This window comes from Roseibium sp. MMSF_3247, from assembly GCF_030733765.1.
In the GTDB taxonomy this organism is placed as follows: domain Bacteria; phylum Pseudomonadota; class Alphaproteobacteria; order Rhizobiales; family Stappiaceae; genus Roseibium.
Map to the genome: position 1 here is coordinate 281,416 of NZ_JASHII010000004.1, position 114,265 is coordinate 395,680.

General features: G+C 55.5%; 103 protein-coding genes and 3 tRNA genes (2 of these 106 running past the window's edge). 61 read left to right on the forward strand and 45 right to left on the reverse strand.

The features are described from left to right. Positions 1 to 63 carry the end of a YqaA family protein gene (locus RBB44_RS15230; protein ID WP_306148554.1) on the forward strand. It extends 477 nt beyond the left edge of the window, so the window shows 63 of its 540 coding nt (coding positions 478-540); the start codon falls outside the window, past its left edge; its stop codon occupies positions 61 to 63. A 244-nt stretch (positions 64 to 307) separates the two neighbouring features. Here the strand turns inward: RBB44_RS15230 and RBB44_RS15235 are convergent, their stop codons facing one another. Beyond that, positions 308 to 1,114 carry a LuxR C-terminal-related transcriptional regulator gene (locus tag RBB44_RS15235; RefSeq protein ID WP_306148555.1) on the reverse strand — a complete coding sequence of 269 codons (807 nt, stop codon included), beginning with the start codon at positions 1,112 to 1,114 and terminating at the stop codon, positions 308 to 310. Between the two features lie 221 nt (positions 1,115 to 1,335). On the opposite strand from RBB44_RS15235, the gene RBB44_RS15240 reads away from it, so the two are divergent. Next, on the forward strand, positions 1,336 to 2,511 hold the full coding sequence (locus tag RBB44_RS15240) for an MFS transporter (RefSeq protein WP_306148556.1): 1,176 nt from the start codon (positions 1,336 to 1,338) through the stop codon (positions 2,509 to 2,511). After that, positions 2,511 to 3,053 carry an amino acid synthesis family protein gene (locus tag RBB44_RS15245; RefSeq protein ID WP_306148557.1) on the forward strand — a complete coding sequence of 181 codons (543 nt, stop codon included), beginning with the start codon at positions 2,511 to 2,513 and terminating at the stop codon, positions 3,051 to 3,053. Before RBB44_RS15240 ends, RBB44_RS15245 begins: the two co-directional genes overlap by 1 nt. Positions 3,054 to 3,141: 88 nt before the next feature. Here RBB44_RS15245 and RBB44_RS15250 read toward each other — a convergent pair whose 3' ends face one another. Continuing rightward, positions 3,142 to 4,041 (reverse strand): LysR family transcriptional regulator, encoded by a 900-nt coding sequence (locus RBB44_RS15250; protein ID WP_306148558.1) that lies wholly within the window; start codon positions 4,039 to 4,041, stop codon positions 3,142 to 3,144. Positions 4,042 to 4,128: 87 nt separating this feature from the next. Between RBB44_RS15250 and RBB44_RS15255 the strand changes: the two genes are divergently transcribed. Continuing rightward, entirely contained in the window at positions 4,129 to 4,773 is a 645-nt protein-coding gene (locus RBB44_RS15255; protein ID WP_306148559.1) for an NADPH-dependent F420 reductase, read from the forward strand. A gap of 22 nt (positions 4,774 to 4,795) precedes the next feature. Next, the gene (locus RBB44_RS15260) at positions 4,796 to 5,530 is read left to right on the forward strand and encodes an SDR family oxidoreductase (protein ID WP_306148560.1); all 735 of its coding nucleotides are present in this window, start codon (positions 4,796 to 4,798) and stop codon (positions 5,528 to 5,530) included. Between the two features lie 70 nt (positions 5,531 to 5,600). Here the strand turns inward: RBB44_RS15260 and RBB44_RS15265 are convergent, their stop codons facing one another. After that, positions 5,601 to 6,470, reverse strand: coding sequence for a serine aminopeptidase domain-containing protein (locus RBB44_RS15265; RefSeq protein ID WP_306148561.1), 870 nt, complete (start codon positions 6,468 to 6,470; stop codon positions 5,601 to 5,603). Between the two features lie 12 nt (positions 6,471 to 6,482). Next, positions 6,483 to 6,974, reverse strand: a complete 492-nt coding sequence (locus tag RBB44_RS15270; RefSeq protein ID WP_306148562.1) for a MarR family winged helix-turn-helix transcriptional regulator — start codon at positions 6,972 to 6,974, stop codon at positions 6,483 to 6,485. Between the two features lie 468 nt (positions 6,975 to 7,442). On the opposite strand from RBB44_RS15270, the gene RBB44_RS15275 reads away from it, so the two are divergent. The 3 genes from RBB44_RS15275 to RBB44_RS15285 are packed head-to-tail and all read left to right on the forward strand — an operon-like array spanning position 7,443 to position 9,883. Beyond that, positions 7,443 to 7,910 carry a RimK/LysX family protein gene (locus RBB44_RS15275; RefSeq protein WP_306148563.1) on the forward strand — a complete coding sequence of 156 codons (468 nt, stop codon included), beginning with the start codon at positions 7,443 to 7,445 and terminating at the stop codon, positions 7,908 to 7,910. A gap of 24 nt (positions 7,911 to 7,934) precedes the next feature. Next, complete coding sequence (gene rimK / locus RBB44_RS15280; RefSeq protein WP_008193904.1) at positions 7,935 to 8,840, forward strand: 30S ribosomal protein S6--L-glutamate ligase; 906 nt, start codon at positions 7,935 to 7,937, stop codon at positions 8,838 to 8,840. Beyond that, a complete protein-coding gene (locus tag RBB44_RS15285) occupies positions 8,840 to 9,883 on the forward strand; it encodes a succinylglutamate desuccinylase/aspartoacylase family protein (RefSeq protein ID WP_306148564.1) in 1,044 nt (347 codons plus the stop codon). The genes rimK and RBB44_RS15285 overlap by 1 nt, the downstream gene beginning before the upstream one ends. A gap of 43 nt (positions 9,884 to 9,926) precedes the next feature. Here RBB44_RS15285 and RBB44_RS15290 read toward each other — a convergent pair whose 3' ends face one another. Beyond that, positions 9,927 to 10,826, reverse strand: a complete 900-nt coding sequence (locus RBB44_RS15290) for a LysR substrate-binding domain-containing protein (RefSeq protein WP_306148565.1) — start codon at positions 10,824 to 10,826, stop codon at positions 9,927 to 9,929. Positions 10,827 to 10,934: 108 nt separating this feature from the next. On the opposite strand from RBB44_RS15290, the gene glyA reads away from it, so the two are divergent. Then, a complete protein-coding gene (glyA, locus tag RBB44_RS15295; RefSeq protein WP_306148566.1) occupies positions 10,935 to 12,260 on the forward strand; it encodes a serine hydroxymethyltransferase in 1,326 nt (441 codons plus the stop codon). Between the two features lie 75 nt (positions 12,261 to 12,335). Further along, entirely contained in the window at positions 12,336 to 13,733 is a 1,398-nt protein-coding gene (locus RBB44_RS15300) for an MATE family efflux transporter (RefSeq protein WP_133947093.1), read from the forward strand. A 17-nt stretch (positions 13,734 to 13,750) separates the two neighbouring features. On the opposite strand, the gene RBB44_RS15305 is transcribed toward RBB44_RS15300, so the two are convergent. Beyond that, positions 13,751 to 14,167, reverse strand: coding sequence for a helix-turn-helix domain-containing protein (locus RBB44_RS15305; protein WP_306148567.1), 417 nt, complete (start codon positions 14,165 to 14,167; stop codon positions 13,751 to 13,753). Positions 14,168 to 14,237: 70 nt separating this feature from the next. On the opposite strand from RBB44_RS15305, the gene RBB44_RS15310 reads away from it, so the two are divergent. Next, positions 14,238 to 15,506 carry an MFS transporter gene (locus RBB44_RS15310; RefSeq protein WP_306148568.1) on the forward strand — a complete coding sequence of 423 codons (1,269 nt, stop codon included), beginning with the start codon at positions 14,238 to 14,240 and terminating at the stop codon, positions 15,504 to 15,506. Here the strand turns inward: RBB44_RS15310 and RBB44_RS15315 are convergent. From RBB44_RS15315 to guaD, 3 genes are all read right to left on the reverse strand, one after another. Beyond that, positions 15,481 to 16,710: an HlyD family secretion protein gene (locus tag RBB44_RS15315; RefSeq protein ID WP_306148569.1), complete on the reverse strand. Its 1,230-nt coding sequence runs from the start codon at positions 16,708 to 16,710 to the stop codon at positions 15,481 to 15,483. The genes RBB44_RS15310 and RBB44_RS15315 overlap by 26 nt on opposite strands. Further along, on the reverse strand, positions 16,710 to 17,063 hold the full coding sequence (locus RBB44_RS15320) for a hypothetical protein (RefSeq protein ID WP_306148570.1): 354 nt from the start codon (positions 17,061 to 17,063) through the stop codon (positions 16,710 to 16,712). The genes RBB44_RS15315 and RBB44_RS15320 overlap by 1 nt, the downstream gene beginning before the upstream one ends. Positions 17,064 to 17,138: 75 nt before the next feature. Continuing rightward, on the reverse strand, positions 17,139 to 18,467 hold the full coding sequence (gene guaD / locus RBB44_RS15325; protein ID WP_306148571.1) for a guanine deaminase: 1,329 nt from the start codon (positions 18,465 to 18,467) through the stop codon (positions 17,139 to 17,141). Positions 18,468 to 18,720: 253 nt separating this feature from the next. On the opposite strand from guaD, the gene speB reads away from it, so the two are divergent. Beyond that, positions 18,721 to 19,692, forward strand: a complete 972-nt coding sequence (gene speB / locus RBB44_RS15330) for an agmatinase (RefSeq protein WP_133947099.1) — start codon at positions 18,721 to 18,723, stop codon at positions 19,690 to 19,692. On the opposite strand, the gene RBB44_RS15335 is transcribed toward speB, so the two are convergent. Then, complete coding sequence (locus RBB44_RS15335; protein WP_306148572.1) at positions 19,671 to 20,306, reverse strand: hypothetical protein; 636 nt, start codon at positions 20,304 to 20,306, stop codon at positions 19,671 to 19,673. The genes speB and RBB44_RS15335 overlap by 22 nt on opposite strands. A 282-nt stretch (positions 20,307 to 20,588) precedes the next feature. Between RBB44_RS15335 and RBB44_RS15340 the strand changes: the two genes are divergently transcribed. Next, positions 20,589 to 22,922 carry an EAL domain-containing protein gene (locus RBB44_RS15340; protein WP_306148573.1) on the forward strand — a complete coding sequence of 778 codons (2,334 nt, stop codon included), beginning with the start codon at positions 20,589 to 20,591 and terminating at the stop codon, positions 22,920 to 22,922. Between the two features lie 101 nt (positions 22,923 to 23,023). Here RBB44_RS15340 and RBB44_RS15345 read toward each other — a convergent pair whose 3' ends face one another. Continuing rightward, a complete protein-coding gene (locus RBB44_RS15345) occupies positions 23,024 to 24,829 on the reverse strand; it encodes an alpha/beta hydrolase (protein WP_306148574.1) in 1,806 nt (601 codons plus the stop codon). Positions 24,830 to 25,073: 244 nt separating this feature from the next. Here RBB44_RS15345 and RBB44_RS15350 point away from each other — a divergent pair, with 244 nt between their 5' ends. From RBB44_RS15350 to recJ, 6 genes are all read left to right on the forward strand, one after another. Beyond that, positions 25,074 to 25,319: a hypothetical protein gene (locus RBB44_RS15350; RefSeq protein WP_209175143.1), complete on the forward strand. Its 246-nt coding sequence runs from the start codon at positions 25,074 to 25,076 to the stop codon at positions 25,317 to 25,319. 251 nt (positions 25,320 to 25,570) lie between these two features. Next, positions 25,571 to 26,797 carry a GGDEF domain-containing protein gene (locus tag RBB44_RS15355; protein ID WP_306148575.1) on the forward strand — a complete coding sequence of 409 codons (1,227 nt, stop codon included), beginning with the start codon at positions 25,571 to 25,573 and terminating at the stop codon, positions 26,795 to 26,797. A 211-nt stretch (positions 26,798 to 27,008) separates the two neighbouring features. Then, complete coding sequence (locus RBB44_RS15360; protein WP_306148576.1) at positions 27,009 to 28,226, forward strand: LL-diaminopimelate aminotransferase; 1,218 nt, start codon at positions 27,009 to 27,011, stop codon at positions 28,224 to 28,226. Between the two features lie 22 nt (positions 28,227 to 28,248). Then, positions 28,249 to 29,568 (forward strand): homoserine dehydrogenase, encoded by a 1,320-nt coding sequence (locus RBB44_RS15365; RefSeq protein ID WP_306148577.1) that lies wholly within the window; start codon positions 28,249 to 28,251, stop codon positions 29,566 to 29,568. A 48-nt stretch (positions 29,569 to 29,616) separates the two neighbouring features. Then, positions 29,617 to 30,612 carry a class II fructose-bisphosphatase gene (glpX, locus tag RBB44_RS15370; protein ID WP_306148578.1) on the forward strand — a complete coding sequence of 332 codons (996 nt, stop codon included), beginning with the start codon at positions 29,617 to 29,619 and terminating at the stop codon, positions 30,610 to 30,612. 10 nt (positions 30,613 to 30,622) lie between these two features. Beyond that, positions 30,623 to 32,443 (forward strand): single-stranded-DNA-specific exonuclease RecJ, encoded by a 1,821-nt coding sequence (gene recJ, locus RBB44_RS15375; protein ID WP_306148579.1) that lies wholly within the window; start codon positions 30,623 to 30,625, stop codon positions 32,441 to 32,443. Here recJ and RBB44_RS15380 read toward each other — a convergent pair. Next, complete coding sequence (locus RBB44_RS15380) at positions 32,440 to 33,066, reverse strand: LysE family translocator (protein WP_306148580.1); 627 nt, start codon at positions 33,064 to 33,066, stop codon at positions 32,440 to 32,442. The genes recJ and RBB44_RS15380 overlap by 4 nt on opposite strands. Before the next feature lie 139 nt (positions 33,067 to 33,205). Between RBB44_RS15380 and RBB44_RS15385 the strand changes: the two genes are divergently transcribed. The 4 genes from RBB44_RS15385 to RBB44_RS15400 all read left to right on the forward strand — a co-directional run bounded on the left by RBB44_RS15385 (position 33,206) and on the right by RBB44_RS15400 (position 36,638). After that, positions 33,206 to 33,397, forward strand: a complete 192-nt coding sequence (locus RBB44_RS15385; protein ID WP_306148581.1) for a hypothetical protein — start codon at positions 33,206 to 33,208, stop codon at positions 33,395 to 33,397. 83 nt (positions 33,398 to 33,480) lie between these two features. Then, positions 33,481 to 34,371 carry a carbon-nitrogen hydrolase family protein gene (locus RBB44_RS15390; protein ID WP_306148582.1) on the forward strand — a complete coding sequence of 297 codons (891 nt, stop codon included), beginning with the start codon at positions 33,481 to 33,483 and terminating at the stop codon, positions 34,369 to 34,371. A gap of 113 nt (positions 34,372 to 34,484) precedes the next feature. After that, positions 34,485 to 34,970, forward strand: coding sequence for an NUDIX hydrolase (locus RBB44_RS15395; protein WP_306148583.1), 486 nt, complete (start codon positions 34,485 to 34,487; stop codon positions 34,968 to 34,970). Between the two features lie 153 nt (positions 34,971 to 35,123). Beyond that, positions 35,124 to 36,638, forward strand: a complete 1,515-nt coding sequence (locus RBB44_RS15400) for an inorganic phosphate transporter (protein ID WP_306148584.1) — start codon at positions 35,124 to 35,126, stop codon at positions 36,636 to 36,638. Between the two features lie 25 nt (positions 36,639 to 36,663). Here RBB44_RS15400 and RBB44_RS15405 read toward each other — a convergent pair whose 3' ends face one another. The 6 genes from RBB44_RS15405 to RBB44_RS15430 form a co-directional block, all read right to left on the reverse strand. Then, entirely contained in the window at positions 36,664 to 37,377 is a 714-nt protein-coding gene (locus RBB44_RS15405; protein WP_306148585.1) for an endonuclease/exonuclease/phosphatase family protein, read from the reverse strand. A gap of 68 nt (positions 37,378 to 37,445) precedes the next feature. Beyond that, a complete protein-coding gene (locus RBB44_RS15410; RefSeq protein WP_306148586.1) occupies positions 37,446 to 38,777 on the reverse strand; it encodes an HD-GYP domain-containing protein in 1,332 nt (443 codons plus the stop codon). 111 nt (positions 38,778 to 38,888) lie between these two features. Continuing rightward, entirely contained in the window at positions 38,889 to 39,464 is a 576-nt protein-coding gene (locus RBB44_RS15415; protein ID WP_133947114.1) for a sarcosine oxidase subunit gamma, read from the reverse strand. After that, positions 39,457 to 42,459 (reverse strand): sarcosine oxidase subunit alpha family protein, encoded by a 3,003-nt coding sequence (locus RBB44_RS15420; RefSeq protein ID WP_306148587.1) that lies wholly within the window; start codon positions 42,457 to 42,459, stop codon positions 39,457 to 39,459. Before RBB44_RS15420 ends, RBB44_RS15415 begins: the two co-directional genes overlap by 8 nt. Next, entirely contained in the window at positions 42,456 to 42,761 is a 306-nt protein-coding gene (locus RBB44_RS15425) for a sarcosine oxidase subunit delta (RefSeq protein WP_008190152.1), read from the reverse strand. The genes RBB44_RS15420 and RBB44_RS15425 overlap by 4 nt, the downstream gene beginning before the upstream one ends. A 15-nt stretch (positions 42,762 to 42,776) precedes the next feature. Beyond that, on the reverse strand, positions 42,777 to 44,030 hold the full coding sequence (locus RBB44_RS15430) for a sarcosine oxidase subunit beta family protein (RefSeq protein ID WP_306148588.1): 1,254 nt from the start codon (positions 44,028 to 44,030) through the stop codon (positions 42,777 to 42,779). 399 nt (positions 44,031 to 44,429) lie between these two features. On the opposite strand from RBB44_RS15430, the gene RBB44_RS15435 reads away from it, so the two are divergent. The 4 genes from RBB44_RS15435 to RBB44_RS15450 all read left to right on the forward strand — a co-directional run bounded on the left by RBB44_RS15435 (position 44,430) and on the right by RBB44_RS15450 (position 47,767). Further along, a complete protein-coding gene (locus RBB44_RS15435) occupies positions 44,430 to 45,542 on the forward strand; it encodes an S-(hydroxymethyl)glutathione dehydrogenase/class III alcohol dehydrogenase (protein WP_008194504.1) in 1,113 nt (370 codons plus the stop codon). A gap of 61 nt (positions 45,543 to 45,603) precedes the next feature. After that, on the forward strand, positions 45,604 to 46,035 hold the full coding sequence (locus RBB44_RS15440) for a GNAT family N-acetyltransferase (RefSeq protein WP_306148589.1): 432 nt from the start codon (positions 45,604 to 45,606) through the stop codon (positions 46,033 to 46,035). A 33-nt stretch (positions 46,036 to 46,068) separates the two neighbouring features. After that, positions 46,069 to 46,893, forward strand: coding sequence for an S-formylglutathione hydrolase (gene fghA / locus RBB44_RS15445; protein WP_306148590.1), 825 nt, complete (start codon positions 46,069 to 46,071; stop codon positions 46,891 to 46,893). Between the two features lie 223 nt (positions 46,894 to 47,116). After that, positions 47,117 to 47,767 (forward strand): sulfotransferase family 2 domain-containing protein, encoded by a 651-nt coding sequence (locus RBB44_RS15450; RefSeq protein WP_306148591.1) that lies wholly within the window; start codon positions 47,117 to 47,119, stop codon positions 47,765 to 47,767. Between the two features lie 83 nt (positions 47,768 to 47,850). Here RBB44_RS15450 and RBB44_RS15455 read toward each other — a convergent pair whose 3' ends face one another. The 4 genes from RBB44_RS15455 to RBB44_RS15470 all read right to left on the reverse strand — a co-directional run bounded on the left by RBB44_RS15455 (position 47,851) and on the right by RBB44_RS15470 (position 52,280). Beyond that, a complete protein-coding gene (locus RBB44_RS15455; protein WP_306148592.1) occupies positions 47,851 to 48,255 on the reverse strand; it encodes a DUF423 domain-containing protein in 405 nt (134 codons plus the stop codon). Positions 48,256 to 48,401: 146 nt separating this feature from the next. Then, positions 48,402 to 50,447 (reverse strand): M3 family metallopeptidase, encoded by a 2,046-nt coding sequence (locus RBB44_RS15460; protein WP_306148593.1) that lies wholly within the window; start codon positions 50,445 to 50,447, stop codon positions 48,402 to 48,404. A 97-nt stretch (positions 50,448 to 50,544) separates the two neighbouring features. Next, complete coding sequence (locus tag RBB44_RS15465) at positions 50,545 to 51,678, reverse strand: agmatine/peptidylarginine deiminase (RefSeq protein ID WP_371932270.1); 1,134 nt, start codon at positions 51,676 to 51,678, stop codon at positions 50,545 to 50,547. Beyond that, complete coding sequence (locus tag RBB44_RS15470; RefSeq protein WP_306148594.1) at positions 51,672 to 52,280, reverse strand: pyridoxamine 5'-phosphate oxidase family protein; 609 nt, start codon at positions 52,278 to 52,280, stop codon at positions 51,672 to 51,674. The genes RBB44_RS15465 and RBB44_RS15470 overlap by 7 nt, the downstream gene beginning before the upstream one ends. 486 nt (positions 52,281 to 52,766) lie before the next feature. Between RBB44_RS15470 and RBB44_RS15475 the strand changes: the two genes are divergently transcribed. From RBB44_RS15475 to RBB44_RS15505, 7 genes are all read left to right on the forward strand, one after another. Continuing rightward, the gene (locus RBB44_RS15475; protein ID WP_133947123.1) at positions 52,767 to 54,122 is read left to right on the forward strand and encodes a substrate-binding protein; all 1,356 of its coding nucleotides are present in this window, start codon (positions 52,767 to 52,769) and stop codon (positions 54,120 to 54,122) included. A 110-nt stretch (positions 54,123 to 54,232) separates the two neighbouring features. Beyond that, a complete protein-coding gene (locus RBB44_RS15480; protein WP_133947124.1) occupies positions 54,233 to 55,264 on the forward strand; it encodes a branched-chain amino acid ABC transporter permease in 1,032 nt (343 codons plus the stop codon). 3 nt (positions 55,265 to 55,267) lie between these two features. After that, positions 55,268 to 56,473 carry a branched-chain amino acid ABC transporter permease gene (locus tag RBB44_RS15485; protein ID WP_306148595.1) on the forward strand — a complete coding sequence of 402 codons (1,206 nt, stop codon included), beginning with the start codon at positions 55,268 to 55,270 and terminating at the stop codon, positions 56,471 to 56,473. 11 nt (positions 56,474 to 56,484) lie between these two features. Continuing rightward, positions 56,485 to 57,240, forward strand: a complete 756-nt coding sequence (locus RBB44_RS15490; protein ID WP_306148596.1) for an ABC transporter ATP-binding protein — start codon at positions 56,485 to 56,487, stop codon at positions 57,238 to 57,240. Next, positions 57,237 to 58,016, forward strand: coding sequence for an ABC transporter ATP-binding protein (locus RBB44_RS15495; protein WP_133947127.1), 780 nt, complete (start codon positions 57,237 to 57,239; stop codon positions 58,014 to 58,016). The genes RBB44_RS15490 and RBB44_RS15495 overlap by 4 nt, the downstream gene beginning before the upstream one ends. Positions 58,017 to 58,143: 127 nt before the next feature. Further along, positions 58,144 to 59,241, forward strand: coding sequence for a calcium:proton antiporter (locus RBB44_RS15500; RefSeq protein ID WP_306148597.1), 1,098 nt, complete (start codon positions 58,144 to 58,146; stop codon positions 59,239 to 59,241). Positions 59,242 to 59,352: 111 nt separating this feature from the next. Continuing rightward, the gene (locus tag RBB44_RS15505; RefSeq protein ID WP_306148598.1) at positions 59,353 to 60,297 is read left to right on the forward strand and encodes an ornithine cyclodeaminase family protein; all 945 of its coding nucleotides are present in this window, start codon (positions 59,353 to 59,355) and stop codon (positions 60,295 to 60,297) included. A 2-nt stretch (positions 60,298 to 60,299) separates the two neighbouring features. On the opposite strand, the gene RBB44_RS15510 is transcribed toward RBB44_RS15505, so the two are convergent. Further along, positions 60,300 to 61,151: a GNAT family N-acetyltransferase gene (locus tag RBB44_RS15510; protein ID WP_306148599.1), complete on the reverse strand. Its 852-nt coding sequence runs from the start codon at positions 61,149 to 61,151 to the stop codon at positions 60,300 to 60,302. Between the two features lie 265 nt (positions 61,152 to 61,416). Here RBB44_RS15510 and RBB44_RS15515 point away from each other — a divergent pair, with 265 nt between their 5' ends. The 5 genes from RBB44_RS15515 (at position 61,417) to RBB44_RS15535 (ending at position 67,658) form a co-directional block, all read left to right on the forward strand. After that, entirely contained in the window at positions 61,417 to 62,094 is a 678-nt protein-coding gene (locus RBB44_RS15515; protein ID WP_209175182.1) for a hypothetical protein, read from the forward strand. Then, on the forward strand, positions 62,091 to 64,028 hold the full coding sequence (locus tag RBB44_RS15520; protein WP_306148600.1) for an adenylate/guanylate cyclase domain-containing protein: 1,938 nt from the start codon (positions 62,091 to 62,093) through the stop codon (positions 64,026 to 64,028). The genes RBB44_RS15515 and RBB44_RS15520 overlap by 4 nt, the downstream gene beginning before the upstream one ends. Before the next feature lie 81 nt (positions 64,029 to 64,109). After that, positions 64,110 to 66,089, forward strand: a complete 1,980-nt coding sequence (locus RBB44_RS15525) for a M23 family metallopeptidase (protein ID WP_306148601.1) — start codon at positions 64,110 to 64,112, stop codon at positions 66,087 to 66,089. 93 nt (positions 66,090 to 66,182) lie between these two features. Beyond that, complete coding sequence (locus RBB44_RS15530) at positions 66,183 to 66,461, forward strand: PAAR domain-containing protein (RefSeq protein ID WP_306148602.1); 279 nt, start codon at positions 66,183 to 66,185, stop codon at positions 66,459 to 66,461. 195 nt (positions 66,462 to 66,656) lie between these two features. Then, positions 66,657 to 67,658, forward strand: coding sequence for a hypothetical protein (locus RBB44_RS15535; protein WP_306148603.1), 1,002 nt, complete (start codon positions 66,657 to 66,659; stop codon positions 67,656 to 67,658). 78 nt (positions 67,659 to 67,736) lie between these two features. Here the strand turns inward: RBB44_RS15535 and tssH are convergent, their stop codons facing one another. From tssH to RBB44_RS15580, 9 genes are all read right to left on the reverse strand, one after another. Beyond that, the gene (gene tssH, locus RBB44_RS15540) at positions 67,737 to 70,541 is read right to left on the reverse strand and encodes a type VI secretion system ATPase TssH (RefSeq protein WP_306148604.1); all 2,805 of its coding nucleotides are present in this window, start codon (positions 70,539 to 70,541) and stop codon (positions 67,737 to 67,739) included. 25 nt (positions 70,542 to 70,566) lie between these two features. Next, positions 70,567 to 72,006, reverse strand: coding sequence for a type VI secretion system baseplate subunit TssG (tssG, locus tag RBB44_RS15545; protein ID WP_371932634.1), 1,440 nt, complete (start codon positions 72,004 to 72,006; stop codon positions 70,567 to 70,569). Next, positions 71,931 to 73,928, reverse strand: a complete 1,998-nt coding sequence (gene tssF, locus RBB44_RS15550; protein WP_306148606.1) for a type VI secretion system baseplate subunit TssF — start codon at positions 73,926 to 73,928, stop codon at positions 71,931 to 71,933. Before tssF ends, tssG begins: the two co-directional genes overlap by 76 nt. Next, positions 73,925 to 74,476 (reverse strand): type VI secretion system baseplate subunit TssE, encoded by a 552-nt coding sequence (tssE, locus tag RBB44_RS15555; RefSeq protein WP_306148607.1) that lies wholly within the window; start codon positions 74,474 to 74,476, stop codon positions 73,925 to 73,927. The genes tssF and tssE overlap by 4 nt, the downstream gene beginning before the upstream one ends. 125 nt (positions 74,477 to 74,601) lie before the next feature. Then, on the reverse strand, positions 74,602 to 75,087 hold the full coding sequence (locus RBB44_RS15560) for a type VI secretion system tube protein Hcp (protein ID WP_209175198.1): 486 nt from the start codon (positions 75,085 to 75,087) through the stop codon (positions 74,602 to 74,604). A gap of 206 nt (positions 75,088 to 75,293) precedes the next feature. Further along, on the reverse strand, positions 75,294 to 76,811 hold the full coding sequence (gene tssC / locus RBB44_RS15565; RefSeq protein WP_306148608.1) for a type VI secretion system contractile sheath large subunit: 1,518 nt from the start codon (positions 76,809 to 76,811) through the stop codon (positions 75,294 to 75,296). Next, a complete protein-coding gene (tssB, locus tag RBB44_RS15570) occupies positions 76,812 to 77,366 on the reverse strand; it encodes a type VI secretion system contractile sheath small subunit (RefSeq protein WP_306148609.1) in 555 nt (184 codons plus the stop codon). A 280-nt stretch (positions 77,367 to 77,646) separates the two neighbouring features. Continuing rightward, positions 77,647 to 78,939, reverse strand: coding sequence for an ImpA family type VI secretion system protein (locus tag RBB44_RS15575; RefSeq protein WP_306148610.1), 1,293 nt, complete (start codon positions 78,937 to 78,939; stop codon positions 77,647 to 77,649). Positions 78,940 to 79,019: 80 nt separating this feature from the next. After that, complete coding sequence (locus tag RBB44_RS15580) at positions 79,020 to 79,634, reverse strand: OmpA family protein (protein ID WP_306148611.1); 615 nt, start codon at positions 79,632 to 79,634, stop codon at positions 79,020 to 79,022. 462 nt (positions 79,635 to 80,096) lie between these two features. Between RBB44_RS15580 and RBB44_RS15585 the strand changes: the two genes are divergently transcribed. The 11 genes from RBB44_RS15585 to RBB44_RS15635 all read left to right on the forward strand — a co-directional run bounded on the left by RBB44_RS15585 (position 80,097) and on the right by RBB44_RS15635 (position 96,731). Then, complete coding sequence (locus RBB44_RS15585) at positions 80,097 to 82,046, forward strand: type VI secretion system Vgr family protein (RefSeq protein WP_306148612.1); 1,950 nt, start codon at positions 80,097 to 80,099, stop codon at positions 82,044 to 82,046. A gap of 41 nt (positions 82,047 to 82,087) precedes the next feature. Then, the gene (locus tag RBB44_RS15590) at positions 82,088 to 82,711 is read left to right on the forward strand and encodes a hypothetical protein (RefSeq protein ID WP_306148613.1); all 624 of its coding nucleotides are present in this window, start codon (positions 82,088 to 82,090) and stop codon (positions 82,709 to 82,711) included. 6 nt (positions 82,712 to 82,717) lie between these two features. Then, positions 82,718 to 84,472 carry a type VI secretion system-associated FHA domain protein TagH gene (gene tagH, locus RBB44_RS15595; protein ID WP_306148614.1) on the forward strand — a complete coding sequence of 585 codons (1,755 nt, stop codon included), beginning with the start codon at positions 82,718 to 82,720 and terminating at the stop codon, positions 84,470 to 84,472. A 61-nt stretch (positions 84,473 to 84,533) separates the two neighbouring features. Next, complete coding sequence (gene tssK / locus RBB44_RS15600; RefSeq protein ID WP_306148615.1) at positions 84,534 to 85,868, forward strand: type VI secretion system baseplate subunit TssK; 1,335 nt, start codon at positions 84,534 to 84,536, stop codon at positions 85,866 to 85,868. Then, positions 85,868 to 87,466: a type IVB secretion system protein IcmH/DotU gene (gene icmH / locus RBB44_RS15605; RefSeq protein ID WP_306148616.1), complete on the forward strand. Its 1,599-nt coding sequence runs from the start codon at positions 85,868 to 85,870 to the stop codon at positions 87,464 to 87,466. Before tssK ends, icmH begins: the two co-directional genes overlap by 1 nt. Positions 87,467 to 87,477: 11 nt before the next feature. Beyond that, on the forward strand, positions 87,478 to 91,128 hold the full coding sequence (gene tssM, locus RBB44_RS15610) for a type VI secretion system membrane subunit TssM (protein ID WP_306148617.1): 3,651 nt from the start codon (positions 87,478 to 87,480) through the stop codon (positions 91,126 to 91,128). A gap of 4 nt (positions 91,129 to 91,132) precedes the next feature. Next, on the forward strand, positions 91,133 to 91,807 hold the full coding sequence (gene tagF, locus RBB44_RS15615) for a type VI secretion system-associated protein TagF (RefSeq protein WP_306148618.1): 675 nt from the start codon (positions 91,133 to 91,135) through the stop codon (positions 91,805 to 91,807). Next, positions 91,804 to 92,577 carry a PP2C family serine/threonine-protein phosphatase gene (locus tag RBB44_RS15620; protein WP_306148619.1) on the forward strand — a complete coding sequence of 258 codons (774 nt, stop codon included), beginning with the start codon at positions 91,804 to 91,806 and terminating at the stop codon, positions 92,575 to 92,577. Before tagF ends, RBB44_RS15620 begins: the two co-directional genes overlap by 4 nt. Next, on the forward strand, positions 92,574 to 94,493 hold the full coding sequence (locus RBB44_RS15625) for a serine/threonine-protein kinase (protein ID WP_306148620.1): 1,920 nt from the start codon (positions 92,574 to 92,576) through the stop codon (positions 94,491 to 94,493). The genes RBB44_RS15620 and RBB44_RS15625 overlap by 4 nt, the downstream gene beginning before the upstream one ends. A gap of 31 nt (positions 94,494 to 94,524) precedes the next feature. Continuing rightward, the gene (locus RBB44_RS15630; RefSeq protein WP_306148621.1) at positions 94,525 to 94,950 is read left to right on the forward strand and encodes a biopolymer transporter ExbD; all 426 of its coding nucleotides are present in this window, start codon (positions 94,525 to 94,527) and stop codon (positions 94,948 to 94,950) included. A gap of 116 nt (positions 94,951 to 95,066) precedes the next feature. Further along, positions 95,067 to 96,731 carry a hypothetical protein gene (locus RBB44_RS15635; RefSeq protein ID WP_306148622.1) on the forward strand — a complete coding sequence of 555 codons (1,665 nt, stop codon included), beginning with the start codon at positions 95,067 to 95,069 and terminating at the stop codon, positions 96,729 to 96,731. A 6-nt stretch (positions 96,732 to 96,737) separates the two neighbouring features. On the opposite strand, the gene RBB44_RS15640 is transcribed toward RBB44_RS15635, so the two are convergent. The 3 genes from RBB44_RS15640 to RBB44_RS15650 all read right to left on the reverse strand — a co-directional run bounded on the left by RBB44_RS15640 (position 96,738) and on the right by RBB44_RS15650 (position 98,388). Next, positions 96,738 to 97,394, reverse strand: a complete 657-nt coding sequence (locus RBB44_RS15640) for a MotA/TolQ/ExbB proton channel family protein (RefSeq protein ID WP_306148623.1) — start codon at positions 97,392 to 97,394, stop codon at positions 96,738 to 96,740. 35 nt (positions 97,395 to 97,429) lie between these two features. Then, positions 97,430 to 97,864, reverse strand: coding sequence for a hypothetical protein (locus tag RBB44_RS15645; protein WP_306148624.1), 435 nt, complete (start codon positions 97,862 to 97,864; stop codon positions 97,430 to 97,432). Between the two features lie 65 nt (positions 97,865 to 97,929). After that, a complete protein-coding gene (locus RBB44_RS15650) occupies positions 97,930 to 98,388 on the reverse strand; it encodes a DUF1036 domain-containing protein (protein ID WP_306148625.1) in 459 nt (152 codons plus the stop codon). 122 nt (positions 98,389 to 98,510) lie between these two features. Between RBB44_RS15650 and RBB44_RS15655 the strand changes: the two genes are divergently transcribed. After that, positions 98,511 to 98,933 carry a biopolymer transporter ExbD gene (locus RBB44_RS15655; protein WP_306148626.1) on the forward strand — a complete coding sequence of 141 codons (423 nt, stop codon included), beginning with the start codon at positions 98,511 to 98,513 and terminating at the stop codon, positions 98,931 to 98,933. A gap of 79 nt (positions 98,934 to 99,012) precedes the next feature. Here RBB44_RS15655 and RBB44_RS15660 read toward each other — a convergent pair whose 3' ends face one another. From RBB44_RS15660 to RBB44_RS15670, 3 genes are all read right to left on the reverse strand, one after another. Continuing rightward, entirely contained in the window at positions 99,013 to 100,581 is a 1,569-nt protein-coding gene (locus RBB44_RS15660) for a caspase family protein (RefSeq protein WP_306148627.1), read from the reverse strand. A 285-nt stretch (positions 100,582 to 100,866) separates the two neighbouring features. Beyond that, a tRNA-Glu gene (locus RBB44_RS15665) sits at positions 100,867 to 100,942 on the reverse strand. 171 nt (positions 100,943 to 101,113) lie between these two features. After that, positions 101,114 to 101,554 carry a VOC family protein gene (locus tag RBB44_RS15670; protein WP_306148628.1) on the reverse strand — a complete coding sequence of 147 codons (441 nt, stop codon included), beginning with the start codon at positions 101,552 to 101,554 and terminating at the stop codon, positions 101,114 to 101,116. A gap of 52 nt (positions 101,555 to 101,606) precedes the next feature. Between RBB44_RS15670 and RBB44_RS15675 the strand changes: the two genes are divergently transcribed. From RBB44_RS15675 to RBB44_RS15695, 5 genes are all read left to right on the forward strand, one after another. After that, positions 101,607 to 102,377, forward strand: coding sequence for a Sir2 family NAD-dependent protein deacetylase (locus tag RBB44_RS15675; protein WP_306148629.1), 771 nt, complete (start codon positions 101,607 to 101,609; stop codon positions 102,375 to 102,377). Between the two features lie 146 nt (positions 102,378 to 102,523). Next, positions 102,524 to 103,105, forward strand: coding sequence for a cold-shock protein (locus RBB44_RS15680; protein ID WP_008195514.1), 582 nt, complete (start codon positions 102,524 to 102,526; stop codon positions 103,103 to 103,105). Positions 103,106 to 103,193: 88 nt separating this feature from the next. Beyond that, positions 103,194 to 103,691, forward strand: a complete 498-nt coding sequence (locus tag RBB44_RS15685) for a DUF192 domain-containing protein (protein ID WP_306148630.1) — start codon at positions 103,194 to 103,196, stop codon at positions 103,689 to 103,691. A gap of 126 nt (positions 103,692 to 103,817) precedes the next feature. After that, a tRNA-Pro gene (locus RBB44_RS15690) sits at positions 103,818 to 103,894 on the forward strand. Between the two features lie 204 nt (positions 103,895 to 104,098). Next, positions 104,099 to 104,812 (forward strand): hypothetical protein, encoded by a 714-nt coding sequence (locus RBB44_RS15695; RefSeq protein WP_306148631.1) that lies wholly within the window; start codon positions 104,099 to 104,101, stop codon positions 104,810 to 104,812. Here RBB44_RS15695 and RBB44_RS15700 read toward each other — a convergent pair. Both RBB44_RS15700 and RBB44_RS15705 read right to left on the reverse strand, forming a co-directional pair. Next, positions 104,784 to 105,299, reverse strand: coding sequence for a hypothetical protein (locus RBB44_RS15700; protein WP_306148632.1), 516 nt, complete (start codon positions 105,297 to 105,299; stop codon positions 104,784 to 104,786). The two genes, RBB44_RS15695 and RBB44_RS15700, sit on opposite strands and share 29 nt — an antisense overlap. 28 nt (positions 105,300 to 105,327) lie before the next feature. Continuing rightward, complete coding sequence (locus RBB44_RS15705) at positions 105,328 to 105,576, reverse strand: hypothetical protein (protein ID WP_306148633.1); 249 nt, start codon at positions 105,574 to 105,576, stop codon at positions 105,328 to 105,330. A 426-nt stretch (positions 105,577 to 106,002) separates the two neighbouring features. Between RBB44_RS15705 and RBB44_RS15710 the strand changes: the two genes are divergently transcribed. Further along, the gene (locus RBB44_RS15710; RefSeq protein ID WP_133947138.1) at positions 106,003 to 106,308 is read left to right on the forward strand and encodes an ETC complex I subunit; all 306 of its coding nucleotides are present in this window, start codon (positions 106,003 to 106,005) and stop codon (positions 106,306 to 106,308) included. 112 nt (positions 106,309 to 106,420) lie between these two features. Beyond that, positions 106,421 to 106,497, forward strand: a tRNA-Arg gene (locus tag RBB44_RS15715). Between the two features lie 314 nt (positions 106,498 to 106,811). On the opposite strand, the gene RBB44_RS15720 is transcribed toward RBB44_RS15715, so the two are convergent. After that, complete coding sequence (locus RBB44_RS15720; RefSeq protein ID WP_209002195.1) at positions 106,812 to 107,117, reverse strand: hypothetical protein; 306 nt, start codon at positions 107,115 to 107,117, stop codon at positions 106,812 to 106,814. A 114-nt stretch (positions 107,118 to 107,231) separates the two neighbouring features. Here RBB44_RS15720 and RBB44_RS15725 point away from each other — a divergent pair, with 114 nt between their 5' ends. After that, entirely contained in the window at positions 107,232 to 109,256 is a 2,025-nt protein-coding gene (locus tag RBB44_RS15725) for a BTAD domain-containing putative transcriptional regulator (RefSeq protein ID WP_306148634.1), read from the forward strand. 4 nt (positions 109,257 to 109,260) lie between these two features. On the opposite strand, the gene RBB44_RS15730 is transcribed toward RBB44_RS15725, so the two are convergent. Then, positions 109,261 to 109,410, reverse strand: a complete 150-nt coding sequence (locus tag RBB44_RS15730; protein WP_306148635.1) for a hypothetical protein — start codon at positions 109,408 to 109,410, stop codon at positions 109,261 to 109,263. 214 nt (positions 109,411 to 109,624) lie between these two features. Continuing rightward, on the reverse strand, positions 109,625 to 109,915 hold the full coding sequence (locus RBB44_RS15735; protein ID WP_133947141.1) for a hypothetical protein: 291 nt from the start codon (positions 109,913 to 109,915) through the stop codon (positions 109,625 to 109,627). 359 nt (positions 109,916 to 110,274) lie between these two features. On the opposite strand from RBB44_RS15735, the gene RBB44_RS15740 reads away from it, so the two are divergent. Further along, a complete protein-coding gene (locus RBB44_RS15740) occupies positions 110,275 to 111,561 on the forward strand; it encodes a YcaO-like family protein (protein WP_306156130.1) in 1,287 nt (428 codons plus the stop codon). Between the two features lie 36 nt (positions 111,562 to 111,597). Here RBB44_RS15740 and RBB44_RS15745 read toward each other — a convergent pair whose 3' ends face one another. Together RBB44_RS15745 and RBB44_RS15750 are read right to left on the reverse strand one after the other, a co-directional pair. Continuing rightward, positions 111,598 to 112,161 carry a CAP domain-containing protein gene (locus tag RBB44_RS15745; RefSeq protein ID WP_306148780.1) on the reverse strand — a complete coding sequence of 188 codons (564 nt, stop codon included), beginning with the start codon at positions 112,159 to 112,161 and terminating at the stop codon, positions 111,598 to 111,600. Between the two features lie 2 nt (positions 112,162 to 112,163). After that, a complete protein-coding gene (locus tag RBB44_RS15750) occupies positions 112,164 to 113,000 on the reverse strand; it encodes a phosphodiesterase (protein ID WP_306148636.1) in 837 nt (278 codons plus the stop codon). Positions 113,001 to 113,240: 240 nt separating this feature from the next. Here RBB44_RS15750 and RBB44_RS15755 point away from each other — a divergent pair, with 240 nt between their 5' ends. Next, positions 113,241 to 114,265 carry the 5' portion of a glycosyltransferase family 39 protein gene (locus RBB44_RS15755; RefSeq protein WP_306148637.1) on the forward strand. The gene runs 691 nt beyond the window's last position, so 1,025 of the gene's 1,716 nt are visible here — the first part of the coding sequence; the start codon lies at positions 113,241 to 113,243; the stop codon falls past the right edge of the window.

The window sequence follows — 114,265 nt, forward strand, 5'->3', positions numbered from 1 at the left end:
GCATTCGTAATGATCAAAACTTCCAGTCTGCGAAAGCGTCGCCGGGGTGTTAAGCTCGTGTGATCGGTCGGCGTACCTTCTTAAGCCTCAAAGGTCCTGGCCAAGCGCTGAACCTGTGCTCGGAAACATTTGTGGGCCGGGTCATTTTGTCGGCGGGAGGCACAGGAGATCGAGGTCAAAGGCGGGGGGCCGGAAGGCCGATGGATCGCACGCCACATTGCCATCGTGGAGTTTGGCGATACCGCTCGGCATGATGCTCAGTGCGTCCGAGCTGGATAAAAGTGCTGGAGGTATCCCGGGTCTCAGATCAATTGCCTGAGCGCAAGCCGCTGAACATTCTGGCATTTTCCAGAGCGATCACGCTTTGATCGGCAAAGGTATGGGCAAGTTCTGTTGCCTCGCGGCTGAACGGTCGGACTTGTTGCCGGTAAATTGTGAAGGCTCCGACCAACCGGTCGCCGGACAGCATCGGGATAGCGACAAAGGATCGGGCACCACCCAGCTTGGCTGTTGCATGCCGGAGCGGATCATCGGTGTGGTAAACTTTCTCGGCCCGAACGTCGAAGATGTTTATGACTTCGTGGGTGTTTTCCATCCGGCCCAATCCAGTTTGTGCACCGGGAGCAAATGCGCCTTGTTCGACAAACCAATCGCGAAATGCCGACGGTATGCCACGATAGAAACTGGCGGAAAATTGATTGTTGCCGTGGTGTTCGAAGAGAACCCCGAATTCGGCTTCGCACAACTCCAGAGCAAAGCCGAGGATCGCGGCCATTACGGCGTCGATATCCCCGTGTGATCGGCTGATGATTTTTAAAACCTCAGCCATCGTGCGCTCTCGGCGCAAGGCTTCTTCCAGACTGAGGGCCAATTCCGATATGACGGCCGCATGGTCCGTCTGGTCTTCGTTGCTGGGTTGATCCCCGTTCAGCCGGGCTAGCAGTGCAAGTTTTGAGGAAACTTCCAGCTTGCGGTAGACGGTTGCAAGGTGCGTGCGGACTGTAGACGGTGCGAGACAAAGCCGGTCGGCGATCTTTTGATAAGTGTCACCGTCCGCATAGCTGCTCGCGATTTCAAACTCACGTGGGCTGAGAATATCGGACGCCGGCTTCATAGAGTTTTTCATATTTCTCGTGCCATTTCCCGATTAACACAGCCAGTGCCCCGGCATTTGCGTCAGACTAATACTGCATCTCTTCGCATAAAATACTGCATTCGCATGATACTTGGAAATTGCGCCGCTTGATAACCTTTCGTCATGGTGTGGCAAGGAGAAGCGTCATGACGGTCAAGCAAGAGCAGCAGTTCATTGTTGCATCCGATTGGAGGTGAGCGATGCGCTGGCGGATGCTATCACTCCTCTTCTTTGCCCGGGTCGGGCTCGGCTTGCAATTTCAGACCATGGCGTCGAGTGGAGACGCTTTCGCAATGAGTTTCGGATTGGTCTATGCCGAAGTTGGCTTGCTGATCGGTTTGTTTATGGCGCCAGGCCTGTTTCTCGCCCTTCCGGCAGGTTTCTCTGGCCGTTACGCTTCTGATCGGTTGCTGGCGGGTGGCGGCCTTGCCGCACTTGCCCTTGGCGGCGTCATGTGCGGGTTGGCGAACGATCCCACTCTGGTTGCCCTTGGCCGGCTTATGGCAGGGGCAGGATTCCTGTTCGCAAATTTGTACTTTACCAAGATGGTTGCCGATTGGTTCGATGGACGCGAAATCGCAACTGCGATGAGTATCCTCGTCATGAGTTGGCCATTTGGCATCGCGATGGGGCAAGCGGGTTATGCCTGGCTCATAGAAGTTCATGGATGGCGGGTGCCATTTTTGTCCGCCGCCTTCTATTGCGCGCTCGCGGCTGTCGCTGTCCTGATGTTTTACCGCCCACCTGAAACACACAGCGGCCCTGCATCAAAAGGGGCATTCCAGTTATCGCGAACGGAATGGGCACTCATCGTTTGTGCGGGCGTCGCATGGGCCGTCTTTAACGCAGGCTATGTTGTCTATCTCAGCTTTGGCCCAAAGATGCTTGAGGTGCATGGCTTGTCGAGTATCGCTGCCGCGGGCGTAATCAGCGTTGGGAGCTGGTTGATGATCGTATCAGGGGCCATATGCGGTCAAATCGTGGATCGGTTCGGCCGCAGGGACCTTGTTCTGATCATCTGCATGACAGGCGCCATCGCGGCACTTGTGCTCTTGCACGTTCCCTCTGCCGGACTTTTCGCGAGTTTGCTCTTCGGCCTGATCGGTATGGCGCCGGCCGGGATCATCATGGCACTTTCCGGCCAGGCTGTTGCCCCGGAACGCAGAGCATTCGGAATGGGGATCTTTTTCACCATCTACTACGCCATCATGACCGCGGCCCCGCCGGTTTCTGGCGCAATTTTCGATAGTGTTGGCACCCCGGGTGCGGCGCTGATCTTTGGAATGTGTTTGTTTGCTGCAGTTGTTCCTGCTGCCCTAGCATTCCGCTTGGTTCAGAGACAGGGTGCGGAACGACTGGTCAAAGGAGAAACGTAATGCACATCCGGAAAACCGTTTTAATCCGTGAGTTGACTGAAACCGATGAAACCGGAGTTGTGTCTACGCCACAGATCCGATGCGCGGCGATGGCCGTGATTCAAAACCCTTTTGCTGGTCTGGAGCAAGACGATCTTTCTGCGCTTTTTGAGAGCGGAGCGATGTTGGGCGAAAAGCTTGCAGCTGACGTTGTGAAAAGCCTTGGCGGTCCAGCAGTGTCCTATGGCAAGGCAGCAATTGTCGGTCTTGACGGCATCGCCGAACATGGAGCGGCATTGTTGCACCCAAGGTTTGGCAAACCGGTGCGGAGCCAAATCGGTGGCGGTCAGGCCCTGATGCCATCAAATGTCAAAGTGGGTGCAATGGGTGTTGCAGTGGATCTGCCGCTTGGCCACAAGGATGAGGCTTGGTCGTTCGACCACATTGACACAATGACTGTTAGCCTTGCCGACGCACCAAGAGCTGATGAAATCGTTGTATGCCTCGGTATGGCCGATGGACCCCGTGTTAGAGCGCGGGTCGGGAGCGGGCCGACAAAGTAGCCTTTGTATACTGGCTGGACACTCCAGATCAGAGAGGTCTGCCGAGCGAGAACTTATCTCCGTCCATCACAGTCTTACAAAGGTTTGTTCAAAGACCTTGCGCCAAACGACGGACCTGTCCGCGGAACCATTTGTGGGCGGGGTCGTTTTGGCGGCGCGGATGCCACATCAGATCGACATCAAAGACGGGGGACGGGAAGGGCGATGGACTGCAAGCCACATTGCTTTCGTACAGTTTGGCGAGACGGCTCGGCATCATGCAAAGCGCATCGGAGCTGGATACAAGTGCTGGAGCCAGCAGAAAACTCGGCAACGAGATCGCAACGCGGCGCTTGTGACCGGTCTCTTTGAGGACACGGTCTGTGGCTCCAATGAAGCCACCGCCTTCCGGTGACACCAGGATATGCGGGAAAGCGCAAAATCCTTCAAGTGTCATTTGCTGTCCCACAAGAGGATGCGTCTTGGACATGATCACCTGAAAATCTTCTGTGAGCGCTGATTGTCTTTTTGCCTCCGGCAAAGACATGCCCGTTGCAAGCGCAAGGTCTGCCGTTTCGACTTCGAGCGATGACCAGAGCGTTTTCGGATCGAAGGCCAAAAATGCCGCCCGCGCACCCGGGGCTTCCGCCGCCAGCATCTTTTGAACGGGCGCGGCCAAAACGGCATGGACATAGTCGGTCCCGATCAGACGAAACGTTGTTTCGCTCAATGCCGGGTCGAAAACCGTGTGATCGCGCACCAAGGCGTTTAGGCCCTGAAGATGGGCGTGCAGGTCATTCTGCAAAGCACGTGCGCGCGTGGTCGCCACCAGGCGCCGGCCGGACGGCACGAGAAGTGGATCGTTGAAGAGGTCGCGGAGCCGCTTGAGCTGCGCCGACATCGCAGGTTGCGTGATACCGATCTGTTTCGCGGCCAGTGAGACATTCTCATGGTCCAGCAGGGCATGAAGGGCGAGGAGAAGCCCAAGCTCAGTCTGTTTTATATCCACTCGGATTATACCTAAGATCCAATTTTACGATTTTATTTATGACAGTCTTCACACCATGTTCAAGCCATCAAACAACAGGAGATGGTTATGAACATCGGATTTATTGGTGCCGGCGGGATGGCAAAGGCCTTGGCGGGCAAGTGGGCCGCCAAACACGAGGTGATGCTGTCCGGCCGGGATCTGCACAAGACTGAAGCCGCAGCTAGCTCCCTTGGTGTTCGCGCTGGAAGCGCTCAGGAAGCGGCCCATTTTGGAGACGTGATTATTTTGGCAACACGTTGGGAAGATGTGTTTTCTGCCATAGAAAACGCCGGTGGACCGGCCGCTTTTGAGGGCAAGACGGTTATTGATATCAACAACCCGGTCAGCATCGAGACCTTCTTGACGACCCGTGAGGATGGCCGGTCTTTAACCCAGGCGATCGCGGACGCATTGCCGGGAGCTAATGTCGCCAAGGCCTACAACATGGCGCAAGTCGCCGTTTGGGAAGACCCGAACATGATCTATGACGGCCGTCAGCTGGTCACGCTCTATACGTCCGATGAGGAGATTGATGAGATCGTTGCCGGGCTGATTGCCGATGTTGGCTCCGAACCGCTGCGGCTCGGCAGCAACGCGCATGCCTACCAGCTGGAAGCTGCGGCCGCCATTGTTATCAAATTCCTTTTTGCGGGCCGGGATCCGCACACGGTCTTCAATTTCATTCAGCCCGAAGTCAAAGCCATTCGGTAAACCGGCAAAAGGAAAGCGCGTAATGTCCATTTTTGAAGGAAAAAGAGTAGCGGTAGTCGGTGGCGGTTCGGGGATCGGTCGGGCTGTTGCCGAGAGCGCGCTGACGCAGGGCGCTGACGTCATCATTTCCAGCCGGGATGCTGCGAAACTCGAAAGCGTTGCGGAGAGCCGAACGGGTATGACCGTGCTGCCGTTGGATATGACGGATGCGACATCCAGAGCCGCATGGGCGGATAGGCTTGGTCCGATTGATCATCTTGTGATTTCCGCGTCGAGTGCGGCCCACGGAGCGTTCTCCGATTTGCAAGAGGACCCACTCCGGGCCATGTTCGATGCAAAATTCTTCGGCCCCTATCTGACGGCTAAGGCAGCGCTGCCACATCTTCGCGATGGCGGGTCGATCACGTTGTTCAGTGGTGTCCTGTCCCGGAGGCCCGGAATGAACTGCTCCGGTCTGGGCGCGGTCAACGGCGCTGTGGAGAGCCTCACCTATGGACTGGCTTTAGAACTCGGTTCCCGATTGCGGGTCAATTGCGTGTCTCCGGGCATGATCCGCTCTGATGCCTATGCGGCTGTGCCGGAGGCTGCAAGAGAGGAAATGTATGCAGCAACGGGCGAGTCCCTGCCGCTGGGCCGGGTCGGGACAGTCGACGAAGCTGCGGAAGCTGCATTGTTCTTGATGGCAAACACCTTCACGACCGGCCATGTTCTGGATGTCGACGGCGGCCACATGATCCGGCAATACGCCACGCGATAAAACCGGTCCCGACAATTGAGCACCAATGATTGCCGGGCGATTGCCGGTGACATGCCTAAAGACTGGTGCTCTAATGTTCTGAGCCGTTTGCCAGCCATTCGAACACATCGGCCCAAAGGGGCGCGCACTCTGGTTTGAGGGCGCCTTCATGCCCGATCCGCTTGACGTTGAGGTCTTTCGGGGAGGTCAAGGTCAGGGACTTGGGCGCATTTGGGTATGCGTCCAGAAGGACTTCATGGGCCTTGGGTGTTGCAATCGGGTCGTCTGTAAACAGCCAACTGCGGATCGGCGAACGAACCTGATCATAGTGCTGCGGTGCCAGCGCGGTCTCAAAGTCCTTTTGAAAGTAGGTCGGCCTGTGGCTCCACCTGCGCCATGTCTTGAAGACCTCCGGCGGCAGGGCTTCTCCGCGCCATCCGCCGATCGGTTTTAACTGACCATGGCGCAGCAAGGAATAACTGCCCAAACCCCACCAGAAATAGGCCTCCATCGGGCGGTAATGGGCCGCGTGGTGGCCGATGTATCCCGTGCTGACGGCCAGAAAAGCATTGCGCGCGATCTTGTCGTGGTTCGGCATCAGGCCAAGAAAGTGTCCACCCACACTGTGCGCCAAATGCGTGATTGGCAGGTCCGGGGCTTGCGCTTCCAGAACATCAATTGCGGCCGGCATATCAAGACGGCCCCAGTCCGGCAAATCGATTGCGGACTGGGCGATCGAGGCTGTCCTGGACCCGCCGATCCCCCGGTAATCATAGGTCAGAACGACAGCGCCCTGTTCGGCCATGTAAGCTGCCATATGCCTATAGAACCGCCGCGGAAATCCGGTTCCTGACGAGACCACAATAGCGACCTTCGGCAAAGGGCCAACATAAAGGTCTCCGGTCAGCTGCCAGCCGTCTTCTGCCTGAAAGGTTAGGGATTGGGGTTGGACGGTGCTCATGGTTCAGCTCCTTCAGGACGGGGATTGGCCTTTGTCCGTGTCCGGCCCATCGGATTGACCTGTACCTGGCCCGTTGATGATGGTGTCGGCGTTGGTGGCAAGATGGTTAAGGAACCGGCCGATGACGTCCTGCTCATCTTCCGAGAACGGAGCAAGCAGTGCGGCGTTGTAATGGCGCGTGTGGAGGCCTGCTTCTTGCGCTGCCGTCCGGCCGGTCTCCTCCAGATAGACCCTTGTCACACGTCCATCGACCGGGCAGGGACTGCGCCTGACCAGGTGTTTCTCGCACATCCGGTCGATCAGCCCGGTGAGACTGGACTTCCCCATGGAAAGACGGTTTGCGATTTCGGAAACCGGCTGGCCGTCCTTTTCGTTGAGCAGAAAGAGGACGGCGATCTGTGTGATCGTAAGCCCCGTGTTTTGCCGGGCTCGGTGATCTGCCGCGCGGAAAACGGCCGAGTAAGCGACTTGCAGTAGATAGAAAACGCGAAGTTTCTTGGACATCTATTTGGTTCGTATGTGGACTAATTTAGTTTATATACGAACTAATATCTCGTCTGGCAAGGTTCTTTTTGACGTAAACGGAATGATGATTTTGACGGCAATCGCACTTGGAAATTGGAGCAAGCGCTGCTGGCCGCGCGCTTCGAAAAGAGGGAATCTCTTCAGCTAAGTATCAGAGCGACGATTTTAGTTGTTCTGTGTTTCTGATCATGAAATTCAGCTCCGCCTATCCGCTGCAAATTATTGCGAATGAACAAAGAATTCGCTTGCTGTTGATCGCAAATAATGGACATGATGTTGGGCAGTAGGCGCCTTGGGGCAAGACTATCATTTTACTCGAACAGCAGTGAACCGCCGCATCAAACTTGTGGTGGCGAGCAGCTCTGTGTGTGTCCGGCACGGATTGATCGGCCCAGATGGGTTGTAGTCCCGGCAGCGCTTTGCAACAGTAGGGTGGTCATGGATGGAATGACGGACAAACCAGAACCGGACACGCCGAAGCGCAAGGAACGCCCGCTCACAATCATTGGATGGATGGAGCGAGTCAGCTTGCCTGATTTGGATCTTTTCGGCGTAAAAGCGAAGATTGATACGGGCGCGCGGACGTCTGCACTGCATGTCAGTGAAATCGAACACTTTGAACAGGATGGGGAACCCTGGGTCCGTTTCCTGACGTTGGACGCGGATGGACAGGGCGACCACTACGCCACCGCAAAAATTCATTCTGACCGGTGGATCAAGAACACAAGCGGTATCCCCGAAGAGCGGATCATCATCCGGACCCGGGCGCGATTTGGAACGCGAACCTGGACCATAGATGTTTCTTTATCCGATCGCACAAACATGACGTTCCCGATGATCGTCGGGCGCTCTGCTTTGAAAAATCATGCCATCGCCGTCCATACCCGCCGCGCTTATTTGATCAGCGAGAAATGACGAATTCAGCTGAAAGGACGTATTATGAAAATTGCAATGCTGGCCCGGAACGCCAAACTCTATTCGCACCAACGTCTGAAAGAGGCCGCGGAAACGCGCGGACATGAGCTGGAAATCATCGACACCTTACGGTGTTACATGAACATCGCGTCGCGGCGGCCGGAAGTTTATTACAACGGTGAGAAGTTGACTGGATTTGATGCCGTTATTCCGCGGATTGGAGCATCTGTAACCTTTTATGGCATGGCGGTCCTGCGGCAGTTTGAAATGATGGGCGTCTACCCGCTTAATGAAAGCGTCGCGATCGGACGCTCGCGTGACAAGCTGCGCTCCATGCAGTTGATGGCCCGTGATGGCATTGGGCTTCCAGTGACGACTTTTGCCCATGATCCGAAACAGACAGAAGAAGTCTTGAGGCTTGCAGGCGGGGCTCCGATCGTTATCAAGCTTTTGGAAGGTACGCAGGGGATCGGTGTGGTTCTAGCGGATTCCGACCGGTCGGCGAAATCCGTTGTCGAGGCGTTTCGCGGTGCCGGCGTGAACATCATGCTGCAGGAATTCATCAAGGAAGCCGGTGGCACCGATATCCGGGCAATTGTGATTGGCGGCAAGGTGGTCGCTGCCATGAAGCGGACGGGGGCGGAAGGCGATTTCCGCTCCAACTTGCACCGCGGCGGATCTGCGCAGGTGGTCAAGTTGTCCAGTGAGGAGCGGGCAACGGCCGTTCGCGCGGCCAAAAGCCTTGGGCTGAACGTGTGCGGCGTCGATATGCTGCGGTCCAACCATGGGCCGGTGATCATGGAGGTCAATTCGTCTCCGGGCTTGGAAGGCGTTGAAAAAGCAACCGGGCTAGATATCGCTGGCAAGATCATCGAGTACATGGAAAAGCACGCGAAATCTGGCGCGACCAGAACGAAGGGCAGCGGTTGATGGCACTGCGCGCGGTTTTCGAGATCGGGCAATACAAGGTTCCGGCAGGAACCCGGCAAACAGTCGATGTTCCCGTTAGCGTGCTCTCAGATCACACACCGGTCACGATGTCCGTGCACGTGGTCCACGGCAAACGCAGCGGACCAACGATCTTTGTCAGCGGTGGTGTGCACGGCGATGAAGTCATCGGCGTTGAGATCATCCGGCGTTTGTTGAAGGCGCCAGGCCTTGCCGCAATGCGCGGCACTTTGCTGGCGATCCCGATCGTGAACGCCTTCGGTTTTATCAACCACTCCAGATACCTGCCGGACAGGCGCGACCTGAACCGCATGTTTCCAGGTTCTGCAAGCGGGCCTTTGGCGTCGCGTCTGGCGCACCAGTTCATGAACGAGATCGTGCTGAGATCGGATCTCGGCATTGACCTGCACTCTGCTGCGATCCACCGGATCAACTATCCTCAGGTGCGGGTCTCTCCGGACAATGAGCGGACCATGGAGCTCGCCAAAATTTTCGGCTCTCCGATTATTATGCGTTCGCCCATCCGCGACGGATCGCTGCGCCAAGCCGCTGCAGATGCCGGCAAGGACGTCCTTCTGTTCGAAGCGGGCGAGGGACTGCGCTTTGATGAGTTGTCCGTTCGCGCCGGTGTCGCCGGTGTGTTGCGCATCATGCGGCATTTCAAAATGCTGACCGCCAAGGGGATCTCCAAACCAAAGTCGGGCCCCTGGGTGTGCAGGTCCAGTAAGTGGCTGCGGGCGCCGATGGGTGGATTGTTGCGGATCTTTAAAGCCGACGGAGAACTGGTGCGTGAGGGCACCGTTTTGGGCGCGGTATCCGATCCGTTCGGCGAGCGGGAACAAGATATCATTGCGCCGTTTGACGGGGTGATTGTTGGCCGCGCTGTCATGCCGGTCGTCAACGAGGGCGATGCCGTGTTTCACCTTGGGCGTGTAATGTCCGTTCCTCGGGCGGAGGGCACTTTGGAAAACCTCAGCAACCAGCTCGAGGACGATCCGATGTTCGATGAAGACGAGATCATCTGATCGAGACGAACAGTCGTCGCCTCAATGAACGCAAAGCGCGAGCCTAAGCCGCATGAGGGTCTGACTTCTTCAAAAATTCCACGACCGTCCCGAGCGGAGAATTTGGATCCAGTTGATGCAGCGTTTTGATGATGAGTTTCTTCGGCAGGGCGACTGTTGCCGGAAACGGAGCAACCAGATTTCCAGTCTTTAGTTCCTGCCGCACCAGCAAGTCGTGTCCGATCAAGACGCCTGCGCCATTCTTGCACTCCTGCAGTGCCAGCGCATAAAGAGAAAACTCCGGGCCTGATTTTAGGAGCCGTTTGCCCTCCGAGATGTGCGAGAGCCAAGTCTCCCAGTCCGATTTCCAGGCGGTATCATATAGAAACGTCGTACTCGCAAGATCATCCAGGGTGCGGAGTTTTTGCGCAGTCTCAGGCGAGCACACTGGATATATCGTGTCCGATCCAATCAAGATTTCATTGCTGCAGTCATCTGATGCGCTGCTAAAAAAGATCGCAAGATCAAAGGGTTCGCGCGCAAGATTTGGCGGCTCTTCCATGGCCGTCAGGGAGAGGGAGAGGTCCGGTATTGTAGCCCTCAGACACGGCAGGAGCGGCGAGATCCATAGTTGCGAGATGCTCGGTGTGGCCGCGATCCGGATGTCCAGCGGGTTGGCGGTTGCCCTGAGGGTTTGCACCGAAGACGCCATCGTGTCGAAGGCCGCTATGAAGCCGGGCAAGACGGTCGCGCCCAAAGGTGTCAACTGAACACCTTTGGCGTTGCGCTTGAACAGCTTTTTGCCTGTCCAGGTTTCGAGGCTTTTGATCTGCTGTGCGACCGCAGCCGGCGTAACACATAGCTCGTCGGCGGCAGCTGAAAAACTGTTGAGGCGCGCCGCTGCTTCGAAGGCTTTCAAAGCGTTGAGCGGCGGCATCTTGGGTCGCGGAGGGGCAACGGCCATAACAGATCCAATGAGGCATAGAATTACTAGGGCAAATAATTAGCAAATCTCGTTTGCAGGTTCCACCCGCATTTGCTTTCGTTCCAATCAACAGCGCGGGAGAGCGAAATGACTGCATTGGAAAGAAGAAACTGGGTGCCGGAGGCCTGTGAGGCTTATGTTCAGGAGCTGGCGGCCCGGACCGCCTCAAACAATCTGGAAAAGACGCAGGCGCGCATCGACGCGTTGATCGCACAGAACCTCCAGATCCATGACCGCGACTGCTTCAATCTCAATCCGGCGACCAACGTCATGAACCCAAAGGCGGAGGCTGCGCTCGCTTCCGGGCTCGGGTCGCGGCCGTCGCTTGGGTATCCGGGCGACAAATATGAAATGGGTTTGGAAGCGATCGAGGAAATCGAGGTCATTTGCGCCGAACTCTGCGCGGAAGTGTTTCAGGCGAAGTTCGCCGAAATACGGGTTGGCTCCGGCGCGCTGGCCAATCTCTATGCCTTCATGTCGACCTGCCGTCCGGGCGACACGATCATTGCGCCGCCCGCGTCCATCGGCGGTCACGTGACCCATCACCAAGCTGGATGTGCCGGCCTCTATGGTCTTAGTATTCACGAAGCGCCGGTGAGCGCAGATGGCTACACGGTCGATCTTGATGGGTTGAAGGAACTGGTAGACCGCGTGAAACCGAAACTGATCACCATTGGCGGCAGCCTCAATCTCTTTCCGCATCCGGTCCGGGAAATCCGCGAAATTGCAGACGCGAACGGGGCCAAGGTTCTCTTCGACGCAGCTCACCAATGCGGGATCATTGCCGGCAAGGCCTGGCCGAACCCGCTCAAGGAAGGGGCTCATATGATGACCATGAGCACCTACAAGAGCCTCGGCGGACCGGCAGGTGGATTGCTGGTCACCAATGAGGCCGATCTGGCAGAACGGTTGGATGCGATTGCCTTTCCAGGCATGACGGCAAACTTTGATGCGGCCAAGTCGGCCGGGCTTGCGGTAACCATGTTGGACTGGAAGGCCTATGGCGAAGCTTATGCGGCCGAGATGATCGCTCTGTCTCAAGAATTGGCAAAGGAACTGCATGCGAATGGCGTGACAGTCTTCGGCGCAGGAAAGGGATTTACCCAGTCCCATCAGTTCGCAGTCGAGGCAGCCAGTTTCGGTGGCGGGCAAGCAGCTTCGAAAAAACTGCGCCAAGCAGGTTTCCTTGCCTGTGGGATCGGTCTTCCGATTGCACCGGTTGAGGGAGACATGAACGGTTTGCGAATTGGAACCCCGGAATTGGTGCGCAGAGGCGTGACCGCCAAAGACGCACCAAAATTGGCGGGTCTGATCGCACGTGCCCTGAAGACCAACGATCCGGTCACTCTTGCGGGCGAGGTCTCGGCATACCGGGCTGAGTTTAACGATGTGCACTTCGTGCTTCAGTCATGATTTGCACATAGGACCTTCCCGTGGCATGACGCGCGCAGGGACCGCTGTCTGAGTCCTGGCGAACCGTCTGTGCTCATGTCCCAAGCCAAATTCCTGACCGGCAACCTGTTCCGTCATGTGACCGTGATGTCGCTGACATCGTCCGTTGGACTGATGGCAATCTTCGCCGTTGATTTCGTCGATATGATTTTCATCTCGATGCTGGGTAAGGATGAGTTGGCGGCGGCGGTTGGCTATGCGGGCGCGATCCTGTTCTTCACGACATCCTTCAACATCGGGGTTGCGATTGCAGCCGGTGCATTGGTGGCCCGGGCGCTCGGCGAGGGAGACAAGGAACATGCGCGCAGCAGGGCATCAGCAGCACTCGGCTGGGGCGTCCTGTTTTGCATTGTGTTTGCGACCCTGGTCTGGTTCGGGCTGGATTTTCTGGTCAGCCTGATTGGAGCGACCGGCGCGACCCACGGACTTGCCGTTGATTACCTGTCGATCATTGTTCCAACCTTGCCGTTTTTGCTGTTGGGCATGGCAGGGGGCGCCATCTTGAGGGCCCACGGGGATGCCCGGCGCGCGATGTCCTGCACGATCATCGCCGGGTTGGTGAACGCGGTTCTGGATCCTATCCTGATCTTTGGCTTTGGTCTTGAGTTGACCGGTGCCGCCCTTGCAAGTGCAGCGTCCCGCATCGCGCTGGCTGTCTTCGCCATCTGGCCGATCTTTCAGTATTACGGCGGTCTGAGCCTTCCGGGCAAATCCGCTTTCATGAAAGCTTTGCCGCCGATCGCAGCGATCGCCGTCCCTGCAATTCTCACCCAATTGGCGACCCCTGTCGGTCAGGCGTTTGTCACCCGCTCAATGGCGGAGTTCGGTGAAGATGCGGTTGCCGGAATGGCTGTCGTCGCCCGGATGAGCCCGCTTGCCTTCGCCACGATTTTTGCGCTTTCCGGTGCCGTGGGGCCGATCGTCGGGCAGAATTATGGAGCAGGGGCCTACACAAGGGTTCGCACCGTCTTGCGGGATGCGCTTTTGTTCACGGCCCTGGTGGTTGCGTTCGCCGCCCTGGTGCTATTCCTTTTAAGAGAGCCGATCGCTGCCTTGTTTCAGGTGCAGGGTGTGGCCCTGACGCTGATCTATCTTTTCTGCGGTCCTTTGGCCCTGGCATTCTTCTTCAACGGAGCTCTCTTCGTCTCCAACGCATTCTTCAACAATTTGGGGCGCCCGTTCTATTCGACCTGGATGAACTGGGGCCGTCATACGCTTGGCACCATCCCGCTCGTCATGATTTGCGGATCGATCTGGGGAGCTCCCGGGGTGCTGATCGGTCAGGCCGCAGGCGGTGTGATTTTTGGCGTTGCGGCCATCTTCCTGGTGCGCTCGGTGATCCGGTCGGTCGAGACCGGGGACGGCAGACCCGCAGGGCCAAGCATCTTCCAGCGTCAAGCCCGCCAGGTCATTCTCTTTTTCAACCGCCGCTAAGCCACTACTTGTAGAGTTCAGAACTTGCTGGGTTTCACAGCGCTCCTTCGGGCACTGATCCGGATGAGTTTTTGAAACTTCGGGCATTCTATGTGACGCGGTGCAGGGCAGTCGGCAACGTGCCGGATCATATCCCGCAAGGATGTCAGCCGGGTGATCTGATCATCGAGATCGTCCGCCTTTGTGCGCAGGACCGAGCGGGAGAGGGACGGGCGGCCGCCCGGTCCGAACATGCCCTTGATCTCCTCCAGCGAAAAACCGGCGGCTTTGCCGAGCCGGATGACGGCCAGCTGATCGAGCACTTCCGGTCCGAACAGCCGTTTCAGGCCACGCCTGCCGGCGGAATGGATCAGACCCTTTTCCTCATAGTGGCGCAGCGCTGATGCGGCGACCCCGGACTGGCGCGCAACTTCCGAAATATCGAGTAATTTCATCTCTTGACCTTAAGTCGACTTGAACTTGTAGGCTGCAGCCAACTCAGTCGTCATGCAAGAGGATTTTTACATGACTTATACAAATGGCCGGCCGGAAACATCGCTTTGGCGCGATGTAACTGCGTTGGCGCTGCTTCTGACAGCCTCGTTAAAAATCATGGCAAATGCCACGATCAGTCCTGCCTTGCCTGCGCTGGAAGCCAGTTTTTCAGGCGAGCCGGGCGCAGCTTATCTGGTCCGCTTTTTGGTCTCGGCGCCGTCCTTGACCGTGGTTCTTGTTGCACCGCTTGCCGGTCTTGCGATTGACCGCTTCGGGCGAAGCTGGCTGCTGATGGCCGGTGTTTTGGTGTTCGCACTGTCGGGCAGTGCCGGTGCCTATCTGAACGATCTGACTGCCATCCTTATAAGCCGTCTTCTGCTTGGGGTCGCCCTTGCTTTTACGATGACCGCGCAGGTCGCACTTGCCGGGGATTTGTTTCAGGGCAACCGCCGCAGCGCCTTTATGGGAGGGCAGGTTGTTGCGATTAATTTCGGAGGTTTTTTGTTTATTGGCGGAGCCGGTCTGTTGGCCGGCGTTTCTCCGCGTTTGCCCTTTGTAATTTATGCGTTGCCTCTTCTGCTGCTGCCGTTGCTCTGGCCGGTTATGAAACAGGAGTATCGGAACCGGAAACCCGCACACGACGTGTCCACATCCTTAACCAGTGCGGCAACCGAAGTATCAGCTGCGCAAGCCGGATCGTGGCTGGTCTATGCTTTTGGGCTTGCCGGTCTTTCAATGCTGACCGTGATGATCTTTTTTCTGATGCCAAGCCAATTGCCGTTTTATCTTGAAACATCAGGATTTGACGGGGCGACCGGCACAGCGCTCGGGCTTGGCGCCTTGACCCTGTCGGGCGCTTTCACTGCGTTGAAGTTTGCAGCGATCCGCGGCCGTCTCGGTCTCCCAATCACGTTTTCGGCAGGTTTTCTCATCATGGGATGTGGTTTTGCAACGCTTGCGATGTATCCAGCGTGGGAGTTCATCATTCCAGGCTGCGCACTGATTGGCGTTGGCTATGCGTTCGTCCAGCCGGCCTTGTTTCTTGCCGCGCTCGACATTGCACCGTCCGCTCGGCGTGGAACGGTCTCCGGCATGATCACAACATCGATGTTCTTAGGGCAGATCGTGTCGCCATTTGTGTTTACTCCGGCACTCCAGAGCTATGGTTTTGTAGCGGTATACGCCGTGAGCGGCGCAGCATTTGTTGTCTTCGCATCTTTGGCACTGGCAGTTAGACTTTTCAGACCCGTAAGAATGGCTGTGCCCTCAGAGCCTAGTTTGGAAAAACCAGTACTTTGACCGGTAACAGAAGGGACTGGATGCGGATGACGAGCGCATTCGCAATTCCCATCCCGTCCACGATCCGGAACAGGAAGGCAGAGAACCCGGAAATCTCACCAGACTTGATGGCCTTGTCGTGATTTGAATACGCAACGCCTATGCATCGGCTGCCGGGTGGGATGTAATCCGCATGACCTTCGAAAACAGGCTCTAGAACAGTCAGGATCGTGCCGGGACGCGCGCGATCCTGAATATCGATTAGCTGATCTGTGGGCCGGAGTTGACCGCCTGAGATCGCATCCTGGATTTCGGTGACAGCCATCGGGATGACGGCAAGCGGTTTTGAGGCGCAAGTAATCTCAACGACCGTGCCGATGTGGAGGATCTGAGCTGAGATTTGGCCAAAGCCAGCCTGAAAGCGGCCGCGGCCCGATCCTTCAGGGACCAGAATACCGGCCGGACGCAGGATTGGATTGACGAGGTCACCCGGTTGGAGCTTGAACTGGCGGACAGTACCGTTTGTCCCGGCAAAGACGGTCGACTTTTCGATCTCTGTTTCCGCCTGCGCAAGTGCCGCTTCGGCACTCGACTTTTGCGCCGGGAGAAGAACCCGGAGCCGGGTCTGGATCGCATCGCGCTGCGCCTTGATTGCTTCCTGCGACCCGGTTAGACCTTCGACCGACAGCCGTAGGCGCTCCAATTCCTGCTTGGTGACCACATTCTGGTTGCGCTCAGACAGGTTCAGGCGCCGCGTGAGATCATCCTGTGCCTGGCGCAACTGACTTTCAGAAGCAACGATATTGCCTTCGGCTGCTGCGAGTTCCGCTTGTCCGACCAGAATTGCGGCTTCCACCTCGGCAATCCGGCGCCGCGCTGTCTCGGCTGCCGCTTGTTGCCGCTGCGTATCGAGCCGGAAGATGGGGTCTCCGGCGCGGACAAACTGGTTGTCGGCAACATAGACCTCTTCGACCCGGCCGGGTCGATCGCTGAGAATAGAAACGGTCCTGAAGAGTGAGGTGACATTCGTCGTGGTGGGGTGAAAATAGAAAATCACCGTCAGCAGACTGATCGCAAGCACCGCACAGGACGTGATGCCCCAACGCAGTTCATACCACACTGTGAACAGGTTGATCTCATGACCAAGCCGCTTGCCCTGCTTGTAGCGGCGATAAAGGTAATCCGGAAGGATCGTAATCAGGGCGCTGAAAAGCAGCTCAAGCATTACCGGATCCTTCGCTTGCCGGTCCGGCCATAACGGAGCGATTTGACCTTAACTGGTAAAACTATCTGCGAAATTGGAATGGCGGCGAGCAACAGAGCTGCAACCCAAAAGGCGTTGTTGAAGGTGATCAGTGACAACAGGCCGAGCAGCCCGACAATCTGGATCTGGGTCTTGCCCATGCCGGACGCCATCCGGTCCGGCCAAGCCTGAACTGTGAAATACAGCGCGCCGAACCCGACCAGCACCAGGACCATGAAGATACTGACCGCGATGAACAGCGTGTCTGTCTGGCCCGGTGCCGTGATAAAAAACGGTAGCGGATCATGGCTAAGATTGCTCGTGATTGTGTCCACAACATCCCCTTCAAAGCCGAGACTTTGTTCTTAGTAGACAAAGTCAGGGCCTTGCGGGCAATACGTAATTTTGCGTTAGAGGCCGACTGCGTCGAGGTCTGCAGGTTTCTGCGGAACCCCTGCCACATAGGTTTCGACAACGGACCGGTCATCACCCAGGGTTTGCAAAACAAACAGCTCTTCGGACAACGTTTCAGCTGTTTCCATCCGTAAGGCCATTGGGCGTGTGGCTTTGGCGTTCAGAACAACAATGTCCGCGTCGGTACCAACGTCGAGCGAGCCGATCTTTTCAGAAAGCGACAGCGCCTTCGCATTACCAAGCGTTGCCCAGTAGAACGTTTCAAGCGGATGCAGGCGCTGGCGCTGCAATTGCAGGACCTTGTAGCCTTCATCCAGCGTGCGCAGCATGGAATAGCTGGTGCCGCCGCCAATGTCGGTCGCGATCGAGGTTTTTATGCCGGCTGCTTCTGTCCGTTTTTTGTCGAAAAGACCGCTGCCCAGGAACAGATTGGAGGTCGGACAGAACACGGCGACAGAACCGGTTTCCCGCATCACGCCCAATTCCCGGTCATTCATGTGGATGCAATGGCCCAGTAGTGTTTTGGGCCCCAGAAGTCCGAAGTCTTCATAGACTCCCAAATAGTCTTTTGCGTCGGGGTAGAGCTCCTTCGTGAAGGCAATCTCGTTGTGGTTCTCATTGATGTGGGTCTGCAGATGGCAGTCCGGATACTCTTTCAGGAGCGTGCCGGCAGCTTCCAGCTGCTGGGGCGTCGAAGTGATCGCAAACCTTGGCGTGATGACGTAGTGGGCGCGGCCTTTGCCATGCCATTTCTCCAAAAGTACCTTGCTGTCAGTGTAGGCGCTTTCCGCAGTGTCGCAGAGGGCTTCCGGCGCATTCCGGTCCATCATCGTCTTGCCGCCGAGCATCAGCATGCCCCGGCGGCCGGCTTCCTCGAAATACGCCTCGACCGAATTCGGATGACTGGAACAGTAGGCGACCGCCGTCGTCGTGCCGTTTGCAAGCAAACAGTCGTAGAACCCACGTGCGATCCGGTCACCGTGTGTTTTGTCAGCGAATTTCTGCTCGGCCGGGAAGGTGTAGTCGTTCAACCAGTCCAGCAGCTGATCGGCCCAAGAGGCGATGACCTGCACTTGCGGAAAATGCAAATGCGTATCGATGAAACCGGGCATCAGTAAATACGGCCGGTGGTCGATTTCCTCAAATGGCTCTAAAGCTGCGGCTTTGACATCGGCATACGAACCGCGTGCCTTGATCACTCCATTGGAAATCAGGAGCGCGCCATCGTCTTCATAGGTATAGGCGGATGTGTCCTCAGGGCCGCCGGGCGCGGAGGTGAAGGTCAGCAGTCTGCCGCGCAGAAGTTTTGCCGTTGTGTCTGCCAAATCTCTATGTCCCTGAAATTATGCTGCCGGAGCCCGCTGTGCGAGGCAAGGCCTTTTAGACGCGATCCGGGAGGGCGGCAACGCGAGATACATTCAGAATTTCAAGAAAGACCTCCATGAGAGGGCCGCCGAAATGGCATTCTCACTTTGACGGTAAGTTGCAAATCTCTTCAGCGGCCGGGTCTGAATGAATGCTTGAGGTTGTCGATAGACTGCGGTTAAGTGCCTGCAGTTCTTTTGATAAAGGTGCCCCATGGCTGTTGATTTGCCCCGTCAGACCGACAATGCGTTCCTTGGTGATTCTCTGAAAGGAGGGTCGCACGAGCCGACTTATGGCGGCGTCTTGTCGTTCATGCGCCGGCGGTACAGCCGCGATTTGACCGGGGTCGATCTGGCCGTCTGGGGGATTCCGTTTGACGCTTCCGTTTCAAATCGGCCTGGTGCTCGTTTCGGACCACAGGGCGTGCGCCGAGCATCGGCTATTTTTGATGGGGATCCGCAATACCCCTTCGAGTTTGATCCGTTCGAAACACTGGCTTGTGTCGATTATGGGGATTGCGTTTTTGATTATGGCCACAACCGGGATATCCCAGGCCACATTGAAGCACAGGCGCGAGAGATCCTGCAGAGTGGCACGCATCTCTTTTCCATCGGAGGCGATCATTTCGTCACCTATCCCTTGTTGAAGGCGCATGTCGAAAAGCATGGACCTTTGGCCCTCGTTCAGTTCGACGCGCACCAGGACACCTGGGATGACAAGGGAGACCGGATCGATCATGGCACCTTTGTTGGCCGGGCGGTTCGAGAAGGTCTGATTGACCCGGAAAAATCAATTCAGATTGGTATCCGGACGCACGCGCCGGAAACTTGCGGCCTCGAAATTCTTTACGGCGAAGAAGTGGAGCTGCTTGGGGTCAACGGCGTGGTCGAACTGGTCAAGGACCGGGTCGGTGATGCCAAGGCCTACATGACGTTCGACATTGATTGCCTTGATCCCGCGTTCGCGCCAGGAACTGGAACGCCTGTTGCGGGTGGTCTTACGAGCCGCGAGGCGTTGATGATCTTGCGCCGGCTGGGGGATCTGAACTTCGTGGGTGGGGATGTTGTTGAAGTCGCCCCAGCCTATGACCATGCCGACATCACATCAATTGCAGGCGCAAGCGTGGCGTTGATGTATATCGGATTGCTTGCGGAAAGGCAGCGTCAGCGGACAGACGGTCTTTGACGTTGACGGCCGAGATCGGACGTCATGTGTCCGTCGGATAAGCCTTTGAATGACTTGTTGTTGTCATTGGCTTTTCGTGCGTCCCAGAAGCGGTAGAGCGGATGGGTTGTCTTGTTCTTGCTGTAATAAGCAGACAGTTGCTTCCACAAAACGTACTGGGTGATCATGGCGACAATCACACCTGTGGCAGTCACAAGCGGCGATAACATCAAACCACCCAAGATGGTGATAGCGAGCGCTGTCCAAGCAGTCAGATAAAGACCCAACATTGGTCCTCGCTGACCTTTGGTTTCTCGCAATTGATTGAGCCAGATACGTTCGCCGTAGCTGGCCTTCCGGCACAAGCGCAAGTCATTGATCGGAATGTAGCGAGACAGGGCCACCACAACCCAACAGGTCCAGAGTGCCAGAATGCCGGCATAGAACGGGCCGATCCAAAGCGCCGTCCAGCTTGCAGCCGCAGCACATGCAGGGACGATCATGCGCGCTGCCATGACAGACGCTTTTACCGGGGCAGGTGAACCAGACCGTGCCGTGTAGCGCGCGGACCCGGTTGGCCCGGCCCAGTGCGCAGGTCTTCCATCATCAGAATGAAGCAGAGGCGGTGTGTGCATGATCTGGATTTGTTTCCCTTCGTAAGAACCTATACCGCGCGCTAAACGGGTTTTGCAAACCGGGAAAAGCAAGCGGCTTGGCAAAGTTGACAATAATCAGACAAGGCTTTGGTTCGGTTTTGCTCTCATGCGGCGTTTCTGGGGTTGGATTAACGGAAAATCAAACCAAACACACAGAGCTTGTGCGGTATTAATGCATGTAAACGCTTTGGCAGTCTGGAATGTGTTACTAGGATGGTCTGCAAGAAAAAGTGATATGCAGATGCGGTTGAAGGCGGATCCATGACGGATCAACAGGTGTCTCAGGGAAGAAACGAAGGCCCAACAGGTTTTGCCGATTGGCAAGCCATGAAATCCCTTGCGACCAGACTTGAAGAGTTGAACACAACAACGTGCTTTGACAGCTCTCTGGACATGTTTGGCGATCTGGACTGGCTTCAGCAGCTGGTGAACCTCGTTTCCGATTATGTCTATGTAAAAGACCGGCGGTCGCGATTTGTCATGGCAAATGACAAGGTCGCTGAAGATATGGGCCGGTCAACCAGTGCTGAGTTGATTGGCAAGTCCGATTTGGAGTTGCATCCACCCGAGGTCGGGCAGGTGTTCTATGAGGACGAGCAGTCCATGATGCGTGAAGGCCGGGATTTGGTCGACATTATGGACCGTATCCTTTTGCCCGACGGCACCGAAAAGTGGTTTTCATCATCCAAATATCCGATCCGCAAAGAAAACGGTGATGTTGTCGGGATCGTCGGTATTTCCCGAGATGTGACGGAGCGCCAAAACGCTGAGAAATTGCAGCGGGGTCAGAACGAGATCCTGAAGAAACTTGTGAGCGGTTTGCCGCTGCAGGATGTTTTGAATTCGCTCGTGCTCATGATCGAAGGGCAGCTGGAAAGCGGCATGGGTTCCGTCATGCTGGTGGACGACAGCGGTAATCATATCCTGTCTGCGTCCGGTCCGAACTTGCCCCAGAGCTATCTGGAGTTGGTTGATGGCATAGAGATTGGCCCAAGAGTAGGGTCTTGTGGAACGGCTGTTTTTCGAAAGGAAGCAGTGTTCGTCGAGGATATTTTCGACAGCGAGCTCTGGGCAGAGTATGTCGATCTTGTGCGCGAATATGATCTGAAATCGTGCTGGTCGGTTCCGTTTTTCTCCGGGGATGGCAAGGTGTTGGGGACCTTTGCATTCTATTGGACCGATGTTCGGGCCCCCTCAGAGCGGGAAGAGAAAATTGTTCGTGAAGCTGCGCATTTGGCTTCCATTGCGGTTGAACGCGACCGGGCGGAAAAAAGGATCCGGTATCTTGCAGTTCATGACCCGCTAACGGGATTGCCGAACCGCCGGAAGTTCAAACGGAAGCTGGAAGCTAAAATCGAAGCAAGCCGACAGACCGGCGAACCGGTCGCTGTTGTGTTTGTGGACATGGACAACTTCAAGTTCATCAACGACAGCTATGGACATGCTGTGGGTGACGACGTGTTGTCTACTGTCGCAGATCGCATCCTCGGATCCCACAACACCACTTTTGAGACGATAAGGTTCGGCGGGGACGAATTTGTCCTCTTCGTAGATGGCCCTACCGCGCATAAGTCGGAACTCAAGGACTATCTGGCGCGCATGCGCGCTGAAATTTTGAAAACAATCGAGCTGGACACGCTGACGCTTCACGTGACTTGTTCGATCGGGGCAGCCGTCTTCCCGTTAGATGGCGACACGGCCGATGAAGTTTTGAAGAACGCCGACCAGGCGATGTTTGAAGCCAAGAACCTGGGCCGGGATAATTTTTTCATTTTCGATCGGGAAACGGCGCCGGCGGGTGTCAACCGGCTGAAGCTGGTTGAAGAGCTGCGTCGGGGCATCAACAACAATGAACTGTTCCTGGAGTATCAGCCACAGATCGATCTGATGAGTGGCCGGATTGTCGGTGCTGAGGCGTTAGTGCGGTGGACACACCCGGAACGCGGGAGACTAATGCCCGGCGAGTTTATTGAGATTGCGGAACAGACCGGCGCGATTATTTCCCTTGGCCGCTGGGTCCTGAACGAAGCATGCCGTCAAAACAAAGCCTGGCAGGACGCTGGTCTTCCGCACATAACGATCGCGGTAAATGTCTCTGCGAACCAGTTCCGCGACAAGGCTCTTTTGTCAGATGTGTTTTCCGCGCTGGACACAAGCGGTTTGGATGCGCGGTATCTGGAACTTGAGTTTACCGAAAGCCTTGTTATCCAGAATGTGGAACAGGCCGTCGCCTTGATGGAAGATTTCCGGCGGATCGGCATTCATTTGGCGATTGATGACTTCGGCACCGGTTACTCCAGCCTTGTCGCTTTGAAGAATTTTCCTTTGAACCGGCTGAAGATTGACCAAAGCTTCATCCGGGATCTCGAATACAAGGAAAGCGACCGAGCAATTGTCCGGGCGATTATCAGCCTCGGGCGGGAACTGGGGCTAAACGTTGTCGCCGAAGGGGTCGAAACAGCAAAACAGCAAGCGTTCCTGCTGAGCTGCCGGTGTGAGACCACGCAAGGTTACCATTTCGGCCGGCCTATGGCGGCCAACAAGTTCTCAAAACTTCTCGGGATGACCAGAACACCGTTGGATGTGGCGCTCTAAACGTTGTCTGCCTGTTGCAGCTCGCTTACTGCGAGAAAGCTTCCGGGGAAACACAAGAAGGCACGAAAAGATCGCTCAGATCCGTGCCTTCTTTTTGGAACTCAGACCCGGTTCATCACATAACTTCCCGGGGCGTCTTCGAGTATCTTGACCCGGTTGGCGCCAGGCTTGCGCGGCTTGGCTTCAGCCGGATCGTTTTTGCGGATCCACTCGTCCCAATAGGGCCACCAGGATCCGGGGTGCTCTTCCGCGTTTTTCAACCAGTTTTCGAGCGTCCCTCGCGCTTCGCCGCCGGTCCAATACTGGTACTTGTTCTTGACCGGAGGATTGACGACGCCAGCAATATGGCCGGAACCCGACAATACATATTCCACTGGACCACCAAAACAGCCAGACCCCAAGAACACGGACTTTGGCGGCGCGATGTGATCTTCGCGGGTTGCGAGGTTGAAGATCGGGATCTTGACCCTGGACAGGTCAAGTGTTTCGCCGCCGATTTCCATCTCGCCCTTTGAGAGCTTGTTGTCGAGGTAACAATTGCGAAGATAGAAGGAGTGGTTCGCTGCAGGCATGCGGGTAGAATCTGAGTTCCAGTACAAGAGGTCGAACGGGAAGGGCTCTTTCCCCTTCAAGTAGTTGTTCACCACATAAGACCAGATGAGGTCATTGGACCGGAGCATGTTAAAGGCCGACGACATCTTGGACCCGTCTAGATAGCCGCTTTCTGCCATGCGCTTCTCCAGGATGGAGATTTGCTCTTCGTCGACAAACACCTTGAGATCACCGGCATAGGTGAAATCGACCTGCGTCGTGAAGAAGGTTGCCGTCTTGATCCGGTCGTCGCCAGTCTGCGCCATATAGGCCAGCGTTACGGCGAGGAGCGTGCCGCCAACACAATAGCCGATTGCATTGACCTCTTCCTGACGGGTGGCGCGCTTGATGACATCCAGTGTGTTGAGGATGCCCTCTTTCATGTAGTGCTCAAAACTCTTTTGAGCTTGCCGTTCGTCCGGATTGACCCAGGAGATCACGAACACCGTGTGGCCTTGATCCACGGCCCACTTGATGAAGGATTTCTCCGGGTTGAGGTCGAGGATGTAGAACTTGTTGATCCACGGCGGCACGATCATCAAGGGGCGCTTCAAGACTGTGTCCGTAGTCGGGTCATACTGGATGACCTGGCACACGTCGTTTTGCGCGATGACCTTGCCCTTGGTGGTTCCAAGGTTTTCACCGAGTTTGAACTTTGACGGATCTGTCTGACGAATCTTCAATTCGCCCTTGCCGGTCTTCAGGTCCTCGGCCAGATGCTCCATTCCTTTGACGAGATTTTCGCCGTTGCTCTCCATGGTCAGACGCAGGAGTTCAGGATTGGTCAGGAGGAAATTCGACGGCGAGAGTGCGTTTGAAATCTGTGTGACGTAGAACTCGGCCTTGTGGCGGGTGTGCTCGTCCAGTCCCTGGGCTTCGTGGACCATCTCTTCGGCCCACTGACTGGTGATGAGATAAATCTGTTTGACGAAATCGAAGTACTGATTGTTCTCCCAGTCGGGATCAGCAAACCGCTTGTCCGTTACCGGGGCCTTCACGGCCGGCTCCGACTGTTCGCCCATCATTCGTTTCAGTGACGAATTCCAGAGATCGATGTAGCCGCTCCACAAGCGGCCCTGCGCTTCGAGAGCCCGCTGCGGATCAGACGCCCAGTATTCGCCAACTTGAGCGAGTGTCTTGACCACGCCGGTGAGTTCGTCAGTCGATTCGTGCGTAATCTTGCCTTGCTCGCGCGGCTCGATATACGCAGCGAGCGCCTTGCCTGCATTTTCCAGTGTCTTCGCAAGATTTTGCGCGAAAGCTTCTGGATTGTTGATGATGTATTGCAACATGGGATGCTGGCGGTCATCAGCCATAAGCAGGGATTCCTCCGACTTCCGGTCTTCTTAACTGCCGTCTGGAGGCGGCAGTCTGTTGGGCGGTTCCTCAGCGTTATGTGTTTCTATTTGCGCTTGTATTCGGAACGTCAGTTTCATTTATGGCACAACGTTCCGGCGCCGTCGATTGGTTTCCATAACGCGTATTGCCGCTGTGCTAGAGGACTTGTGTGACACTTCGATGGAAGTATGATCACAGTTGTAGTTGAGGGAGACGGCAATCATGCGCGTGCGGCGCGATCTCTGTTTGGTGTTCTTGGGGGCATCCATTCTCCAATCCTGCGCCGTTGGCCCCGGCACGCCGCTCGTCAAAGCGGTGAACCCGGACCAAAAAACACGATCAGGCACCGTGCAGCCGCCAACGGGTTACGGTCCGCCAAACGCGTCCGCGCAGTCCAAAGGCCTGATCAACCCGTTGGAGCGGGCCGAGACGGAAGAATATCTAAAAACTCTCGCAGACGAGCAGTGAACAGATCGACACGGCCTTAGCACTGAGTGCGGCGGACTGCCTCTAACGCTCTGGTCTATTCTTTCACAATGGCACTGAGTGTCAGTTTTATCATAGCCTCAGCGGATACACCTTACTTCACCTCCCGATAAAAATAGCGGGTACCGTTACGTAAAACAACTTTGGATAACTTTGAAACTTTGGTATGCCACCTGCGGGTGAGCACATACCTTGTTGGGCAGAAATGTGGTCCCGGCGTTTTGGGGGCGCTCGTGCTTGATGTGAAGACTATACTGTTTTCCCTAGTTGTCGCTGAGCTGACAGCCAGTGCTGTCTTGTGCTTTCTTTTTTTCTTCTGGAAACATCGTGACCGGGCAGGGCATTTGTCCTTCGGTCTGTGGTCTATTGCGTTCCTGCTTGGGGCGATCGGCACACTGCTCATAAGCTTCCGTGGTGTGTTGCCTGACGACCTGACCATCATTGCAGCGAATTTTCTTATCCTTTTTGCAACTGGACTGAGACGCAGCGGTGTCGCGGCCTTCTTTCACCAGCCTTTGCGCGTTTGGATTGCTGCAGGGCTTGCCGGGGTCTGGCTATTACTCTGCTCGGTTCCGGACTTTGCGACAACATTGTCCAGCCGGGTGGCTTACGTACAACCGGTTATGATCCTCTACATCGCATGGTCGGCCATAATCTGCTTGCGCTGGAATACAGAAAACCTTGTCACGCCGAAGGTGTACGCTTTTAGTGCAGCTCTGGAAACGAGCGCGCATTTCAGTTTGCTGACCGCACTTGGATTTGGCTCTGAAAACGGGCTGTTCGAAGCGATCAGCGGTCATGTCATTTTGATTGCACTGCTGCTTATCCTGGTTGCCATGGTACTTTCCATGTTTACCGCTCTCGCGATGCCGATCGAGCGATCACTTTTGCAATTCAAATCGGCCGCCTATCGCGATTGTCTAACGGGATTGCCCAACCGCCGGGCGGTGTTTGAAAGGGCGGCAACGTTCACGTCAGTCTCCGGCGCAAACAACTGTCTCACGGTGATCCGGTTTGACATTGATGAGTTCAAGAGGGTCAACGACAAACACGGCCATGCAACCGGTGACTTGGTCCTTCAAGTATTCGGCCGGGTTTGCGAGGAAACAAGACCGGCGGATACGGTTGCAGGCCGGCTGGGCGGTGATGAGTTTGTCATTCTGTCCACCAGGATGGAGCCAAACCAAGCTCGGATTCTTGCCGAAAGGATACGGGCTCATTTCGCTGCTGCCTGTTCGGAGGAGACAGAGGGTTCGGTTCAGGTTGGACTAAGTGCTGGCGTCAGTTCTGTACCGCTTGATCTCGGACTGGATGAGGCCTTGGAAATTGCAGACAGAGCTATGTACGAAGCCAAAGCGTGCGGCCGGGGCAAAACGGTTGTCGGCTCCGCAGAAAAGGCCAGGGTTTTTTCTGGCACTGAAGACGCACAATTCGCTTTTTATAACCCCCATCCGGCATAGCTGCCCGTTACCGAGCCTTCTAATTGGCGCGCTTTACCCATTCTCGCGGGCGTTCTTGGCAGGCCCCGGCCAAACTTACCTGTTCCCACATTTAGGTGGCTAGGTGCTCAAAGATGGGTGCGAAACTTGAAAAGGCCTGTTAAAAGGGCGCGCAACCTGCTCACCGCGCAGGTGCGAATTACCCATTTTCAAGCCGCAAGGATCCGCGCCAATGGAGGAATTCCACAAAATCAAACGGCTCCCGCCGTATGTTTTTGAACAGGTCAATCGCTTGAAAGCAAAGGCGCGAGCGGCGGGCGCGGATATTATTGATCTCGGTATGGGTAACCCGGATCTGGCAACACCGAAGCACATCGTCGACAAGCTGACCGAGGTCGTTCAGGACCCGCGCAGCCACCGGTATTCCGCTTCCAAGGGAATTCAGGGTCTGCGCAAGGCTCAGGCATCCTATTACGGCCGTAGGTTTGGCGTGAAGCTCGATCCGGACACACAGGTGATTGCAACACTTGGCTCCAAGGAAGGCTTTGCCAACATGGCCCAGGCGATTTCCGCGCCAGGCGATGTGATCCTGAGCCCCAATCCAAGCTATCCGATCCACACGTTCGGGTTCCTGATGGCCGGAGCCTCGATCCGCAACATTCCGGCTGAGCCGAACAGTGGCTTCTTTGAAGCGCTGGAACGCGCGGTCATTCACTCTGTGCCGAAACCGATCGCGATCATTCTGTGTTATCCGGCCAACCCGACAGCGTATTGCGCGGACCTCGATTTCTATAAGGACGTCGTGGCTTTTGCGCGCAAGCACAACATCTTCATTCTCTCGGATCTAGCCTATTCAGAGATCTACTTCGGAGACACCCCGCCGCCGTCTGTCTTGCAGGTGCCGGGTGCAATGGACGTCACCGTCGAGTTTACATCTCTGTCCAAGACGTTCTCCATGCCGGGTTGGCGGATGGGTTTCGCGGTTGGCAATGAGCGCCTGATTGGCGCCCTTGGACGGGTGAAATCCTATCTTGACTACGGCGCTTTCACACCGATCCAGGTTGCTGCCACAGCGGCGCTGAACGGTCCGGATGATTGTATCCGTGAAACCCGTGAGATCTACAAGAAGCGCCGGGATGTTGTCGTTGAGAGCTTCGGCCGGGCCGGTTGGGATATTCCAGCGCCGGAAGCCAGCATGTTCTGCTGGGCCCCGATCCCGGAAAAGTTCCGGTCTCTCGGCAGTTTGGAGTTCTCCAAATTGCTGCTGGAACGCGCCGACGTTGCGGTCGCACCGGGCATCGGTTTTGGCGAATACGGTGACGGGTTTGTCCGCATTGGTCTCGTTGAAAACGAGCAGCGGTTGCGCCAAGCGGCAAGAAATGTCCGCCGGTTCCTTGAAACTGCGGAGCAAAAGCTGCACAACGTCATCCCGCTTGAGACTTCTCGCTGAATAGAATTGGATTAATTCCCGAATGGCAGACGCATTGAAAATCGGCGTGGCCGGCCTTGGAACGGTCGGTGCGTCCGTGGTGCAACTCCTGGAAAAGCACGCTGGCCAGATTGAACGTAGGACCGGTCGGTCCTTGACGGTTACAGCTGTTAGTGCCCGGAACCGGACGCGGCACCGGGGAATTGATACAGGCGGCTTCACCTGGTTCGATGATCCGGTGGCCATGGCGAATGAAGCAGAGCTCGATATTTTTGTTGAGCTGATCGGCGGGGAAGACGGACCGGCCGAGCAAAGCGTTCGCGCAGCGCTTAGCCGCGGTGTGCATGTCGTGACGGCCAACAAGGCTTTGATAGCCAAACACGGTGTGGATCTGGCCCGCGTCGCAGAGGCGAACAACGCCTGCCTCAACTATGAGGCGGCAGTCGCGGGCGGAATTCCGATCGTGAAAACCATGCGCGAGTCTCTTGCTGGCAATGAAGTCAGCCGCGTCTACGGCATCTTGAACGGCACGTGCAATTATATCCTGACACGGATGGAAGCCGAAGGCATCAGCTTCGAAGACTGCCTGGCTGATGCGCAGCGGCTTGGTTATGCGGAAGCCGATCCGACCTTCGACATTGAAGGCAACGATACGGCACACAAGCTTGCGATCCTGACAAGCCTTGCCTTTGGCACCGAGATTGATGCCGACAGCATTTTCATGGAAGGCATTACTTCCATTACAACGGCCGATATCCAGGCTGCCGACGAGCTCGGCTTCCGGATCAAGCTGCTCGGTGTTGCACAGCGCACCGACACGGGCATCGAACAACGCGTTCACCCGACAATGGTGCCGAAATCGTCCGCGATTGCACGGATCGACGGCGTTCTGAATGCGGTAGCAGTTGACGGCGATTATGTCGGGGAGATCGTTCTGGTTGGACCGGGTGCCGGCGGGAACGCGACAGCGTCTTCGGTGGTTGCCGACATTACAGACATTGCCCGGGGCGACGAAACACCCGTTCTTGGTATGCCGGCAACAGATCTGGTTCCGTATGAGCGAGCCCGGATGCGCCTTCACGAGGGTGGCTATTATATTCGGTTGTCGGTCTACGATCGCCCGGGCGCGTTCGGTGAGATTGCCCGCTGCATGGGCGATGCCGGTATCTCGCTTGAGTCCATCGTTCAAAAACGGGCAGCGGCAGAAGACCGAGACCGCGACAGTGCGGATGCGCCGCAACCGGTCATCCTGATCACCTATGAAACAACCGAGATCGCCATCAAAGAAGCGCTGGATGTAGTCATGTCGAAAGGCGTGGTCGCAGAACAGCCTCAGATGATCCGGATCGAAAAACTGAAGTAAGTCAAACGTCCCGCGGACGTGCGGAACGGGGGAAAAGCGGAGATGTTGATGTCCAACACAGAACACCAGCCAGCCAGCGGGCTTGACCGGATCCTGACATTGGAACTGGCGCGTGTTGCCGAAAGAGCAGCTGTTTCAGCCGCCCGGTTGCGCGGTCATGGCGATGAAATGGCCGCCGACCAGGCAGCTGTTGATGCGATGCGCCGTGAATTGAACCGCCTTCCGATCGACGGCACGGTGGTGATCGGCGAAGGTGAGCGTGACGAAGCTCCGATGCTTTACATCGGCGAGAATGTCGGCACCAAGCAGGGCCCGAAAGTGGACATCGCTTTGGACCCACTGGAAGGCACGACCATCTGCGCAAAGAACCTGCCGAACTCTCTCGCTGTCATCGCGCTGGCTCCGGAAGGTGACCTTTTGAATGCGCCGGACAGCTACATGGACAAGATCGCGATCGGTCCGGGCTATTCGGATGGCCTGATCGATCTGGATGCGCCGATTGCGGACAATTTGGCCGCTGTCGCCAAGGAAAAAGGCGTCAAGATCGAAGAAGTGACGGCCTGTGTCCTCGACCGTCCGCGCCATGCACGTTTGATTGAAGAAATCCGGGCGACAGGTGCTGCGATCCGCCTAATTGGCGATGGCGATGTGGCTGGTGTGATCCACACGACAGATCCGGAGGAAACCGGCATCGATCTTTATGCAGGTATCGGCGGCGCACCGGAAGGCGTTCTGGCTGCTGCTGCCCTGCGCTGTATCGGTGGTCAAATGCAGTCCCGTCTGGTGATCACCCGCGACGAGCAGGTCGAACGTGCACACCGCATGGGCATTGACGACATCAAGAAAAAATACACGCTGGAAGAAATGGCCGGTCCGGACGTTCTCTTTGCTGCAACCGGTGTGACCGACGGCAACTTCCTGCAGGGCGTGCGCTTCGGCCGCAATCATATCACCACGCACACTGTGGTCATGCGGTCCTCAACCGGGACTGTCCGCTACATCAAGGCCCAGCACACTCAGCTGGAAAAGTTCCACCTGGACTAAGTCTGGACGCATGCTGACAGGATTTGGCGAAGACGATAAAGGGCGGCTCGTACTCGGGGTTGCCCGCTCCGCCAATGACAATGCATGGCGGGAGCGCCTGAGCGCCGCTGAAACCCGCGCCGCGATGGCGATCTCGCAACAACACGGGCTGCCCGACGTTTTGGCCCGTGTCATGGCCGCGCGCGGTGTTGCCGCTGAAGACGCTTCAGCGTTTCTCGAACCATCGCTCAAGACTCTGATGCCGGACCCGAGCAGTCTGGTCGACATGGACGCCGCTGTCACTCGCGTGGCCGATGCGGTCCAGGCAGGCAAGAAGATTGCAATCTTCGGCGACTACGACGTCGATGGCGCCACCTCGTCCGCGGTACTGGCTAAGTATCTCCAGTGGATGGGTCTTGATCCGGTGATCCACATTCCTGACAGGATCATTGAGGGGTACGGGCCCAATGGACCTGCAATTGAGAACCTTCAGGCGGGCGGAGCGGAATTGCTGATCACGCTGGACTGCGGCAGCACGTCTTTTGAAGCCTTTGAGACGGCCCGGAAGCTCAAGCTCGACGTCGTTGTGATCGATCACCACCAAGTTGGTGAAACGCTGCCCGAAGTGCGGGCGCTGGTCAATCCGAACCGGCAGGATGATCTGTCGGGGCAGGGGCACTTGGCGGCCGTCGGCGTCACATTCCTCTTTATTGTCGGACTGAACCGCGAGCTGCGTCAGCGGGGCGTGTTCAACGGCCGTCAGGCGCCGGATCTGATGGCATTGCTGGACTTGGTGGCACTCGGCACGGTGTGTGATGTGGTTCCGCTCCAGGGCTTGAACCGCGCTTATGTAACGCGTGGGTTGGCAGTCATGCATCAGCGCCAGAACTATGGGCTGACAGCGCTGGCCGATGCCGCGCGGGTGAGCGGAAAACCGGCTCCTTATCATCTGGGGTTCCTGATCGGTCCGCGGATCAATGCGGGTGGCCGGATCGGCGATGCGGCTTTGGGTGCACGTCTTCTGACCACAGTGGACCCGCATGAGGCTCGCGCTATTGCCGAACGTCTTGATCAGCTGAACACCGAGCGTCAGGCGATGGAAGCCGTGATGCTCGAACAGGCAGGAGCCGAGGCCGCTATGGCTATCGAACAGCGGGACCCGGCCGTTCTATTGACTGGTTCCAACGATTGGCACCCGGGGATAGTCGGCCTGATCGCGTCGCGGCTCAAGGAAGCGCATCGCCGGCCGGCCTTTGCAATTGCCTATGATGAAACGGGCAAGGGCACTGGGTCTGGGCGGTCGATCAACGGTGTCGATCTTGGCAAAGCTGTGCGGCAGGCTGTCGACGGCGGGCTTTTGGAAAAGGGCGGCGGACATGCCATGGCCGCAGGGCTGACGGTGCGCCAGGAAAAGGCTGCAGATCTGGAAGCCTTCTTCAACGAAGTTCTGAAAGATGATGTGGAAGCTGCAACGGCGCACCGTGAACTGAAGATCGATGCGGCACTGACTGCAACGGGTGCAAACCTCGATCTGATGAATATGCTGGAAAAGGCAGGCCCCTACGGCGCTGGTCATTCCGAGCCTGTGTTTGCATTTCCCGCGCACCGGGTCTCCTTTGCCGATGTCGTGGGCAAAGGCCATGTGCGGGCGACACTTGCAGCCGGTGACGGCACTGCGCTCAAGGGGATTTGCTTCAAGGCAGAGGACAAGCCCCACGGGCAGATGCTTCTGGAAGGCCGTGGCCGCAACCTACACGTTGCGGGGACACTGTCCATTGACACCTGGCAGGGGACACCGAAAGTGCAGCTGCGCATTCTGGACGTTGCGGACCCGCAAAAGACCAGGCTTTAACGTTCCTGCAACGCCAGTCGAACACCGAGAATGCAGAAAATCGTCCCGACGGCTTTTCCTTGCCATTTCAAGATGACGGGATTGCGCCGGACCAATCCGCCAAGTGTACCGGCGCCCAAGGCAAAGATGATCGTGCTGAATAGCCCGAGGGCGACAAATACAAACCCGAGAACTGTCAGTTGAAGCAGCACGTAACCATTTTCGGGCTGCACGAACTGCGGCAAAAAAGCCAAAAAGAAGAGGGCGGTTTTTGGGTTTAGAATCTCCGAAATGAAAGCCTGGCGAAAGGCTGTCCCAGTGCTTACGTCCGCAATGCCGTTTCCGAATGACGGAGCAACTTTCGAAGTGATGGCTTTGATGCCAAGGTAAATCAGATAGGCGGCACCGACGTATTTGATCACCGAAAACAGAAGAGCTGAGGCCGCGATGATCGCTGAGAGGCCGAATACAGCGAGCAATGTGTGAACGATGTCGCCAGCTGCAATCCCGGCGCCTGTCGCGATGCCGACTTTTGGTCCCGACGTTGTCGCCCGTGCGATTGTCAAAAGGGTTGCCGGACCTGGAATGAATACAAACCCAAGTACGATTAGACTGTAGGTGATGAGTGTCGGCAGATCGACCATGGCATCCTCCGTCAAGAACCATATCCAATCCATCACGGGCTCAAGATCTGTACAAGGGATTTGTTATCCGCTGCAATTAACCTCCCTCTAACACCCTTGCCGTAGCGTTCATTTCACGAAGGAATCGTGAGGGTTGAGTATGCGTACTCAGAATGAGTTGGCACCGTATTTCCGCGAGATCGACCGGCGGACAGACCGGGCTCTTGAAGGTGTTCGGGAAGTTAGAAAATCTGCAAAGTTGCGGGCGCTTCCGGCCGAACCCAAGCCGTGGTTCATAAATACCGGCTTTCTGGTTCTTTTGACGTTTTTTGTCGTCTTGTTCGCGAGCTGAACCAAACCGTTTATCATCGGCCTTGAACTGATACGCAAGGTCCAGCTATGTCGGCTGCTTGGTACTCAAATGGGGCGGGCAGCATGACCAGTTATCCAATTTCACTTTGGTCCTTCAATCTCGGCAGAGCGCCCAGATCTGTGGCCGCGCTCGCTGACATGATTGCGGAGGGGCTCGAGAGGGCAGCGTCGGAAGGCGCAAAACTTCTCGTCCTGCCGGAATACCTCGCCGAGACATGCCTTGCCTTCAAACCGGCAGGACTTCGGCCAGATCAGGAAATGAGCTTTCTGGCTGATGTTGGTGACAATCTGTTTCCGCTGCTGTCCGAATTGCCGCAAAAGACAGGCGTCTCATTGTTGGCCGGGACATGGCCGGTGAAAACACCCTGCGGGATTACAAATACAGCGGTTCTGCTGACCCCAGATGGCCGCGAAATCCGCCAAGATAAATTAAGCCTCACACCCTTTGAGCAGGAAGAAGACATCTGGCATCTGGTGCCTGGAACGGAGCTGAAGGTGTTTGAGCTGGATGGTCTGAAGATGGCCATCCTGATCTGCCTGGACATTGAAATGCCAGCGCTGAGCTGTCTTCTTGCCAAAGAAAAAGTCGACCTCATCCTCGTACCGTCGATGACAGAGAAACTCTCCGGCTATCACCGTGTGTTTGGTTGTGCAAAGGCGCGGGCGGTCGAACTGATGTGTGCCGTTGCTGCCTGCGGCGTTGTCGGGCGCGCGGAAGGCACAACGCAGAACGACACGAATGTTTCCGGAGCTGCGCTCTTTGTGCCGTGTGAGGAAGAGCTTGGGTTCGAAGGTGTTGGCGCTGAACTGAAGCCGACAGGCGGCGTCAACGGTGAAGAATTGTTTCTCACCACGTCTGTTCCAGTCGGCGTGATTCGAGCCTTGCGGGATGGTGGCGCAGAGGTCTGGCCGGGCGCTTGGACGGCCGAAAACGTAACACTTTTAAAAATGTGACGCCCATTGCGTAGTTTTCATGCGCATATGCGCACAATGTGCGTTTTTTGCTAGACGGCAAACAAACTGCGCTATATAAGCCAGCGTCTCATCTTCACCATTTTGGGATTTGTATGGCTTTTGCCCCGACGATATCGGCGTTCGACGCCTTGTGGCTGCGCGGTTTTGCTGGTTTGTTTGTCAAACCGGCCCGCCTGCAGATCGCGGCGTTGTGTTGCCGGAAGGGCGAACAAGAGCCTGAGATCCTTCTTGTGTCGACACGGGACACCGGCCGGCTGATTTTGCCGAAAGGATGGCCCGAGGCGGACATGCCGGCCTTCGAAACGGCTCTTCTTGAAGCTTATGAAGAGGCTGGGGTGATCGGCAAGGCAGATCATCGGCCTCTGGGCAGTTTTCGGTCCTACAAGGGGCTCGCAAGTGGCTTGAAACTGCGCACCAGAGTGCTCGTGTTCAAGGTGGAGTTTGAAAGCCAAGTCGATAATTTTCCTGAGCTGGGGCAACGCAAGCGCATTTGGATGACTGTCTCTGAGGCCATTGAAAAGGCTGATGAACCAGCCTTGCGGCGTTTCTTAAAGCGGCATCGCAACCAGCTTTTCTAATCGATCTGTCAGAACGTTTGAGCGGTCTGTGACACGTCTGTGTCGCAAGGCTGTTGCAAGGCTGCTGGCATATTCAGTTTACTCCGGCGCGGTGCGGACCTGAAGGTCCTCGTGCGACAGGCTGCCGGTAAGCGGATCTGAAAGACGGGTACTGTGCGTTCGGGGGACAACCTGACACCAAAGGCACTCGATAAGGATCTCGACCGGGTCGGGTTTCTTGGCGATGCAGCAGAAGCGATGGGCCGGCGCTTGATAGCGCCCGGGCTTGCCATCTGCTTTTTGGCGGTCTGCGCAATCCTCGCGTCCCTGCAATTTGCAGCGTCGGATGTCTCAAACGTTCTGATCCTGGTTACTGGTGCAACGGTTGGCGGCTATCTCGCCATCACCATTGGCGCCAACGATGTTGCCAACAATGTCGGGCCTGCAGTCGGCGCGCGGGTGGTCAGCATAACAACGGCGCTGATCATCGCTGCGATTTGCGAAAGTGCTGGCGCGTTGTTGGCTGGTGGTGACGTGGTCACCACGATTTCAACCGAGATCGTCGCGCCAGATGACATCCCTGAAAACTTCCGCTTCATGAAAGCGATGCTGACCGCCATGGCGGCAGCGGCGATCTGGATCAACATTGCAACGCTCATTGGTGCGCCAGTCTCCACGACCCATACGATTATCGGTGGGGTGGTGGGGGCAGGCGTTGCAGCCAGCAGCTTTGCTGCGATCAACTGGTCAACGCTTGGGGTCATAGCAGCCACCTGGGTTGCATCGCCTTTCCTAGGTGGACTTGTTGCAGCGCTGCTGCTTGCCTTCATAAATGCCAAGGTCATCTATACAGACGACAAGCTTTCCGCAGCGCGCTTTTGGTTGCCGATCCTCTTGGGCGGATTGGCTGCGACCTTCACCGCCTATATGACCCATAAAGGTCTTCATCGGCTAATCGTTTTGCCGTTTATACCGGCAACGCTGGCTCCAATTGTTGTGGGGGCCATTGTCTGGGCCATCTATCGGCGGGTTGTTGCCAGTCAGGCTTTGTTTCTCGACAATCGAACACAGTCTTTGCGCTCTCTCTTTGCGATTCCGCTGATTTGTTCAGCAGCGCTGCTGTCGTTTGCGCATGGCGCGAACGACGTTGCGAACGCGATCGGTCCGCTGGCGGCGATCGTCAACAGCCAGTCCGACGAAATCAATGACTTGCACTACTGGATCCTCGGCCAGCTCAACCCGGTTGCACCTCTCTGGGTGAGCGCTGTCGGAGCCTTTGGCATTTCGGCCGGCCTTCTTTTGTTTGGCCGCCGTCTTGTAACAGTTGTCGGTAAGCGGATCACCAAGCTGAACCCGATCCGGGCGTTCTGCGTCACGCTGGCAACGTCTGGAACGGTGCTGACAGCATCCGGGCTTGGGTTGCCGGTCTCGTCCACTCATATCGCTGTGGGCGCCATTTTCGGCGTTGGTCTGTTTCGCGAATGGTACAGAAACCGGTTCGTCCCGCAGAAGGTGAATGGCAAGCGCCATCAGCCGATCCGCAACCGGGAGGAGCGTCGCCGCAGGCTTTTGGTACGCCGGACTAACTTGGTCACCATCATTGGTGCCTGGATTGTCACGGTACCTGCGTGTGCGCTCCTATCGGCGGGGCTCTTTCATGTTTTCGATTATCTGTTGGTCACACAATAGCCCGCAGTCGTCCCACATGTGAGAGTCAGGCGAGGTGGCCTGTTGGCTCAAGGGCGAGCTCTGCCCAAACGGGAAGATGATCTGACGCGATCCGCGCTGTCTTTGATTTGTGAACCCCGGCCTTTTGAACGGTGAATTCCGGACTGGTGATGATCCGGTCCAGACTGCCAACGGGCAAGGGGCTTGGAAAGCTACGGCCGGGCGTTGTGACTTCGTAGCGTTTTTCCAGAAGACGGATGCTTTTCGCATCATCGCGCCATTCGTTCAGATCGCCGATCAAAATGGTCGGCAAATAATCCAGGCCTTCGTGAAGCTGGTGCATGAGCGAGGAAATCTGTTTCTTGCGGAAATGACCGATCAGGCTGAGGTGCATGGCGGCGACCCGGATCTTCTGATCCTCCACTGCCAAATCCACGGCCACGGCACCCCGCGGCTCCAATGTTGGCAATTCAATCCGCCGGTGGTCGAGGATTTCAATGCCTTGCCGCACCAAAATAGCATTCCCATGCCAGCCGAGGCTGTGTTCGCCAACCGCAAAGGGCACCGGGCGGAAGTCGGTCTGCGCAAGAATATGATCGCGGTCGAGAGTGCTTTCACGAGGTCCGAAGCGTTTGTCGGCTTCCTGCAAGGCGATCACGTCGCATTGCAGCTCACCAATGACCTTCAATGTCCGGTCTGGCCGCCGCCGCGCATCGACACCAATCGATTTTTGTATGTTGTAGGAGCCGATCTTCAGCATTGAGCGGAGTTTGGTGACCCTTGCAATTTCGTTATATCTGAGGACATCAAGCGCCCCTTGTAGCGGAATTATGCCGCCTTGTATCCGTCCATGCGCTGTGTTGCGCGCTTCAAAGCTTCAAAACATGTTGAGTCCAACGCAGATCCGACATCGCTCTCCAAAATACCAAGGGCTTTTGCGAGCGGCATGGCTGCGCGGTAAGGCCGCTCTGCTGTCAGGGCATCGAAGATATCTGCCATCGTGACAATCCGTGTCTCCATGGAGATCCGACCTGCGGTCAACCCGTCAGGATATCCACGGCCATCGAGTTTTTCATGGTGGCCGCGCCCAATTGGTGCAAGGTCCCTGAATGCGTCCATGCGCAGGAGAATTTCGTCGGTAAAGACGGGATGAAGGCGGATCGCTTCCCATTCCAGATCGTCGAGTTTGCCGGGCTTGTCGAGAATGGAGTTGCTGACACCGAGCTTGCCGATATCGTGCAGCAATGCCGCGCGTCTCAAGAGTTGCCGGTCCCGGGCGCTGTACCCCAGTTCTTCCGCAATCATGTCGGTGTAAAGTGTGACCCGCTCGCTGTGCCCCGCCGTGTAAGGGCTCTTTGAGTCAATGACCTGCGCGAACCCTAGGGCGATATCGTCCAGCTGGTCATCATCGGTGAAGCGGACGTTCTGGGCCGGTTCCAGTCCGTACACCGTCGCCTCCAGATCGTCCGATTGGAGCGTGTCCCAAAATCCTGTCTCTGAAGCGGCTGTTTCAGCGGCTGCGACCAAGGCCGGATCAAACCAGGATCCGCTGCGCTCTTTTATTTCTGTGAGCGCGCTGTCTTTACCCGCGTTGATCTGGAACACGTCGATGACCTGCGCCAACAACGCGATCTGTGAGAACAGCGGTATGTCCGCCTGTTTCAGCCCATGCGGACGCCCCTGACCGTTCCAGTGCTCATCGAGGCTGTAAATCCCGTCAACGACCGGCTGCGAGAAATGCATCTGGCGGGCAATGTCCGCGCCGCGCTGGCAACGGGTCTCGATCATCTCCGTCGCAATATCGCCGCCGTTCTGCAAAATGTTGACGATCGCACGGACCCGTTCGGCAAATCCGTGTTTCAAACCGGTATGCGACAGCACAAACCGAAGTGCAGCAGGCAGGCTGGTCCCAATGGTCTTGAAATCGTGCTTAAAAGTCAGGTCATCCGTCAAATAGAGCTCGCAAATGCGTGCCGCATTGCTGGAACACCCGAGATCTTTCAAGAGCAGCGTATAATAAAGGTCGCTGAGTTCTGCTTCCGGCAGACCGATTTGCCGCCCGATGTGGATGCCGATCCAGCAGCAGCGGACACAATGCCCACGTGGTTGGCCCTCTGTGATGTCGAGGGCGTGACTGAGCGCTCCGAAGAGCTCGGCCATACGGATCTTACTTGTGTTTTCAGTTGGCAAAAGAAACGACCCTTACGCTCGAGTTCGCGCAAGGGTCGCCGAAGAACCTTAAGATGCGGTTGTTGTACGCGCAGGCTGTGGTCAGGCTGCGGCCAACTCCTGGGCGCTTTCGACAAGGATGCCGGCAACATAGTCCATGAAAGAGACCCACGCCTCGACCACGAATGTGTCTTCACCTGTGCGCCAGATCATGACTGGAGACTTGTGGAAGATTGTCCGTGTCACCGTGCCAACCGGGAACTTTTCCAGCGAGAAATCGATGAAAATTCCAGTGTTCAGCAACCAGCTGGCCTTTGGACCTGACACGATCAAAGCTTCTGAGCGGTGCGAAATGTCGGTGAGGGAGTGCGGCTGACCATCGAGCTTGGCCTCGATCCCGTCAAACACCGCCTGAAGCTCATCTTCAGGCGCCAACAGCGTCCATTCGTCCGGCCCCATCCAAAGCGCTGCCCGTTTTGCCGAGGTTTCCGCACCGAGCGGGGTCACCGGCAATTTCGCGCCGAAAGCTTCACCCGCCGCCGGGATGGCAGCTTCGCGCAACCGGAGCGACAGCCGTGTCATCGGCGCGGCTTTCAGAATTGAGACATCCGGAAGGCTGAGGAGCGGGGTTTCGCCAGCATCTGGCGTGATGACGTCACTGGCAAGAAGATCAGACATTGAGCCGCGCTCCTTCCTTGTCAAAGAATATTGGGCTGGTCACTTCCACCTCGATGCCGCCATCCGGCATGGGCACATAAAGCGACTTGCCATGAAGGGCATGGCCGTTTTTCACAATCGCCAAAGCGATCGTCCGGCCCATGGCGGGACTGTAGTAAGAAGAAGTCACATGACCTTCCGCTGGTGTTCCGGTGGCCGGGTTTTGCGCAACAGTGATTTGTGCGCCTTCTTCCAGCTTGACCTTCGGATCCTTGGTCAGGAGGCCGACAAACTGCTTGCGGTTTTCGGCGACAAGATCCGGGCGTTCCAGGCCGCGTTTGCCGACGAAGTCGTGCTTTTTCTTGCCGATGGCCCAGCTCATGCCGGCGTCTTGCGGGGTGACAGTCCCGTCGGTGTCCTGACCGACGATGATGTAGCCCTTTTCAGCGCGCAAGACGTGCATGGTCTCCGTGCCATATGCTGTGCCGTTGTGCTTTTCGATTTCACCTGCCAGCGTTTCCCACATCATCTTGCCATGGCGGCGCGGGACATTGATCTCGAACCCGAGTTCGCCGGTAAAGGAGATGCGGAACAAGCGGCACGGAACACCGCAGAAGGTGCCTTCCTTGACGCTCATGTGCGGGAAAGCCTCTGCGGACAGGTCAATGCCTTCGATGAACGGGGCGATCACTTCACGGGCCTTAGGTCCCTGAACTGCGGCCACTGCGTATTGCTCAGTGGTAGACGTGATCCAGACATCGAGATCCGGCCATTCGGTCTGCAGGTAGTCTTCCATCGTCGCAAAGACGCTCGGCGCACCGCCGGTGGTAGTGGTCACATGGAAGCGGTCGTCGGCCAGACGGCCAATGACACCATCGTCGACGATGAAGCCGGCATCGTTCAGCAAGAGGCCGTAGCGGCAGCGGCCAGGGGCCAGCTTTTTCCAAGGGTTGGTGTACATCCGCTCCAGGAATTCGGCCGCATCCGGCCCGACCACTTCGATTTTGCCGAGGGTTGAGGCATCGAACAGGCCAACACTCTCGCGCACTGTGGCACATTCCCTGGCGACGGCTGCGTGCATGTCTTCACCGGATTTCGGGAAGTACCAGGTCCGTTTCCACTGTCCGACGTCTTCATAAACGCCGCCATTGGCGACAACCCAGTCGTGGGACGGGGTCTTGCGGACCGGATCGAAATGATCGCCGCGGGCAACACCGGCAAACAGACCGAAGGTGGTTGGCGTATAGGGAAGGCGGAATGTCGTGAGACCGACATCCACGATCGGCTTTTCCAGAGCGCCAGAAGCGATGGACAGCGCATTCATGTTGGACAGACGCCCCTGGTCGGTCGCCATGCCGGTCGTCGTGTAGCGCTTGATGTGCTCGATCGACTGCATGCCTTCGCGCGCGGCGAGTTTGATGTCCTTGGCGGTCACGTCGTTCTGGTAGTCAACAAACGCTTTCACGCGCGAGGCATTGCGGTCATGTGGCAGGGCACCGAGAACAGCGCCTTGGCCAGCTTCCCCGCCGGATGCCGCCGCATAAGTGACCTTGGCTTCCTTGCCGATCGCAGCTTTTGCCGCTGCTTCACCAGCAGCATAGCCGTCCTCAAGTGTTGCCTGAAGGCCGTAGAGACCTTTAGCTGCTCCAGCCGAGCGCTCGTTTTGAACGGATTTTCCGGGCACGTAAGCACCAACGGTTTCGTCCCAGACAACTTTGCCGCGGGACTGTGAGTAAAGGCTCACGGTTGGCGTCCAGCCGCCCGACATCAGGATTGCGTCGCACGCGACCTGACCAGCGGATGCGACCTTGCCGGAGGTCATCAAACGGCCGAGCAGGGCGGCCTTGACCCGTGTGCGTCCGAGCGTTCCGGTGACGACACAACCAGCTTCAACCCGAATGCCGCGGGCCTGTGCAATGGCCACAAGGTTTTCTGGCGGGGTTTCACGCAAGTCGGCAATCGCCACAACATCCACGCCATGATCGGCGAGATCGAAAGCTGCCTGCCAGGCAGTGTCACAAGCGGTTGCGATAAGCACCTTGTTGCCGACTTTAACGCCATAGCGGTTGAGATATGTCCGGCCCGCATCAGCGAGGAGAATGCCCGGGCGGTCGTTTTCTGGAAAGACCATCGGGCGTTCGATGGCGCCGGAGGCGATCACCACTTCTTTGGCGCGAACCTGCCAGAGGCGTTCGCGCGGCAGCTTGGGATCCGGGTCGCTGAGGTGCTCGGTTACACGCTCGGCAAGGGCGATGTAGTTGTGCGCGAAGTAGCCAAACGCAGTCGTCCGGGACAAAAGCGTGACATTGTCCATAGAAGCCAACTTGGCACCAGTTTCCTGGACCCACTCGATCGGGGTTTTGCCGTCGATGGTTGCGTTTTCGTCCGACAGAAGCGAACCGCCAAATTCGGCCTGCTCGTCACACAGTATGACCTTTGCGCCGGTTTCAGCTGCGGCCATCGCTGCGGCAAGACCGGCTGGTCCGGACCCTGCCACCAGTACATCGCAGTGCGCGTAGATGTTGCCGTAGGTGTCGTGATCCGGGTTTTTTGGCGGTTTGCCAAGACCGGCCGCAGCACGGATGACCGGCTCATAAACGCGGTCCCAGAAGGCCTTTGGCCACATAAAAGTCTTGTAGTAGAAGCCCGCTGGAAACAAGGGCGACAAGAGGTCGTTAACTGCGCCGACGTCAAAGCCGAGCGATGGGAAACGGTTCTGTGAGATCGCCTCAAGGCCTTGGTAGACTTCCACCTGGGTTGCCCGCAGGTTCGGTGTTTGGTCGCCCTTGCGATAGACGCCGACCAGTGCGTTCGGCTCTTCAGAACCGGCTGTCACGATGCCGCGCGGACGGTGGTACTTGAAGGACCGCCCGACCAGGTGAACACCGTTAGCCAGCAGTGCCGAGGCAAGGGTGTCGCCCTTGTGGCCCTGCATTTCCTCCCCGTCGAAGGTGAAGGTCAGCTGTTCGCCGCGGTCGATCCGGCCGCCTTTTTCAGTACGGAATGGCTGGCTCATTTGCCGGCCTCCTTGGCCAATTCGTCAAGATCCGGCATCGGTTCGCCAGCCTTGTAAAACTTTAGGAAGTCGTCGCTCACGGTGTGGCGAACGGCGTTGAAGAACCGGCCACAACCATGGATGTGGCGCCAGCGTTCCGCGTAAACACCCTTGGTGTTGTCGCGCATGTAGAGATACTCAACCCAACCTTCGTCGGTGACTTCTGCAGGGTCGGACGGGCGGGCGATGTGCGCCTGGCCGCGGCAGGAAAACTCGGTTTCCGGACGCTCTACCTGGCAGTAAGGGCAGTAAACCAACAACATGTCTGTATTCTCCCCTTAGTGTGCCACGGCGGCGGCGGCCGCTTCGTCGATCAGACGGCCGGTCTTGAACCGGTCGATCGTGAAAGGTGCATTGATCGGGTGCGGTTCGTCCTTGGCAATCGTATGCGCAAAGACGTGTCCAGAGCCCGGTGTTGCCTTGAAACCGCCTGTGCCCCAGCCGCAGTTCACGTAAAGACCCTGGACAGGCGTCTTGGACAGGATGGGTGAACGGTCCGGGGTCACGTCCACGATGCCACCCCAGTTGCGCAACATGCGCATGCGCCGGAAGTGCGGGAACAGTTCGCAGATCGCGTCAATGGTATGGTTGGAAATGTGGATGCCGCCTGTCTGGCTGTAGGAGATGAACTGATCTGTTCCTGCACCAATCACCAGCTCGCCCTTGTCGGACTGGGAAATGTAGGCATGGATCGTGTTCGACATCACGACACAGGGGAAAGCGGGCTTGACCGGTTCGGAGACGAGTGCCTGCAGCGGGAAGGACTCCAGTGGCATCCGGACACCGGCCATATCCATGACGGTTGTGGTGTTGCCGGCAGCTACAACGGCGACCTTCTTGGCCTTGATGAAACCCTTGGCGGTTTCAACACCTTCAACAGCACCATCGGCGCCGCGCTTGATGCCGGTGACGAGGCAATTCTGAATGATGTCGACGCCCATGTCGTCTGCGCCGCGCGCGTAGCCCCAGGCCACCGCATCGTGGCGGGCAGTGCCACCAACGCGCTGAAGGGCAGCGCCCATTACCGGATAGCGGATGTCCCTGGAGATGTTGAGCGGTGGGCAGTAATCTTTGGCTTGTTCCGGCGTCAGCCATTCGTTTTGTACGCCCGCCAACCGGTTGGCGTGGATGTGGCGCTGTGCGACCTGAACGTCGTGGACTGTGTGGGCCAGCATCATGACGCCGCGCGCGGAGTACATGACGTTGTAGTTCAGTTCCTGTGACAGGCCGTCCCACAAATCAATGGCGTGATTGTAAAGCGCCGCGCTTTCTTCCCAAAGATAGTTGGAGCGCACGATGGTGGTGTTCCGGCCGGTGTTGCCGCCGCCAAGCCAACCTTTTTCAAGGACGGCGACGTTGCGCACGCCATGTTCCTTGGCAAGGTAATAGGCGGTAGCAAGACCGTGGCCACCGGCGCCGATGATGACCACGTCATACTCGGCTTTGGGCTCCGGCGCGCGCCATTGGCGGCCCCAGTTCTGGTGCGCGGAAAAGGCATTTTTTGCCAGTTCCAGGAAGGAATAACGCTTCATAAAGAGCGGCTCCGCACGTTTTGGACCATCACAGCCTTTCAAGTTGGAAAGACGGTCGCGGTCCGGTCCTTGTGTTCATGTCCTATGGGCACCGGCGATTGCCAATCGGCAAGCTGTGTCCGTTGGTGCGCATATTCGCGATTGCATGCCCATCTGCATATCAGGTTTCGGTCGCTTGTTGGTCTGAAAGCGACATATTCACCGGCACAGGTTTTCCGCAGGATTAGACAGGCTGAAAACACGCAAAAAATGTGAGGCCTTGGGCTGCTTTTGGGCGCAGAAAGGAACAAACCGGCGCTCTTGAATGCGTAAATCCGACATTGGATGTCGTCCCGGTTCTTGCAAATGATCTCGCTCGGAGTAACTGTGCGGGTCAATAGCATTTAGGGAGATCGTCAAATGCAAGTTCGTGCAGCCGTGGCAGTGGGCGCCGGCAAGCCCCTCGAAGTTACCACAGTCAACCTGGAAGGCCCGCGGGCTTTTGAGGTTCTGGTGGAAGTCAAGGCAACTGGCATTTGCCATACGGATGAGTTCACCTTGTCCGGTGCAGACCCGGAAGGCCTCTTTCCGGCGATTCTCGGCCACGAAGGCGCAGGGGTTGTTGTTGAAGTCGGCAAGGGCGTCACGACCCTGAAGCCGGGCGATCATGTGATCCCGCTCTACACGCCGGAGTGCCGGACGTGCGAATACTGTCTCAACCCGAAAACCAACCTTTGTCAGGCAATCCGGTCCACGCAGGGCCAGGGCCTTATGCCGGATGGGTCGTCCCGGTTCTCCACGCTCGATGGCGACCCGATCCTGCACTACATGGGGACCTCTACCTTCGCGAACTACACCGTTGTTCCGGAGATCGCTCTTGCGAAGATCAATCCGGACGCCCCGTTCGACAAGGTTTGCTACATCGGCTGCGGCGTCACGACAGGCATCGGCGCCGTGATCAACACGGCCAAGGTTGAGATTGGGTCGCGCGCGATCGTTTTTGGTCTTGGTGGCATTGGCCTCAATGTCATTCAGGGACTGCGGCTTGCAGGTGCGGATCAGATCGTTGGCGTTGACCTGAACCCGGCCAAGAAGGAAATGGCCGAACGCTTCGGCATGACCGACTTTGTCAATCCGTCCGAGGTGGAGGAAGACCTGGTTCCGTATCTAGTGAACCTCACAAAGGGCGGTGCGGATTACACATTCGATGCGACCGGCAACGTCAATGTCATGCGGACCGCGCTGGAATCGGCCCACAAGGGCTGGGGCGAGTCGATCATCATTGGTGTGGCGCCGGCCGGTGCCGAGATTGCCACACGTCCGTTCCAGCTGGTTACCGGACGTGTCTGGAAGGGCACGGCCTTCGGCGGCGCACGCGGGCGGACCGATGTCCCGCAGATCGTTGACTGGTACATGGACGGCAAGATCGAAATCGATCCGATGATCACGCACACCATGCCGCTCGAGGACATCAACAAGGGCTTCGATCTTATGCACAAAGGTGAGTCGATCCGCTCAGTGGTGCTCTACTAAGCCGGTGACGGATCTCACTGTCAGATCTGCCCGCGCAGAAGATGGGGATGGCATATGGGATATGCTGGAGCCCGTCTTCGCAGCCGGTGAAACCTACACGGTCGATCCCGATATCGACCGTGCCGGTGCGCTTGCCTATTGGACAGGCGGCAAAAAAGTCTTTGTGGTTGAAAGGGGTGGCCAACTTCTGGGCACCTACTACATCGTTCGAAACCAGAAGGGCGGTGGCTCCCATGTTTGCAATTGCGGGTTCGTCACCGCTGCTGCCGCGCAAGGCTTAGGCGTTGCCAGACTGATGCTGGAACATTCGCTCGAGACTGCGAAGGCGGACGGGTTTCGAGCGATGCAGTTCAACTTTGTCGTCTCGACAAACACGCGTGCAGTAGAGATCTGGCAGCGATACGGATTTGATATCGTCGGTCGGTTGCCAGAGGCATTTCATCATCCGCGCGACGGGTATGTCGATGCACTTGTCATGTACCGGAAGCTTTGACGGTGCGGACGCTAAAGTCTTAATGGAGTTTCCATGAAAACCCTTTCTGAAAACAAGTGTTTTGGCGGCGTTCAGGGCGTCTACAGCCACGAAAGCGCGGCGACCGGTGTAGAAATGACCTTCGCGGTCTATATCCCGCCGCAGGCCAAAGACGGTCCAGTGCCGTGCCTGTGGTATTTGTCCGGGCTGACCTGCACCCACGAAAACGCGATGACCAAGGCAGGTCTTCAGGCGCATGCCGCGGAGTTTGGCCTCGCGGTCGTCTTTCCGGACACCAGCCCGCGCGATGAGGGTGTTGCCAACGACGAGGCCTATGATCTTGGCCAGGGCGCTGGATTTTATGTCAACGCAACCCAAGATCCTTGGGCACCGCATTTCCAGATGGAAACATACATCGCAACTGAACTGCGCGACCTTGTGCAGGCGAAATTCCCGGTGTCGATCCACCATGGGATCACAGGGCACTCTATGGGAGGGCACGGTGCGCTGACACTGGCGATGAAATACCCGAGCCAGTACCGCTCCTTGTCGGCCTTCTCACCGATCGCAAACCCAAGCCAATCCGACTGGGGACGCAAGCAACTCGGTGCGTATCTCGGTAGCGATGAGACCTTGTGGACGGCGCATGACGCTGTGTGTCTCTTGAAGAAAAAGGGCTGGGTTGAGGACATCCTCATTGACCAGGGCGCAGATGACCAATTCTACGATCTGCTCAAACCCGAGGCGCTGGCCGCGGCACTTGCTGAGACAAAGACAGCCCACAGCTTCCGTCTGCAACCGGGCTACGATCATTCCTATTACTTCGTCTCGACCTTTGCCCGCGACCATGTCGCCTGGCATGCCGCGCGCTTGAAATAGGTCCAGTTATTTCGGCTTTATCCGGATCGCGCTGAGAGCCGGTGCGATCCAGCTTGCGATTGTCAGCTAAGTCCATGTTACGCGTGTGGACTCGGTATATCTAACTTTAGTTGTGGAAGCTTGCGTCTCAATTTAAAATAATTGTTCTGCATGGAATTTCGGGCCTTACGATAGCACGCTACGGCCGATTTTGCTTTTTTTTGCTAAATTTACGGAGCGACCTATGATCGTCGTTGATCAAAAAGTAATTTATATAAAGGTTCCAAAAACAGGGAGTAGCACGGTAGCGGCGGCAATTTGGGAGCATTATGGAGTGCAGCGAACTACCCCAAGTAAAGAAGTCCTGAATCTCAATTTTTACGATCGCACACGAAAATCTATCGGTTGGCACGTCGCTTTTCACGATATCGAGAATTTTCTCGGAAGACATATCTCAGACTTCAAATCATTTACAGTTCTGAGGAACCCAACTGAACGTATTGTTTCAGCCTATCGTTGGTCCCGGCAAAAAGCGCCAGAGTTCTCGCTTTTTAGTTCTTTGGATGTTTTTCTGGAAGCGGTTCTCAACAAAGATCCGAACTTACCAAAGCTCTCCAGAATTCACGCTCAACCCCAGACTTCTTGGTTGCGGAATGCGGCAGGAGAAATTGAGCCGAGCCTAAGTATATATAGAATGGAAGAATTGCATAAATGCTTGGAATTTTTTGAAAAACACCTAAGTTTTGTGCCAAATTTAGGGCACTTGAACAACTCGATTAAGCATCCGGTGCAAATTGGATCGAAAACAAATTCTATGATCGAAAAGCTTTATGAGGATGATTTCGATCTCTACGAGAAACACTTCGGAAGATTGTTTGAAACAAGTAAATTATAAAACTGAATTCAATTTTTTTGTAGAAACGACTGTCTTACTTGAGGGTAGAAAATTCTGTCGACAGTTTTGGATTTGTGAGCTGGTCAGTGTGAAATTGGACCACTTCTGTTGATCTTTGGGTGTATCTGGATTGCACTGAGAGCCAGTGCGATCAAGCTTGCGATTGTCAGCAGTCCGCCAGTCGGGGCCGCCATCGGAAAAAGACGGTTGCCGATTGTGGCGCGTGCGATTAAGTCGCCGCTGAACAGGGTGATGCCAACGACCATAAGCGCAAAGGCAACCGGCAAAAACGGAACACGCCGGATCTGCGCGACTAGTCCCATCCCTAGAAAGACGGGTGCGTGGAAGAGCAGCATGTGGGCTGCGGTCTTCATCAGACCGGTCGTATCCGCATGCGCCGAGAGAGCCAAAACCGCGACGCCCGAAGCCCCGCTTAAACCGCCAATGATCACACCGAGACGGAGAAGTTTTGAGGTGGCGTCGGACATAGTGGGCGAGGTCTGCATAATCAGAAACTCGTTGGTTGGACAATCGATTGCATGAGGTCGAAAGGTCTTGCTTGCCGTCCCGGCCTTGCGCCAGGATCTAAAAACAATGGTCCCGGCTCGGGGGCCGGGACTGCATCTCAATCAAGTCAGGCTGCGGCGAGGCCGCGGCCTTCCAGAAGGGCGTCGATTTTTGGGGCGCGGCCGCGGAACGCGACATAAGCGTCTTCCGGATCTGGACGTCCGCCAGCGGAATAGATGTTGGTCAGGAGCTTGTCCGCTGTGTCCTTGTCGAAGATGTCACCGGCTTCCTTGAAAGCGCCGAAAGCATCTGCGTCCATCACCTCTGACCACATATAGCTGTAATATCCGGATGAATAGCCGTCGCCGGAGAAGACATGCTGGAAATGCGGGATGCGGTGGCGCATAGTGATCGCTTTCGGCATGCCGATTTTATCAAGTTCGGCCTTTTCGAACGCGACCGGATCAAAGCTTGACGGATCGTCCAGCAAATGGAGTTCCAGATCGAGAAGGGCGCAGGCGGTATACTCCACGGTCGCAAAACCTTGATTGAAGTTCGCGGCTGCAAGCAATTTGTCGAGCAACGCTTTTGGCATCGGTTCGCCGGTTTTGTAGTGAACGGCAAACCTGGAAAGAACTTCAGGTTCGGACAGCCAGTGTTCGTAGAGCTGGGACGGAAGCTCGACAAAATCGCGTGCGACCGATGTCCCGGAGATCATTGGGTAAGTGACATCAGACAGTAGCCCGTGCAGCCCGTGTCCGAACTCATGGAAGAGAGTGCGCGCATCATCAAAGGTCAGAAGCGTCGCTTCACCCGATGCGCCCTTGGAGAAGTTCATGACGTTGACGATGATCGGTGTTTCGCCGCCGTCCAGCTTGTGCTGGGAGCGGAACGCACTCATCCAGGCACCGGAGCGTTTGGAAGGACGGGCAAAATAGTCTCCGAGGAACAAGCCTTTATGACTCCCGTCAGGGTTCAAGACTTCAAAGGCCCGAACATCCGGATGGTAGACAGGCATGTCCTTGAGTTCCCGGAAGGTGACACCGAAGAGGCGGGTTGCCGTGTCAAATGCCGCTTCGATTATCTTGTCGAGCTGCAGATAAGGCTTTAGCTCGGCTTCATCGAGATCGTGCTCCGCCTTGCGGACCTTCTCTGAATAGAACCGCCAGTCCCATGCCTCGATCTCATGGTTTTCGCCCAGGCTCTGAGCCATCTCGCCGAGTTTTTCTGCTTCCTCGTTCGCGCGAGCAACAGCCGGCGTCCAGACCTTGGTCAAGAGATCGCGGACGTTTTCCGGTGTCTTGGCCATCGTGTCGTCCAGCTTGAAGGCGGCGAAGCTGTCAAAACCCAAAAGCCCGGCTCTTTCAGCGCGCAGCTCCAGGGTATCCTTAATGATTGCGCGGTTGTCCGTGTCGCCCCCGTTCTCACCGCGGGCAGACCATGCCTTGAACGCTTCTTCGCGCAGCCGACGGTTGGTGGAGAACTGCAGGAACGGTTCAATCGACGAACGGGAGAGGGTGATGACATGCTTGCCGTCCAGGCCCCGTTCCTTTGCGGCTTCTGCGGCGGCTGCAATCAGAAAGTCTGGCAGTCCGGCGCGATCTTCCTCGGTTTCAAGAACCAGTTGGTACTCGGACTCATCTTTCAGAACGTTTTGCGAAAAGGATGTGCCGAGTGTTGCCAGCTTTTGCGAGAGCTCTGCCATGCGGGCCTTGTCATCTGCTTCCAGCCCCGCACCTGCGCGCTGGAACATCTTGTAATAACGTTCCAGGACCTTGGCATCTTCGGAGGGCAATCCGAGGGAGACTTTTTCATCCCAAAGAGTGGCAATCCGGTTGTAGAGTTTGGCGTTGAGCAGTGTGTCGGAGCTGTGCTTGGCAAGCTTTGGAGCAAGATCGCGTTCGATCTTCTGGAGGGCTTCGTTGGTGTGGGCGCCGCTCAAATTGAAAAAGGTTCGTGCAACTTTGGATAGAGCCTTTCCCGATGTTTCAAGTGCAACAACCGTGTTCTCGAAGGTTGCCGGTGCTGCCTGATCCGCGATTGCATCGATCTCGGCGCGGGCCTCTGCCATGGAAACTTCGAAAGCCTCTTCGAAGTGGCTCGGCTTGATCTCAGAGAAAGGTGGGAGCTCGAAAGGCGTGGTCCAGTCGGTCAGCAACGGATTGGCGGTCATGAAAGTCCTCAAAAGGGTTCGAAATCGACTGCACTCAGATATGGCGCAAGCTGATCGTCCTTTAAAGAGGCGCTTCCGTTATTCCACTACGTCGAGGTTAAACCCTTGGCTGCTGTTGTGTCGCACAGTGGATGCCGCCGCCGGTTTCGCCGAGGGAGTCGACATTGAGGGCGACGATTTCGCGGTCCGGATAAAGCCGCTGCAAAGTCCTTTGCATTTCGCTGTCTGTGTCCTGATCGCCAAATTCAGCGCATACAACGGCGCCATTCAGAACGTAATAGTTGGCGTAGGACGCAAGAAAATCATCAGATGTCACTCTGATGCGGTCGGGTGAGGGCACTTCGGTGATCTTCAAGTGACGTCCTTCCGCATCCGTCGCCGACTTCAGGATCGCGAGCGTCTTTTTGGCAGAGATAGAAAAGATGTCATTGTCGTCCGGATATGGAACTTGAATGAGAACTTCACCCGGGCGAACAAAGCGTGCGAGGGCGTCGATGTGATCATCTGTGATGTCATGACCAGCAACACCGGGTGCCCAGATCATTTTGTCCGCGCCATAGGCGCTCAGCAGCCGGTCTTCGATCTCGGCGCGTGAGAGCGTATTGCGGTTTGGATTGACCCAGCAGCTTTCATGGGCCAGCAGGGTGCCGTGGCCGTCCCATTCGACGCCGCCTGGTTCACCGGTCAGGCCGCTCGGATAAACAGTCAGGCCCATACGTTCTGCGACACGCGATACAATTTGACCGTCGTTGTCATGGACTTGTTTTCCGCCCCAGCCGTTGAACTTCATTCCCGAGACAACGAGGCCGCCCTGATCGTTGATTGCAAACAGTGGTCCTGCGTCCCGGCACCAGAGATCGTCGGTCGGGATATCCCATAACTCGACGGACTGGGAGAGACGCTTGCGGGCGTTCGCATGATAATCAGCACCGGCCAGCATGACCACAGGTTCAAACTCGGCAATGGTGTTCGCAATGTCTGATATGGTTTGCTGCAGGTCTTGCAGAAACCAGCGGTCTGGATGAACGCTGCGGTTCACTGGCCACTGCATGAACGTGCGCTCGTGCGGGTCGTCTTCTGCCGGGACGAAGTAGCCTTCGGGCAAGCCTATCGGGGAAGCTTGCGCTGACATCATGAAATCTGCTCCAGAGCTACTTGCCGCCAACACTGCTGTCGCCGCAGAGGCGCCTTGCAAAAAACGTCTCCGAGATCGGCCTGTTCTTGTCACCACATGGACCCTTTTGCCCTTTGCAACCAGTCCGCATCATAGGTCGATCCGTCGAAACTGTCCTTAATTTCCTGCATGATTTGTCCGGGGGTCGGGATGTCGCCTTTGGCAATATAGCTCTCCGGATTCCAGAGGTCTGCGCGCATGATGGCGCGGGCGCACTGGAAGTAAGCTTCCTCGATCGTGATCTCGATGACGGACCGGGGCTCTTTGCCCTCCATAACAAAAGACGCGAGCTGCGCCGGATCAACTGAGATCACCGCAAGTCCATTGATGCGCAAAACATTGTTCCAGCCCGGGATCATGAACATCAACGAGACGCGCGGATCACGAATGATATTACGCAGAGAATCAATGCGGTTGTTTCCCCGCCGATCCGGCATGAGCAAAGTGCGAGGGTCCTTGATTCGAACGACCGGGCCCGCGTCACCCCGCGGGGAACAATCAAGACCTTCCGGTCCCACTGTTGAGAGCGTGCAAAAGCAGGATTTCTCGACGATTTGACGGTAGGCGCTGGTCAGGTGATCAGTCACTTTTATGAGCGATGCTTCGCCGACTGGCCCGTAGTGTTTTTCAAGCTCATCGATGGTTTTGAGAACGGTCATAAAAAATCTCTCGTCGTTGGTTTCATGAGAAAAATTTCGGCAGGTGCATTGTTTATGTGCAGGTTTTGGCCTGGTCCAACATGTGAGGGCCTGGGCGGGCGAGCCGATCATATATGACTTTTGTCTAATGATCTGGATGAATAGGTGTTTTGCCGCATTACGTATAGGTCATTTTGCGGCGCAACAAGAAAATTTTGAGAATGGCCATGATCCAAGCATGACGTTTGTTTGCGCTGCGACATGAGTGAGGTGTCATGAGAAGTATTTAGCCAGCGTTACTTCAAAAGTATTAGGCGCTAGAAAGTAGGGCGCGCCAATAGTCGTATTGCTGACTGAAGTGCATCGTTTCTAAAGTCTTGCCAGCTTGCAGTTTTGACGTGGTGGAGCCGGGCAACCGGACGGGGAACAGGTCTGAGCTGCTTGCCGCTGTACAGCTACTGCAGGCGCGCTCAAGGTGAGCCCGCCATGCCTTTCTGGGAGGAAAGAATGAGCTTAATTCGCAAACCCCTTAATCGCCGTTCGATTCTGCGCGCCGGCGCGCTCGGCGGTACGGCTCTCGCCATGCCGACGGTGTTCACCAGCCGTGCGTGGTCGCAGGGCTACTTGAATGAGCCGACCGGCTCGACAGTTACCCTCGGCTTCAACGTTCCGCAGACCGGACCTTATGCCGAAGAGGGGGCTGACGAACTCCGTGCTTACGAACTTGCTGTTGAACACCTGAACGGTGAAGGCGACGGCGGAATGATGGGCACCTTCTCGTCGAAGGCGCTGAAGGGCAACGGTATTCTCGGCAAGAAGGTCGAGTACGTAACCGGTGACACCCAGACCAAGTCTGATGCTGCCCGTGCATCTGCAAAGTCGATGATCGAAAAAGACGGCGCAATCATGATCACCGGCGGTTCGTCCTCCGGCGTGGCCGTGGCCGTGCAGGCGCTCTGCCAGGAAGCTGGCGTGATCTTCATGGCGGGTCTGACCCACTCCAACGACACCACCGGTAAAGACAAGCGCGCCAACGGCTTCCGTCACTTCTTCAACTCCTACATGTCAGGTGCAGCTCTTGCTCCGGTGTTGAAGAATGCATACGGCGCTGACCGTAAGGCCTACCACCTGACCGCGGACTACAACTGGGGTTACACCACAGAGCAGGCTGTCAAAGAGTCCACCGAGGCTTTGGGTTGGGAAACCGTTGAGACCGTCAAAACCCCGCTCGCCGCGACGGACTTCTCGGCTTACATCACACCGGTTCTGCAGTCCGATGCTGACGTTCTCGTTCTGAACCACTACGGCGGCAACATGGTGAACTCACTCACCAACGCTGTTCAGTTCGGCCTGCGCGACAAAGTCGTGAACGGCAAGAACTTCGAGATCATCGTTCCGCTCTACTCCCGCCTGATGGCGAAGGGTGCTGGTGCGAACGTTAAAGGCATCTTCGGCTCCACCAACTGGCACTGGTCGCTGCAGGACGAAGGCTCCAAGGCTTTCGTGAAGTCCTTCGGTCAGAAATACGGCTTCCCGCCAAGCCAGGCTGCGCACACCTGCTACGTTCAGGCTCTGCTTTATGCGGATGCTTGTGAGCGTGCCGGCACGTTCAACCCATGCGGTGTTGTTGAAGCCCTCGAAGGCTTCGAGTTCGACGGTCTCGGCAACGGCAAGACCTTGTACCGCGCTGAAGATCACCAGTGCTTCAAGGACGTTCTGGTCGTGAAGGGTAAAGAAAACCCGACATCCGACTTCGACCTTCTGGAAATCGTCGAAGTGACACCTGTGGAGCAGGTGACCTATGCACCGGATCATCCGCAGTTTGCTGGTGGTGCACTGGGTACCTGTAACTCAGGCGCCTAATCCAATCTAAAAAAATCCGACAGGGCGGGTCTCTGCCCTGTCGGTATTTTCCTTGAAATCTAGCGCGGTTGGGGGCTACCGCCACGCGCTGTTGATCCGAGCTGAGAGCGATGGACGCGATACTTCTTCAAATCTTGAACGGTCTGGACAAGGGGTCCGCTTATGCGCTGATCGCCCTTGGGCTGACCCTCATTTTCGGCACATTGGGCGTTGTCAACTTCGCCCACGGCGCGTTGTTCATGATCGGGGCCTTTTGCGCGGTCACACTGAACCGTCTGCTGTCCGTGTCGTTCACCACCATCGACGATACCCGGACCGACTTCCTCGGGAACCCGCTGAAGGTTGAAACACCTTATGTAGAAGCCTGGTTTGGCCCCGAGATGGGAGGCGCGATCATTGATTGGTCGGTGCCCCTTGCGATCCTATTCTCAATTCCGATCATGGCTTTGGTCGGCCTGTTCATGGAACGCGGCCTGATCAAATACTTCTACAAGCGCCCGCATGCGGACCAGATCCTGGTGACCTTCGGCCTAGCGATCGTTCTTCAGGAAATCATCAAGTATTTCTACGGCGCAAATCCGATCCCGACACCGGCTCCGGAAGTCTTCGCTGGCAGCTTTGATTTCGGTGCGATGATCGGAATGGACCCGAATGTCATCATCTATCCTTACTGGCGGATTGTTTACTTCCTGTTCGCCACGGTCATTATCGGCGGGGTCTTCGCCTTCCTCCAGTTCACAACCTTCGGCATGGTTGTTCGAGCGGGTATGGCAGACCGGCAAACGGTCGGATTGCTCGGCATTGATATCGACCGGCGCTTCACCATCATGTTCGCCCTTGCTGCGATTGTGGCAGGCCTTGCAGGCGTGATGTATGCCCCAATCAATTCACCCAACTACCACATGGGGATGGACTTCCTTGTCCTCAGCTTCGTCGTTGTGGTTGTCGGCGGCATGGGCTCGCTACCCGGGGCCGTCGCTGCTGGGTTCCTGCTCGGGATTCTCGAAAGCTTTGCGTCCATGGCGCAGGTCGTCGCCCTGCTGCCGGGCATCAACCAGATCATCATCTATCTCGTTGCGATTGTGATCCTTCTCACCCGTCCGCGGGGACTGTTGGGCCGCAAGGGCGTAATGGAGAGCTAAATCATGCTTGGACTTAACAAAAAAGACACGTCGCTCTTCATCCTCGTCTTGCTGCTGGTTGTATTTGCGCCGTTCCTTCTGAATCCTTTTCCGGAAAATTCAGAGCTCGCGCAATTCAACGCAGGCTATCCTGACCTGATGCAACGCTTCCTGATTTTCGGGATCTTCGCCATTGGCTTCAACATCCTCTTCGGCCTGACTGGATACCTCAGCTTCGGTCACGCTGCCTTCCTGGGTGTTGGTTCCTACGCTGGCGTCTGGATGATGAAGCTGCTGACCATGAACGTTCTGCCGGCCATCATTATCTCGGTGATCTTTGCCGGTCTGTTCTCTGTCATCGTCGGATACATTTCGCTGCGGCGTTCAGGCATCTACTTCTCGATCCTGACCCTCGCGTTCGCTCAGATGTCGTTCTCTCTGGCTTATTCGGTCCTCACCCCAATCACGGCCGGTGAAACCGGACTGCAGCTTGCGCTTGATGATCCGCGTATCCTCGGCGTGAGCCAGGTAGATGGGACCATTCCGCTTGCCCACTTCTTTGGGATCGACATGCGCGACAGTTTTGAATTGGCCGTTGGCGGGTGGCTGTTCACGTTCAATGCGGGCTACTACCTCTGCGCTGTTGTGATGATGATCGCTTTCTATATTGCGATCCGGATTTTCCGCTCGCCCTTCGGCATGATGCTGCGCGCGGTGAAGTCCAACCAACAACGTATGAATTTCACGGGTCTTAATTCTAAGCCTTATACACTTGCTGCCTTCGTCATCTCTGGGATGTATGCCGGTCTGGCTGGTGGTCTGATGGTGGCGATGGATCCGCTTGCAGGTGCGGAGCGCATGCAGTGGACAGCGTCTGGTGAGGTTGTCCTGATGACCATTCTCGGCGGTGCAGGCACCTTGATCGGTCCGGTCCTTGGAGCTGGTTTCATCAAGTATCTGGAAAACATCTTTTCCAAGATCAACGACAACATCCTCTACGAATGGTTCTCCGGTCTTCCGGAAGGCATCGCTGACTTCCTGGTGTTCGTCATCCACCCGTTCATCGGCAAGGGCTGGCACCTGACACTCGGCATCATGTTTATGCTGATCGTTATCTTCCTGCCTGGTGGCATCATGGAAGGTCTTGAGAGGATCGGGCGGCTGTTCAAGCGCAAGTCGTCCACCGCGAAAGGCTCTGGTGCCAAACCATCCGCCGCGCCAGCTGAATAAGGTGATTTGATATGGAAATCCTCAAAGTCGAGGGCGTAAACAAGTCGTTTGGCGGACTTCGGGCTCTCAACAACGTTAACTTCAGTGTGGAAGAAGGCACCGTCCATGCGATCATCGGTCCGAACGGAGCCGGTAAGTCGACTTTCCTCAACTGCATGATCGGGCGTCTGGCTCCAGATACCGGAACCGTGATGTTCGGGGACATTTCTCTGACCGGCATGAAACCGCACGAGATCAACCAGGTGGGTGTGTCGCGCGTGTTCCAGACACCGGAAATTTTCGGCGATCTGACCCTGATGGAAAACATCATGATCCCGGCACTTGCCAAGCGGGACGGCGAGTTTGCACTCCACGCGTTTGCGCGGGTGGATCAGGATGCCGAGATTCGGGACAAGGCCATGCATATGCTGGAAGATGTCGGTCTCGCCGAAAAGCGTGACATCACAGCGAGCTCCTTATCGCGTGGTGACAAACGCCGGCTGGAGCTTGCGATGTGCTTGTCACAGGATCCGAAACTTTTGCTTCTGGACGAGCCGACAGCTGGCATGTCCCGGGCAGATACCAACAACACCATCGATCTTTTGAAACGCATCGGTGACCGCGGCATTACCAAGGTGGTCATCGAGCACGACATGCACGTTGTGTTCTCGCTGGCCGAAAAGGTTTCCGTTCTGGCGCAAGGGGCGATCATCGCCGAAGGCAAGCCAGAAGACATCAAGGGAGATCCGAAAGTTCAGGAAGCCTATCTCGGAGGAGCGCACCTGTGACCATTCTTGAAGACCAATTCGCCGGCAAAACGGCGCCGGCTGTTCCGCCAAAGAAAGCCCGCGGTGGTGCTCCGGCCTTCTTTTCTGCCTGGGACCTTCACGGCTACTACGGCGAGAGTTACATCGTGCAGGGCGTCAGCTTCGACGTGCGCGAAGGCGAGATCCTTGCTCTTCTTGGCCGGAACGGTGCGGGTAAGACCTCGACCTTGAGGACGATCGCCCGCATGGACGACCCCGCGCTCACCCACGGGGAAATTTGGCTCGACCACAAGCCTCTGCATGAAATGAAGAGCTTTCAGGCCGCTCAAAACGGGGTCGGCCTGGTGCCAGAGGACCGCTGCATCATTCCTGGCCTTACGGTTCAGGAGAACCTGGAGCTGTCTCAGATTGCAGAGCCCAAGGGCTGGTCGATCGAGCGGATCTATGAGCATTTTCCGCGGCTCGCAGAGCGGCGCAACCAGGAAGGCACCACCATGTCCGGTGGTGAGCAGCAAATGCTTGCGGTTGCCCGTATCCTGGCACGGGACATCAAGCTCCTGTTGCTGGATGAGCCCTATGAAGGCTTGGCGCCGGTTATCGTCCAGGAAATCGAGCGTATCCTGGAAGGCGTGAAGGATCTGGGCATGACAACCATCATCGTTGAGCAGAACGCCATCGCGGCGCTCCACTTGGCGGACAGGGCGGTGATCCTCGACATGGGTGAGGTTGTTTTTGACGGCACGGCGCAAGAGGTGCTGGACAACGCAGAGCTCCGACAGGAGTATCTCGCGATCTAAAGCTGCCAGAATATTGGATGATCAAGGGCCGGCGTTTGCGCCGGCCTTTTTTGTTCGGTTGTTCGACCAGTGGCGCTGCCTATAGTGGAAACCGTGTTTCATTGATTCTGCGGGCTGGGGCGGCGGGATGTCCATATTACGATCAGAACTTCCGAGCCTCGTCGGGTTCCTTGCCTTTGCCGCCTTCAAGCTGCTTGGCGATGGTCTGAAACCGGCCGCAGTTGGCACGTTTGGCAGCCTGATCCTGCTCGCGCTGATCTTTATCGTTGTGATGTGGTGCGCCTTTTCCGTCGTGCGCCATGCTGAAGGCTTGGCGACACTGTTCGGCGAACCATACGGGACCTTGATCCTGACACTGGCTGTGATCGGCATCGAGGTGGCGCTGATTGTTGCGATTATGCTGTCCGGCGATGCGGTTCCGACCATGGCGCGGGATACAATGTTCTCAGTCGTGATGATCGTCCTGAACGGTTTGGTTGGGCTTTGTCTGTTGCTGGGCGGCCTAAAGCACCGTAACCAGACGTATAATCTTCAAGGCGCGAACGCGTTTTTGTCAGTGCTTGTCCCGCTCGCAATATTTGCACTTGTGTTGCCGCGCATCACGCATTCCGCTCCAGGTGGTGAACTGTCGCCGCTTCAAGTCGGCTTTGAGATCGCGATGTCAGTAATTCTTTATGGTGTTTTCCTGGCCATACAGACCGTGACCCACAGCGACATCTTCCGCCAACCGGACAGTGCCGGTCACGATGAACATCATGGTGTGGTTGTCCGGACCGTTCCGTTTCATGTGATTGGGCTTTTCGGCGCGCTTTTGCCGATCATACTCCTGTCAAAGAGTTTGGCACTTTACGTTGATTTCGGAATTGCCGCTGTCGGCGCGCCGATCGCTTTCAGTGGCTTCATTGTCGCTGCACTTGTTTTGATGCCGGAGGGAATGAGTGCGGTGCAGGCCGCGCGGGACAACATGCTTCAGCGGGCAGTCAACATTTGTCTTGGGTCTGCGGTGGCAACAATTGGTTTGACTGTGCCCGCTGTCTTGATTGTCGGATGGTGGACCGGTTTGCGGGTTGAACTTGGCCTGGAAACGACCGAGATCATCATGTTGGTGTTGACCCTGTTTGTGAGCCTTTTGACCTTCGGCAGCCGCACGACGAACTACCTGCAAGGCGCTGTCCACCTTGCCTTGTTCGCAGCCTATATCATGCTGATCTTCGATCTTTCGTGAAACGCGGACCAACAGGCTGCTGACTTCAGTCAAGTGGTGGTTGGACTGCCGCCGCAAATATGATTTCCTGAGCGCAGTTTCTGTTTCCAATCCCCCTGATTCCGGTTGCCTATGCTGCTCCTTTCTGAAGACCAAACCCGTCACGCGCTGCCATTTCCTGCTCTGATCGACGCTCTGGAAGAGATTTTCCGTTCTGGATGTGTGATGCCGACCCGTCACCACCATGACATGGAAATGTCGGGAGAACCGGACGCGACCATGCTCTTGATGCCGGCGTGGGTGCCAGGTGAATACGCCGGGGTAAAGGTGGTCAACGTCATGCCGGGGAACACTGCGCGGGGATTGCCGGCAGTGGCGGCGCAGTATCTTCTGTCTTCCGCAAAGACAGGCGAAATGCTGGCTCTGATTGACGGGGGCGAATTGACTGCCCGGCGAACGGCGGCGGCATCTGCGCTCGCAGCCAAATATCTTGCGCGGGAAGACGCAAGTCATTTGCTGATTGTCGGCACAGGTCGTCTTGCCCCAAATCTCGTGGCCGCACATATGGCGGCTCGGCCAATCAAGCAGGTGACAATCTGGGGCCGTTCGAAGGAAAAGGCCGCTGAACTTGCGCGCCATGTTGGCGCGACCTATCCGGTTTCTGTGACCGTTGCCGGTCATCTGGAGGATGTTCTCGGCAAGGCGGATATCATTAGCGCTGCGACACTTTCCAACGAACCGCTGATCAAGGGCGCCCTCGTTAAACCGGGCGCTCATGTCGATTTGGTTGGCGCGTTCAAGCCGTCCATGCGGGAAAGCGACGACGACCTGGTCCAACGCGCGGACCTTTTTGTCGATACAAGAGATGGCTGCCTTGTCGAAGGCGGTGACGTGGTCCAGCCCCTAAAGGCCGGTGTGATTGCACCGGAGGACATCAAGGCCGACCTTTATGACCTTTGCCGAGTTACCCATCCAGGACGCCAGTCCGATGATGCGGTGACCTTCTTCAAATCGGTGGGAGCGGCATTGGAAGACCTTGCGGGTGCCATGCTCGCCTATGAGACGGCGCGCAAATAGATTTATCCAAGTTCAAAGGTGGTGATGCCAAACTTCTGATCGAGCGGCAGGTCGGGAGCCGGGCCCTTGTACATTCGGAACGTTTCGAATTCCGGTGACAGCTCGTATTTCTCGGCGAGTAAGAGGGCAGCCGTATTCGGTTCCGGGATGTCCAGAATGATGGTCTGGCCTTTCACTTGACCGGCGAGGGCGCGGAACAATGTGTCCGCGATTTCTGGAGTGTCGGCGAACAAAGGCCCGATTTTGAACCCCTCCAGACATTGACGCAGAACTCCATACCCTTGAATTTCGCCGTTTTCAACAAAGGCAAAACCTCGTCGGGTTTGGGCTGTGGGGGCGGTCCAAAGTTTCAGGAAGTCTGTTCTCTCATCCGGAAAAAACTTCCGATCGTAGTCAAGAACGGACGGAAACAGGCCCTGGCCAATTGGCGTCAGCCGGGAATCCATGGGGGTGTCGCACATGGAAATGCCCGCGTAGCGCACGTTCCGGTAGACGGGTTTGAACCCATGCTTTGCGTAGCGCGGCGTCTGTTCTTTCACCGCATCCAGACCGATGGTTCGGCCATCAAGATAGGTCATTGCGTGATCCCAGACCAATTGTCCATGTCCCTTGGAGCGGTGATCCGGGTGCGTGATGAACAGGCCGATGAAGCCGAAACCATCACCGTAACGAACACCGGAGATGACTGTGACAAGTTCCCCATCGATTTCGCCAGCGAAAAAACCGGAACGATCCGCCTCCAAAAACGCCAAGCCATCTTCATGACCCGGGTTCCAACCTTCGTTCGCGGCCCAGTCGATTGCGGTCTGGATATCCTCGGCGTTCAAGTTTCTTATGTTCAATTGGACCGCCATGGTGCCTCCGAAGCGTGCGCGATTTGTTGGACTGACAAGACCATAAAATGAGTCGATCACGGCTCAAAATTGACATTGAGCGGGTAGCTGCCGCGAAAAGACAGAAATCCCGTCGCAATTTTACCAAGTAATTTCCTGATGTTGCAGCTGGTCCGGTGTTTTTGTGACCAAGACCACATGTCTGGCGCCGTCCGGTGCTATAATCCATTCAAACAAACGGCTGCGATCCTGCGCCGTATTGTGCGTGATTTTTCAGGAGACCGTCATGAAGACCGCGTTTGGTTTCTTCTCACTCTATCCGAAATCCATGGCTGCTGGTTTGGCCGCGGCCGGTATTGTGGCAAGTGCCGGCGCTGGTTTTGCCGAGCCCTTGGCTCTCGTTTTGGACAAGTCAAAGGCTGTCGCATTTCCAGCATTCAGCGAACTCTCGGCCGGAGATGTTGTCGAACTTGGCAATTCCGGACACATTGACCTCCTCGACTACAGCGCGTGCCGCGAGGTGCGGATAACCGCCGGCCGCGTGGTCTTCACGTCCACCGGATATGAAGTCGATGGGGGAGAAGAGAAGGAACTGCGGGCCGGCAACTGCCTGCAGGCAGACAGCGGAACGGATCCGGACACTGCTGACAAGGGCCTGACCGTCACACTTCGGAGCATCAAGGCGGCCAATAAAACAGCTGCCTCGCTGATGCTCCGTTTCGACGACCAGCTGAAAACTGAATATGACAGTGTGTTCGTATCCTTTGAGGGCGGTGAACCGAAGCGGTTCGAACTCGGTGAGAATGTCTTGACCGATATGCCGGTCCGCGATGAGGAGACTGACAAAATCGACGTGCAGCTCTTCTTGCAGAGCAGCACGGCCGACGGCGAAGTTGTCATGCGGGAGTTCACGATCGATCCAGCGACTGTTGGACGGAAGACGGCTGTCGTAGTTGTAAAATGACGGCGGGGCGTCCGTTTTCAGTCCATTTACTTGGCCGCAAACGGCTGACTGCTGTAATCGCGTTTCTGGCACTTGCTGCCGGAACGGTCCTTGGTCTTGGCGCCCAAAACGCCATTTGGGAAGGCTGGTTTGTCGATCGGCTTTTTCAGGCCAAGTCTCTGTTATCTCAGAAAGAAAAGAACCAGCGCGCACCGGTGGCCGTTGTCGGGCTCGATCAGGTGTCTTTGAATTCCGACCGGCTGGCGACCGTCCCTCGTGTTTTCATGAGCCCTGTATTGGCAACGGCAGGGCAGGCGGTTCTGGACGCTGGTGCGGCAAGCGTCGGCTATGATTTCGTATTTGCCTTTAGCGCCGATTCTTTTGCTGACCCCAACACCGGCGAGGAGCGCCTGCGCGGCTTTGACCGGCCGTTCCTCAGGTTTCTCTATCAAAACCGCGGTAAGGTCTTTGTATCTCGAACAAGCACAGGTGTGCCCCACCGGGCTATTTCCGCCGCCGCCGGCACGTCCGGCGTCCGCTTTGCCGAAGTTACCCCCGATACGGATGGCGTCGTCCGCCGGCACACGCCAGAGCTTCCGCTCATCGACTCTCCCTTGTTGATTGATGCCTTGTTGGCGAGCGCGGACGCCGCCATCTCGACAAGTTACACGATGATCCCGGAACATCGGCTTGCGTCATCGATACCCTACCTGTCCTTGATTGATTTGCTGGCGCTGACCGAAACAGAAGCGGGTAGGGAGCAAATCAAGGCGTTTTCTGAAGGGCGGGTGATCTTGTTTGGCAGCACCATGCCAAATGAGGATGAACACCTTTATTCCGACAGGTTCTTGCCGCAGCTGACCGCCGAGCTTGCTGAAACGGGTGAGAGTGGCCGTCCTGGGGTCCGGCATGCGACTGCCGGTGTATTTGTTTTGGCCGACATGGTCGGGGCGGCTTTGTCAGGCCGCATTGCCCTGGACCCGCCAGCTGGCACTTTGGCACTGCTGGCCTTTGTCTTTGCGGTCGCTGGAACTGTGGCGGGCCTGCTTCTTCCCTTGTCGATTTTGCCAGTGGTCGCCGTTGGTGGCATCTCGATTGCGTTCGGCATCAGTCTTATTGGCTTGCAATCCGGCTACCTGATTGCACCGGGTGTTGCTCCTGTGGCTGTGATGGCGTCTATGATTGTGGCAGCGATTGGTAAGGTCGGTGTTTTACAACGGCAGCAACGATCCCTGGTCAACCTGTTCGGTCACTATCTGTCCGAGGATGTGATCAAGCAAATGGCGGATTCCGAGGAACTTCCAGCCCTTGGGGGGGAAACGCGTCACGTCGTCGTGGCGTTCCTCGACATCGTCGGCTTTACAAAAATGTCGGAAAAACTGCCCGATCACGAGGTGGTTCGGGTGGTCAACACCTGTTTTGACATGATCGGGCAGGTCATTACCAAGCATGGCGGTTACATCGACAAATACATCGGCGATGCCATCATGGCTGTCTGGAATGCACCGAATACGGTCGAAAAACCCGAACAAGCAGCTGTCGACGCCTCTCGTGAAATTATTGCCCTGCTGGATGAGATCCGAAAAGAGACAGGCCAGGGCAGCCTTGATCTCCGTATTGCCTTGAATGCCGGTCCTGTGCTTGTCGGAGACATTGGCGGAGAACACCGGCGCTCCTTTACCGTTATGGGCACCACCGTCAATACGGCCAGCCGGATCGAAAGCGTTGCGAAGGACAGAAAGGTTCGGCTGGCGTTCAGCGACCCGGTCGCCAGCAATCTGCAAGACGGATATCCGGTCAAAAACATCTGGAGCGGCAGATTGCGTGGCCTCAGCCACGACACTCAAGTTTTCACTGTCGATGATCCTGCGGTGTTCATGGAGGGGGCCAGTGCTCAGCTTCCGGCAAACGGCGAAAATCAAAAAGCCTCCAATCTGGTCAAGTTTTCCAGCTAGTTCCTTTGAAAACTGGTTTCGATAGGGCATCCTTTTAAGAAACGCGCTTTGGATATTCGAAGGCCATACCAGTGAGGCTGTATGGGTGAGTTGCCAGACCAACAGAGGGATACGCAATCGCGGCCGGAATTCGATCGGACGATCATCCGGGCCGGATCAAATCCGGCTGCTTCAGATGTTTCGGTAACAACTGCTGGAACACAGTCCGATCGCCCTGACCAGTCTCAGATTGAACGCCGCAGTAGCCCCCCGTCAACCGTCTGGAAGTTTATCGGTTTTGCTGCGTTGTTTCTGTTGCTTGGCGCAGGCGGTGCAGGCCTCGTCTTACTTGTGAATTCGGGTGCGATAACTTTCTCTGCGCCGGACTTGGCACAAAATCGGGCCGAAGATCCTGCATCCATAGTTGCGGCCGCTCCGACTAAAAGCATCCCGCCGCCCCCGTCCTTAGACCAGCCAGTGGCAGGTGAGGGGGCGGAAACAGCCGGTCTTGCTAATGACGATCTCGAAACGCCGGCCGATCCCTTTTTCGACATGGCGATGTCTGCGGTCATACCGCTGGCTGGCGATCCGGTCCTGCTAAAGTCGTCTGATGCCAACCGCCGGATTGAGCTTTCGGAACGTCCGTTAAGTTTTCCCGGGAACGGTGAGAATTTCGGCTTGGTCAATACGGTTAGCGCCTATCTTTTTGACAGCCAAATGTTGGACGATACGGGTTCGCTCATAACTCGGGCGCCTGGTACGGAAGCAGATTTTCGGTTCGGAAATTTTGGCGGTGGTCCGGACAGTGAGGCGCTTGATGTTGTTGAAGTAGATCAAAGCAGCACCTCAAAGGACCTGCCGGTTTTTCTAAAGCCTTCGACAAATACGTTGGATCTTTATCTGAATGAGCGGCCAATCGGCCAGGGTGCCCACCGGATCGAAATCAGGGAGAGGGTCGATGATACTTTCCCAATCACATCTTTCTTGACCAAACGTGGTTTCGACAAGGAACTTGCGCGGCAGGTCGAAGAATTTATGGAATCTGAGTTCGGCAGGAGCGATTTTGTTACGGGCGATAAAATATCGGTGCGTGGCGTTCGTCTTCCTAATAAGGTCGATCGGATTGGAGATTACTACCGTCCCGTTCAACTTTCACTTCATGGAAGGGACGGGTTTGTTGGGGCAGCAGCCCTTTCCACTCGCCGAGGCGATGATGGATATGTTGCTGGTGCCGATCCGTGGTTTGGAAAACCTTTCGATACGCCAAATGCATCGGAATCCGAGGAAAAGGCTGAAGCAAAAGGCCACAGGCTGATTGATGGACTTTATGCGACCGCAATCAGAAATGCTGTGCCCGCATCGATTGTCGGTGAAGCGATTGCATATCTTGCGCCTACCACGGACTTGAGGCGTGCAATCAAGCCTGATGAACGATTTACGCTTCTGTTTACCGATCAGCCAAGAGATGAGAAGCGTGGTGGCGGGCGTGTGCTCTTTGCAGGCGTTCGTCAGGGCGATAATTGGTCTGTCAGATGTTATGTCTTGAAAGCGCCTGGAAACCGGGGGTTTGCTTGTGTGAATGACGGGGGCTCAGTAAGTCTGTCAGGTGCCATGCTTGTTCCGGTAAAAGGCGTTCTAACATCGAAGTTTGGCATGCGCTTTCATCCGATCAAAAAGACTGAGCGGCTTCACGCTGGCGTGGATTGGGCCGCGCCGACGGGAACGCCGATCCGAGCAGCGTTTTCCGGTAAGGTCGGCTATCGGGATGTCCGGGGTGGCTATGGGAACTTCATCGAGCTTGTGCACAAAGACGGCATCACAAGCCGGTATGCGCATATGCACGAATACGGCGAGGGGATAGAACTCGGCTCTGTCGTGCAAGCCGGTGATCTGATTGGGTATGTTGGGACAACTGGATTGTCCACTGGGCCTCACCTGCATTTTGAGATCCGTCAACGTGGAACACCGACTGACCCATTGGCATTCGAAATGGAGACGGGAGCAAGTGTGTCTCAGTCTGTTTCCAGCCCTGCGTTAAAGGAATATCGCGATTTTGTTCAAACCATTTTGTCGGGCCAATAAGAGCAGAATAGCAGGCTGTACTGTGATTTAGATCCCAATCGATAAAGGGTTGAAGTAGTATGATTGACGGGATGAAGGCGAACGGAGTTTAAGATGACACTTCCAGCCGCACGCTTGACTGATCTGCATTCTTGCCCGTTCACAATGGGAACGCCGATGCCCATCGTTGCACCGGGGTGTTGGACTGCGTTGATCGGCAACCTTCCGGCAGCGCGTGTTACGGACGTGTGCGCGTGCGGTGGCCCTCCGGATCCGATCTTGATGGGCTCTTTCACGGTCTTTATCGGCAATCTGCCAGCGGCTCGGATTGGTGACCCTACTGTCAAACAGGGACGTATAGTGACCGGCCATTTCCCAACGCTGATCGGCTAATCTCATTCCACGGTGACGTGATTGTTCCGAGCTGCCGAGCTCCTGTTTTAGGCTTATATGCCAGTTCTCTAAATAAAATATGGATAATTCCCTAAGGGTAATTAAGTTATTTCAGATAATTACTATCTGTGATCGTCGTCACTGAGAAAATTTCCGCACTCGCCTAATCTTGGCATAGATCAAGGAGGACTGATCATGCCAAGTAAATCATTTGAGAAAATGACTGAAGCTCTGGTCGATGTCTATGTAACCGGCAGTCTGCTCAAGCAGTTGGAACCTGGTTACAAATTTATCAAGAATGAATACGACTCTGCATTTTATTATAACCTGTCGTCGGAGTACTATAATATCGCGGCGGCCTACAAAAGAGTCGTCAATGCGTGCATCGCCGGAGCGATCGCAGTTTGCACCTTTGCCATTGGCGGTTGGATCATCGGCGTATTGGGTCGAGGCAGTGTCTTCGGCTTCACTGGCGGTGTGACCGCGACTGGTGAAACGACCGCTTTTGTCCTCGGGTCAGGGAGCGTGCCGGTCTACAGTGTTCCTCTTGGGACAAAGCTTGGGACGAGTGCCATTCTCGGTGCCAGCGGTATCGGCATGAACGCGTTTCTCACCGGCAAACTGCAAACCAGTTCCGGATCTCTCAAGGGTATGGATGTCCCGAAACTTGGGCTCCTGATGGCAGGTGGCGTTGCCAAAGTCGGACCATTGTTTGGTCTTTTGTTCGGGACACTCGGTGGAGCTCTTGAGCGCAGCCGTCAAGAACGACTTCGCAATGAGATTTTGGATAGCAGCTGTGCCGCGATGACCAAGCAACTCCTCAACCGAAAGGTCCGGGCGATTGGGACTGATGTCGCAAGCGGCGGTCGTTACACAAAGATCGGATTTTTGCCTGTCACCGAAATTGACGATCTGATCCGGAAGAAACTGATGAAGGAAATCGGTACGGCTACAAATCAGATCGTCAAGGAAAACACCGGATACTTCTCTTCGCCGGACCGTGGAAAAGTCTATTCCAAAGTACATGGGAAGCTAGGGGTCACCACCTGGGCGCCGATACTGACCGATGTCTCCAGAGCGCGTACCCGGTTGATGATGATGCATGACAAGGCGGTGAAGCAATTGAAAGCGGCAACTTGGGAGTGGATCAACGAGGCTGAATCTGGAGCTTCAGGGGGCGCAGGCAGACCGCGCTGACCCAAATCGTGAGAGTCCCCGGTCTTATAAGGTCCGGGGGCTTGCAATGAGACTGCTCCGTCAATTCCCGTCGTTTATTCAGGGCTGATTAATTTTGATGCCAGTTGCGTCTGCTGTTAATCCGACGCTTACAAGTTCTTCTCCATTCATTTCCGAAGTCAAAAACGCTCGGGATAGTTTTGGCAGGAGGTCGTTGGTCAAGATGTTGTCGATCATCCGTCCACCGCTGTCGGGATCTTGGCACAGTGACACGATGTAGGACACAACGTCCTCACCAAACGTGAGCTCTGCTCCGCGGTTCTGTTTCACACGCTTAACGATTTTATTGAGCTGTAGGCGGATAATGAACCCGAGCATCGATGGCGAGAGCGGATAATATGGAATTGTGACAATCCGCCCAAGCAGTGCCGGCGGAAAGACGTCTAAGAGAGCGGGGCGCAGACTTTCGGCAAGCTTTTCGGGATCTGGGGCATTTGGATCGGTTTCTGCCAGTTCCGGATCGTCCGAGACCGGCGCATCCAGCATATGACTTGCCGCATTCATGATCAGATCCGTACCAACATTTGACGTCAGCAAGATCAACGTATTGCGGAAGTCGATTTTTCGGCCCATTCCGTCTTCCATCCAGCCCTTGTCAAATACCTGGAAGAAGATTTCATGCACATCCGGATGCGCCTTTTCGACTTCATCGAGCAAGACCACCGAGTATGGCTTGCGGCGTACTGCTTCCGTCAGCCGTCCGCCTTCCCCGTATCCAACATAGCCAGGGGGTGCGCCCTTTAATCCTGAGACAGAATGGGCTTCTTGAAATTCTGACATGTTTATGGTGATCAGGCTGTCCTCACCGCCATAGAGCGTTTCCGCTAAGGCAAGTGCCGTTTCTGTCTTGCCGACACCGGACGGGCCGCAGAGCATGAACACACCGATTGGTTTGTCCGGATTGCCGAGCTGGGCCCGGCTGGTCTCGATCCGTTTGGCAATCATCGCCAGACCATGCGATTGGCCGATCACGCGTTTGTTGAGGCTTTCCGTTAGGGACAGGATGGTTTGCATCTCATCCTGCACCATCCGGCCGACCGGAATGCCGGTCCAGTCGGAGATGATACTGGCGACCGCTTCGTCGTCGACATAGGCGTAAACCATCCGGTCGTCTTCCGGAATTTGTGCAAGTTCAGCACGTTTTTCATGAAGCGCTGCCCGAATTGCTTCTTCATCCGAGAGGTCCACATCAAGATCCAGTTCGATCTCGTCGATAGGAACCAGCGCCGGGCCTTCGTGTTCTGGGTCTTGAATGTCCGCGGCGTCCGGGTGCGGGGCAGGGGCTCCGCCATTCAAGTCGATCAGGGCCTTGTTGAGGCGGCGAATACCTGCAACCAGCTTTCGCTCTTTTTCCCACTCGGTTTTGAGCGCGCCAATGTCCTGTTCGGTTTTCTTGATGGCGTCTGCAAGGGAACTCAGCTGTTCGGCATGGTCCATGCCAAGTTCTGCGTCATTCTGGAGCGCCTTCTGTTCTGTTTCCAAAAAACCCTTCTTGGCAATCAGGTCGAGCAGTCTTGCGGGTTGCGCGGCTTGTGAGATGTTCACACGTGCAGAAGCCGTATCCAGGACGCTGACGGCCTTGTCCGGCAGTTGGCGTGCTGGAATGTATCGATGCGATAGTGAAACCGCGGAACGGACTGCGCTGTCGAGAATGCGGACCTGGTGGTGGTCCTCCATGGGGGCGAGAAGACCTCGCACCATGGCAAAGCATTTTTCCTCGTCGGGCTCGTCCACTTGCACGGGTTGGAAGCGCCGTGTCAGGGCAGGGTCTTTTTCGAAATGCTGGCGGTATTCTGACCATGTCGTTGCCGCGACCGTGCGGAGGGTTCCACGCGCCAAAGCTGGTTTCAGTAAATTTGCCGCGTCTCCAGTGCCTGCCGCACCGCCGGCACCAATTAGTGTGTGGGCCTCATCGATGAACAGGATGGTCGGGACGATCGACGCATGCACAGCATCTATAACCGCTCGCAAACGTTTTTCGAATTCGCCTTTCATTGACGCGCCGGCTTGCAGCAGACCGAGATCGAGTGCGCAAAGCCGGGTGCCGATCAAGGTCGGAGGAACGTCGCCGGCGACTATTTTTTGCGCAAATCCTTCAACGATTGCAGTTTTTCCAACACCGGCTTCCCCGGTCAGGATTGGATTGTTTTGTCTGCGCCGCAGCAGGACGTCGATCACCTGCCGGATTTCTTCGTCGCGGCCAACGATCGGGTCGAATTCCTTAGCCCGCGCCCGCGCTGTGAAATCTACGGTGAATTGGGCGAGGGCATCATCCGACGCTCCACTTCCCGAATTGCCATCATCGTCGGCGCCTGATGTTGTCGGGGCTATTTGAGGTCCAGACCCGTCGATTGGGCGGGCCCGGGCTTCCGCAGACGACCCGGCAATTTCATCCAAGTTTTTGACCAGCTGATCTCGGTTTAACTGTTCAAAAGCGGGCGAGTAACTAAGGAACTGGCGCCAGGTCGCTTTGTCGCTCATTGCGGCGATTAACACATATGCAGACCGGATTTTGTAATCACCATATCGAAGCGTCCCCTCGAACCAGGCCCGCTCCAGGGCCTCTTGAAAAGGCGCAGCCATGCCCGGTAACTCGGTCTGATTGATTTTGAATTTGCCAATGGCTTCTTGCAGGTCTGCATCAACCGTCGCCGTGGTGATGTCGAAATGACGAAGAATGTGATTGAGGTCCGAGTTTTCATCTCGCACGAGGTAATAGAGCCAGTGGACGATCTCCAGATGCCGGTGACCGGAGCTCTTCGTTAGCCGCATGGCATTTTCCAGGCTCTCGTAACCAACTGTCGTGAGTTTGTTCGCGACTGTTTCAACCAAGATGTCACTCATCACGTTGGCCTTTCTAGTGGAGGTCCTACTGATAGATTGCTGTATGGCGGCGGACCGGGCGGAAACGCGTGTCGGTCAACAGCTCTTCGCTTTCTTGCCCATCATCGGGTGGCGCTGTTGTTTCTTGCTTTAGCCAGCCGATATGGCCGAGGGTTGCGGATCCCGATTTGTCCATGCGGATGGCGGAGGCGCAGCGTTTGGGCAGGGCAAGCTCGATTTCATATTCGAGTTCGAGGCCGAGATAGAAGTCTATCAGGTCGAACAGTTTTTCTGTCCACGGATTGGGTTTGGCCCGGGTGGGTGGTAGAAACTTGCGATACTGATCAAGGTCTTCTGTGTATATGCGGATGCGAATCTTGTCGCTCACGCTGAAGACTTTAGCGCCAACGATTGTATCGCGCCCGAGACTTCCGGCGCCGCCTGGGCCAAAGCCGCCAAGGCTCAACTGGTCATCCGTATCGAGATGGAGCCAGGTTCCAACGCATTGCTCAATTTCCACCCGGACCCCGAAAGTTCCCGAGACCAGGGCCTTTAGACGTGAGGCACTCTTGTTGGCTGGTGACATCAGGCCCGCATAATGGAGCTTCAGTCGGTCATCGATGGTATCTTGGTCGCGGTAGAGAGGTGTGCCGATACCAATCGTTGAGCCCAGATAAGAGAGAAACCGGTCATCGTCAGGCCGGTCATGTTGGACGATAGGGCGCGCATCCGCCCATGCCCGGAAGAAAAGCTGAATGAAACGGCTGTTAAAGACATCAAGAAACCGCGGGAGACTGTCGTCGCCCCGAAGTCCACGCATGATGGCTTCGTCTGTCATAGGAGCCGGAAGGGCGCCGTGGGGGCCGAGCAGCCCCAAGAACCGTTCTATCAGGACCAGATCACCTCGAAAGTCCCGCTGAACCCGCTCAATTGTTGAGGGAGAAAATTCGCTTGATGGATCCTGACCGAAGCGAACAATGTCTTCTCCTAACCGTCTGCTCTTCCCAATCCTGGGCGGCGCTTGTGGCCCGGCATTTGAAGATTTCCGCCCACCGGTTTCGTTTGGCGCCGTTTGTCCCTCCAGCATCCGTAGAACAGCAAAAATATCGTGACCGCCGGGATGTTTTTCCAACCTTTCTTCTAGGCTGCTCAGGAGAGACGCAAACTGATGTTGAACTGCTATCTCCGGTTTCTGATCGGCGTCAGCCTTATCATCGCTTTCGGTTTCATTGCGCTCGGAGCGTTCTACCGCGGGCGATATAACCGAGTGACTGTCATCCCCTAACTGTTTTTCTGCCGGTGCAGCCGTTTCCTCCGGTGTATTCAGGTGTTCCGTGTCGTGCGAGGAGAAACCCGCAGGGCGTATCACTGTTTTGTCGGTGTTTGACCGGGATTTGTCGTCGGTATCGGTCACAAAACCCCCTTTGCGCCAATACGAGGCGGCCACTTCATAATGGTGCCGCGTTCGGTTGTCGCGATAACGCACTGGGTGAAATGATTGATTGACGCGTATTCAGCAATGAACCGATCGAGAACGGCGCCGAGCAAAAACGCACTCGCGCCTTCAAAGGCCTTGTCGTCCAGCGTGAGCGTGATCTCCAACCCGCGGGCAACGCCCGTGCCGCTTTTTTGTTGGAGCCTGCGGACCACGGGCCTAGTTGATACTGCCAAGACAGACTGCGCTTGCCGATCGGCAGCGCTGTCTGACAAGGGGGCAAACACACTCAGAATGTCTCGGAAAGACCGGCCATCTTTTCCGGCAGCATCATGGATCAGGCCGGAATGGTTCAAGGTCATGATGTTGATAAGGCGCCAGACAATTGCGCCGACATGGCCCTCTTCCCCAAGGCGCTCATCATAGGAAAGAAGCGGTGGCCGCGGCGCGGTCGGTCCTGCAATGCAGTCAACCTTCAAACCGATATCATCCAGGATCCGGAAATCGCCCAGTTGGGATGTGTCCGGATTTGTCCCAACAGGAAGGTCTGCTGCCAGGGCCCTGTTTGAGGCGATAACCTTTACCGACAGCTCGGAAAGTGTTTTTTCTCCGCTCTCAAGCAGCGCTGCAGCATGCGCGCCGCTGGACAGTGAAATGTATGTTTCCGTGCCGGTATAGGCGCTTGGTTGGCGTCGGCGCACTTCTGACGAAGACTGCCGCCTCGGCATACGGCGGATTGTGTAAAACCAGTCGTGACCTGCTTTTTCAGCATCAGGTGCAACGCTGTAAAGCGGTTCAACCGCGCGCTTTTCACCTCCGGCAAAGTGCGCATTCACTTCCGTGACCGAATGAACTTCATAGTCCAGCGGCCGAGTCCGATCGGCAATTATGGGAAACTCGTGCTGACCCTTTTTGATTGGAATCCGGTCAGTCTGGCGCTCGAAAAGATTGACGGCAGGGGCTGCGTGAAGCGCGAAAACTTCAGGTTCAACATGTGCCGGAAGCCGAGTTTCAGCTTCATCAAAGACAAAGACAAGATCAAAGGATTTTGCTTGGATCCGATCAAAATAACGCCTCAGGCCAGTGAGCCGCAGACCCAAAAAGCTGCGCGGGAAATTAAAATAATCGCGCAGGTAGTCAAAGCCTGTGAAAAGCCGTTTGCTGTTGCGAAGGAGGGCGTCCTCTTCATCGAAGCCGAGTTGTTCAATGCAATTCAGAGGCAAGCGTTGGAGCGTCACTTGCCCAAAAGAGTCTTCAGTCCGGATATAGAGCGCTATTGTATGCCCAAAGATCTGTTCGTAGATCTTTGCGGCGAGGTCAATCGCGCCATTCAACCTGATCGGCAACGTGTTTATCCGGCAGCCGCCGACCTGGTATTCCGGTTTTTTCTCTGCCTCTTCAGGATCGACCTCATTCTCAAGGTCTTCGGCCATCCTGTGGGTAAATGTTAATGCCAAACCCGCGCGGGCACGCCGGTCTTCTGCCATCTCCGCGCCGAGCCCGGAAATCTGCGCCGTGGAACTCAAGTACCGGGCTCCGCTCAATTCCAGAGGTGTTAGCGTTACGGGCGCAGTGAAGGTAAAACGGCACCTTACTTCACCCTGACGCTCGCGGAAAACGGCTTCGATCATGGCGTGTCTGTCGATCGTGATGCCAGAGCGAAGGTTGGCATCGCCATATTTCGGGGTGATCCTGGCCAGGACCATTGACGGTATTGGAGCTAAGGCAGACGGATAGAGCTGTTCAAAGAAGTTTGATGTGAACTCGGAAAACTCGTGCTTCATTTTCAGCTGGACGCGAGCTGCAAGAAAGGCTGTGCCTTCCAGCAAGCCAGACAGCATCGGATCTGAGCGGTCTTCTAGAAGATCGCCCAACCGTTGTGCGACAGCCGGGTAGGCTTCTGCGAATGCCGCGCCTTGTTCGCGAAGATATGTCAGTTCCTGGTTATAGAGGTCGAGAAATTCACGGTTCATGCAGCGGCCCCGATGATCTTTATTCGGCCAAAAGCGGGGTCGATATCGGCGATGAATTCACTGCCGAATCGTACCGGGTCGCATCGGATTTCCGCTTTTATTAGAAACCGGACCTTCAGATTGTCTTTTTCGAACTCACGATCACGCTCCACAACCAAGGTGCGGGGATCCATGCGGGGCTCAAAACGAACGAGAGCCTTGCGGATGTCGATCGCAAGTTGTTCGATCCGGATAGTGTCTACGATGTGCACCGACAGATCGGGCAGTCCGTAATTCAAGATGGAGTTTTCGACTTCAGGAAAATCGGACAGGTCTTGAGTAGACCCCAGCTGAACTGTGTTCAGGAGCGCTTGCAGATCTCGCCGCACTTCGGAGATCAGTGCATGTTCTGATATCCCGTATGCTCGCTTCAGCCGACGCCCAGTCTTCAGTTGCTGATCAGCGTTTTCCTCTTTTCGGCGTGCTTCCGCTGCCTTGAAGTCCGGATCATCGAGAGCTCGGAACGCCCACATAAGTGGCGAGTGCATTTTTGGATTTGGTTTTGCCATTCACTCGCCCCACGCCGGTGATGCCGGCAACAAATTGGAAATTCCTGGACGTAAAGGTGATCTGCAACAGTGCAAAAACTGATCAGCTGCCGGAGTGTGGCCGGCAGCTGGATTGGAGTTCAGAGTTATTTCTTTTCGTTGGCTGCAATGTCCCAGGCAAATTCCGGTGCAGCACCCTTTGAACCATCAGCGTTCTGAACAGTGTAGATGTATTTGTACTCACCAAAGTTCAGCGTGATGTTCTCGGTTATCCGATCCTCGGAGCCAGCTCCACCTGACTGAACGCTGGTTACGATGATGTCCTTCATTTCAATCTTGATGTACTCAAGCGGGTTGTCGCCGGCCGCCTTGCGAACAAAGAGCGTGCCTTTGTTGATGTGCTTGCCGGTCGAAACATGCTGAAGCAGCACAGGTGTCGCCTTGTCGACAAACTTGGTTATGGCAAGATCCTGGAAGCTAGCTTTCCCGGATCCAGATCCACCACCCATGTGAGTGGTCCCGGATTGGGATGCGCCCCACGACCAGGCCAAGACGTCAATCTTGTCCTTATGGGTTTTGTCCTGTGCTTCACCGTTAATTCCATCAAGCTCTAGAAAAAAATCGACAGCCATTTTCTTAAGTCCTCTTGGGTGTTGACCGCCGGCCATTAAGTCCGGCGTTGCGTCCGTTTCACTTCCTGACAACTATTCCGGACCCGTGGGTCCGGCCCCAAGGCGCATGTGCGGCCTGTTATTCCCTCCACCCCGGATTTCCGGGCGCGCATCCATTTGCCGGATGCCCGTATGGCGCAAGCGCTGCTTCCGCCAAGCAGTTTACGTCAGCTTGCGTCCTGCGGTATGCGCGACGCCAGGCTCATGCCGATGTCCATGCCTTCAAGCTGATAGTGCGGCCGAAGGAAGAACTGTGCGCGGTAGTAGCCCGGGTTTTCTTCGTCATCGATGATCGTCACCTTAGCTTCGCGCAAGGGTTTGCGGGCCTTGGTTTCTTCGGTCGAATTGTCCGGATCGCCATCGACGTAGTCCATGATCCAGTCGTTCAGCCAGCGCTGCAACTGAGCAGCTTCTTTGGTTGACCCGATCTTGTTGCGCACCATGACTTTCAAGTAATGAGCAAAGCGGGTGGTCGCGAACATGTAGGGCAGGCGCGCGGACAGATTGTCTGATGCGGTTGCATCCTTGCCATCCGGTCCCGAGAACTGGCGTGGTTTGAAGACCGATTGCGCACCAAGGAACGCTGCCTGATCGGTGTTCTTGCGATGGATCAGCGGGATCAGACCGAGGCGGGAAATCTCATGCTCCCTGCGGTCGGAGATCGCGACTTCCGCTGGGCACTTCTGGTCCACGCCGCCGTCATCCGTTTCGAAAACATGAGTGGGCAGTTCTTCAACCAATCCGCCGCTTTCGACGCCACGGATCCGGACGGTCCAGCCATATTCCTTGTAGGCTCGGTTGATGTTGGCAGCCATGGCATAGGCGGAATTCATCCAGCCGTAATTGTCGTGACTGTCTTCATTGAACTCTTCCTCGAAGGCGAATTCTTCAACCGGGTCGGACTTTGCCCCGTAAGGCTGGCGTGCAAGAACACGCGGCAGGCTGAGCCCGAGATAGCGGGCATCTTCTGACTCCCGCAGTGTTCGCCATTGGGCGTGAATCTCTGTGTCGAACACCTTGGACAAATCACGTTTCGCCGGCAGTTCAGTCCAGCTTTCCATCTGCATCAGCTTCGGATCGGCTGCAGCAAGGAAGGGGGCATGCGCCGCTGAGGCGATCTTTGCCATCCCGCGTAAGATGGTGATGTCTTGGGGTTCGTAGGAAAAATCGTAGTCTCCGACAAGGCACCCGTAAGGTTGACCGCCGAGCTGACCGAACTCCGCTTCATAAATCTGTTTGAAAAGCGGGCTTTGGTCCCATTTGGCTCCACGGTAACTCTTGAATACGCCCGCCAGCTCGCTTTTCGAGATGTTGAGAAAGTGGAGCTTTAGCGTTGCATCAGTTTCGGATTGATGCACCAGATAATCGAGGCCGCGCCAGGCGCTCTCAAGTTTCTGGTATTCTGGCGCATGAATTATCTCATTCACCTGATCTGTCAGAGCGCTGTCGAGCTTGGCGATCATCTCGTCGATGGTGTCGTAGACATCATCTTTGATGAGTGTCTGGTCCGCCATGGCTTCTTTGAGAAACGTCGACATTGCGTTGTCGACCAGCTTGTTCGCGGTGTCTGCCTTATCATTGATGCGGAAGTTTTGCTTCAGGATCGAGGCAAATTCCTCGGGGCTTTTTTCTGCAACTACTCCAGTCGTGGCAGCTTCCTGGGCGTTGGTATCCGGATTGCTCATTTACGCCTCCTTGTCTTCACTGCCGTCATCAGCGGTATCAGTTGCTTGAGATTTTTCCGCTTCGATCTGTTTGGCCAAAGCCGCCATCAATGCCGGATCTTTTGTCAGTTCTTCCAGCTGGCTAATCGCCTTGACGCGGCCATCCATCATGGTCCGGAGAGCCGCTAGACTGCGGCGTGCTTCGAGCAGTTTGTTCAGGGCTGGAACCTGTTCCGCGACGCGGCCAGGACTGAAATCGTCCATATTCTCAAATCGAAGCTGGACACTCATCTTGCTGCCTTCTTCGCCGGACAGGCGGTCCTTCACCGTAAAGGATGTTCCGGGCTGAATGGCCTTCATGCGGGAGTTGAAATTGTCCATGTCGATGTCAGCAAGCTTACGGTCGCTGATGTCGGGTTTCTCAACGCCCGGACTGTCTCCGGACAGGTCAGCCATAATCCCCATGACAAACGGGAGTTCTACCTTTTGCTCCGCGTCAAACGGATCTTCGTAGAAAATATGGACCCGAGGAGGTCTATTGCGCTTGATAAAGCTTTGCCCGCTTTTCGATGCCATTGTAGTTGCCTTTCGTTTCTCGTTCGGCGCCTTCGCCGGTCAAAGACAGTCAAATACAAGCGCAGTTAAACTACGTTTTTATACTTTCGATTTCTCTCTGCGCTTAATCTTATGTTGTTTTATATATTTGGAATTCATCCTGTTCGAAGTGATTGTTGTCACAGGTTGGTGTGTTTTTCGGAGTATCTGGAAATATTGAGGCCCGGTTCTTCCGTAATGTCAAGATCATGATGATAAGCAGTTACGTCAGGTATGCAGACATATTTAGCTGGAGAAAGTATTAGTCCTCCTCAGGCCTGAGGAAGAGACCAAGCAGACCGGTAAATGATCCTGAGCTCATGTTCTGAGCTTCCTCCAGAAGCATTGGGATCGGGCTGGTTGGTTCGTTGGATGAGAAGTACGTTTTTACAGCGCCAATCGCCTTCATGGCTTCATTCCGATTTGAAACAATGGGTGGTTCATAACCGTCCGTATCTCCCAGATCGCCGGTGCCGCCGTCATTGAGATCTCGGAGCCGGTCGTTGGACAGCTGCAGTCCGCTGGTCCCAAGAATGAGGCTGACGTCGTCGAAACGGCGCGGCATCAGTATTTTGAGCGCATCCAGATATGTCCGGCCCACAAGTCCGTGTGCCTCGCGTACAAGAAACAATGCCGGATGTGATGGTTCGCGGGAGGCGAAATAGGCTTCCACTTTCTGCAGGAGAAGTTTCGCTTGGGCTGCATTTGCCAGGTCCGGTGCAGGTCCGGTTGCCGGCTCTGTTTCCGGTTCATCTTCGGAAGTTTGTTCGAGGTCGGTACCTTGCTCTTCAGCGTTCAAAGAGGTGTCAATCCGACCGAGACGCAAGTTGAGTTCGGTGGAGATCTCGCGAAGCAAACCGCAGAGATTTTCGAAGTCGGGTGGTGCTGCTTGTTTGCCGGTCTCTTCCAGCTTGCTAGCACATGTCGCCGAGATTGCCTCGAAGAGTGCAGGCAATTCCGCAAGGTCTTCGAGAACTTGGTCGATTAAATCCTGGTCGAGTTCGCCAGATGTGAGAGCTGCTTCGATAGCGCCAAGGGAAACTGTCTGCTCTTCGGCGCGCGGTGTCACGTTGCCGGCAGCGATTTGGAGTGATCTGAAACTTATCGGGCCGCTGCGTCTTGTTTTTAGAAGAGGGGCTGCCTCCAGAGGAAGGAATACTGTCGGTCTGCTGTTTAGGCCCTCAAGCGCCCCTATGCGCTCCATATGATCGAAGTCGGCGTCTTCCGGTTGAACGTCGCTCCAATGGTTTTCAAGAAGCTTGAGAGTAATTCGTATGGCGTTTGTAAACTGATGTAGATTGCCGCTTAGAAGGCTAAACCGCGCGAGATACGCCAATAAGCGTACATCCCGGGATTGCTTCAAAAAACCGTCCATCTTGTCGAAAAGGTCCGGGAAGTCGAATTCCGTCCGATCAAAATCGCTATAACGTTCCGGGAGTTTTTCCTCACAAAAATCCATGAGGGCTGCAAATGCTGGGTCCGTGTCGAACAGGTCGGGACCGCACCCAACGCCCGGTGCGATCTCCGTTCCATATGTGTTCGGGTCAAGATCCATTGCGCCCCTCGTTGGTCTTGGGTGTTCTCTATGTGGCCGTCATGTGGACTGCATTGCAGGTGTCGGCCGCTGTCTTTAGGTCACTCCAGAACCAGTTTGCTTTCTACGCGCCTGTTTGCGGGGTCGTTGATGTCGGCGACTTTCGGTCGTGTCTTTCCGTACCCAACGGTCTTGAGTCTGTCTCGTGCGACACCGACAGAAACGAGAAATTCCGTGACCGCGCTGGCACGATCTTCTGACAGTCTTTGATTGTAGGATGCAGAGCCAATCCCGTCCGTATGTCCTTCGATAACGAACGCAGCGCTTTCAAGGTCTGGATCAGAGATGCCCTTAGCGAACTCCCGAAGGTTTGCCTTTGCAGTGGGACTCAGCCGTGCCGATGCGTACTCGAAGGAGACCAGCAGATTGAAACCTTCGCCTATGGCTTTTGTTTCCGGATCTGCAGTCAAGGCACCGGTCTGGGCGCCGTCGTTTTCCTGCGTGACGGCGATTTGACCGCCTGTTTCGGCCACTTCCTTGGCGTTGCATTCATCCCGAGTGCCGATGCAGAGGGCGCGGGTTTTACCAGCCGGCTTTAGTGAGCGGGTCTTGAGCTCCTTGAAGTGCTGCTTGACGTCGTTGGCGGAGTAAGTGGCGTCTTGCGCAATTGCTTCTGGCGCTGCTCCGAGCGCCATCACAAGTGCGGTCGCAAACAATACCTTGCTTCGTCGAGGAGTTCTGCCTGAGTAACTCCGGTGCGTTGCGGCTTCTCGGTCCTGAGACAATACCATTGTTCAAATCTCCCTGTTCGACTTGCGTCCAAGTCACCGTCCTGGGTGGCTGATTACAGTCTGTCGAATTCTGGAAAAAATATTGTGGCGTAAGTCACTAAAGTGCTGTTTGATGTCATTATGTCTTAAAAGGAGGTGAAGAAGCAAGAGGACATTCAATATGTTACGTAGGTGACGAGATGGATAGTGTTTTATCATACTCAACATCATCGCCCTCTGAATGTTCGGTAATTTTGGCAATGGCCTTAATTAGTTTAGGCGGCAAAAATATTTATTTCAACGAACTGTGTTGTTGAACACAGCTGCGGTGCCAGAAAACGCCTAGAAAGGAAAAGGCATTCTATCACCAGGCGCTCAGGTTGCGCCGAAAGTTGCTGGGAGAGAGATGTGGTTCTAGGTCAACTCAAGCAATCGCAGCGGATGGCGGAATTGACGTCGGTCTTCGGCAAGGATGAAATTTCACTTGTCAAAATCGAAGCTGACGAGGGCATCAGCCACGACTTTGAAATCTCTCTCGAAGTGGTCAGTCAGCGTGAAGATCTGGATTTTGACCAGGCTATTGCGACTCACATGACGGTGAAGGTGACAACCAATAATGGAGACACGCGTTATTTCGATGGTTTGCTCACGGATGCGCGATGGCTTGGTCACCGAGATAGCTACTATGTCTACAGATTGACGTTACGTCCGTGGTTCTGGCTGCTGACAAAGAACGCAAATTGCAGGATCTTCAAGGATAAATCGGTACCTGAAATCATTTCGGAAGTTTTGGGCGAACACGACTTCGCGGACCACCGGAAAACGCTCACCGAGAGCTATGAGCCGATCCACTATTGTGTCCAATACCGGGAGTCCGACCACGACTTTTGCTGCCGCCTGATGGAGGAGGAAGGGATCTCCTACTTCTTTGAACACAAGGACGGCAAGCACACCATGATTCTGGCCGACGCAAAGTCATCCTACACGTCCATTGAAGGCGATCCGGCTATTCCGTTCATTCCGCTCGGCGGAGATAGCCAGCGTGACGAAGAGCATCTGTATCATTGGGTTCCGAAGCGCAAATTCCGGACCGGCAAATTCGCGGTCAACGACTACGATTTTGAAAAACCCAGCGCATCGCTTGAGGCAGACCGGGAAGCCGGCGCGTCTTATCGTTCGGGAAGTCTGGAGCACTATGATTATCCTGGCCGATATACGGAGAAGGACCGGGGAACAAATTTCAGCAAGATCCGGCTGGAGGCTGAGCAAGCTGCTGACAAACGCGTGAAAACGGCAGGGGAAGTACCGCGTCTCTTCGCAGGAGGGTTGTTCACACTCAAGGATCATCCGCACGGCCCTCAGAACCGGGAATACCTGATTGTCAGGGCGGCGCACCAGATCATAACTGAGCAGTACCGGACAGGTGGTAGCGGCGGGCTGCAAGGAGAAGCTTACACCGGCACTTATGACGTACTCCCGGCGGAGATCCCGTTCCGGACGCCGGCGAGGACGCCCAAACCCCAGATCCCGGGGCCACAAACGGCCAAAGTGGTTGGGCAAGGCGAAATCGATGTCGACGAATACGGTCAGATCATGGTCGAGTTTCACTGGGACCGCGACAAGACGCAATCCCGCAGGGTGCGGGTGGCCCAGATCTGGTCAGGACAAGGTTGGGGCGGTATCGTGATCCCCCGCGTGGATATGGAAGTCATCGTTCAGTTCCTCGAAGGAGATCCGGATCAGCCGATAGTGGTCGGAACGGTGTATAATGCCGAAAACATGCCCCCATATTCCTTGCCAGGGGAAAAGAACAAAGCCGGTGTGAAATCGGACTCCACGCTCGGAGGCGGTGGGTACAACGAGTTCGTGTTTGACGACACCAAGGGCCAGGAACTGGTGGGTGTTCATGCGGAGAAGGATCTGGATACCGTCGTTGAGAACAACGAGACGCGGGAGGTCAAAAATTGCCGCAGTTCCACGATCGGCGTTGATGAAACGCTTGAGATCGGGCAGCACCGGGAAACAACAATCGGCGTGAACGAGAAGCTAATGGTCGGCCAAAACCGGGAAACAACCATCGGCATGAACGAAAAGCGCGTGATCGGCATGAAACGGGAAACCCAGGTCGGCATGATTCGTGACGAGACGATTGGGGTGGATTGGACCGTTCAATCCGGGGCCAAAATCGAGTTTGTCGTTGGGGCCAGCAAGATCCTGATGACACCCGCATCGATCTCGATTGAATCGCCGGTTATCGACATCAAGGCGTCCGGTCTTCTGAATGCCAAAGGCACACTGACGAACGTGGAAGGAACCGCTCTACTGCGACTGAAGGGCGGCGTTCTTTTGATGAACTGAGTTGGCTATTACGGCTGAAATTCAAGGCTGGGAGAAGCAAAATGTCGACATCCAGGATCAGGTTTACCAAAGCGAGTCAGGTGTTCGAAACCTATCCGGACCTTGTCGATCTGGTTCCAGAACCGCAAGGTGAAATGGAGCCTGAAACCTACCTTGCTGATCTCAGAAAACAGGATCCGGCCTTTGCGGCGCTTGCCTTCTTCGCTCACGTCTTGCCAAAGCGTGAATCCGTTTGGTGGGCACATCAATGTGTTGTGGGCCTGCAGGTAAATCTGTCGAGTGTCGAAACAAATGTAATGCGCCTGGCCGAAGCCTGGGTCCGTGATGGGGATGAAGAGAGCAGGGAGGCAGTCCAAAAAGTCACCGACCCTATGAAGCCGGACACGGCGCCGGTATGGGTCGGGCTGGCCGTTGTTTGGTCAAGCGGCTCCTTGTCGCCCAATCCTGATTATCGTGTCGAAACTCCGGATGATTTGACGGCCAAGGCAGTCCACACCGCTGTTTTGATAGCGGTTGGACAAGTCGGCCCGACAGAACGGAAAACAGCGATCGACACGTGTCTTGATGCGGGCCTTATGTTCGCACGAGGCGACAGCATGCCACCTGTTCGGCTTGGCGATACGTCAGGAGCCGAGGTGCTTGGTACAGTGGATGGGGGAGGGTAAGCGCTGATGCAGATTACGCTCCAAATCGAGAACGTTGACCGGTTGGAGACCGGCGGACAGGTTTCTTACACCTGTTCTGATCGGGGCTTCGACATCGGCCGGCACGAACACCTCGACTGGAGCCTTCCTGATCCGCAGCGCGTTATATCCGGAAAACACTGTGAGGTACGGTTCGAAGGCAATGGTTTTGTACTTCATGACATGTCGACAAATGGCACGTTCATGAACGGGAGCCCGAACCGGATGGATAAACCCCACATACTGCGATCGGGCGACCGGTTTATGGTCGGGGACTACATCATATCAGTGGCCATTGAAGGGGCCGTTGTGCCTTCTCACCCGGTTCATCCAGATGCTGCGAACGGTCCGGCACAGCCTCCAATTCCGTCTTTCCCCGTCGCCCCTCAACAACCATTCCCGCAAAGAGACACATGGCCCGCACCGCCCTCGTCGGCAGATCCGTCTTATCCGATGCCGCAGCCCTCCAGCCCGTGGGGCGCGCCAGAAACTGGGATGGAGGGGCGGCACGCTCCGCCGTCGAATGCGCCAGGTGTTGGAACACCAGCAGATGATGTCTGGAGCCAACAGGGTCACGGATGGGGAAATGCCGATCCGGCGCTTTATTCACCGCAAGCCGATACTCCAGTGCAACAGCCGCCAAGGCCTGCACAGGCTGATCCGCTTGATCATCTCGCCTCTCAGCCCGATCTGCAGCCAAGAAAATCGCCCGAAAATCCAGCTCTTGCTGGTGAGATGGAAGCGGCCCCAAGCCAGCCAGGGCTTCCGTCTCCTGCTTTTTCTGAGGCTGAAGGAGGGCATGGACCCTCCGAGCTCTTGTTCGGAATGCCAGATCTTGGATCGACTGAGCCCGCACCTGTGCAAGAGCGTGTTTTGTCTTCAGAGCTTCCGGAAGCTGTTGATGCCAAGCGTGGCTTGAGCGAAAAAAGTCTCTCACCGTTTCCGGAGGCTTCGCCGCCCGAAACTGGCGCGTCTTCGTTTGCGTCCACCGAGATGAAGCCCAAGGCTGACCAATCCAGTGTGTCTCAACCTCCTCACTCAGAGTTTCCCGAGATCGAAGAGCACAGAACGCCAATCGAAGAAAGTCAATCTCCTCGGCTCGATCCAGTTGTTGAGCCGCCAAAAGAAGGTGCAGGCGAAGCGGGTGACAGTTTTCTACGAGCGTTTGCCGAAGGGGCCGGCATACCGATTTCAGCCCTTGACAGACGCGACCCCGATGTGTTGGCCCGTGAACTGGGAGACATCCTTGCAGGGGTTACAGGCGATCTGATGGGACTGTTGGCCGCGCGCAGCCACGTGAAGGCTTTGACCCGGAACGCCAACAGGACAATGATCAGCCGGACCGGCAACAACGCTCTTAAGTTTTCGCCGACACCGCAAGTGGCGCTTCAAACCATGTTGTCTGAAAAAGCCGAAGAGAATGGGTATCTGCCGATCAAGGAGGCGATGGCGAACGCATTCAAAGACATTCAGAAACATCATGTGTGGACCTATTCCGCGATGCAAAAGGCTGCGGCGCGGTTTGAACAGACCCTTTCACCCAAAGCGATAGAGGCGGAACGTTTGGTTCAAAAGTCCACGTTCGGGAACGTGAAAGCCAAACAATGGGAGAAACTGGATGAGCGCTGGACGTCTCTTGTCAGCACCCATGATGACGGGCTTGTCGGAGTGTTCACGCAGTATTTTACTGAAACTTATGAGGAATTGAGCCGTGCGGATGACGGGGAGGATCCCAGTTTTTAACCGTCGATAAGATGGGGTGCCGGCTTGTTGATTTGCCGCCTGTTGAAGGAGCAGTGCCTGAATGTCGTGGTATAGCAAGGTAGCTTGGACAGAAGGTCTTTTTTTGAGACCGCACCACCTGCAGCAAAGCGACCGTTACGCGGAGCATTTGCTTGACGAACGGGTGCGCCTTGCTTCGCCTTATCCTTGGGGTTTTGCAGACGTCGAAATCGATCAGGATGTTGGACAGCAATGCCGGTTCGCCTTGCGCCACGGGCGCGGTATTTTTCCGGACGGTACGGTTTTCAATTTTCCAGCAGACGGAACAGCACCGCCTGCAATTGACGTTCCGGAGGACGCGGCCGGCCAGATCGTCTGGCTTGGTATTCCGGAGACGACAGTCAATGCGGTTGAAGTTGCCAACGGCCGGGAAGATGCAGCTACCCGATACATCCAGGGGCGTGAAACGATCATCGATTCAACGTCTGCACTCCGGCAGGAGGAAGAGATCGATGTTGCGCATCCAAGGCTAATGTATTCGATCCGCTCCACACCGCATCCAGGTCATGTGTGCCTGCCGGTCGCGCGGATTACCGAAATCAAGGACCGGATTGTTATAACAGACGGGTCGTTCGCGCCCCCGGTTCTTGCTTGTCATGTTCATCCCGTTGTCACCGGCTGGATTGATGCGGTCATAGGTTGGGTCGAGCGCAAACTGAGCGAACTGGCCCGCTATGCAGCCGATACGTCCGCGGGCGGTGGTTTGCAGAATTTCGACTATCTGACCTTGCAGATGCTCAACCGGATGCACCCGATGCTGATGCATCTGCGCAAGTCCGCTTATGTCCATCCGGAACGTCTTTACAGTGAACTGCTCCAGGTCGCGGGAGAACTTGCGACGTTTGCCACGGAAGAACGGCGCGCGAGGAATTATCCAGTCTATGATCACGACAGGCTCCACGACGTCTTCAAACCAGTTTTAGCTGACATACAGGCCTTTTTGTCCGCCGGTTACGACCGGCGTGCGATCCGACTGCCATTGGAACAACTTGCGCCAAACGCCTTCAAGTCGACAATCGTCGACAGGAACCTGTTTGCTCAGGCAAGTTTCGTGATCGAAGTCGCCGCCCGCCGCCCGCTCACAGAAATTCAGATCGAGTTCCCGCGGCTCTTTAAGGTCGGGCCGTTCAGTCAGATGCGGCAGATTGTGTATTCGAACCTGCCTGGCATTCCGCTTCTCCATATGCCGGTTCCGCCCGCGCAAATCCGGGCGCTGACGGATCGTGTTTATTTCCGTCTCGACAAGACCACACCTCTTTGGCGTGAGTTCAGTCAGGATTCTGCTATCGGGCTCCAGTTTTCGGGCAATTGGCCTGACCTTCAATTGGAGTTCTATGCAATTCGGGAGGATCGCTGATGGCGGATGATGACGATCCTTTTGGCGTTTCGAAGAGGAAGGGAAAAACCATTGTCCGGCCAAATCCGGGTGGCCGATGGACCGAAACCCCGACTGACGGTCCACCGCCCGGTCAGGCGGCACCGCGACAGCCACCACCATCACAGACGGGGCAGGTGCCTCCATCATCGGGGCAGCCGGCAAGGTCTGATCCTTGGCAAAGCAACAGCGGGCAGCAAGACCCTTACGCACCGACGCCTGCCGGTTACGAATATGGCCAGCAAAGCGCACCAGACCTGCATCGTCCACCGCAAACCGGCGAGGTCCCGCCGCAGACGGGCGCGGCACAACAGCCTCAAGGGCAATTGGCGGCTACACCGGATTTGTCCCAAATACGTGTCGCCAACCGCAATCCGATTTCCCGCGCTGCAGCGCCGCTGCTCTTGTTGCTTGGCCGGCTTCATCTCACGATGACTGATGCCCAATTCGATGCCTTGATGCGCGACGTTTACAACGCCATCAAGAGTTTTGAAAAAGAGCTGCGCAATTCCGGCATTAGCGATGATCAGATCCGGTCAGCGGCCTATGCCTTGTGTGCAACGTCTGATGACATCGTGCAAAATCTTCCGTCCGCCGGGCGCCATCAATGGACGCAATATTCGATGTTGACCCAGTTTTTCGGGCAAGCGACCGGCGGGGTGGAATTCTTCCAGCTTTTGGAAAAGGCAAAACAGGATCCGGGCCGAAATTACGGTGTTCTTGAGGTGATGCACTCGTGCCTGTCGCTCGGGTTTTACGGTAAGTACCGGGCGATCCAGGGCGGACAGCAGGGCCTTGAGCGTGAGCGCAGAGATCTTCATGAGATCCTGCGGCGGATCCGGCCGCGGCCCGGCGATGACTTGTCTCCGCATTGGCGTGGTCTAGAGTTGATGCAAAAGAAGACTGGGTTCTCAGTTCCGATCTGGTCCGTCGCCGCGATTGCCGGAGCAATCCTCCTCGGCGCCTACATCACCTTGCTGCTGCTTTTGTCCAGTGGCAGCGAAGTTCTGGCGAGTAGGGAAGCTGCCCTGTTTCCAAACGGTCCGGTTGAACTTGCGCGGGAGGGCTATCAGCCCAAACCGCCACCACCACCGCCGCCGCCAGAAGATGCCCTGATCGATGTTCTAAACGATCAGCTTGGAGGGCTCGACGGACTGGAAATTACTCAAGCCGGGCCAGCTGTGCTTTTGCGGATGCGGGCGCAGTTCGATGTTGCTGCAGCCTCTTTGCGACCTGAATTTGAAGACCTCGTTGTTCAGGTCGGCACAACGCTGAACGATGAAGGCGGGGATATATTAGTTGTAGGGCACACCGATAGCGATCCGATCCGCAACAATCCGCGGTTCCCCAGCAACTGGCATTTATCGGTGGAGCGCGCCAAATCCGTAGCGGCTGTCATGCAAGGTCTCTTGGATGCTCCGGAAAGAATTACTGTCGAAGGGCGCGGGGCAGATGAACCGATCGCGCCCAATACCAGCCGCGAAGGGAAGGCAAAAAACCGAAGGGTCGATGTTTATGTGAGACCGTTGCCCGGCAGACCGGTCGCAGCAGTTCAACTCGGTGCAGAGAACCCGCAGTAGAGGCAGCCTAGATGAAGTTCTGGTTTGGAATAATTGCTGTTTTGATCGGTATCGTCGCCATGATCGCCTTGATCTGCTTCGGCGGGCCTTTCCTGGCTGTCGCCGGTGTGCGGCCGTTTGAACCGCTTTGGGTGCGCTTGTCGTTGTCGCTCATCATACTGCTTACACTCGGCGGCTGGACCGGATACCGGATCTACAGGCGCATTGCAGCAAACCGGGCACTCGAACAGGAAATCGTTCAGCCAAAAGCGAGCGAAGAGGACCTGCAGATCATGTCTGAGCGCATGAAAGATGCACTCAAGACCTTGAAGACAGCGAGCGGCAATTCAAGAACGTATCTGTATGATCTGCCTTGGTACTTGATGATCGGTCCGCCTGGTGCCGGAAAAACAACCGCATTGATGCAATCCGGATTGAAATTTGCCAACTCGCGGGGCAAAGGCGAGGCGCAAAAACTTGAAGGTTTGGGAGGAACCCGGTTCTGCGATTGGTGGTTTGCGGAGAGTGCGGTTCTGATCGATACAGCCGGGCGGTACACGACGCAAGACTCTGATGAAGAACATGACCGGGAGGCGTGGCAAGGATTTTTGAAGCTGCTTCGGAAAGCAAGACCGAAGCAACCGATCAACGGTGTCATGGTGTCCATCAGCCTGGAAGACCTGATGATACTGTCAGAGGCGGATTTAAAGCTTCATACGGATGCGATCCGCGCGCGTTTGGTTGAACTCTACAAGACACTTAAGATCGACTTTCCTGTTTATATGATTTTTACCAAAGCCGACACGATTGCCGGTTTCATGGAGTTTTTCGGGTCTTATCCGGAAACCCGCCGTAACCTGGTCTGGGGTGCCACATTCCAGACCCGTGAGAAGACCAAGAACATGGTCGCGGAAACGCCAGCGGAGTTTGACCTTCTCATTGAGCGTTTAAATGAAGAACTGCCGGACCGCTTGCAGGAGGAACCGGATCCGAGAGCCCGGCTCATGCTGTTCGGGTTGCCAACACAAGTCGCGGCATTGAAAGATCGTGTCGTCGGTTTCATGAACGCTATCTTTGAACCCAGCCGCTACTACCCGAACGCGGTGCTGCGCGGTTTTTATTTCACATCCGGTACACAGACGGGAACTGCGATTGACCGGGTGATTGGGTCTATGAGCCAGGCATTTGGCACTGCCTATCAAGCTGCAGCGCTTTCGGGACAAGGTAAAAGCTATTTCCTCAGGGACCTTCTAACAAAAGTCATTATTGGGGAATCGGGTTGGGTCACGAGCAACCGCCAAGCTGTCCGGCTTGCCACGGCGGGAAGAATATCGGTTTACGCAGCCATTGCTTTGTTGACCCTCGGGCTCGGAAGCCTCTGGACCATAAGCTACCTCAACAATAAAGCCCTGATTGAAGAAACGAATGCGGCGGTCGCCAGTATTCGCGCCACAGGCGAAGGGGTTATCGATCAAAGGATCGTCCGCGATAACAACCTGGTCGATGTAAATGCGATCCTCTTGTACCTCCGGCTTTTGCCGGCGGGATACAGTACCCAAGACGACCCGACACCCGTGATGGAGCAATTTGGCCTCAGTCAACGGGAAAGACTTGTCGCAGCGGGGATTTCCTCCTACCGGAGCGGGTTGGAAAGGTTGCTTCGGCCACGGCTGTTGCTCAGGATTGAAGAGCAGATGGCGGATGTTCTGGACAATCGGCGGGGCCCAGATAGCAGCGACATCGATGTCCTTTACAATTTGGCGAAACTCTACCGGATGGTTGCCGGTGATGCGCCGGAAACTGACCGCGACCAAATCCAAAACTCCTTCCGCGCTGATTTTCTGGCGAGCTTCCCTGGTCCTGGCAATGAAGCCCTGCGTCTTCAGCTGAACAGCCACATTACAGCGATGCTGGATCTGGACTTTGGTGGTTCGGTTTTAACCAGCCAATTGGATGGAGCGCTCGTTGAGGAAGTACAGCGGGAACTTGCTCGCGTCAGCCTGGCAGAGCGCGGGTATGCCCTGTTGAAATCGCGCGCCAAGGGATTGGCAGCGGATGATTGGATTGCCGAGCAACGCGGCGGCCCGGACATGCAGACTGTTTTTGAAACGGAAAACGGTGACACGCTGGATACAGTGGCTGTCGACAAGTTTTTCACCTATCCGGGTTTTCATTTGACGGTCCTTCCGAACCTTGCCGGTATTCGTGAGGAGTTGGAACGAGACAAATGGCTGTTTGGTGAGATTGGCGAAGCCAATGCCTTTGCCGGACAATACCAATCCCTCCCGTCGGAGATTTTGGCGCTTTACACCAAGGATTTCATAGCGGCCTGGGATACGGCTCTGGGAAACCTGAAATTTAAGTCGATGAGCAGCGACAAGCCGCTTTATACAGCGTTGCAGGCAGTCTCCGCGCCGACATCTCCAATCGTCCAACTCTTGGAGAGCATCCGCCGGGATACGTCTCTAACCCAAGATCTTTCGGAAAGTGCCCAAGGGACAGGCGTTTCGAGCAATCAGGCTCAGGAGGTCGGGGCAGGGGCGGCGCAAAAGGTCTTCCAGCGTTATGTCCTGGATTCGTCCGGAGGTCTTAAACGTATCGGGCTTGAGGCTGGACTAGAGCTTATTGCGCCTGGTGGGATTTCGAACGCGCTTGGGGGCGCTGGACAAAGCGACCCAGGCGTCATTCCAGGAAAGTCAATCGAAGACTATTTCCGTCCGTATCATGTCCTCGTCGAAGGAGAAAACAGCCGGAAAATCGATGCGCTGCTGCTAAACTTCAAGAATATTCTCGACAATCTCTTGGTCGTTGCGAACAACCCGATCCAGAGCGAGACGGCAAATTCCAACGTGCAGATCCAGGCGTCTTTACTGCGCAGCAATGCAACGCGGTTTCCCAGCCCCCTTGATCGCCTGATCCAGCAAGCTGCACAAGAGTTCGATGACGAATACAAAGAAACCTCCATCTCGCAATTGAATGAAAAACTGAAGATTCAGGTTGTCGGCAGCTGTCAGAAGATCGTCGGGCGGAACTATCCGTTCAGCAATGGCCGTTCCGAAGTGGCGATGACTGAGTTCGCGAAACTGTTTTCACCGTCCGGTATAATGAAGCAGTTTTTCGAAGAAAATCTGAAGGCGCTTGTGAACACTCAGGCTCGGCCTTGGACCTGGAAACCGGAGGTGACGCAAGCAGACCGCTTGTCGAATGCGACCTTGCGCCAATTCGAACGTGCGGATTTGATCCGTGAAGCATTCTTTCCAACCGGCAATGCGTATCCATCCATTGGGCTGCAGGTCGTGCCGCGCGCTCTATCACCGCAAGCCGATGCAGCGAGCATGGAAGTGAATGGGAATCTGGTTTTGGTCAATCGCGGTCCAGGCTTTAATGCTGAAATCCAGCCGCTGCCGGCAAGTTTCGATTGGCCGGGCAATCCAGCGACCCCACGGGTCGTCCTAGTGATGGTACCGGAAGTGCCCGGATACAAATCCCGTCAGGAAGTCCATGGTGATTGGGCGTTTTATCGGTTCGTACGGGCCAATCGTGTGAGTTCCAGCGGTGACAGCTTTGTCATTCGAAAGACACTTGGTGGCCGCCAGGTGGCATTTACAGTGACGCTGCGCACCAAGCCAAATCCATTTTTCCTTTCGGCAGTTGGAGAATTCCGCTGTCCTACAAGCTTTTAGCGCAATGGCGAGCGGCTATTTTGGAAAACTGCCCATGCGTGGGGATTTTGTCAGCAGAAATTGTCCCGCGGGCTTTCTGGTCATCTGGGAACCGTTTTTGCAGGAAGGTCTCGCTGCTGCCAGCTTGGAACTGAAAGAGGCATGGGAGGGTGCATACATGACCATGCCGGTTTGGAATTTCGTGATGAGACCGGTAGCTGGCAACTGTCCAATGCGAACAGCGGTCGCTGGTGCCTTCATGCCGAGTGTGGACCGCGTCGGCAGAAAATATCCATTGGCAATTGTAACTGAGTTGGCAGGGTTGCCAGCTTCGGCCAGCAAGCCAGCTGAGGGCTGGTACGATGACGTCAAAGACGTCTTGCTTTTTTCTCTTGAGGAGACAGCTGAGCTTGAGGAGTTTCAACAAAGGGCCGGTAATCTTGAAGACCCGAAACCGGCGGTGGCCGCCTCAGAAGTTTTGAATAAACAAGTTGATTTCTTATCCGGTGACGTCGCTCGCGTTTTGGAAACTGAGTTTTGGACAGATGCCCGGGGAGAAACATACAGCTTCCGGTTCGATGGCATACCGAAGGCTCAAGACTTTGTTAGGTTTGTGAAGCCGGAGCTGTTTGCCACGCACAGGCCCGGAATGACGGCAGGGGATGATCATGGGCAGCCTCGGGAGGATCTGCAAACATGACCGCGAGATTGGAACCACTACCAAAACTGCACGGATTTGCCCTGGGCCTAACTGATGTTGGCCGGATGCGGCAAGAAAACCAGGACGCATATTTCATCGATGAAAACCTGGGGGTTTTTGCCGTCATGGACGGCGCCGGCGGGATGAATGATGGTGCACGTGCCTCGAAAATTGTGTGTGAATCCCTGTCCGGCATAACGGATCCCGCGAGCGCAACAGATCTGTTTGATCAGTTTGAGAGCCGTGTGGTTTGGGCGAAAAACGAAATCGAAAAGGCAGCAGCAAGATCAGAAGGTGTCATGATGGGAACGACCATCGCGGCCTTGCTGACATATGGAGCACATTTTGTATGCCTATGGGCCGGAGATAGCCGGGTCTACAGGTTCCGTGAGGGCCGGTTGGAACAGCTGACGACGGATCATACCGAAGCACAAGATCTCGTTGATCGCAAAGTTCTGACAGCTGAAGAAGCCAAACGGTACCCGCGGAGCCATGTCATTACTCGGGCGATTGGATCTGGTGTGGATCTGGAACTCGATGTTGTAACGGGCAATCTTCAACCATCCGACCGGTTCATGTTGTGCTCTGATGGCCTGACCGGGCATCTTGATGACGCGGTGATAAAGAGCATTCTCATGAATGGAGCGCCACAACCGACTGCACGAGGACTGATCAATGGCGCTTTGGATTCCGGCGGATCCGACAATGTAACCGTTGTGATCGTTGATATTGGCTTTGCAACGAAACCGCAGGCGGAGACATCGCAATGACCGTATCTGGTAACCTGCTGCCTAAAGGGACCCGTTTGAACAATCTCTACGAGATTGAGGAACACATCGCTGACGGTGGGATCGGAACGGTTTATCGGGCGCGCGACCTGGAGAGTGGAGATCCGGTCGCAATCAAGGTGCTGCTTGCCAGTTTTGCCCGTGATCAAATGATCGTGGATTTGTTCCGGCGTGAAGCAAAAATCTTGAAAAAGCTGACGCACGAGGCGGTCACGCAGTATTTCGTTTTTGCGAAGGAACCGGAGCTCGGCATTTATTATCTGGCCATGGAATTCGTGGAAGGGCCATCGCTTAGTTCGAGGCTAGAGCAGGGGGCTTTGGAACCCGAAGCAGTCTTCCGTTTGTTGAAACGGCTGGCGGGTGCTCTTCAGGCTGTTCACGAGCGTCATGTCATTCACCGAGATCTGTCACCAGACAACATCATTCTGCAAAACGGCGATGTGGGACAGGCCAAAATCATCGACTTTGGTATCTCCAAGTCACAGGCCAGCGGTCCAACGATTATCGGTGACGGCTTTGCGGGCAAGATCAATTATGTGTCGCCTGAACAGGTTGGCATCTTCGATGGAAAAGTGACGACCCGCAGTGATATCTACGCGCTTGGCCTTGTGATCTCGGAAGCTCTTACCGGTAAGCAGCTGGATATGGGCGGCACTCAAGTGCAGATCGTTGAGAAGCGGAGGATCCTGCCACCTCTGGACGGTATAGATCTACGGTTTCAGCCTTTGCTTGAAGCCATGCTTCAGCCTGATCCTGCTAACCGTCCAGCGTCGATGGCCGATATTGCCAACTGGACAATGGGTGCTCCCATGCAAACCGGGATCCCAGACAAAACAGTCATACAATTCTCTAAAAGCGCGCCGACCGAGCAGGAAATGCTTGATCAGCCGCCACCCGCGTCAACATGGCCCCGGAAAATCTTGTTGGGTTTGGCACTTTTGGGATTTGCCGGCTTGGGGGCAGCGGGTGTTTATTTCGTTGCGGGAACACCGGTTGAGGAAACCGGGCCAGAACGTCCGTTCCTGGCAGCAACGCCCAGGGAAAACGCCCCCGTAGCGCCAGCAGCTCCAGATGTGAGCAAGGAGACAGCTTCTCAACCCATTACCGGTGATGAGCCTACCGTTTCGGCGGCTCCGACGGCCAGTGCGGAGCGTCGCGAAACGCAAGACAAAGACACGATCGAAAGCGCGTCAACGCAACCGGCTTCACCGAGTTTATCAAGCGAGAACGAGGTTGATTCGGGGAGGAAAACAGCCCCTGTTGTTGAGACACTTCCAATGACACCGGAAGATCGTGTCCGTAAGTACGTCGCGGGTTACCAGACAGGCGATTGCATGTATTTTCAGCCGCTTAAGGTTGCTGGAAACTCAGCAGAGATCGAAGGCTTTGCCGCACGCATGCCCCCGTTCATTACGTTCGACAGTGATTTCAAGAAAGCGCAGGGGTACGAAGCGACAATTCAGGCCAATCTGGTGAAGGATGCGCAGTGCCCAGCGATAGCGTTTTTGCAGGCAACACCACAAGGGGCAGGCGAAACCAACCTTCTCTTGGATATGCAACGGACTGTTTTGGAAAACGGCAGCAATATGGCTGGAAGGATATCCGGCTTTGATCCTGCGGCGGGGGAACTTGGCCTGATAATAGTTGCCAGCGACGGGCAGGTCACCGATTTGACTTCCTTTCTCCAATCTGACGACGGCGGTGCGGGATTTGTTGTTCCCCTGCAACTGAACCGGTCGGACGAGGAGACCGGATTGATCATTGCAATGGTTGGCAAGGATCTTCCGAAAGCACTTGCCAGTGTTACGGAGAAGGCGGCCCCCGCCTATTTCGATATTCTAGAACGAAATGGCGAGGTCTTGCGCGCAACTGCAACCACGATCAAAATACTGCCTTGACCTTCGCTGCGCACCGGCAGGCAGATGCCAAATGAAACGCTTTAGCAAGCCGATACACCTGCCAGAGATTGTGACTGGCCCCAAACGTGACAGTTCACTTGCGTTAATCAATGTCGTGTTTTTGCTACTGGTATTTCTCCTGGTTGCTGGTTCGTTACGCCCGCCGTTGCCGCAAGAATTCGAGTGGGCAGAAACAACGTCCGAAGATGAGGCGGCAGGTGCAATCCAAGGAAGCCTGGCCCTCGACAGAAATGGAGCTGTCTGGGACGGAACGAAGTTGCTGGAAGCTGTTGAACTCTCAAACCGCTTGACGAGACTTGCCGGGGCTGGGGGCAGTTTAACTCTTCAGGTCGACAGGCGTACGAGCATCCACAGCCTGAACGTGGTTGCAGGTGAGGCTAGAAAAGCTGGGCTGAAGAAACTGACACTGATCACCTTGGAGGCTGCGGATCAGTAATGCCAGCGGTCGTACCTTATTCGGCCGAAAGCTCGAACGGCCACTTTTCAGTCCGACTGTGGGCAACCGGTTTGTTGGTATCCCTTGGCGTCCATGTCATCGTTCTGACCGTTGGATTGCCAGAACTTCAGCTCACGCCAATTCCAGACCAGCGTAAGGTGGTTGAAACAGAGATTTTTCTGGACGTCGGCGGCCCTCAGTTTGAAGTTGCGGACGCTATTGAGGCAGCTGCGTTATCGGAAGTCGCTCCCGACGAAGCCATTTTGACCGACGTTCGGTCAGAAACCGTTGTTTCTCCGCAGCCGCAGGAGGCGAACATCGCTAACCCACAGGTGTTGGTAGAGGCAAGTCATCTGCCCGAATCTGTGGTCACAGCGCCTGTGCAAGCGTTGGCCGAGGGGCCGATGCCAGAGGCGATTACACCCTCAAAATTAGAAGCGCCTCCGTCTGCATCGGCTCCCGCCGCGCTGGAAGCGGTAAAAGCGATAGAGCAGCAACCAGGACAAGTGCCGGAGCTAGAGCAGGTGACACCTGTGCCAGTCGCACCAACTGCAGAAACTCTTGCATCTTTGAATACAACGGCCGTCGCCATAGTGCCGGAATACTTTGCCCCGGATACCACTTTTGTTCCGTTAGCTTCGCCATTGCAGGATAATGCCGGACCGGGAACCTCGCTGGTTATCGAACCCTTGCCCGGCGTTGACGTCCCGGAAATTGCTAGCACAACAGCTGATGAGCCGATGAGTGGTGTTTTAGTGCCAGAGGCGAGCCGGGATGATGGGTTAAATCCTTTATCTCCGTCAGTTCCCCTTCAATCAACAGTCGATGCCGTATTGCCCGCTAACGTAACCTCTATAACCCCTCCTGAAGTTCCACCGAGCGCTGCAGTGAATACAAGTGCTATGGTCATTTTGCCTGACGCTGTTCCTCCGCCAGTTCTACCAGAGGCGATCAAGCCGGATCCCGTCGCTGTTGAGCAGAAAGTTGCAGCCTTCGAATCCCTGAGCGGTGCTGACGTACTGAAACCGGCGGATCTAATCCAGGAACCGGCTGCTGTGCCTGAGAGCACTGTGGCGCGACCGGGAAATGTCGAGCCTTCCGATGTAGACGTTCTCGACCCGACCGAAAGGATCGAGTCTTATGTCGCTGCATTTGATGTCGGTGATTGCGCGCATGTGACGGTTGAGTCCGCTGGCGTGAACACTGCGCAAATCACTGCTTTTGGGGCCACGATTGAGCCGTTCGTTACGCTGGATAAAAAGTTCAAGCAAGATCAGGGCTTTGCTGCAGATATCGAGCTAAGGGTAGTTACACAGCCGCAATGCGCGCTCTTGGATACATTGAGCGTTTCAGACGGGATCGAGGCTGTTAATCTAATTTCCCTTGATAAAACCGTTGTCCGAAGCGGTACTGCAGTGTCAGGCGTTGTGGGGCGAGATCTTCCCACCGACAAGATACTCGTAGCGCAAAAAAGCGGCGTGCCTTTGTTCGGCATCGGGCCGCCAGAGTTGTATCTCATTGACGATATCGGTCAGATCCATGACGGTCGTTCGTTTGTTTTGCCATATAGCGATCCCAGCAGAGCAGGCGGGTGGCGGTTTGCAATCCCCGTCACAAAATTGTCTTCCGGAAATGAAGAAACGGCGCTTGTTTTGGTCGTCTGGAATCGACCCGTAAACAACCAGCCGGCGAGGTTTGGGACACACCCAGCGTCCCGAATACCAAGCGTGTTGGAGTATCCCGGTGTCTATTCCCTGACCGCCTTTAAAGTCACACGTTGAGAAAGGTCATTTGGCGGGGCCTGCCGTGAAAACGCCAGTCAACAGGATTTCCAGGGTGGCCCGTTCTTTCTCAAGGCGGGTTTCAAACCATGTGACAGCTACCGATACTGGTATTGCGACCGCAAGGCCGCAGGCTGTTGTTAAGAGGGCAACCCAAATGCCACCGGCAAGTGTTGACGGATCAGCGGAGGAGCCGGATTCCTGAAGTGACTGGAATGTCTCGATCATACCGAGAACCGTACCGAACAGACCGAGTAGAGGCGCAACCTGGCTTACCAGGTCCAGGGCTTTCAACCAGCTTGCCAATGCGAATAAACGGTCAGCCGCTCGGGCAGACACTTCTTCTCTTAAACGCTCTTCTCGAATGTCCCGTTCTTGAAGCGATAATTGCTGCCGGTCCAGTGCCTGAAGCGCGTCCATGGCGCTGCGCACAAGAGCTGCCGACAAGGACCTGTCTTTCAATAGGTTTTGCGAGGCAGCGGTCCGGTCACCTGATCGCCATAGTGTGACGGCTTTGCGCACACTTATGTGCTTTCCGACCCGCACCATCCAGAATTGCAGAACTTTGCCGGTAATGATCGCGCCCGCCAATACCGAGATACACAGCAGCAAAAGAACAACCGGTCCCCCGAATTCAAGCAAGGACGATGGCGAACCAATCATAAAGCAATTTCTCCGTCGCTCTCAGATGGCAGGTCTCAATCCCCGAATTGCAATGACGTGCGGTTGGACAGTTGTAAAAGATCCGGGCAGTACACATCAGTTATGGCCGGAGGAACACAATTGACCACGTCGTTGATATGAAGGCGGGATAGTCCGTCGCAAGAAACATCAGGCAGATCGAACTGTTGGACCTTTGTTTTTCCAGCCGACATGCGCCGAAGATCAAGACGCATCAACCGGTCAATAATGCCCTCGTTGTTGAACACGACGAGTTCAAGCCCCAGTTTTTCGATCGGTCTTTCAAGACCATTCGTAGCAATCACGGACAAACGGCACCCACCGGCTTGATTGGACTGCACCTGGTTGAGTTCCAGTTCAATTTTACCGGCGGCATCCTGAGCGGATGCCGATGATAATAGACACAATGCCGTAACGGCCGAGATCAGCGCGATAAGCTTTCTAAAATACATTCCGTCCCCCAGCGTCCGATACCAGCCATTCCACTTTCTACACAGACAACATGCACTTTCTGTTTTCAATCATAGGAAAGCAGAACCGTCCAGTCTCGAGCGCCCTCCGTTTCGACCTGATAAAAGTCGGCTTCCATCAGCCCGCGTTGCCAGCACTGATCACCATCGTACAACACGAATTTTTCTTCACGGATACAAAGGGTGACATCTCCCGTCAGGCGGCTTTCGCCAAAACCGTCCGAAACATGCAAATAATATTTCTTCTGACTAAGATCCCCTTGAATCAGTGGGGTGCAGGCATTGGCGGTCACGGTCCACCAACCTTCTGTGCGTATCCCGTCCTCGGTTTCGTAGCCGACAGCAACGTTTACAAGATCCAACGAACCGTTACAGATTTTCAATCCGGCGCTTGCAGTCGAGGTCCAGACCAAGAGCGCACAAGCAAATGAGGCAAGGGCAATGGAGGGCTTCAGTAATCTCCAGGCCGAATATCTGTTTCCCAGTTTCCAGTAAGCTTGCGTCATGGACCGTTTCCCCGGTTGGATGCAGCCTATGGGACTCCCAATATCTGGTCAAACCGGAAACGATATTTGCAATCCTGGTTAAATTTTGTCTGACTGGGATAAAGGCAACCACGAGACTTGTAATGCTTCGGATACGGAAACCTCTGGGCGCTCGCAAACGGCTCTCTCTAACGCCGTTGATCGACGTAATTTTCATCCTGGTGATGTTTTTTCTTTTGTCGTCAACGTTTGGAGTATGGCGCCCAATTGATGTCTTGTTGGGACGGATCGCCGGCGCAGAAGCACCAACAACCCCACAAAGTAGCAATACGCCTTCTGTGTTAATTACTGTAAGTGGTGGAGAGTTGCAAAGTTTGGACATCGCCATCAATGGTGTCCGAGTGCAGCTGGAAGGGGTTGTCCCCGAACTGAACCGCCTGTCGGAATTGGGCGCGACCAGTGTTTTGTTGATACCCGACAGGACGCTTGATTTTCAGGATATGGTCGATGTCCTCGACCTTGCGCGCACGTCACGCATGGGAAGCATAAACCTGCATCTTGACTAGACTTCGGGATCGTCTGGTGGGACATTTCACAAAAAAGGCCGGTCTGGGACCGGCCTTTTGCTGATTGTGGTGACCGCGGCTAGTATCGGCTGCCGATGGCTCCACCAATAATGCCACCAACGACGCCACCCATGAACGCTGCGCCTGCAGTGTTGCCACCGTTATTGTTGTTCTGTTGGCGCTGCCGTGTGTTCTGATGATTGTGAGTGGTCGCCGTGTTGGTCCGGGTTGTGCTGCTGCGTGTCTTCTTGGCTGCTGCAGCTGCTGCCCGTTTGCGGTTCACTTCTGCAACATAGGCCGCGTACTGGGTCTCGGTCTGAGATGTCAGCAGCACGTATTGCGCAGCTGTGAAATAGCCACTTGGTACCAAGCCGTTCTGGGTCTGCCAGGCAGTGATGCCAGCGCGGGTTTTCGGGCCAAACGCACCATCTGGACGGCCGACATTGTTGCCGGAGAGGTTCAGCCGTGTCTGGACTTCACGGCGTGCCGTGCGGTTCCAGCCGATTGATGCTTCTGTTTCAGCTGTTCCAGGGACTGCCTTTTGCGGGTCAGGGAGTGCTGTTGCCGAACTCGCTACGCCGGCGGTTGTTGTCGCATCGTTGGCTGAGGAGTTTCGCGCCGCAACTTGTGTGCCGTCTTGCAAGCGCTTGATTGCGTTGCGTGCGAAGTTTTTGAAGGTGCCTTCCGGATAAGCAGAAAGATAAGCTTCATAATCTGCGATTGTGTCGCTTTCCTTCACGGTGTTCCAAACCAGTTTTTCCCGTTCCCACGCGATGGTGGATTGGGTTGCTGCGGACGAAGCAGCCGGTTGAACAGCCTGCGGCGCTGTTTTGGCGGTGTCTCCAAGGCTCGCAACTTGTTGAGATCCGGCATCACTTTGTTTGTTCAAGAAAACCTCACCGATCAGGGAGGCGTTCACCCACGGGCGCTGACGCTTTTCGGTTGCATCATAAACATCGCCAGTGACCCGTGTCATGACAGTTTGAATGGATGCGTTCGGGGTGTCGATGTGGCGGATCAAAGCAGATGTAAACGGCGAGTTGCTGCCTTCGCCATCGAGGGCAACATCGCCCGGGCTGGTTGAAAACGCAATCACAGAGCCTTCACCGCCGGTTTCCTGGACCTTGATCTCCGCGAGGCCTGTCCCAACGGCGCCGGAGCGACTCGGCCCCATACGGCGGGCCAAGGTGCGGGCCAGTGGGTTGTCACGGCACGCGTCAAGAAAGACCATCTGCACTTTCACGTCCTTCGACATTTGGCGCATGATGAAGTCGACTGAGATTGTCTCAAAATCAATCGAGGTTTCGTCTTCAATTTTCGCGTCAACCGGGATCAAAAGGTTTTGGCCAGCGATCTGCATGCCGTGGCCTGCATAGAAGAGAAGCGCAATGTCGGCCCCATAGGCCTTTTTTGCGAATTCCATCACCGTCCGGCGCATGTCCGTGTAGGATTGATCCATACCGGACACAACGTCGAAACCTAGCCCGCGCAACTTACCAGCCATGACTTCAGCGTCGTTGGCCGGGTTTGGCAGTGCGATTGTGTGTTCATAAGCGCCGTTGCCGATAACCAGAGCAACGCGTTTTGCAAGTGCAGGTGCGGTGCCAGCGAGTACAATTGCAAGCACGGCGATCAAGTGTTTGAACATCTCCATGTCCTCTCATCGATTTGGTGTCGCCGGTCGGTTGATCCGATCTTGTTCAGATATTCGTTCAAGTGAGAACATGTATACCTGCCAAGGCGTTGTCAGACTGTAATGTGTGTCACAAGAGGCCGGAAATGACAGAGTTACGGTTAAAAACGCAAAAAACTCAGTATCACTGCCGATTTCGCCTGCCTCAGTTCGGTCAAACAATAGCCGAATTCTCGCAGAAAAGCCACGCTTTCCTTAGCGTAACAAGGCAGGATGTTGAGATTTGCAAGAAGAAGAAAATGGCACGCCCAACGGGACTCGAACCCGTGTTTCCGCCGTGAAAGGGCGGCGTCCTAGACCGCTAGACGATGGGCGCGCGGTCGACGCGGTTGCGTCGTGGGGAGGCTTATAGGCGGGAAATGATTGGCCCGCAAGTGCCTTTTGGAGAAAATTTCACAGGCCCGGAAACTCGGGCCTGTGCTTGTTGAAAACCGGCGATCAGCCGGAAATCATTTGTCTGAGCTCGGCGGGGATACCCTTTGCCGGATCACCACTCGCCGGTGTTGCCCATAGACGCCCAGGGTTCCTTGATTTCAAGGGCCTGACCTTTTTGCAGAAGCTCGAAAGAGATGTTGTCCGGGGAGCGAACAAAAGCCATGCGGCCGTCGCGCGGCGGGCGATTGATGGTCACACCTTTGCTCTGCAAGGCTTCACAGAACTCATAGATGTTGTCGACTTCATACGCGAGGTGACCGAAGTTGCGGCCGCCGGTGTATTCTTCCGGGTCCCAGTTATAGGTGAGTTCCAGAACCGGACGGGCGTTTTCCTTCGCGCTGTCAACGTCATCAGAGCTTGCCAAGAACACAAGAGTGAACCGGCCCTGTTCGCTTTCATAGCGGCGGGTTTCGGTCATGCCCATTTTGTTGCAGTAAAAGTCGAGCGATTCATCCAAATTGGAAACACGAACCATGGTGTGCAAATAACGCATGTCTTACCCTCTTTAGTAGCGTTTTAAATTTGATGGAGCAACGGACCGGCTCATGAAGATCATCACCGAACTGGCCGAAGCGCAGGAATTTGTGTCGTCTTTCGCCGAAATGCCCACGGGATCGATCGTGGCGTTGACGGGCGCGGGTATCTCAACTGATTCCGGCATCCCGGATTTCCGGTCACCCGGTGGTATTTGGTCTCAACGTGCTCCTGTTCAATATCAGGATTTTCTGGCTTTTGAAGAGAGCCGTCTTGAAGACTGGGACCGACGGTTCGAAATGCAGTCGTTTTTCTCGGACGCAGAACCGAATGCAGCGCATCTTGCACTGAGCAGTCTTGATGCAAGTGGACAATTGTCCACCTTGATCACGCAGAATGTCGACGGATTGCAGCAGCGATCGGGCGTTTCAGCAGGCAAACTGATAGAGATGCACGGCAACTCTACCTTTGCCACTTGTCTGGAATGTGGCCGTGAGGCCGCCCTGGAGGATCAAAAAACCGCAGTCGAGGCTGGGACCAGTCCGCGCTGCACGGCGTGTGGTGGGCTTTTGAAAGCAGCGGTGATCAGTTTCGGTCAGGCCATGCCGGAAAAGGAAATGGATAGGGCGGTGGACGCATGCCAGTCCTGTGATGTGTTTCTCGTGCTCGGGTCTTCCCTGGTGGTACACCCGGCTGCGCAATTGCCCGTTATCGCAGCCCGCAGCGGTGCAGATCTTGTGATTCTCAACCGGGAAGAAACGCCGATCGATTCGATCGCGAAAGCTATCTTGCGAACTCCACTCGCGGCGACTTTCGCAAATTTTCCTATGAAATCGGCGTAAATCGCTGAAATCGTCTGTGGTTAGTCTGTTAATTTTTCTTTCCGGCGAAATGTGCGGTGTTATCCTTTTGTTAGGAATCAGCTGTCGGGTGCGTGGTTATCGGGCCCATAGCTGGTAGATGTGCACCAGAGACGGGACATTTGATTATGGGGGTTAAAGCCGCACGGGATCCCCGCGCACTCGAAGACCTGACGGAAGATGTTGCCGTTGATGTATTCGAGGTTGCCGGAACGATTAAATGGTTCGACGTCGGTAAGGGCTACGGCTTTATCGTGCCGGACAGTGGCGAGACAGACATTCTGCTTCACGTGACCTGCCTCAGGCGGGACGGCTTCCAGACCGCTTACGAAGGTGCACGTGTCGTGTGCGAGGTTTTGGACCGGCCGCGCGGTCTTCAGGCGTTTCGTATTCTTTCCATGGATGAGAGTACGGCCGTTCACCCATCTCAATTGCCGCCTTCGCGGACCCACGTACAGGTGGTCCCGGAGACCGGCTTCGAGACCGCGACCGTCAAGTGGTTCAATCGTGTGAAGGGCTTCGGCTTCCTGACACAAGGTGAGGGGACTGAAGACATCTTCATCCATATGGAGACGCTTCGACGGTATGGCATTACCGAACTTCGGCCTGGCCAAGAAGTGCTTGTGCGCTTCGGTACCGGTCCGAAGGGACGTATGGCTGCCGAGATTCGACCGGTCGGAAGCGGAACCCACATTCCAGCGTCTCATTGAACCGGGATACATCACAGTTTACGGCCGGACATGTTCCGGCCTTTTTTAATGGTGTAACTGGGTAGGACCTGTCGCAACCGGAGTTCTCATGAACGCGTACCAATTGCCCCGATCCGTTGCCCTGGCATTGTGTGTAGGCTTTGCCATCCTTTTGAACGCCGTCAGCAACGAGTCGTTTGCCGGGAACAGTCAAACGCTTCCAACCGAGCAGCTGACCGTCATTTCTGGCGCGAACGAACATCGGTTCACGGTGGAAGTGGCTTCAACGGATACGCAGCGGGCGAAGGGGCTGATGTTCCGAGAAGAAATGGCAGCCGAACATGGTATGCTGTTCATATTCGACGGCGAATTCGAGCGCCATTTCTGGATGAAAAACACACCGCTGCCGCTCGATATCATTTTCATTTCCTCTCAAGGGGAGATCGTCAGCATAGCAGCGGACACCACGCCGTATTCGGAGAAAGTCATCCCGTCCGGCGCGCCAGCAAAATTCGTTCTTGAGCTCAATGCGGGAACTGCGGCCAAGCTTGGCATCATACCGGGAGACGAAGTGGTTGCCGGCTCGATGGGACTGAACGACGCCTGACGAAGCCCGTGTCTTTGGAAGTGCATCACAGCTCTGAAATTGACTGTCCACAAGCATGAGCTCAGGGCGTTACTTTCGCTACTTGACGAACGAAGCAAACGCGGATACACCGCCCGAACCAGCCGTCGGGGTATAGCGCAGCCTGGTAGCGCATCTGGTTTGGGACCAGAGGGTCGCAAGTTCGAATCTTGCTGCCCCGACCACTTTCTCTCTCTATAAAAACTATTATGACGGCTAACCAGCAAACGCTTTGTTTGTCTGGAATTTGGTTTGATCAAAGCTGCGTTTTTGAGGAAATCGGGGAAGTTGTGTTCTTTTCCTTGTGCATCCCTCAGAGGTGCCTCAACTTTGTCTGGGGACCGGGAGAGAAGCGGCGGGACCGCTTTGCCCGAGGCAGGCAGGGCGAGATGAACAACGATCAAAAACACCAAACGACCTTGGAGGTGGCCGCGGCGATCGCCGTTGTAAAGGCGCTAATTTCAGACGGCGGGTTGACTGTTAGGGAAAGCAGCGATTTTGGTCTCTTCGAAAAGACCATCCGGAAGACTGAAGACAAGTATCTGATGGAGGACTTTTCGCCCCGGTTTTTCGATCTCCACGGTTCAACCGCCTTTTGGATCGGCGCGTATGACAATCGAGGAAATGTCGTTTCCTTTCAGGCCGCGAAGGTTGAGGATCTCCAGGACCGGAGCCTTGCAGAACACTGGCAGCAACAGCAGCGGCGGATATTTGTCGATCCGAATCCGCAAGCCCGTTTCGGCAACGAACATGCCCACGATGCGTATTTCCTCCGGGGGAAGATTGTTTATCACGGCAATTTGTGGCTGCGCCGGGATGTCCGCGGCAAAGGGCTTGCTGAGCCCTTGACCCAACTTGGCTTTCTTGTGGCCCTTTTGAAATGGTCGCCTGACTATCTCTATGGATTGATGGCGGCGACTGCCGCTGAAAAAGGGTTTGGCATCCGGGTCGGGTATCGGCGGTTCGTGCCCCGTGGCACTCATTGGGAGATGCCGCCCGGCCACATCCGCCCGGATGATTGGCTGGTGTATTCCACCCGCAGCGACCTTATTGGCCTAGCACGGACGATAGCGGCTACAGGCGGCGCTGCAGATCCTGAATAACGCCGAAGTAGGCGCAAATCTGATAACTTGCCGTTGGCGCAGGCCTGATCCCGACGATCAGCCGTTCGAACGCGATTTCGTATGTCTCGCCGTCAAGTGAGATCCGGGTGCGTGCGTAACCGTAATAGGGCTGAAGATTGAGCGCCGCTTTATAGGCGTCAGCTGAAGCTTTTTCCAATTCCGGATCAGGTGTGCGCAATCCGGTTGCCGGACCGCTCGAGGCTTGCGGGTTTGCCCACTGATCGCCGAACAGCAGCCGTTGACTGGATTCGCGTCCAACATAGAAAATCGGAGGCGGCTCCATGTCTGAAACCTTGTCGGAACACAGGCTCAAATAATTGATGTAAGGTTTGAGAGAGCTGGGTGTGGCCTGGTGCGACGCGGATAGAATTGATTCATAGAATTCAGACAGTTTTGGGTCTGCAAGGCCTTGTTCTATAACCTTGGTCCCAAGCTCTGTGAATTGAGATGCCGGACGTGTCAGCACAGTATTACGGTACCCTTTTCGTTTCGCCTTACCGATTGAACGCTGTGAGCAACAAGGACATGACGTTCAAGAATTCTTCCTGTTTCTCAGGCGGGAGGTCGGCAACGTCTTCAACGGCGTAGTCGAGTGTTAAAATCATGGTCCACATCTCGCTGAGGTTTGCAGCGTCAATATCAGCGCGCAATCCAACTGGGTCCAGGCGAGTTGTTTCAGGCAGCTCAAAAGAAATCTGATCATCGCTCTTAAAACCAAAAAGGTTCTGAAAGTGATGTTGCATGACTGGCCTTCCTGTTATTGGGTGAGCGGATCAGCCTTTCGGATCCCGGACACCATTTTTTGCCGGTGTTCTTATTTGCCAAACAATTCGGGTGGCAGAACTTAACGGCAGAATGCACTCGTAACTTTCTCATTCCAGGCAGGGAGATAGCATAGGTTGTGTTTTTGCGCCATAATGCAACGCAACTGGTTCTCCAATTTCTTTCACATCGTTAACTCAGCATTGCATGCGAAGCGTCGTTTCTGTTTGGGTTCTTTTTTTCCCGGCAATCCGGTCATGGCCGTAACATGAGTTCGCCACAGGTGCGCTGTAAATTAGCGCGCGAACTCAGCGCAGTTAGACGGCAGATATTGACTTCCGGACCAAAGGAGGGAACAAGCTCATTAAAGATCTGCCACACGTCAAACTGAGCACAGGATAAGACCTATGGTCGCGCGCATTTACCAGCCGGCAAAAACGGCGACGCAGTCCGGCAAGGCCAAAACGCAAAAATGGGTTCTGGATTTTGAACCGGAGGTGGCCAAGTCCGTCGAACCTTTGATGGGTTACACGTCGTCTTCGGATATGAAGCAGCAAGTGCGCATGGTGTTCGAAAGCCAGGAAGACGCCGTCGCTTATGCAAAGCGCCAGGGCATCCCATATCGTGTAGAGAAATCGCAGGCACGTGTGGTACGAGGTGCTGCCTACGCTGATAATTTCAAGTTCGACCGCGTCGCGCCCTGGACGCACTAAGCCGGCAGTGATGTCCTTGTCGTCAAACAAAAATGATTGTTGAAATGATCGTTTTGATATCGACAGGATTGGCGGCTTTGCCGCACAAAGGGCTCAGCAATCTCGAGCTCACGGCCCCGTAGCTCAGCTGGATAGAGCACTCGCCTTCTAAGCGAATGGTCGCAGGTTCGAATCCTGCCGGGGTCGCCATTATTTCTGATAGTGTATTTTTCAAAGATATGAAGCTTTTGGACCGGCTCTCACGGTTAACAACCTCAGTTTTAGTAGTGCCAGGAAGCGGTCGTCTTCAGTTGCGAAAAATCGAACACTTATGATCTTCGAACGCAGATCGATCCAGTCTTCAACTGCATTGAGCCCCTTTTGACCGCACTTAGCTTTGAAACGAAAAAAGACCGGGATCCCGGGTCCCGGTCAGTCTTTGGAGCGTTGCACTGAAGCTGGACAAGCCGCGATCCAGTGAGGACCAGAAGCGCTGCAGCCAAGATAGCTATGGGGCCAGTGTTTCAGGTGCCCGTGCTGGTTTGATTGACCATCAAGGGGGTTACCTTGGACTTCAGAATAGTGTCGAGATCTTCGCTGCCGTCTTCAAGGGATTGAAGCGCCATATCGAGGAAATATGAGCAAAAGGTCCGACCGTCTTTGTCAGCTTCCTTTTGCGTATAACGGATCATACGCTTGATGGCCTCTACGGGAGGTTCCTGATCAAGTTTTGGATCTGTTTTAACGTTGGACTGAGACATAATACCACCCACCAGTGTTGCTGTCTTTTGGAGGATTCCTGCACTCTGGAAGCCTTTCAAGATCGCCATGTTGTTCTTGAAGCGTGAAACGAGCGTGATAAAGTCTTCGTGTATATCACGCAGCGTTGCATTCTGGGTTGTGTGGCCGCTGTCAAAAATGACGTGAGTGAAGGAAGTCTTACGGTGACGATCCCAGTTCCACACTTTGCGGGTCTCGGGCGGCCGATGCTGAAGGGGGCAGACGGCGATCCTGTCGCGACCAAAACCCGCAAGGCACTTGCTATCCTCGGTTATGTCAGCCGTATCAGTGACTTGAGCGCATCCCGCGAAGCCGTCGCCGATCTTCTTTGGAGCAGTGCGACCGGACACCGGGGGATGCAATCGCTTCGCCAGGCCTTAAAACAGTTGAAAACGGCAGAAGAAATTGCCGGGCTCGATGTGGTCAAAACCCAAGGCGGGCATATTCAAATTTATGCGGGAAGCTTGCCTACTGATCTGGCGTTCCTCCTGGACCTGCTGAACACCTCCGATTCACCGGATTTCAACACCGCGATTGCTTTATGGCGTGGCGATTATCTGACTGGTTTTGAGGATATCGATCCTGTCTTTACGGATTGGCTGCTGATCGAGCGTCAGCGCATCCGGGATGAGGTGATGGATGCCACGCTGAAACACCTTTCTGGCGCAGTTGTCGCTGCTGCCACCCCCGGGGCGGAAGCTGCCGCCCACTTCCTTCTGCATATGGATCCCGCCTTTGAACCGGCCCACCGCGCGCTGATCCAGATCTACCTGCACCGCGGCCAACGGGAGCGGGCGGAACAGCAATTGCGGGCCTGTGAGCGCGAGCTGTCAGAGTTGGACGGTGTGCCGGAACAGGAAACCCGGGATTTGTTGTCAGCAACTGCGCGCTCAGGCCCGTCAAATGCGCAATTGGTGCTGAGCAGGCCGCAGAACCCAGAATTCTGGCAAGATCCGGATGGAAGCGATGTCACGGTCGTGGATCACGGGTCGGACAATGTTATTCATTTCCCCAAGATTTCGATTGTTTCGTCCGAGTTGGCTCGCACTGCGCCCAACGATGGAATCTACTTGCGCGAGGAGATTGTCAGCGGTCTTTCCGCATATAGGTCCTTTGATCTCTTTCAATCAGATTACTTCGGCGATGCTGAAGGACCTCCGCCCGTGCTGGTTCAGGGCGACGATGGAGGAAATTTTCTACTTCGTTTTCAACATAATGATCGTTCCGGCAGAGTATTGATCCAGTTTGAGGACCGTGCCGAAGGACGGATTGTGTTCAGCGAAGTCGTCGACTTGCAAGAGTGGGATGGTATTGAGAATGCGGCCAGTCACACAATAGGTCGCATCTACAGTCACGTGACAAACAAGCTTCGGAATCCGAAAAACAGTTCTGCGTTTGCGCGGTGGTGCCAGGCGGAAGCCTTGATGGTGGAGTTTGATCCGAAATCTGACCGGAAGGCATTGCAAATCCTGGAGGAGATTTCCAAACGCCATAGCACGTTCTCAATGTCGTACTCCGGAAAGGCCTTGGTGAACATTAAACAGCTATTGCACTACCGGGTTGAGGATCGCGACAGTGTCCTGTCGTGGGATGAGATAATGGCGCTGTGCGAACATGCCGTGAAACTGGACCCGTGGCAGCCGATTAACCTGAGAACTCATGGGTGGGCGCTTATCCAGTCCGGCTTGGCTGATGAGGCGCGCCGGTCGTTTATGCAGGCCATTCGTTTGAACAGCGTCGATCCAATCAATCTGATTTCAGCTGCTGAAGGTTTGGCATTTGCTGGTGAGGTTGAGCTTGCTCGGAGCAAAGCGGAAAAGGCGATGAACCTGTTCACAACCGTGCCGCGGGTCTTCTACGAGTATTACTCTCTGGTTTTTTTCGCATCCGAAGATTTCGAAACGGCTGCTAAAATAATTGAGCGCGCGTCCTACAAGAGCATTGTTGGGCTGACAACACGAGTCGCTGCACTTGTATGTGCAGGGAAAGATGCCGAAGCACTGGATCTTTTGAGCCGGCATAGCGAAAGCTTGGCCAAGGTAATCGATCAGGCTGGGCTGGGTACGGGCGACCCCGATGAGTGGGGGCGACGTATCAACTTCTTCCAAGACCCCAAAACACGCGCCTCATATGACCGCGGTGTTCAGCTGGTCAAGAGATACTTCTTTGGCGACAGGGCTGCGATCTAGTTGATCAAGAAAACTGACGGGCAAGTGGGACAAGGTAACCGGGATCTGCCTGATCGATCTTCTTCTGATCCAGGCGATAGGGGAGCACTGTCGTCTTGGCCTGTGTGGCGTCAACAACCTCAAAATCCATCAACTGCACAGCATGCTCTGGCAAACCAATTTTCCGTAATTCATCCTTTGGATTCTGGATAAGCTTTCGACGCACTTCCTTATCCGTCCGAGCGAGAGCGAGCAGCTGACCGAGTGCAACGACGTTGCTACGGTAATGAGGAAACCTGGCCATCGGGGAAAACCTTGTGGGTGCGGTTAAAGATTGCGACCGGAGTTGGTGGCCTCCGGTCGCAGGTGCAAGAAAGATCGGTCGTCGATCAGTCCGGCATTTCTTCATAATGACAGCTCGCCAACGCCAAGCGGCCAAGCTCTTCGAAATAAGTTTCATCACCTGCTGCAACGCGTGCTTCATCAATCTTTGCCGGGATGACCAGATGCACCTTGTCCGCGGTGTCGGCGTAGATTTTTACATCTGTTGCGAGGCCGAGCTCCGACAGCGCGGCTTCCGGGTGTTCGGCAAACTTGGCACGTTCTGTTGAGTTCTGGATGATTTCACCAAGTTTCGAACCAATGGCCAGTTCGCGATTGGTAGTTGAAAGAGTGTGCATGCTAAGCCTCCAGTTTATTCGGTTGTATGTTTTTCAAATTTGTCGGCGGCAAAAGTAATAATAGCCCCGAAACTGGAAAGTAATCACGTTGTATCGGTACTGTAAGTAACAACGCATTTCGACTACTTGATCCTGCACAAAAACAATGCATCAATATTTTTGTAAAACAATAGAAAAGCGTAAATGCTACCGCTTCACAATTTCTAATGAGTCTGTTGATCAAAAAATATACTTGATCATGTTCTCAGGAATGCTTTAGTCGCAGAACGTTTTTTTGTGGGGGAGCGATGCAGCGTTTTATGCCAGAGGTTCTGAGTGGGCTTGTGAGTACGGGTCTGATCGCGGGCACGGAGCGAGATGTGAGACCGGTCAATCCGGATGCCGAGCAGGCTCTCCGGCTGTTTGAGCTGGTCTTGCGAGCCGGCCGGGTTCGCCTGGTGCCTGTCTCTCTTCCAAGCTGTCCAATCCATTTTTGTACCGCTGTTGTTACGCCTCAAAACTCTGATGAGCAGCGTACGGCAAAGGCGACTGGGTCCTTTGCTGCCGGTGGGCAAGCAAATACGAAAGTAGGTGCATCTATTAGTTGTATTGGGGAGGTTGCTGAAAGATTAACCCTTTGTTCTCTTGGGCAAGACGATCCGCGGGTTGTTGGCGTTACGAAGGGTGAGTTTCAAGCAGATCTTGCTTCCATACTGGGATTTAGTCAGGCCCAGATGAGTGATTTGCTTCGCAGGCGAACGGAGTTGGGGCGGGAGTCCCGTGGTTCTGCATTAGATTGGAGTAAGTTGAGTAATCGTCTTGTTCGCGTAAGTAATTTGTTGAACGGGACTGAGGCGCGGCTACCTGCATTCGCGGCGCTTTTCGGAGAAGTTGTTCTCGAACACGGTCTCACGGTGGGCGTTTCGTCAACAGTTGGGTGTGCGGTCTGGTCTGACTTAGAAGGCGCGCGGGAGCGGGCTCTGTTAGAGCTTGCAGAGCGCGATGCAGTGGCTCAGGCTTGGTACAACCGCTTGGGGATAACAGTGGTACCCAGGCCGGTTTTGCGCGAAAAAATTTCTGACAACTTGATGAAATATCTGTCTGAGCGCCACCGAAAGACAACGGTTTGCAGGGTCGAAACTGATCTGCCGGTCCACGTGGCCGTTGCCATTTCTCACCGCAACGATGGTCACGCGGCAGCGTTTGGTGCTTGTGCCGAATGGGATCTCGGATCAGCGATGTTCGGAGCAATCACCGAAATGCTGCAGGGAGAAATCTCGTTGTCTGCGATGGAGACTGCGTACCCAGATCGTCCCCATGAGCAAGGCAGCAAAATTCCATCTCAGCTTCGGTATGCCCGCGAGAGATCGATCCTGGATGATTGGCCAGTTGGAGAAGCCTCGGTAGCGGCTTCTTTTTCTGAAGCCGAAGCCTTTACTTATGACGGATTGTTGGAGGCCTTGCGGCAGAAGGGAATTACAGTTTGGGAGTTTGATGCGACACGTCCGGATCTTGGTGTGCCCTGCATCAAACTGTTCTCACCCGAATTGTGCACCTGGCAGCCGCGGTTTGGCAAAGACAGGCTCTTTATAGGCGTGGTCGAGCGCGGACTGCGCACTGAACCTGAACGGGAAAAGGTCTTCTCAGAGCGCCCGTTCCCATTCTAGTCATGCTCAGGAGCACTTTGATCCTGTTGCAGTCTGTTAATTGACGGGGACCGGCCGGCCGTCGGCTTGCGGCCGCGCCAGCGTCATGACCCAGAAATTCCGCCATTTTCCATTGCTGCGATTGGTGCGGGCAATTCCTACACGCGTCACATACGGATTGAGCAAGTTCTTGTTGTGGCCTTCGGAACCTTGCCAGCCGCGGAAAGCTGCAGGCAGATCCGCATAGCCGGCACCCAGATTTTCTGCAGCTGCGTAATTCGGGTACCGCGCCTTGTCGAGCCGCTGGGAAAGACCGAAGGCGCTGTGCTGCCAGGTGTCCATGCTGTCGCGTTTGGCAATATGCCGCGCCATATCTTGCGAGACACCATCAAGCGCCGGATCGTGACGCAAGGCCGGAAGACCATTCTTTGCGCGATAGGCATTCACCATCGCCATGAGAGAAGAGGTGCTGACATCGACATCTGTAAAGACCGGCCGGTCTTCCAATTCGCCTTGACCGCCAGGCAGCGCACCGCAGCCTGCCAAGAAAGCAAGGAGCAAGACCAAGGGCAGGGTGCGCAGGCACTGAATAGCTCTGTTTTTCTGGCTGCCGAAAATCATTGTCACGCGTCATCTCCGGGCCAGGAAACACCCTCATCGGCAAAGAAGTGATGCGGTCCGGGATATGCTTCGACATAGGCCATATGGGTCACTGTGCCTGCTTGCGGCGTATGGTGATGAAGGAAATATGCGGGCGGTTCGAAGTTGAACATCGGCGGCCCATCTTCGGTCAAATCCAAGACGACCTGGTGGCCCGTACTGGGGGCGAGCGTCATGATCTTGCCTGCGAACTCCGCGATGATCGGGCGGTGCAAATGGCCGCAAAGCAGCCGCTGAATGTGCTTATGCGGGCCGATCACCTCTGCGAGCGCACCGGCGTCATTCAAGCCGATTGCATCCATGTGCTGAATGCCGCTGAGGGCAGGCGGGTGGTGGAGGGCGATAAGCGTCGGCCGATTGTCCTCCGAGAGACGATCTGACAGCCATTTCAGCTGCGGTGTGCCGAGTTTGCCATTCGGTTTTCCGGGGATGTTCGTATCAAGCGCGATAAGCCGGAGATCGCCAATTTCGGCGGTGTAGCAGAGCTTGCCCTCTACGTCGCCGTCCATGCCCGGAAACCCGGACATCTCGCGCCGCATATCGGCGCTGCCGTCATGATTGCCGGGGATCATGAACACTGGCATGGCGAGCCGCGACAGGGTCTGCCGGGCAAGTGCATATTCCCGCGGATCGCTTTTGTCTGTGAGGTCTCCGGTCAAAACGACTGCGTCCGGGCGTGGCGTCAGGCCATTCAAGGCCGGGATCGCCCGTTCCGCCAGCATGTTGGTATCGGAGACGCGATAGCAGGCAAGTCCGCGCGGACGAAGATGCAAATCGGTAATATGTGCAATGAGTGCCATATGATTGCCAAAGGAATGTTGCGAGGAATCGTCCCCATGACGATAGCTTCACAGAGTTTGGGTGCAAGCAGTGTTTCCCTTTTCAAAAAGCTCATGTAGGAGATGCACACACATTCTTTTTGAAAGGCTGGGATCAAGCCCGTTTGATCCTCGCGGAATCGGGTCGTAATGGCAGAAACGCAATCGGCAGCGGCAAACAGCGCGCAACCGGAGCAGGATCCGGAAAAGTCCGGAAATCAAATGAAAAAGCCGATATGGCTGCGCATCTTCGGCCATGATGTAACTGCACCGCTCCTGCTGCTCGCGTTAGCGCTTGTTTTGTTCGTTCCAGGTCAGTGGACTGTACCACCTCTGGACCGCGATGAGCCGCGTTTCACGCAAGCGACCAAGCAAATGCTCGAAACTGGCGACTATGTCGATATCCGTTTCCAGGATCAGGCGCGTCACAAGAAGCCGGTTGGCATTTATTGGCTGCAGGCGGCTGCCGTCAAACTGACAGGCCATGATGCATCGGCTGCGCTTTGGGTCTATCGTTTGCCGTCCATTATCGGCGCGACCTTGAGCGTTGTGGCAGTGTTTTGGTTGGCAAGAGCCTTCATGGGCCCCTCAGGAGCGCTTGTTGCTGGTTCCTTTGTTGTGCTTGCCATTATCCTTGGCGTTGAAGCGCGGCTTGCGAAAACCGATGCCACCCTTTTTGCAACGATTGTTATCGCTCAGGGCGCTCTCGCGCGGCTCTGGCTGAGGAACAGCTCCGATAGGGCTTGGGGCCTTGCTTTTGTGTTCTGGACCGCGCTTGCGGCAAGTGTCTTGGTCAAGGGACCAGTTGGCCCGATGGTCGTCGGGTTCACGGTTGTTGGCTTGATCATCACCAGCCGCAATTTGAGCTGGTTCAAGGGGGCCGTCCCGCTGGCCGGTTTCATCTGGTTTTTCTTGCTTGTTCTGCCTTGGTTCGTCGCCATTTGGATCGCAACAGACGGCACATTCTTTACAGAAGCGATCGGCAAGGATCTACTCGGCAAGGTGTCTGAAGGGCAGGAAGGGCATGGGGCCCCGCCGCTGACCCATCTCGGTGCCATGTTTGGTGTCTTTTGGCCGCTTCCGGCATTCTTCCTGATTGCTTTGCCGATGATGTGGCGCGAGCGGAAAAGCCCTTTGGTGATCTTTGCAGCTTGCTGGTTCTTCCCAAGCTGGGTGGTGTTTGAACTCGTTGCGACGAAGCTGCCGCATTACACCATGCCCTTGATGCCTGCACTGATTTTGCCTGT

Excerpts from the sequence above, each read along its gene's own strand:
- RBB44_RS15235 (WP_306148555.1), bottom strand. The coding sequence starts at position 1,114 with ATGAAGCCGGCGTCCGATATTCTCAGCCCACGTGAGTTTGAAATCGCG.
- RBB44_RS15240 (WP_306148556.1), top strand. The coding sequence starts at position 1,336 with ATGCGCTGGCGGATGCTATCACTCCTCTTCTTTGCCCGGGTCGGGCTC.
- RBB44_RS15245 (WP_306148557.1), top strand. The coding sequence starts at position 2,511 with ATGCACATCCGGAAAACCGTTTTAATCCGTGAGTTGACTGAAACCGAT.
- RBB44_RS15255 (WP_306148559.1), top strand. The coding sequence starts at position 4,129 with ATGAACATCGGATTTATTGGTGCCGGCGGGATGGCAAAGGCCTTGGCG.
- RBB44_RS15260 (WP_306148560.1), top strand. The coding sequence starts at position 4,796 with ATGTCCATTTTTGAAGGAAAAAGAGTAGCGGTAGTCGGTGGCGGTTCG.
- RBB44_RS15265 (WP_306148561.1), bottom strand. The coding sequence starts at position 6,470 with ATGAGCACCGTCCAACCCCAATCCCTAACCTTTCAGGCAGAAGACGGC.
- RBB44_RS15270 (WP_306148562.1), bottom strand. The coding sequence starts at position 6,974 with ATGTCCAAGAAACTTCGCGTTTTCTATCTACTGCAAGTCGCTTACTCG.
- RBB44_RS15275 (WP_306148563.1), top strand. The coding sequence starts at position 7,443 with ATGACGGACAAACCAGAACCGGACACGCCGAAGCGCAAGGAACGCCCG.
- rimK (WP_008193904.1), top strand. The coding sequence starts at position 7,935 with ATGAAAATTGCAATGCTGGCCCGGAACGCCAAACTCTATTCGCACCAA.
- RBB44_RS15285 (WP_306148564.1), top strand. The coding sequence starts at position 8,840 with ATGGCACTGCGCGCGGTTTTCGAGATCGGGCAATACAAGGTTCCGGCA.
- RBB44_RS15290 (WP_306148565.1), bottom strand. The coding sequence starts at position 10,826 with ATGGCCGTTGCCCCTCCGCGACCCAAGATGCCGCCGCTCAACGCTTTG.
- glyA (WP_306148566.1), top strand. The coding sequence starts at position 10,935 with ATGACTGCATTGGAAAGAAGAAACTGGGTGCCGGAGGCCTGTGAGGCT.
- RBB44_RS15300 (WP_133947093.1), top strand. The coding sequence starts at position 12,336 with ATGTCCCAAGCCAAATTCCTGACCGGCAACCTGTTCCGTCATGTGACC.
- RBB44_RS15305 (WP_306148567.1), bottom strand. The coding sequence starts at position 14,167 with ATGAAATTACTCGATATTTCGGAAGTTGCGCGCCAGTCCGGGGTCGCC.
- RBB44_RS15310 (WP_306148568.1), top strand. The coding sequence starts at position 14,238 with ATGACTTATACAAATGGCCGGCCGGAAACATCGCTTTGGCGCGATGTA.
- RBB44_RS15315 (WP_306148569.1), bottom strand. The coding sequence starts at position 16,710 with ATGCTTGAGCTGCTTTTCAGCGCCCTGATTACGATCCTTCCGGATTAC.
- speB (WP_133947099.1), top strand. The coding sequence starts at position 18,721 with ATGGCTGTTGATTTGCCCCGTCAGACCGACAATGCGTTCCTTGGTGAT.
- RBB44_RS15335 (WP_306148572.1), bottom strand. The coding sequence starts at position 20,306 with ATGCACACACCGCCTCTGCTTCATTCTGATGATGGAAGACCTGCGCAC.
- RBB44_RS15340 (WP_306148573.1), top strand. The coding sequence starts at position 20,589 with ATGACGGATCAACAGGTGTCTCAGGGAAGAAACGAAGGCCCAACAGGT.
- RBB44_RS15345 (WP_306148574.1), bottom strand. The coding sequence starts at position 24,829 with ATGGCTGATGACCGCCAGCATCCCATGTTGCAATACATCATCAACAAT.
- RBB44_RS15350 (WP_209175143.1), top strand. The coding sequence starts at position 25,074 with ATGCGCGTGCGGCGCGATCTCTGTTTGGTGTTCTTGGGGGCATCCATT.
- RBB44_RS15360 (WP_306148576.1), top strand. The coding sequence starts at position 27,009 with ATGGAGGAATTCCACAAAATCAAACGGCTCCCGCCGTATGTTTTTGAA.
- RBB44_RS15365 (WP_306148577.1), top strand. The coding sequence starts at position 28,249 with ATGGCAGACGCATTGAAAATCGGCGTGGCCGGCCTTGGAACGGTCGGT.
- glpX (WP_306148578.1), top strand. The coding sequence starts at position 29,617 with ATGTCCAACACAGAACACCAGCCAGCCAGCGGGCTTGACCGGATCCTG.
- recJ (WP_306148579.1), top strand. The coding sequence starts at position 30,623 with ATGCTGACAGGATTTGGCGAAGACGATAAAGGGCGGCTCGTACTCGGG.
- RBB44_RS15380 (WP_306148580.1), bottom strand. The coding sequence starts at position 33,066 with ATGGTCGATCTGCCGACACTCATCACCTACAGTCTAATCGTACTTGGG.
- RBB44_RS15385 (WP_306148581.1), top strand. The coding sequence starts at position 33,206 with ATGCGTACTCAGAATGAGTTGGCACCGTATTTCCGCGAGATCGACCGG.
- RBB44_RS15390 (WP_306148582.1), top strand. The coding sequence starts at position 33,481 with ATGACCAGTTATCCAATTTCACTTTGGTCCTTCAATCTCGGCAGAGCG.
- RBB44_RS15395 (WP_306148583.1), top strand. The coding sequence starts at position 34,485 with ATGGCTTTTGCCCCGACGATATCGGCGTTCGACGCCTTGTGGCTGCGC.
- RBB44_RS15405 (WP_306148585.1), bottom strand. The coding sequence starts at position 37,377 with ATGCTGAAGATCGGCTCCTACAACATACAAAAATCGATTGGTGTCGAT.
- RBB44_RS15410 (WP_306148586.1), bottom strand. The coding sequence starts at position 38,777 with ATGGCCGAGCTCTTCGGAGCGCTCAGTCACGCCCTCGACATCACAGAG.
- RBB44_RS15415 (WP_133947114.1), bottom strand. The coding sequence starts at position 39,464 with ATGTCTGATCTTCTTGCCAGTGACGTCATCACGCCAGATGCTGGCGAA.
- RBB44_RS15420 (WP_306148587.1), bottom strand. The coding sequence starts at position 42,459 with ATGAGCCAGCCATTCCGTACTGAAAAAGGCGGCCGGATCGACCGCGGC.
- RBB44_RS15425 (WP_008190152.1), bottom strand. The coding sequence starts at position 42,761 with ATGTTGTTGGTTTACTGCCCTTACTGCCAGGTAGAGCGTCCGGAAACC.
- RBB44_RS15430 (WP_306148588.1), bottom strand. The coding sequence starts at position 44,030 with ATGAAGCGTTATTCCTTCCTGGAACTGGCAAAAAATGCCTTTTCCGCG.
- RBB44_RS15435 (WP_008194504.1), top strand. The coding sequence starts at position 44,430 with ATGCAAGTTCGTGCAGCCGTGGCAGTGGGCGCCGGCAAGCCCCTCGAA.
- RBB44_RS15440 (WP_306148589.1), top strand. The coding sequence starts at position 45,604 with ATGCTGGAGCCCGTCTTCGCAGCCGGTGAAACCTACACGGTCGATCCC.
- fghA (WP_306148590.1), top strand. The coding sequence starts at position 46,069 with ATGAAAACCCTTTCTGAAAACAAGTGTTTTGGCGGCGTTCAGGGCGTC.
- RBB44_RS15450 (WP_306148591.1), top strand. The coding sequence starts at position 47,117 with ATGATCGTCGTTGATCAAAAAGTAATTTATATAAAGGTTCCAAAAACA.
- RBB44_RS15455 (WP_306148592.1), bottom strand. The coding sequence starts at position 48,255 with ATGTCCGACGCCACCTCAAAACTTCTCCGTCTCGGTGTGATCATTGGC.
- RBB44_RS15460 (WP_306148593.1), bottom strand. The coding sequence starts at position 50,447 with ATGACCGCCAATCCGTTGCTGACCGACTGGACCACGCCTTTCGAGCTC.
- RBB44_RS15470 (WP_306148594.1), bottom strand. The coding sequence starts at position 52,280 with ATGACCGTTCTCAAAACCATCGATGAGCTTGAAAAACACTACGGGCCA.
- RBB44_RS15475 (WP_133947123.1), top strand. The coding sequence starts at position 52,767 with ATGAGCTTAATTCGCAAACCCCTTAATCGCCGTTCGATTCTGCGCGCC.
- RBB44_RS15480 (WP_133947124.1), top strand. The coding sequence starts at position 54,233 with ATGGACGCGATACTTCTTCAAATCTTGAACGGTCTGGACAAGGGGTCC.
- RBB44_RS15485 (WP_306148595.1), top strand. The coding sequence starts at position 55,268 with ATGCTTGGACTTAACAAAAAAGACACGTCGCTCTTCATCCTCGTCTTG.
- RBB44_RS15490 (WP_306148596.1), top strand. The coding sequence starts at position 56,485 with ATGGAAATCCTCAAAGTCGAGGGCGTAAACAAGTCGTTTGGCGGACTT.
- RBB44_RS15500 (WP_306148597.1), top strand. The coding sequence starts at position 58,144 with ATGTCCATATTACGATCAGAACTTCCGAGCCTCGTCGGGTTCCTTGCC.
- RBB44_RS15505 (WP_306148598.1), top strand. The coding sequence starts at position 59,353 with ATGCTGCTCCTTTCTGAAGACCAAACCCGTCACGCGCTGCCATTTCCT.
- RBB44_RS15510 (WP_306148599.1), bottom strand. The coding sequence starts at position 61,151 with ATGGCGGTCCAATTGAACATAAGAAACTTGAACGCCGAGGATATCCAG.
- RBB44_RS15515 (WP_209175182.1), top strand. The coding sequence starts at position 61,417 with ATGAAGACCGCGTTTGGTTTCTTCTCACTCTATCCGAAATCCATGGCT.
- RBB44_RS15520 (WP_306148600.1), top strand. The coding sequence starts at position 62,091 with ATGACGGCGGGGCGTCCGTTTTCAGTCCATTTACTTGGCCGCAAACGG.
- RBB44_RS15525 (WP_306148601.1), top strand. The coding sequence starts at position 64,110 with ATGGGTGAGTTGCCAGACCAACAGAGGGATACGCAATCGCGGCCGGAA.
- RBB44_RS15530 (WP_306148602.1), top strand. The coding sequence starts at position 66,183 with ATGACACTTCCAGCCGCACGCTTGACTGATCTGCATTCTTGCCCGTTC.
- RBB44_RS15535 (WP_306148603.1), top strand. The coding sequence starts at position 66,657 with ATGCCAAGTAAATCATTTGAGAAAATGACTGAAGCTCTGGTCGATGTC.
- tssH (WP_306148604.1), bottom strand. The coding sequence starts at position 70,541 with ATGAGTGACATCTTGGTTGAAACAGTCGCGAACAAACTCACGACAGTT.
- tssF (WP_306148606.1), bottom strand. The coding sequence starts at position 73,928 with ATGAACCGTGAATTTCTCGACCTCTATAACCAGGAACTGACATATCTT.
- tssE (WP_306148607.1), bottom strand. The coding sequence starts at position 74,476 with ATGGCAAAACCAAATCCAAAAATGCACTCGCCACTTATGTGGGCGTTC.
- RBB44_RS15560 (WP_209175198.1), bottom strand. The coding sequence starts at position 75,087 with ATGGCTGTCGATTTTTTTCTAGAGCTTGATGGAATTAACGGTGAAGCA.
- tssC (WP_306148608.1), bottom strand. The coding sequence starts at position 76,811 with ATGAGCAATCCGGATACCAACGCCCAGGAAGCTGCCACGACTGGAGTA.
- tssB (WP_306148609.1), bottom strand. The coding sequence starts at position 77,366 with ATGGCATCGAAAAGCGGGCAAAGCTTTATCAAGCGCAATAGACCTCCT.
- RBB44_RS15575 (WP_306148610.1), bottom strand. The coding sequence starts at position 78,939 with ATGGATCTTGACCCGAACACATATGGAACGGAGATCGCACCGGGCGTT.
- RBB44_RS15590 (WP_306148613.1), top strand. The coding sequence starts at position 82,088 with ATGTCGACATCCAGGATCAGGTTTACCAAAGCGAGTCAGGTGTTCGAA.
- tagH (WP_306148614.1), top strand. The coding sequence starts at position 82,718 with ATGCAGATTACGCTCCAAATCGAGAACGTTGACCGGTTGGAGACCGGC.
- tssK (WP_306148615.1), top strand. The coding sequence starts at position 84,534 with ATGTCGTGGTATAGCAAGGTAGCTTGGACAGAAGGTCTTTTTTTGAGA.
- icmH (WP_306148616.1), top strand. The coding sequence starts at position 85,868 with ATGGCGGATGATGACGATCCTTTTGGCGTTTCGAAGAGGAAGGGAAAA.
- tssM (WP_306148617.1), top strand. The coding sequence starts at position 87,478 with ATGAAGTTCTGGTTTGGAATAATTGCTGTTTTGATCGGTATCGTCGCC.
- tagF (WP_306148618.1), top strand. The coding sequence starts at position 91,133 with ATGGCGAGCGGCTATTTTGGAAAACTGCCCATGCGTGGGGATTTTGTC.
- RBB44_RS15620 (WP_306148619.1), top strand. The coding sequence starts at position 91,804 with ATGACCGCGAGATTGGAACCACTACCAAAACTGCACGGATTTGCCCTG.
- RBB44_RS15625 (WP_306148620.1), top strand. The coding sequence starts at position 92,574 with ATGACCGTATCTGGTAACCTGCTGCCTAAAGGGACCCGTTTGAACAAT.
- RBB44_RS15630 (WP_306148621.1), top strand. The coding sequence starts at position 94,525 with ATGAAACGCTTTAGCAAGCCGATACACCTGCCAGAGATTGTGACTGGC.
- RBB44_RS15640 (WP_306148623.1), bottom strand. The coding sequence starts at position 97,394 with ATGATTGGTTCGCCATCGTCCTTGCTTGAATTCGGGGGACCGGTTGTT.
- RBB44_RS15645 (WP_306148624.1), bottom strand. The coding sequence starts at position 97,864 with ATGTATTTTAGAAAGCTTATCGCGCTGATCTCGGCCGTTACGGCATTG.
- RBB44_RS15650 (WP_306148625.1), bottom strand. The coding sequence starts at position 98,388 with ATGACGCAAGCTTACTGGAAACTGGGAAACAGATATTCGGCCTGGAGA.
- RBB44_RS15655 (WP_306148626.1), top strand. The coding sequence starts at position 98,511 with ATGCTTCGGATACGGAAACCTCTGGGCGCTCGCAAACGGCTCTCTCTA.
- RBB44_RS15660 (WP_306148627.1), bottom strand. The coding sequence starts at position 100,581 with ATGTTCAAACACTTGATCGCCGTGCTTGCAATTGTACTCGCTGGCACC.
- RBB44_RS15670 (WP_306148628.1), bottom strand. The coding sequence starts at position 101,554 with ATGCGTTATTTGCACACCATGGTTCGTGTTTCCAATTTGGATGAATCG.
- RBB44_RS15675 (WP_306148629.1), top strand. The coding sequence starts at position 101,607 with ATGAAGATCATCACCGAACTGGCCGAAGCGCAGGAATTTGTGTCGTCT.
- RBB44_RS15680 (WP_008195514.1), top strand. The coding sequence starts at position 102,524 with ATGGGGGTTAAAGCCGCACGGGATCCCCGCGCACTCGAAGACCTGACG.
- RBB44_RS15685 (WP_306148630.1), top strand. The coding sequence starts at position 103,194 with ATGAACGCGTACCAATTGCCCCGATCCGTTGCCCTGGCATTGTGTGTA.
- RBB44_RS15695 (WP_306148631.1), top strand. The coding sequence starts at position 104,099 with ATGAACAACGATCAAAAACACCAAACGACCTTGGAGGTGGCCGCGGCG.
- RBB44_RS15705 (WP_306148633.1), bottom strand. The coding sequence starts at position 105,576 with ATGCAACATCACTTTCAGAACCTTTTTGGTTTTAAGAGCGATGATCAG.
- RBB44_RS15710 (WP_133947138.1), top strand. The coding sequence starts at position 106,003 with ATGGTCGCGCGCATTTACCAGCCGGCAAAAACGGCGACGCAGTCCGGC.
- RBB44_RS15720 (WP_209002195.1), bottom strand. The coding sequence starts at position 107,117 with ATGGCGATCTTGAAAGGCTTCCAGAGTGCAGGAATCCTCCAAAAGACA.
- RBB44_RS15735 (WP_133947141.1), bottom strand. The coding sequence starts at position 109,915 with ATGCACACTCTTTCAACTACCAATCGCGAACTGGCCATTGGTTCGAAA.
- RBB44_RS15745 (WP_306148780.1), bottom strand. The coding sequence starts at position 112,161 with ATGATTTTCGGCAGCCAGAAAAACAGAGCTATTCAGTGCCTGCGCACC.
- RBB44_RS15750 (WP_306148636.1), bottom strand. The coding sequence starts at position 113,000 with ATGGCACTCATTGCACATATTACCGATTTGCATCTTCGTCCGCGCGGA.